A 115,343-nucleotide genomic window follows, 5' to 3' on the forward strand; every position below is an offset into this window, starting at 1 on the left:
GAGCACCGACTCTGCGAGGAGTTCGGCGTCTCCCGTACCGTCGTGCGCCAGGCCCTCGCGCGGCTCGAGCACCAGGGCGTGATCGAGCGCGTCAAGGGCAAGGGCACCTTCATCGCGCATCCCAAGACCCCCGAATCGCTCGTCCACACCCTCGCCGGGCTCTACGAGGAGGTCGCCGCGCGGGGCGGGCACGTGCACAGCGAGGTCCGACGACAGGAGCGTGAGCGCGCGTCCGTCGAGGTCGCCGATCAGCTGCGCGTACCGGTCGGATCGGCGGTCGTCGTGATAGAACGACTGCGGTTCGTGGACGGGGAGCCCTGGTCCCTCAGCACCACGTGGCTGCCCGAGGACGTCGGGGCGGTCGCCCTCCACGCCGACCTCCGCGACCGGTCGCTCTACGCGCTCCTGGCCGAGCACGGCATCCGTGCCGTGGAGGGCGTTCGCTCCGCCGAGGCGGCCATCGCCGACGACGAGCAGGGATCGCTCCTGCGCACGGGTGTCGGTCAGCCCCTGCTCGTACTGCGGAGCGTGAGCTTCGACGAGAACGACCGGCCGATCGAGGCGTTCGTCGCGTACCACCGCGGCGACCGCAGCCGCTTCGAGTTCCAGCTGCGGGCGTCGCCGTCCGACATGAGCACGGCCGAACTCCGCCACACCCTCCTCTGACCCCCCTGAAAACTTCCTATGTGCCCGAATTTTCGTGCACATAGGAAGTTTTCAGGGGGGAGAGAGGGGAGGGGTCCGCCGAGGGGAGGATGTGCGAAGTCGGGGGTCCGGAGTACGCTCGGCCGTGCCGCCAGCGGCACGAACGAACGGATCCCACCGTGGCACTGCTCTCCCTGTCCCTGCGTTACGCGAAGCCCTACACGCGCTTCGTCGTGGCCGTCTTCATCCTGCAGCTGCTCTCCACGATCGCAGCCCTCTACCTCCCCAGCCTCAACGCGCAGATCATCGATCGCGGCGTCTCCACGGGCGACACCGACTTCATCTGGTCCACGGGCATGACCATGCTCATGGTGTGCGTCGCTCAAGTGGTCACGGCGATCGCCGCCGTCTACTTCGGCGCGCGTACCGCGATGTCGGTCGGCCGCGACATCCGGCGCGACGTGTACCGCAAGGTCGACGAGCTCAGCGGGCTCGAGATCGGCACGTTCGGCACCGCCACCCTCATCACGCGCGGCACGAACGACGTGCAGCAGGTGCAGATGCTCGTGCTCATGACGCTCAATTTCATGGTCTCGGCGCCGATCATGTGCATCGGCGGCATCATCATGGCCCTCCGGGAGGACGCCGGGCTGTCGTGGCTCGTCTGGGTATCCGTCCCCGTCCTCTTCATCATCGTGAGCGTGCTCGTCGGCATCCTCCTCCCCCTCTTCCGCCTCATGCAGGACCGGATCGACGGCATCAACGGCGTGCTGCGCGAGCAGATCACCGGCATCCGTGTGATCCGCGCCTTCGTGCGCGAGCCGTACGAATCCGAGCGCTACCGCCTCGCGAACGAGCGGCTCACACGCGTGTCGATCCGCGTGGGCAACGTCTTCGTGCTCATGTTCCCGGTGATCATGATGGTGCTCCACCTGGCGACGGCCGCCGTGCTGTGGTTCGGCGGCCAGCGCGTGGACGCCGGCGAGATGCAGGTGGGATCGCTCACCGCTTTCCTCCAGTACCTGCTCCAGATCCTCACCGCCGTGATGATGGGCGTCTTCATGGTCATGATGATCCCGCGCGCGGTCGTCTGCGCCGAGCGCATCCAGCAGGTGCTCGGCACGGTCACGGGCCTCACGGTGCCCGTGGGCGGCGCCGCCACTCCGACGACCGGCCGCGTCGAGTTCTCCCACGTGAGCTTCGGCTACCCGGGGGCCGAGCGGCCCGTGCTCGACGACGTCTCGTTCACCGCCGAGCCCGGTGAGACCACCGCGATCGTCGGATCGACGGGCGCGGGGAAGTCGACCCTCGTGTCCCTCATCCCCCGCCTCATGGACCCGCAGAGCGGCACGGTGTCCGTCGACGGGACGCCCGTCTCCGAGTTGACGCGGGATCAGATCGCCTCCGTCGTGGGGCTCGTGCCCCAGAAGCCGTACCTCTTCTCCGGCACCGTCGCGACCAACCTCCGGTTCGGCCGCGACGACGCGAGCGACCCGGAGCTGTGGGACGCCCTGCGGGTGGCACAGGGTGCCGACTTCGTCTCCGCGAAGCCCGAGGGCCTCGACACCCCCATCTCGCAGGGCGGCACCAACGTCTCGGGCGGGCAGCGGCAGCGCCTCTGCATCGCGCGGGCTCTCGTCGCGAAACCGCGCGTCTACCTCTTCGACGACTCGTTCTCGGCGCTCGACGTTGCGACGGACGCGCGCTTGCGCGCCTCCCTCGGCGACGCCACGGGCGGGGCGACCGTCATCATCGTGGCCCAGCGCGTCTCCACGATCCGCGAGGCCGACCAGATCATCGTGCTCGACGCCGGCCGCGTCGTCGGCCGCGGTACGCACGACGAGCTCCTGGAGACGAACGACACCTATCGCGAGATCGTGCAATCGCAGTTGAGCGTGGAGGGGGTGGCCTGATGGCACGCCGGAAGAAGCAGGACGACGTCGACACCGCCGACACCACGGGCGTCTCCCCCGCGACCCCCGACGCCACGGGCGCGGAGGCGGACGAATACATGCCCTCGGGTGGTGACGGCGACATGTTCGGCGACATGCCCGCCCGCAAGGCGCAGCAGTTCTGGCCGTCGGCGAAGCGACTCTTCGGTCTCCTCGTGCCCGAGAAGGTGAAGATGTGGCTCGTCGTGGCGCTCGTCACGGTGTCCGTCGTCCTCACCGTCATCGCCCCGAAGGTGCTCGGGCAGGCCATGGACGTGATCTTCAACGGCGTCATCGGATCGCAACTGCCCTCCGGAGTGCCGCTCTCCGTGGTCGTCGATCAGGCGCGCGCCGACGGCAACGACGACTATGCCGATCTCCTCGAGAAGGCGCAGATCGTGCCAGGCTCCGGCATCGACTTCACGACGCTCGGCCGACTCATCCTCATCGTGCTCGCGCTCTACGTGGTCGCCTCCACGCTCATGTGGGCGCAGGGCTTCGTGCTCAACGCCCTCGTGATGCGCGTGGTCTTCCGCCTCCGCCAGGACATCGAGGCGAAGATCAACCGACTGCCCCTCAGCTACTTCGACACCCGCCAGCGCGGCGACATCATGTCGCGCGTCACGAACGACGTCGACAACATCCAGACGGCCCTGCAGCAGGCCTTCTCGCAGCTCGTCCAGTCGGCGCTCACGATCATCGGCATCGCGGCGATGATGTTCATCGTCTCGTGGCAGCTCGCGCTCATCGCCCTGATCTCCCTGCCGCTCTCCGCGATCATCGCCGGGGTCATCGGTGTGCGATCGCAGAAGCTCTTCGCGGCCCAGTGGAAGAACACCGGGTCGCTCAACGGACACATCGAGGAGTCCTTCTCCGGGCTCGAGCTCGTGCGCGTGTTCGGCCGCGACCGTGAGATGCTCGCCGAGTTCGACGACCGCAACGAGAAGCTCTACCGGGCCTCGTTCGGAGCGCAGTTCGTCTCCGGCATGATCATGCCCTCGATGATGTTCGTGTCCTACCTCTCGTACGTGCTCATCGCGGTGGCCGGCGGTCTCCGGGTGGCCTCCGGCCAGATCACCCTGGGAGACGCGACCGCGTTCATCCAGTACTCGCGGGAGTTCTCCCAGCCGGTGAGCCAGCTCGCCGGCATGGCGAACATGCTCCAGTCGGGCGTGGCCTCGGCGGAGCGCACGTTCGAGCTGCTCGACGCGGACGAGGAGAGCGCCGACGAGCCCACGTCGACGCTGCCCGGCCGCACCGACGGCCACGTCGAGTTCCAGGGTGTGTCCTTCGGCTACGCCGCGGACACGCCGCTCATCGATGACCTGTCGTTCTCCGTGCAACCCGGACAGACCGTCGCGATCGTCGGCCCGACAGGGGCAGGCAAGACCACCCTCGTGAACCTCGTCATGCGGTTCTACGAGCTGAACGGCGGACGCATCCTGCTGGACGGCACCGACGTCACGACGCTGTCGCGCGCCGACCTCCGCTCACAGGTGGGCATGGTGCTGCAGGACGCCTGGCTGTTCGAGGGCACCATCCGCGAGAACATCCGCTACGGGCGACTCGACGCCACCGATGAGGAGGTGCTCGACGCCGCGACGGCCACGATGGTCGACCGCTTCGTCCGTCGCCTGCCCGAGGGCTACGACATGGTGATCGACGCGGACGGCGGATCCGTGTCCGCGGGCGAGCGCCAGCTGATCACGATCGCCCGGGCGTTCATCGCCCAGCCGTCGCTCCTGATCCTCGACGAGGCGACGTCGTCGGTCGACACGCGCACGGAACTCCTCGTGCAGCACGCCATGGCGGCGCTGCGCTCCGACCGCACCTCGTTCGTCATCGCCCATCGCTTGTCCACCATCCGCGACGCCGACACCATCCTCGTCATGGAGAACGGCAGCATCGTGGAGCAGGGCAACCACGAGGAGCTCCTCGAACGCCAGGGCGCCTACTACACGCTCTACATGACGCAGTTCCGCGGCGGCGAGGCCGATGCGGGATCCGACGCCGCGACGGTCGGGGCCGGCGGCGACACGGCGCCGAGTGCGCCAGGGGAGCAGCGCGCGATCGACTGACCCGGCTCGCCAACGTGCGGACGAGCGGACGAGCGGACGAGCGCGGCCATAGCTACGTGCACGCCTGGAGTCAAGGATTTGCGGGGAATGACGTGCGGGGTGTGCCCGTGCCCCGAATGGTGCTTGAGTAGAACGTCCGGCACATGTCGATTCGCAGGAAGCTGCGAGGAATGAGCCCCCATGGTCATCGAGTTCCGATCCGTTTCGAAGAAGTTCCCTGATGGCACGGTCGCCGTCGAGGACTTCAGCCTCGAGCTTCCGAGCGGAAAGGCGACGGTGTTCGTCGGCTCGTCCGGGTCGGGAAAGACGACGCTCTTGCGCATGATCAACCGGATGGTCGAGCCGACCTCCGGGCAGATTCTCATCGACGGTGTCGACGTTGCCACGCGCGATCGCGTGCAGCTGCGACGCAGCATCGGGTACGTCCTGCAAGCGGCGGGGCTGCTTCCGCACCGCACGGTTCTGCACAACGTCGCGACGGTGCCGCTCCTCCAGCGCACCGACCGGGCGAAGGCACGCGAGAGCGCCCTCGAGCTGCTCGACAAGGTCGGGCTCGACCGCAGGCTGGCAGGCCGCTACCCACGGCAGCTGTCCGGCGGGCAGCAGCAGCGAGTCGGGGTCGCACGAGCCCTGGCGAGCGACCCGAACATCCTGCTCATGGACGAGCCCTTCGGCGCGGTCGACCCGATCGTGCGCGCGGAGCTCCAGGTCGAGCTGAACCGGCTCCAGCGGGAGCTCGGCAAGACCGTCGTCTTCGTCACCCACGACATCGACGAGGCGTTCCTCATCGCGGACCAGGTCGTCATCCTGAAGCAGGGTGGACGCATCGCGCAGGTCGGAACCCCGGCGCAGATCCTGAGTGCGCCGGCCGACGACTTCGTCGCGAGCTTCATCGGCGCGGACAAGGGCCAGCGCGACCTGCATCTACAGGAGAGGTCGGGGGACGACGGGCTCACGCTCGTCGTCGATCAGGACGGCCGGCCCACGGGCGTCCTCGCGTCGTCCAGACCCTCGGCGCCCTCCGAGGACGGCACCGTCTCGTGAGTTGGACGCTGGCGAACCTCGATCTCATCCTCGAGCTCACGCTCGAACACATCCGTCTCGCCATCATCCCGATCATCGCGAGCTTCGTGCTCTCGATCCCGCTCGGCTGGATCGCCATCCGCAACCGCGTGACGCGGGCCATCGTCATCACCTCGGGCAGCCTGCTCTACACGATCCCCTCACTGCCGCTCTTCGTGATCCTGCCGCTCATCATCGGGTCGCGCGTGCTCGACGACATCAACCTCATCGTCGCCCTGAGCATCTACGGGGTCGCCGTCATGGTGCGGTCGGCGGCGGACGGGCTCGCCTCGGTCGACAGAGTGACCCTGGACGCGGCGACCGCGATGGGTTTCTCGGGGTGGACGAGGTTCTGGCGCGTACAGCTGCCGCTCGCGGGGCCGGTGCTGCTCGCGGGCATCCGCGTGGTCTCGGTCAGCACCATCGCCCTGGTGTCGGTCGGCGTGATCATCGGCTCGAGCAACCTCGGCGACCTCTTCCGCGACGGCAAGAATCGGCAGATCCTGGAAGAAGTCGGGGTCGGCATCATCATGAGCCTGCTGCTGGCGCTCATCTTCGACGTCATCATCGTCCTGATCGGGCGGGTACTGCTCCCGTGGAATCGCACGGCGACGAGCGGGGAGACCGAGCGGCAGGCCGACCCCGTCGATCCGACCCAGCTCGGTGTGAGGGTCTGACATGGATCTGATCCTCGGCGCCCTCGGCTACATCTTCGACCCGGTCAACTGGGGTGCGGGAGCCGTCCAGCCCGGCGCGATCGGCGGACTGCTGCTCGAGCACCTGAGACTGACCGCGCTGTGTGTCGGAATCGCTCTCGTCATCGCCCTGCCTCTCGGCTTCTACATCGGTCACACGGGGCGTGCGCGCCAGTTCGTGATCGGATTCACGGGGGCGATGCGCGCCCTCCCGACCCTCGGCCTGCTGTACTTCTTCTTCACCCTCTTCGCGTTCTCACTGTCGTTCCTGCCCGCCGCGAACCTCGCGGTGGTGATCTCGCTCATCATCCTCGCCATCCCGTCGATCCTCGCGGGCGCCTATTCGGGGCTCGAGTCCGTGGATCGCGAGACGATCGACGCCTCCCGCGCACTCGGGATGACGGAGTTCCAGATCCTCTGGCAGGTCGAGATACCGCTCGCCCTCCCCCTCATCGTCGGCGGTATCCGCGCCTCGGTGCTGCAGGTGATCGCGACCGCCACGGTGGCCGCCTACATCGGGGTCGGCGGTCTCGGCCGGATCATCCTCACCGGTATCGGCACCAACGACTACGACCGCATACTCGGTGGCGCCCTGCTCGTCACCGCCCTGGCGCTGGTCGTCGACGGAGCCTTCGCGCTGCTGCAGTGGCTGGCCGCAGTGGGCACGGCCCCGCGCGGGGCGCGAGACACCGACGGTGATGCAACCCGTGCCCCTCTATCGGCGGAACCCGCCACCCAACAATGAGAAGGAACCCCATGTCCACAGCACATCGCACCACCAGATTGCTCGTCGGCGGTATCGCCGTCGGAGCGATGGTCGCCCTTGCGGGTTGCGCCTCAGCCGACCCCACCGCTCCCGCAGACTCGGCGGACGGGGCGACGGGCGACCAGATCGTCGTCGGCTCGTTCGCCTTCCCCGAGAGCGAGATCACCATGGAGATCTACGCGCAGGCCCTCGAGGCGGCCGGATTCGACGTCGACACGCAGCCGAACATCGGTCCGCGCCAGCAGACCATTCCGGCGCTGCAGGACGGCTCGATCAACCTCATCCCCGAGTTCAACGGCAACCTGCTCGCCTATTACGACCCGGAGTACACCGAGCGCACGACCGAAGAGGTCGACGCAGCACTCGTCCAGGCCGTCGCGGTCGACGGCCTCCAGGTGCTCGACTCGGCGCCCGGGGAGGACAAGGACGCATACGTCGTCACCCGCGAGACCGCTGAGGCGAACGATCTCACCGAGATCGGCGACCTCAGCGCCCTCGTGCCCTTCACCCTCGGCGCCAATTCCCAGTTCGCCGAGCTCCCCTACGGCATCCCCGGTCTCAAGGACGTCTACGGCGTCGGCGTGAACCCCGGCGATGTCGAGTTCCTCGCTATCGAGGACTTCGGCGGTCCCGACACCGTGCAGGCACTGACCGACGGCACGGTGCAGGTCGCCGACATCTACACGACGTCTCCCGCCATCCTGACGGAGGATCTCGTCGTGCTTGAGGATCCCGAGGCGCTGATCTCCTCGCAGAACGTCATCCCCCTGGTGTCGGACGCGATCTACACCGACGAGCTCGCCGACGTGCTGAACGGCATCTCGGCCGAGCTCACCACCGACGACCTGATCGCGCTGCGCGACCGGGTGGAGGGTGACGAGAAGGCGTCGGCCGGGACCGCGGCCGCCGACTGGCTGGAGGAGAAGGGCCTGCTCGAGTAGCGGGAGCCCCCACCCACTCGCCTCGCCATCGCGCGAGGTCTCACGGAAGCCCCTTCGCCGACCGGCGGAGGGGCTTCCGTGATGCTCGGCCCAGCCGCTCCTCGGCGGACGTCGTCGACGGTCGCGATGGACGCTCTATGCGACGAGGGGCGAGCCCGCCGCGGGGCCGAGGAGCTCGACGCCCAGGGCGATCGCCCCGCCGACGATGAAGAGGAACGTGCCGAACTGCATGGTCCGCGACTTGTTCCGGCTGGCGACGTCGACGCTCACCTCGAGGATCGGGCAGCCCGACCAGCCGATGAGGCCGACGCTGAGCGCCACGGCGAATGCGCCGACCCACCAGATCCCTTGGAGGGGCTCCGGAAGGACGGCCGGCCGCCAGCCCGAGGACAGCAGCATCCCCGCCGAGAGGGCGATCGACACGATCACGGCGGCGAACCAGATGGTCCCCGTCCACATGATCCGCTGGACGTTCGGCTCCGGTTCCATCAGGCGCTCATTCTCCACGCCCGGTCCGGTATCGGTCATTCTGTTACTCATCGCGCTCTCTCCTCACACCCGCCATCTCGCGGCGGCACCGCCACGATAGTCACCGGCAGGGCGAGGTGAGAGAGGTGGCCGCTCTCAGGAAAACGGGTCTACCATGCGCCTTCCAGCGCCCGTGACGAGGCCGGACGGGGCCGTCGACCGTCTCAGCCCCGAACGCCAGCCCTTGTCCCGCTCGGGTACCCCATCTAGCGTCGGAGGGTGGTCGGCTGATCGATGACGGCTGGCTCCATGTACGAGAGAGGACGACCATGACCCCCGACAGCGACCGTGACCCCACGCTGGTCCGGAACCAGCCGGCGCTCCGCGGATCGGGTCGTGTGCAGTGGCTCCTCCCCGGCGGCGCACTCGCCGCCATCGCGATCGTGGTGCTCGTCCTCGAACTCGACCTCCAGTTCGCGCTCGCGGCGACGGGGATCGTCCTGATCGTCCTGCTCTACGCCGGGATGATTCTCACGGCGATCACGATCCACGACGCCCGACGACGCGCGTATACGCTCGCGTGGCTCATGGGCGCGATCGCACTGACCGGGCTGCTCGTCGTCACGGCCGTCCTCGTCGTGGAATCGGCCTGACCGCACACGACCTTCCCGCGGACGTGGGCGCGCCCGGCATAGGCTCACCCCGATGAGCGAACACGGGAACGAGCCGACGCGCGACGGGGAGGACGCCCGATCGCGGGCCGCGCGCGAGCAGGAGGAGCGGGCGACGCGCGCCATCGAGTCGATCATGCGCGGAGGTGACCTGGGGGCGGAGACGCAGTCGCTGTCGAACGAGTTCACCGATCGGCAGCTGGCCCGGATCGGCGCGTGGTTCCGCCGTCTTCGGGGGTGGGGAACGCGCGACTGATCGGTCTTCCGCCAACTTGTATCTACATGTACTGTGGTGGCAGACATCCCGGTGGCAGCGACGCCACCCGAGCCCCCAGGAGCAGCCACCACGTGAGCGCCTATTCGACCGTCCCCGTCCCGCCCACCGCCATCCGGTTCGACACCCGGAACCTCACGCTCGAGCCGGCCGGGCCGACCCTCGTCCGGCGCATGTCCGACCTCGACGGTCTCTTCGCCGATCGGGAGGCCTGGCAGGCCGCGATCGACGACGGCGACCCGGTGGTCTACACGGTCGCGTCCTCCCTCGTGCCCGAGACCGATCGTGAGCTGCCGCAGTCGATCACGACCATCCACCCCGGCACGACCGCCGGTGAGTTCTGGATGACGAAGGGCCACCAGCACCCCGAGCACCAGGGCGAGATCTACCTCGGCCTCCGCGGGACGGGAGGCCTCCTGATGTTCGACGGCACCGAGACGCGCTATCTCGAGATGACGCCGGACACGATCGGGTACATCCCTCCGGGCTGGGCGCACCGCAGCATCAACACGGGCGACGAGCCCTACTCCTTCCTCGCCGTCTACCCCGGTGGGGCTGGGCACGACTACGGATGGGTACTCGAGCACGGGCTCGGCAAGCGTGTCTACGCTGGCCGCTCCGGTCCGGACCTCCGCCCCTTCGGGTCCTGACCCCACACACCCCACTGCGCCCGATCGCACGAGCCGGAGCGGGTACGACGAGAGGATCACCGATGATCATCGCCCACGACCTCGGCACCACGGGGAACAAGGCGTCGCTCCACGAGGACGACGGCCGACTCGTCACCGCGGTGACCGTGTCCTACGGGGCGCGGTTCGCCGACGGCGGCATCGCCGAGCAGGACCCCGCCGACTGGTGGAACGCGGTCGTCGAGGCGACCCGACTGCTCGTGTCGCGATCCGACGTGGATCCGCGCACCGTCGTCGGCCTCACCGTGAGCGGTCAGATGATGGGCGCCGTGCTGCTCGACGACGCGTGGGAACCCGTGCGACCCGCGATCATCTGGGCCGATACCCGGAGCACCGCGCAGACCGATGCGCTCGAGAGGGAGATCGGACAGGCTGCCGCCTACGCCCTGCTCGGCCACCGCCTCAATCCCACCTACTCGCTGCCGAAGATCATGTGGGTGCGCGACAACGAGCCCGACGTCTGGGCCCGCGTGAAGCACGTGTGCGTCGCGAAGGACTTCATCGTGCAGCGGCTCACCGGCCGCCTCGTGACCGACCACTCGGACGCCTCCGCGACGAACGCCTACGACCTCGAGCGTGGCGTCTGGGCCGAGGACGTGATCGCCGCCGCGGGACTGCCGCTGTCGATCTTCCCCGAGATCCTCGACTCCACCGCCGTGGTGGGCGAGCTCACCGACGACGCGGCGAGCTCCACGGGACTCCCCCGCAGCACCCGCGTCGTGCTCGGCGGCGGGGACGGACCGATCGCGGCGGTCGGCGCCGGCGTCGTGAGTCCCGCCGACCAGGCGTACGTCTGCCTCGGCACCTCCTCGTGGATCTCGTTCGCGAGCGAGCGACAGGCCGTCGACGACCTCATGCGCGTCTTCACCTTCCGCCACGTCGTGCCGGGACTCTTCGTCCCGACGGCGACGATGCAGGCGGGCGGCGCGGCCGTGCAGTGGATCAACGAGATCCTCTCGCCCGAGCCGTCGAGCGCGAGCCTGTCCGCGCTCGTCTCCGACGCCGACACGGCGTCGGCCTCGGGAGAGGGCCTCTACTTCCTGCCGTACCTCATGGGCGAGCGCTCCCCCTACTTCAACCCGGACGCGGCGGGCGCCTTCGTCGGCCTCTCCCGCCACCACACGCGCGCGAGCATGACGCGCGCGGTGCTCGAGGGCGTCGCCTTCAATCTCCTCACGTGCATCGACGCGTTCCGCGAATCCGGCGCCACCGTCGACCGGATCGACGCGATCGGCGGGGGCGCCTCGAGCTCCGTGTGGTTGCAGATCATGGCGGACGTCTGGGGTGTTCCCGTGCGCCGCCGCAGCGTCGTGGAGGAGGGAAACAGCCTCGGAGCGGCCGTGACGGCGGCAGTGGGGCTCGGCCTCGTCGACGACTTCGGGGCGGCACGGGACCTCTCCGAGGTGACGGCCGAGTTCGTCCCGGATGATGGCCGCCACGCGGCGTACCGCGGCCGAGCGGCGATCTTCCGCGACGCCTACGACCGCCTCGAACCCTGGTTCCCCACGCGGACGGCCCGCTGATGGGCACAGTGCTCGTCACGAGCCGCTCCTTCTCCTCCGGCCGCGCCGATGTGACCGCTCAGCTCCAGGCCTCCGGCCACCGCGTGGTGCGCGGACCGAGCGATCATGATCTCGAGACGCTCCGCCCACTGCTCGCGGACGCCGTCGCATGGATCGCGGGCACCGGCCCCGTGACGGCGGCGCACCTCGACGCCGGCCCGGGGCTGCGGGTCGTCGCCCGGTACGGCGTGGGGGTGGAGGCCGTGGATCTCGCGGCCGCGCGCGACCGCGGCATCGTCGTGACGAACACCCCGGGCGCCAACAGCGACGCGGTCGCCGACCACACCGTCGGCCTCATGCTCGCGGCGATCCGTGGCACCGCGGCCGGTGATCGCCGCGTACGCGCGGGCGATTGGTCGACGACACGCGGCCGCGAGATCGCTGACCTGTCGATCGGCATCGTGGGATTCGGCCGCATCGGGCAGGGTGTCGCGCGACGCCTGTCCGGATTCGGACCGCGCCTCCTCGTGGCCGATCCCTTCGTGCCCGACGAGGTCATCACATCGTTCGGCGCGTCGGCCCGACCTGTGGACGATCTCGCCCCGACGTGCGACCTCGTGAGCCTGCACGCCCCGGGCGGCCGGACCGTCGTGTCCTCCGGGTGGCTCGGCCGCGCGCGCCAGGGCATGACGATCGTCAACACGGCCCGCGCGGACCTCGTCGACGAGGCGGCGCTCGCCGGGGCGATCCGCGACGGGGTCGTCGTGGCGTACGCGGCCGACACGATCGCGGGCGACACCGGGGCGCGCGACTCCCCGCTCCTCTCCCCCGACCTCGCGGACCGCGTCACGATCACGCCGCACCTCGGCGCCCAGACCGTCGAGGCGATCGACAACATGGGGGGCTTCGCCGTGGAGGACGTGCTCTCCGTGTTGGCCGGTCGCGCACCCGAACACCCCGTCGCCCTACCGACCGCCGCTCCCTCCCGAAAGGCCCGACCGTGACCATCTCGTCCCTCCACACCCCGACACCGGCGGTGATGGCGGTCCTCGACCGCATCCGCCGGATCGGCGTCCTCGCCGTCGTCCGCGCTCCCGACCCGGGGACCGCCGTCGAGGCCGCCGTCGCCCTCGTGGCGGGGGGCGTGACGGGGCTCGAGATCACGTTCTCCACTCCGGAGGCTCCGCGCGTGATCCGGGAACTGTCCGAACGCTTCGGCGACGCCGCCGTCGTGGGGGCCGGCACCGTCGTCACCGCCGAGCAGGCCGGCCTCGCCGCCGACGCGGGCGCACGCTTCCTCGTGAGCCCGGGCACGACGGCCGAGCTCACCGCCTCCATGAAGGACACGGGTCTGGCCGTGATGACGGGCGCACTCACCCCCTCCGAGGTCATGCACGCCCTCGCCCTGCGCACCGACGTCGTGAAGATCTTTCCCGCGTCGCTCGGCGGCCCTGCCTACCTCCGCGCACTCCGCGGGCCGTTCCCCGACACCCCGCTCATGCCCACGGGCGGCGTGACCCCGGACAACATCCGCGACTGGGTGGCCGCCGGAGCGATCGCCCTCGGTGCGGGCGGGGATCTCGTGCCCGCGTCGGCCCTCGCGAACGGCGACATGGCGGAGATCGAGCGTCGGGCGCGCGCGTTCGCCGTGGCCTGGGCGGAGGCGCGCGCGTGAGCGGCCGGAGGGGTTACATGGGCTTCATCGGCGTCGACACGGGCGGCTCGTCGATCATGCGTGTCTTCCCCGAGTGGGCGCGTATCCTCGACCTGCCGACGGATCGACTCGTCGGTCACGACCTGCCGGTGGGCGCATCCGACGACGCGTACGTGCAACTCGTGGAACGCATCCGCGACGACCCCGAGCACCGCGGCGCCCTCGTCACGACCCACAAGATGGCGCTCTACGGCGCGGCCCACCACCTGTTCGACTCGCTCGACCCGTTCGCCGTCGCGTGCGGGGAGGTCTCGAGCATCGCCGTGAGGGACGGCCGGCTGCTCGGCCATGCGAAGGACCCGCTCACCGCAGCGCTCGCCCTCGACGATGTCCTCCCACCCGATCACTTCGCCACCACCGGCGCGACGGCCCTCGTCCTCGGGGCCGGAGGCGCCGGGACCGCGCTCACCTGGTCGCTTCAGGAACGCCTCGATCGACCGGCCCGCACGGTCGTGACCGACACGAGCGCCGAGCGCCTCGCGCACCTCCGATCCGTCCATGAGCGGCGCGGGACGGACGAGGGGGCGATCGAGTACGTTCGCGTCGGATCTCCGGAGGCCTCGCGCGATCTGCTCGCCGAGACGCCGCCCCGCAGCCTCGTCGTGAACGCGAGCGGTCTCGGCAAGGACCGGCCCGGTTCCCCGCTGCCCGCCGACGCCGTCTTCCCGGAGAACGCCGTCGTCTGGGAGTTCAACTATCGCGGCACACTCGAGTTCCTCGCCCAGGCGCGGGCGCAGGAGGACGAGCGCGGCCTCACCGTCGTGGACGGCTGGCGGTACTTCATCCACGGCTGGTCCCAGGTGATCGCCGAGGTCTTCGACATCGACCTCACCCCGGAGCTCGTGGAGCGGCTCGCCGACGCCGCCGCGGCCGTTCGGTGACGGAGGCGGCGACGGGTGTCGTGCGCACCGTGCTCGGCGACCGGGCGGCGGGCACGCTCGGTCGGGTGAACGTGCACGAGCATCTCTTCCAGGCCACTCCGCTGCTCCCGGGCGACGACCTCGACGACGAGCGGGCGTCGGCGCAGGAGGCCGGGGCGCTGCGCGACAGCGGATTCGACGCGATGGTCGATGCGACGCCCGTGGGTCTCGGCCGGAGGACGTCCGCTCTCGCGCGCATCTCCTCCTCGACAGTCCTCACCATCGTCGCCTCCACGGGTATGCATCGCTCGGCGCACTATCCCGCGGGGCACCCGCAGCGTGCGCTCGACGTCGACGCCAAGTCCGCTTTGTTCATGCACGAGCTCACGGTGGGGATGCTCGACGACGACGCCGATGCGGTGGCGTTCGCGGGCGTTTCGTCCCCGTCGGGCATCGCGATCGCCGTGACACCGGGCGGCCGGCCCGTGCGCGCCGGGCTCATCAAGACGGGCATCGACTACTGGGCGATCGACGACGTCGAGCGGTCGACGCTCGAGGCCGCCGCGACCGCGCACCGTGCGACGGGCGCACCGCTCATGGTGCACCTGGAATACTGCTCGGCGGCGCACGAGGTGCTCGATCTCCTCGAGGGCGACGGCGTGGCGGCCGAGCGCATCGTTCTCGCGCACGCGGATCGCGACCCTGACGCGGGACTTCACCTGTCGCTCGCCGAACGCGGCGCCCACCTCGGCTACGACGGGATGGGCCGGTCGAAGACGCGCAGCGACGCGGAGCTCCTGGCCCTCACACGTGCCGTCGTGGAGGGCGGAGGCGGGGGACGGATCCTGCTCGGCAACGACGTGGCCCGCCGCTCGCGGTACCTCGCGTACGGCGGTATGCCCGGCCTCGGGTATCTGGGCCGGCGCTACCTGCCGCGCTTGCGCGCCGAGATCGGGGACGCGGCCGTCGAACGGATGCTCACGGAAACGCCGGCGCGATTCCTCGCCTGGTCCGATTCCTGAGTCCGGTGGCCGGCTGCCCGTCGAGGGCTACACATCCGCCGCGAGGGCGCTAGGTCTACGTGGCGCCCTCGCTCGGGAGTAGGGCCTTCACGAGGGGCGGGAGCGGGTCAGCGGGTGACGAGGTGGCGGAGCGCCGGGTGCTGGGAGACGACCGCATCGGGAGCGGCGGTCATCGTGGCGATCTCTCGGCCGAGGACGATGGCCTGGACGCGTGCGCCGATGAGGTAGCGGCGGGCGACGACCACGTCGGCGTCGGTGATCTCCCACTCGAAACCGTCGCCGAGGTGGGCGATCTGCTCCGACGGGAGCCGGTTCAGGAGGCGGTCGGCCTTGAGGGAGGTGGTCCAGACGCTGTGCTCGTCGATGACGATGTTCATGGGTGGTGTCCTTTCGGTTGCTCACCCTGAGAGAGGGCGCGAGCGACCGATGATGACGCCGGTCTTGTTCACCGACCGGTCCCCACTTGGAGGGCGGAGCTCCGGCAGGGGGTGACGGCCGCCCGACGGCGTCAGCGCGTCAGCGGACGACCGCGGCGTAGGAGGATCCGGAACAGCGCTGCTGCGATCGAGGAGCTATAGCCCAGGTCAGCGGACGACCGCGGCGTAGGACGAACCTGACGGGGTGCGCTCGAGGAGCTCGTGGTCGACGAGGTAGCGGCGCAGAACGGCGACGTCGTCGACGAACCGCTCGAGGCGCTCGTTCACCGCGGGCTCGTCGAGCTCCTCACCCGGCGTGAAGGCCTCGGCCGCGACCCACTCGAGCAGCTCCCGGCGCTCGCCGGCCCCCGCGGGATACTGATCGATCCGGCCGTCGCGGAGGAAGCGTTCGATGCCGGTGGCACGCTGCACGGGCTCGGCGGCGAGCATCGAGCGGAACATCTCGCCCGACGCGACGAGTCCGCCGTCGCGTTCCTCGACGAGGCCGCTGCCCACCAGATCGCCCAGCAGACGGCCGAGTCGGCGTGCGCGCAGACCGGTGGACGCCTCGTCCACCGGCTCGCCGAGGACGATCCGGGCATAGACCGAGCGGGCGTCGTCGTTGGCCAGGATGCCCACGATCCGCCGCCAGGCGTTGAGCTCGGTGTGCGCACGCTGACGTGCTCCGGTGGACTCGCTCCGACGTCGTTCCGATCGACTGCTCTCACTCACGCGTCCACGCTAGTACCCCCGACCGACACCGCGCCGGGAGTTCTCCCCGCCCCTGGATATGAAAAACGGTGATGGTGCGCGTCTCGACGCGCACCATCACCGTTTTCAGATCCCCGGAGGGATGGAGACGTGCGGGTTACTCGTAGAGCACCGCCGCGATCTCCTCATCCGTCATGTTGTCCGCGTCGTAGAAGAAGTAGCCCGTGTCGATGACCTCTTCGGGCGTCTCCCCGTTGATCGCGTCGAAGGCCGCCTGCACGGTCTCCGCACCGATGCCGATGGGGTTCTGCGTGATCGCGCCGGCCATGAGGCCGTTCGTGATCGCGTCCATCTGAGCCTTGCCGGAGTCGAAGCCGATGACCGTGAGGTCGTCGCCCGTCAGGCTGAGCTCGGTGAGCGCGTTGACCACGCCGACGGCCGATCCCTCGTTGGTGCCGTAGATGCCTTTGAGGTCCGGGTGCGCCGCGATCATGGCCTTCGCGATGTCGGCCGACTTCAGGTGGTCGCCGTCGCCGTACTGGATGTCGACGATCTCGATGTCCGGGTACTCGGCCTCCATCTGGTCGACGAAGCCGTCACGGCGCTCGACGCCCGTGGAGTTGATCTGGCTGTGGCCGACGATCGCGACCTCACCCTCTCCGCCCATGAGCTCGGCCATGTGGTCGGCCGCGAGCGCACCGGCACCGAGGCTGTCCGTCTTGGCGATGCTGACGGGCACGTCGGAGTCGCAGCCCGCGTCGAACTGGACGACCGGGATGTCCGCGGCGCCGGCGGCGTCGATGAGCGGGATGCAGGCTTCGGGGTCGAGAGCGGCGTACGCGATCGCGTCGGGGCTCCTGTCGATGGCCGCCTGCAGCATCTGCAGCTGCGCGTCGACCTCGGTCTCGGACGCGGGGCCCTCGAACGTGATGGTGACACCGAGCTCCTCGGCTCGCTGCTCCGCACCGGTCTTCACGGCCTGCCAGAACTGGTGCTGGAAGCCCTTGGAGATCATCGCGATCTCGATTCCTTCCCCACCGCCCGCGTCGCCACCGCTTCCGGCGTCTCCGCCCTGGGCGCAACCGGCGAGTGCGACGACGGCGATCGCTGCGGCCGCGAGGACCGACATCTTCTTACGGTTCTTCATCGAAACTCCATTGTTCTCGGGTGCCAGCACCGCTGCTGGACTCTTTACGTTAGGTGGTGCGTGAGGCGTTTGACAGGGCTGGGCCATGTAGATACAGGATTGTTACCTTCCCTGTAACGGCGGGCCAGAAACCGATTTCAGTTTTGTTCGACGATCGCCGGTCGGTGCCTCGACCGACCGGCGCTCCGCTCGTCTTGCGAGAGGGCGGATCAGGCTTCGCGTCGGCGACGCAGCGAGTCCGTGAAGACCGCCACGAGGATGACGATGCCGACCACGACGTTCTGCCATTCCGTCTGGATCGACAGGATGCGCAGACCGTTGATCAGGACGCTCATGATGAGCGCACCGATGAGTGTGCCGAGGATCGATCCACGACCACCGAGCAGCGACGTGCCGCCGATGATGACGGCGGCGATCGCCTGCAGCTCGTAGCCCGTTCCGAGCTGCGGCTGCGCCGACCCGAGTCGGGCCGCGATGACGACACCGGCGATACCGGTGAAGATTCCCGCGACGGTGTAGATGAGGATGGTCCACTTGCGCGTATTCACGCCCGACAGCCGCGTCGCCTCCTCGTTGGAGCCGATCGCGAACGTGTAGCGGCCGAGGATCGTCTTGCTCAGCACCACATAGGCCACGAGGGCGCAGAGGAAGAGGATGAGCACGGCGTTCGGCAGGCCGGGGATCAGGGTGCCGAGGGCGATGTCCTTGAAGGCCTGCTCGGCGAAGTAGATCGGGGCGACACCCGAGATCACGAGGGCGAGACCCTGCGCGATGAGCATCATCGCGAGCGTCGCGATGAACGGGGGCAACCCGAGGAACGTGATGTTGAAGCCGTTGATGAAGCCCATGAGCGCGCCGGTGGCGATGCCGCCGATGACGCCGACGACGAGCGGCAGCCCCATGTTCGTGATGAACACGCCCGTCATGACCGCGCAGAGCGTCATGCCGGTACCGATCGACAGGTCGATGCCGCCTGTGATGATCACGAACGTGGTGCCGACGGCGAGGATGCCGATGACCGCGGTCGAGAGAAGGATGCCCGAGATGTTGCTCACGGTGAAGAAGCTGCTGCTCGACACCGAGAAGAAGATGATGAGCACGACGAGCGTCGCGAAGGCGAGCGACTGCTGCAGCTGGCTGCGGAGCACCTGTCCGATTCCGCGGCGTTCAGCGCCGCCCGGCGGGTTGATCTGCTCGGGGTTCTTCGCCGACGGTGTCGGCGTGGGGGGCGTGGAGGTGGTCATCGGTGATCTTTCTCTCCAGGGACGGCGGGACGGATTCGGGTGAAGGTGGGGGTCGTCATTCGTGGCCTCGCGTCGCGAGCTCCATGATCGTGTTCTGGGACGCCTTCTCGTTGTCGAGGAAGCCCGTGATCCGCCCCGTGGCCATGACGGCGATCCGGTGCGACAGGCGCAGGACCTCCGGCAGCTCCGAGGAGATCACGATGATCGACTTCCCCCGAGCGGCGAGGTCGGTGAGCAGGGCGTAGATCTCGTCCTTCGCCCCGACGTCGATGCCGCGGGTGGGCTCGTCGAAGATGAGGATGTCGCAATCGCGTTCGAGCCACTTCGCGATGACGACCTTCTGCTGATTGCCTCCCGAGAGCAGCTTCGTGACCTGCTGCACGGACGGCGTCTTGATCTTCAGCTGGTCGACGTAGCGCTTGGCGACGTTGCGACCCTTCGCGGGCTGCATGAAGCCGAGGGCGTTGCTGAAGTTCGGCAGCGACGGGAGCAGGATGTTCTCGCTCACCGTCTGACCGAGCAGGAGACCGAGCGACTTGCGGTCCTCCGAGAGGTAGCCGATCCCGTGACGCACGGCGTCGGTCGGCTTCGTGATGGAGACGACCTTCCCGTTCACCGTGATCGTCCCGCTCGTCCTCGGGTCGGCGCCGATGATCGCGCGGGCCACCTCGGTGCGACCGGCGCCCATGAGGCCGGCGAAGCCCAGGATCTCCCCACGACGCAGCTCGAAGCTCACGCCGTTGATGAAGTTGCGGGTGCTGAGATCCTCCACCTTGAGGACGACGTCGTTGTCGTGGGTGTCGATCGCCGTGGGTCGCGCGTTCTCGTCGATGTGGCGGCCCACCATCATCTCGATGATCGTGGGCACGTCGAACGAGCCCTTCGCGAGGGTGCCGACGTAACGACCGTCGCGGATCACGGTGACGCGGTCGGCGATGCGGCCGAGCTCCTCCATGCGGTGCGAGATGTAGATGATGCCGGTGCCGTCCGCCTTCAGCCCCTCGATGAGACGGAAGAGCGTCTCGCTCTCGGAGGCGGTGAGCGACGACGTGGGCTCGTCCATGATGAGCACCTTCGAGTCGACGGAGAGCGCCTTCGCGATCTCGACCATCTGCTGCTTCGCGACCGTGAGCTCCCCCACCTCCTGGCGGGGGTCGAGGTCGATGCGCAACCGAGCGAGCAGCTCCGCCGTCTTCTTGTTGAGGGCGCGCTCGCGGAGGGCGAAGCCGCCGAGGCTGCGCGGCTCACGCCCGATGTAGATGTTCTGCGCCACCGTGAGGTGGGGCATGAGGTTCATCTCCTGGTGGATGATCGAGATGCCGAGCGCCTGCGCCGCGCGCGGGCCCTCGATCTCCACGGGGCGACCCTCGAACGAGATCGTGCCCTCGTCGCGCGTGTAGATGCCCGAGAGGATCTTCATGAGGCTCGACTTGCCCGCGCCGTTCTCGCCCACGAGGGCGAGGACCTCGCCGCGGTCGAGCTCGAACTGCACGTCCTTGAGCGCCTGCACGCCCGGAAAGCTCTTGCTGATGCCCTGGACTTCCAGCAATTTGGTCGTCACGATGCTCCCTGCTTCGTTCGAGAGATTGCGGCTTCTGTCGGCGGTTCCGACGGACTCAAGCGACACGGTCGCTCACGTCCCCTCGGGCGTCCGGGGCGAAGTTGTATCTCAATGTATCTAAACCGTCCGCACCTGCATAGTGTGGAAGCGAACCTCCGACGTTTCCCGGATCATCGACGATCCCCGAGAAAGGACCACTCCCGTGCAGATCGGCGTCCACGCCCTCGTTTTCACCGGAACCTTCGACCAGGCGGGCATCTCCGCGGCCGTCGAGAGGACGGCGAGAGCGGGGTTCGACCTCATCGAATTCCCCCTCATGGATCCGTTCGCCTTCGACCGGGAGCACGCCGCTCGCGAGATCGCCTCCCACGGCATCGCGGCGACGGCATCGCTCGGGCTGAGCGAGCAGACCGATCTCACGAGCCCCGATCCCGCCGTGCGCGAGGCCGGCGAGACGCTCCTCGCCGAGTGCCTCGACATCGTGCACGCGCTCGGGTCGACCGAGCTGTGCGGTGTGCTCTACAGCGCGATGAAGAAGTACGTGACCCCGCCCACGAGCGAGGGCCGCGCGGCGAGCGCCGCGGCGATCGGGCGACTGGCCGACAAGGCCGCCGGCCTCGGCATCACCCTGTCGCTCGAGGTCGTCAACCGCTACGAGACGAACCTCCTCAACACCGGCCGACAGGCGCTGCGCTTCCTCGAGGACGTCGACCGCGACAACGTGCGCGTCCACCTCGACACGTACCACATGAACATCGAGGAGTCGGATCTCGTCCAGCCCGTGCTCGACGTCTCCGAGCGCCTCGGCTATGTGCACATCGGCGAATCGCACCGGGGCTACCTCGGCAGCGGGACGGTCGACTTCGACGCGTTCTTCCGCGGACTGGCGCGGATCGACTACGACGGCCCCGTGGTCTTCGAGTCCTTCTCGTCCACCGTCGTGAGCGAGACCCTGAGCAACACGCTCGGCGTGTGGCGCAACCTGTGGGACGACGGGGACGACCTCGCGGCGCACGCGAACCGCTTCATCCGCGACCGGCTGCGCTCTGTCGAGACGATCGCACTGCACTGACGCACGGGAGCCCGGGCTCCGCGTCGGCGCGCGCATCAACTGCCACCCGCCGCAGGGCCCGGGGCGCCGGGAAGGGAGCCCGCTGCCGGGTGACCGACGACGCCCTTGCGCAGGATCGCGTTGCCGTACTTCCGGGTCTCACCCGTGCGGACGACGAGGTACGCGGGTGCGGCCTCGTCGTAGAACGCGAAGCGCTCGACGAAGCGCACGTCGTCCCCGCTCGCGCCCGCTGCGGCCATGAGTTCGCGCTGCACGTCGAGGACCTCGCCGTCGGCCGACTCCATGAGGTCGAGCCCCGGGGCGTCGTCGAGCGGCACGACCGAGCGGATCGCGGCGAGAACGCGCGGGGAGGCGAGGGTCGGGAGATCGACGACGCGCGCGCCGATGCGATGGGCGGGGAAGTGGGCGTCTGCGACCACCACGGAGTCCGAGTGGCCCATCGCGTCCAGGTGGAGCAGGAGCTCCCCCGTGAGGACAGGGTCGATGCCTTCGAGCACGGTCACTCTCCTTCGAGCGGTCGGATGTTTCCGATGGTAATTGGGTCGCGCAGGTGCGTCGGACGGAATCCGGTCACGATTCGGTTGCGGTCGTTCCGGAGGTGATTCGATTCATTTCGATCGGAAACGATCTGGTCGTCGAGCACGCGGAGTGGCGGTCACGAGACGACGAGCCCCTCGGCCGCGAGCCGATCCCAGAGCTCCTCGGGAACCGGCGCGGCCATACGTTCGGCGTTCTGGCGGATCTGCTCCGGCCGGCTCGCCCCGATCACCACGGTGCGCACGAGGGGATGCCGCGACACGTAGTGCAGCGCGGCCTGCGGGAGCGGCACACCCACGTCCGCCGCGGCCGCCGCGATCGCGGACACGCGCTCGAAGACGTCGTCCGGGACGGACCCGTACTCGTACCGCCCCTCCCGGCTCGGCACGTCCTGAGCGAGGAGACCGGAGTTGAAGACCGACGCGACGACGACCCCTACGCCGTTGCGCTCGCACGCGGGGAAGACGTCGATCGCGGCGGGCTGCTCGGCGAGGGTGTACCGGCCGGCCACCATCAGGAGGTCGACGGCGCCGGTCTCGGCGGACGCCACGAGCGCCTCCGTCGTCATCGAACCCACGCCGACGGCGGTCACGACCCCCTCGTCCCGCAGCGCTGCGAGCGCGGGGATCGCGACGTCGAGCCCCTGCCGCAGCGAGTGGCGCTCCGGGTCGTGGAGATAGAGCACGTCGATGCGGTCGAGCCCGAGTCGCTCGAGCGACTCCTCGACACTCCGGCGCACCCCGTCCGAGGTGAGGTCCCACTCCCGGCGGAGGTCGGCCGGGACGTGGAAGTCGTTCTCGAGGTCGAGGTCACCGGCGCCCGCGGGGTTCGGCCGCAGCAACCGGCCCACCTTCGTGGACAGCACGAACTCGTCGCGTGGCTTCGAGCGGAGGAATGCCCCGAGCCGCCGCTCCGACAGGCCGAGCCCGTAGTGCGGCGCGGTGTCGAAGGAGCGGATCCCCGCCTCCCAGGCCGCGTCGAGCACCGCATGCGCCTCGTCGTCCGTGAGCGCACGGAAGAGGTTGCCCACGTTCGCGGCTCCATACGTGAGGTCGCCGAACGGGACGGCGGTCGCGGCGGGCCGCAGTCGAACCGTCACCGGATCGCCTCGACGGCGTCGTCCTCGGGCGAGAAGGTGAACTCGACGCGGGTCGCCTCGAGCATCTCGCTCCCGCCGCCCGGGGTGGTCGGCGGCCAGTACGCGCCGTGGTGCACGTCGACGGGGGTCACGAAGTGCTCGTGGAGGTGGTCGACGAACTCGATGACCCGGCCGTCTGTCGTGCCCGAGAGCGCGACGGTGTCGAACATCGAGAGGTGCTGCACGGCCTCGCACAGGCCGACGCCGCCGGCGTGGGGGCAGACCGGGACGCCGAAGCGGTGGGCGAGGAGCAGGATCGCGATGTTCTCGTTGACGCCCGCGACGCGCGTCGCGTCGATCTGGAGCACGGCGAGCGCGTCCGCCTGCAGGAACTGCTTGAACATCACCCGGTTGGCACCGTGCTCCCCCGTCGCGACGCGGATGGGTGCGACCCCGCGGGCGATCGCCGCGTGGGCGAGGATGTCGTCCGGATTCGTGGGTTCCTCGATCCAGGCCACGTCGAACTCGGCGAGCGCGTTGACCCACTCGATCGCGTCCGCGACGTCCCAGCGCTGGTTCGCGTCGATCGCGATGGCGATGTCGGGACCCACGGCCTCGCGGGCGAGGCGCATACGACGGATGTCGTCCTCGAGGCTCGCGCCCACCTTGAGCTTGATCTGGGGGAACCCGTCGGCCACGGCCTCCTTCGCGAGCCGGACGAGCTTCTCGTCGGAGTAGCCGAGCCAACCGGGCGTGGTCGTGTAGGCGGGGTAGCCGTTCGCGATCAGCGCGGCCTCGCGCTCCGCGCGTCCGGGGACGGCGTCGCGGAAGATCGCGAGAGCATCCTCCGGGGTGATCGCGTCCGAGAGGTAGCGGAAGTCGACGAGCTCCACGAGCTGTTCCGGCGTCATGCGGGCGAGCAGCTGCCAGAGCGGCAAGCCCGCGCGCTTCGCCTTGAGGTCCCAGAGCGCGTTCACGACGGCGCCGATCGCCATGTGCATGACGCCCTTCTCCGGGCCGAGCCAGCGGAGCTGCGAGTCGTAGACGAACTCGCGCCACGTCGCCCCCATGTTCTCGAGCAGGTCCTCGACGTTCCGTCCCACGAGGTGCCCGCGGAGGGCATGGATCGCCGCGACCTGCACGTCGTTGCCGCGGCCGATCGTGAAGACGAATCCGTGCCCTTCGAGACCGTCCTCGGAGTCCGTCCGGATGACGAGGTAGGCGGCGGAATAGTCGGGATCCGCGTTCATCGCGTCCGAGCCGTCGAGCTGCTGCGAGGTGGGGAACCGGATGTCGGTCGTGTCGATGGCGGTGACGATGCTCACGGACGAGTCTCCTTCGTTGGATGCTGCGAGCATAAACATCGGATGTCTATAGTGTCAATTGCGGCACCCGACGCCTTCCGGGATCGAATCACCCGTTTGTCGCCGGTAGAGTTCTGATGTTCGGATACTCCCGCCGACCTTCCGCCGTCCGCGGCGTCGACACCGCAAAGGATACGCAAACGATGAAGTTCGCCCGCCTCGGTCCCCTCGGCCACGAGAAGCCCGTGCTCATCGACGGCGATGCCGTCTTCGACCTCTCACCGCTCACGCGCGACATCGACGGCGATTTCCTGTCAGGCGACGGACCGGCGCGCGCCGCGGAGGCGCGCGCGAACGGCACCCTCGACGAGGTGGCCGACGCCGACTCGCTGCGGATCGGCGCCCCCATCGCGCGGCCGAGCGCCGTGGTCTGCATCGGGATGAACTACGCGGCCCACGCGGCGGAGTCCGGTTCAGCGCCTCCCGAGATCCCTGTGGTCTTCCTCAAGGTGCCCAACACCGTTGTGGGACCGAACGACCACGTGCACATCCCGCGTCGCAGCGAGAAGACCGACTGGGAAGTGGAGCTCGGCATCGTCATCGGGAAACGCGCGAGCTACCTCGACTCCCCCGCCGACAGCGTCGCCCACATCGCCGGCTTCGTGACCGCCAACGACCTCTCGGAGCGAACGTTCCAGCTCGACGAGTCGGGCGGACAGTGGTCGAAGGGCAAGATCGCGCCGGGTTTCAACCCCACGGGGCCGTGGCTCGTCACCCCGGAGGACGTGGACTACCAGAACCTCCGCTTGCGCAGCTGGGTGAACGGCGAGCCGCGCCAGGACTCCTCGACGGCCGACCAGATCTTCGGCGTGGACCACATCGTGTGGCACCTCAGCCAGTACATGACCCTCGAACCGGGCGACCTCGTACTCACCGGCACCCCCGAGGGCGTCGCGCTCTCCGGGCGCTTCCCCTACATCCAGCCGGGCGACGTCGTCGAGATCGAGATCGACGGACTGGGTCGGCAGCGCCAGGAGTTCAGCGCCGCTCCCTGATCGGGGCGGCCGGTTTCACACGCGACGACGATCTCACAACGCAAGGAAGAAGGAATCATGGGCGATTTCGACGGGCTCGTGGCTGTCGTCACGGGCGGAGCCTCCGGCATCGGCGCGGCGATCGCGGCGCGACTGGCCGATGACGGGGCGCGCGTGGCCGTGCTCGACCTCGCGGCGTCGACCGATACGCGGCACCTCTCCGTGCGGGCCGACGTCTCCGACGATGCATCGGTGCGGGAGGCGATCGAACGGGTCGTCGACGAGTTCGGACGCCTCGACGTGGTCGTCAACAACGCGGGGATCGGCGCGCAGGGCACCGTCGCCGACAACGACGACGCCGAGTGGACGCGCGTGTTCGACATCAACGTGATCGGGATGGCCCGCGTCTCCCGTGCGGCGCTCCCGCACCTGCGGGAGTCCCCCGCGGCCGCGATCGTGAACACGGCGTCGATCGCGGCGACGGCCGGACTCCCCCAGCGGGCCCTCTACAGCGCATCGAAGGGTGCCGTTCTCGCGCTCACCCAGGCGATGGCGGCGGATCACATCCGCGAGGGCATCCGCGTGAACTGCGTGAACCCGGGCACCGCGGACACCCCGTGGGTGGGCCGCCTGCTCGATTCGGCGAGCGACCCCGAGGCCGAACGCGCGGCACTCGAGGCGCGGCAACCGCACGGTCGGCTCGTCTCCGCCGACGAGGTCGCCGACGCGGTCGCGTACCTCGCGAGCCCGCGCGCCGGTTCGACGACCGGTGTCGCCCTCGCGGTCGACGGCGGGATGCAGGCGCTCCGCCTCCGTCCCCTCTCCTGACCTCCTCACGTCGCACCCCGCGCGCTGCTCCTTTCCCCGCTCCCCCTTCGCTCCCTCGCATTTCACCCAGCGCTACAGCTCCAGCCCACCGCTACACGATTTCGTGGCGCGCTCGGCGGAGGGTGTAGCGCTCGGCGATTCGGTCGACGCGCTGTGGCAGGGTGAAGGCATGAGCGAACCGCGGATCGCGTCGATCGTCCGGTACCCGGTGAAGGGCCTGCCCGGGGTCGTCGCCGGGGGCGCCGTGGCGCTCGAGCCGGGGCGCGGACTGCGATGGGACCGGAGCCACGCGATCGAGAACGGTCGCGTGCGGATCGAGGCGCCGGCGGCCTGGAACTCCCGCGAGGGCTACTTCCATGTGGCCCGGCATGAGGAGATCGTGCGCTTCGGTGTCGTTCTCGACGATGCAGAAGGCGACGCTCCCACGCTGACGCTCACGGCGCCCGACGGGCGCTCGGCGAGCGGGGCGCTCGGCGAGGCGGTGGGCGATGGGGCGCCGGGTGAAGCGACGGACAAGACCTCCGATCACGCGACGGACGAAGACGGCGCGATCGGCGCACTCCTCCGCGACACGCTCCCCGCCGGAGCGTTCGGCTCCCCGCGCCTCATCCGTTCCGGCGCGACCGGGCTGTGGGACTGGCCGGAGGCACACCTGTCGTTCATCAACCTCGCGACCGTTCGGGCGCTCGAGGAGGCGGCCGGCGCCCCGGTCGACCCGCGGCGCTTCCGCGGCAACATGCTGCTCGGGGACCTTCCCGCGTGGGGCGAGCTCGGGCTCCTGGGGCGACGGTTCCGCATCGGCGGTGCCGTGCTCGAGTTCTTCCAGCCGACCGACCGCTGCCGCGCCACCACGATCGACCCCGTCGCGGGCGTGTCCGACCTCAACGTTCCGGGGCTCCTCGCCAGCCGGTTCGGGCATATGTACTGCGGCGTCTACGCGCGCGTCGTGTCGGCCGGAGCCGTGCGCGCGGGCGACCGTCTCGAGGCGCTCGACGGTGGAACCCGCTCGACGCGGGTGGACGGCGAGCCGGGGTGGCCGCGCACCGGGCGGATCGTCTCCCGCGAGCCGGCGGGGGCCCGGTCGGAGAGCTTCTGGATCGAGGACCCGACCGGGCTCGTCGGAGCGGCGCTGCCCGGCCAGCACCTGCGCGTGCACCTCGCGGACGAGGCGGCGCCGTCGTGGCGCTCGTACACGATCTCCGCCACGAGCCCCGGCCGCGCACGCATCACCGTGCGGCGCGACGGCCGCATCTCGTCAGCTCTCCACGATCGGGCGGTCGTCGGGTCGGGCCTCGTCCTCTCGGGCCCGTTCGGCGACGTGACGCTCGATGTCGCACGCACCGCCGATTCCGGCACAGCGACGGCTCCCCGTCCTGGCACGCCCGGCGCCGACACGCCTGCCCCCGATTCCCGCGGCGAGCGCGATCTGGTGCTCGTGAGCGCCGGGTCCGGCATCACCCCGACCGTCGCGATGCTGCACGCCCTCGTCGTCGCCGGCTCCCGACGGCGGGTCCGTGTCCTGCACGTCGAACGCACGGCAGCGGACCTCGCCCTGTGGGACGAGGTGACCGGCGCGTGCGCCGCACTCCCCGACGCCGGTGCCGCGCTGCATCTCAGCCGGGCCGCGGAATCATCCCCGACCTCCGGTTCCGCCCCCTCCCCCGCCGACACCCGCATCGGCCGCCCCACCGCGGAGGACGTGCTCGCGACCATCGCGGACATCGATCCGTCGTCCGTCGATGTCTTCGTCTGTGGGCCTGCCCTCTTCACAGCCGAGGTGCGGCTGACGCTCGAGGGGGCGGGGGTACCGGCGGAGAACGTGCGCGCGGAGGTCTTCTACTCCCCCACGGCTGCGGAACTCGCGGAGCCGCGCGATCCGTCGAGCGCCGGTCCGCACCGAATCCGCGTCGGCACCGCGGAGGCGCGATGGCGCCCGGCATCCGGATCGATCCTCGACGCCGTCGAGGGCGTCGGCCAGGACTGGCCGAGCGGCTGCCGCGTCGGCGCCTGCGGCACATGCGTACGGAGGCTCGTGAGCGGGAGTATCGAATACCTCGTCGACCCGATCGTGCCGCCGCCGGCCGGGTCCGTGCTCGTCTGCTGCTCGGCCCCGACGAGCGACGTGGAGTTCGCAGCGGAGGTCTGAATCGGCGGGTACTGCCGGCTCGGCCCGTGGGCTAACCCCCGCCCGCTCGGGGAGGCCGCCGGATGGGGCGCGGTGAGCGATATCGCGAGGCTTGAGTCATCCCCACCGAGCCGCGCGTTCTCCGGGATGATGGAGCTGTTCCGTCGTCCACCCGGATGCGCCTCGCCCGGTCGCCGTGAACCGAGGAGACCCCATGACAACCGACACCGCCACCGATACCGCCGTCCATTCGGAGGACACCGACTCCCCGGAGACCGTCGCCGTTCCGCCTCCCGCGCGGTTCAACCCCCTCGCCGCCTACGGGCGCCTCTGGCGGAACGTGCCGCTCGAACTCGTGTTCCTGCTTCCCACCCTGCCGATCGTGATCTTCGGTTTCGTCGCGGCGGTCACGCTTTTCAGCTTCGGCGTCGGCACCGTCATCATCTACATCGGCATCTTCGTCCTCTTCGCGATGCTCTACGTGGCGCGAGCGCTCGGCGCCTTCGAGCTCCTCCGCCTCCGCGCGGCGGGCATGCCACGCATCGAGGCGCCCCGCTGGCCGGTCCGATCGAACGAGGGGTTCTGGAAGAACCTCGTCCGCCCGTTCACGGACCCGCACTCGTGGTTGCACCTCGTGCACATGGGGATCGTGAACCCCGTCATCGGCACGATCACGTGGGCCGTCTCCTTCGCCTGGGTCGTCGGCGGAGTCGCCGGGGTCTTCTCCTGGGTGGTCCCCGGCGACAGCGGCAACTGGGTGTGGATCGCTCAGACGTTCCCGCAGTTCTCCTCAGAGGACGCCCGCGTCGTCGACGACCTCTTCCAGGTGGGAATCGGGGTCGCACTCGTCGCCACCCTGCCGTTCGTGACCCGCGGACTCACGCTCGCGCACTACGGCATCGCCCGCCTCATGCTCGCGCGGTTCCGCAGCGAGGACCTCGAGGAGCGCGTCGCCGAGGTGCAGGCCACCCGGACCGCGGCCGCGGCGGCCGAGGGGACCGCACTCCGCCGCCTCGAGCGCGACATCCACGATGGGCCGCAGCAGCGCCTCGTGCGCCTGCAGATGGACATCGCGGCGGCCGAGCGCCAGCTCGACACCGACCCGGAGAAGGCGCGCGCCCTGCTCGCCGAGGCCGCCGGGCACTCCCGCGACGCCCTCGACGAGCTGCGGGCCCTCTCCCGCGGCTTCGCACCGCCGATCCTGCTCGACCGCGGACTCATCGCGGCTCTCGAATCGCTCGCGGCGCGCGGCGCGGTGCCCACGGACGTCCGCGCATTCGTGCCGGCGGAGATAGCTGTACCGGACGAGGTCGAGCGGGCCGCGTACTTCGTGGCGAGCGAGGCGACAGCCAACGTCGCGAAGCACGCGGGGGCGCGGCGCGCGTCCATCACCCTCGAGGTCGTTCCGGGCAACGAGGGCTCCCGCTGGCTCCGTCTCGTCGTGGGCGACGACGGTCGCGGGGGCGCGCAGGCGGTGCCGGACCACGGTCTCGCGGGACTCGACGAGCGGGTGCGCGGTGTCGGCGGCCGGCTCGACGTGTGGAGCCCCGCGGGCGGCCCGACGACGGTCACCGCGACCCTCCCCCTCCCCGCCCTCCCCGCCCACACGTGACCCCTCTCACCCCCCTGAAAACCTCGTCTGTGCTCGAATATTCGTGCACAGACGAGGTTTTTAGGTATGGGAGTGTGGGGGATGTGAAGAGGACATTGCGCGTGATCGTCGTGGACGACTCGGTACTGCTGCGCGAGGGGCTCGTGCGGCTCATCGAGGAGGCGGGGCATCGTGTGGTCGGCTCGGCCGGTTCCGGGGACGAACTGCACGATCTCCTGACCCGGATCGAGGCGGACATCGTCCTCCTCGACGTGCGGATGCCGCCGACCTTCCGCGACGAGGGGGTCACGGCGGCGCTGCGCGTGCGCACCGAACATCCAGCCGTCGGGATCCTGCTGCTGTCCCAGTACGTCGAGGTCGCCTACGCGCGCGACCTGCTGGGCTCGGGTCGCGGCGGCGTCGGCTACCTGCTCAAGGACCGCGTCTCCTCCCTCGCCGAGATCGAGGACGCGATCGAACGGATCGCCGACGGCGGCACCGTGCTCGACCCCGAGGTCGTGTCGCAACTGCTCGGACGGCGACGCGATCCGCTCGACGCCCTCACCGCGCGCGAACGCGACGTGCTCGAGCTCATGGCCGAGGGGCGCACCAACGTGGCGATCGCCGCGGCGCTCTTCGTGGGTACCGGAGCGGTCGAGAAGCACGTCACGTCGATCTTCCAGAAGCTCGGCCTCGAGGACTCCGGCACCGATCACCGCCGTGTCCTCGCCGTCGTCACCTACCTCCAGCGCTGACACCCCAAGATGATCGCGATTCAGCACGAAATTCGATGCCGTCTCGCGATCTTCTTGGGGTGAGGGAGGGGAGACGTCAGACGGCGTTGCGGCGAGCGACCTCGCCGAGCCACGCGAGCGACGGCTTCGGGTGACGCTCGAAGGTCTCGCGATCCACACCGATGAGGCCGAAGGTCGGGCGGAAGCCCGAGGCCCACTCGTAGTTGTCGAGAGCGCTCCAGTGCAGGTAGCCGCGCACGTCGATACCGTCGGCCATCGCCGCGTGCAGTCCGCGGAGGGCTCCGTCCGTGTAGGCGACACGGCGGGTGTCGTCCGCCGTCGCGATGCCGTTCTCCGTGACGAGCACGGGCACACCGCCCGACAGCTCCCATGCGCTGCGCACTCCGAGCTCGAGCGCCTGCGGGAAGAACTCCCAGCCCGTGAGCGTCGTCTCGACGTCATCTGCGACGGGGAGCGGCCCCTCCGGGCCGATGAACGTGCGGGTGTAGGCCTGCACGCCCACGAAGTCGTCGCCGCGGGCGGCCTCGAGGTACCAGTCGTCGCGCGGATAGCCGTACTCGCGCATCTTCTCGTCGGCCCCTGGTTCGCCGTTCGAGCGGAACGCCTGCGTCGCGACGGTCCAGCCGGACTGGATCTGCGGCAGCTGCGAGAGCACCGAGCGGGCGCGCTTATGGGAGTCGAGGAGGGCGTCGGCGACGCCGAGGTCCGGGTTCGGCAGGCCGTAGGCGACGAGGTTCGCCGCGTCCTCCCCGCCCGCGAGCATCGCAGCGATGTTCGGTTCGTTGATCGTGCAGACGTAGCGCACGCCCTCGGAGACGATCGGAAGGGCGGTCTCGACGAAGCGCTGGAAGAGCTCGGGTGCCTCCGGGTTCCGCCAGAAGCCCGCCTCGAACATCCACCGCGGCACGGTGAAGTGCAGGAGCGAGACGACGGGCTCGAGGCCGAGTTCGATCGCCGTGTCGCGCATGCGGCGGTAGTGGTCGATCGCCGCCCGCGAGATGAATCCGCGCTCCGGCTCGATGCGGGCCCACTCGATACTGAAGCGGTACGACGTGAGGCCCGCGTCCGCCAGGATCTTCATGTCCTCGCGGTAGCGGTGGTAGTGGTCGACGGCGTCGCCCGAGGGCTCCACGATGCTCGTGCCGGGCGTGTGCTCCTTGAGCCACCAGTCGTTCGAGACGTTGCCGCCCTCGACCTGGTGGGCGGCGGTGGCGGCTCCCCAGAGGAAGCCGTCGGGGAATTGGACGGACTGCTGGTCGCTCACGCGGACCTCTTTCGTGTTCTTTCCACACCGCGAAGTGCGGACTTTGGTCGTCAAATCGGGTCGGAAGGGGACGAAAGTCCGCACTTCGCGGAGTTGGAGCGCAGGGCTTAGAGGGAGGAGTAGAAGGTCGTAAGGGTGTCGAGGGTGGCCTCGGGGGCCTCGGCCTGCGGGGAGTGGGCGCCGCCCGGGATCACGGCGTAGCGGGCACCGAGGCGCTCAGCCATGTCGCGCTGCCACTCGATCGGCCACTTGTCGTCGTGCTCGCCGTGCGCCACGAGGACGGGGACGCCCGTCGCCCGGAGCGCGTCCGTCGTGTCCTCCTCCGAGCGCAGGAGCGCGGCCCCCTGGAGGAGGTTCTCGTCGGCCGTCGCGGCGGCGCGGTGACGGAAGAACGCCTCGAAGGCGCCGATCTCCTCGTCGCTCGCGTCCACCTTGTCGGGATTGTCGCGCTGCCAGAGCCCGAGGCTTCCGACCTTCGAGACCGTCTCGCTCGTCTCGTCGTGTCGCCCGGGCCAGCCCTTCGGCCCGCTGCAGAGCATCGTGAGGCTCGCGAACGCGCTGGGATCCCGGAGCACCGCGGCGCGCGCGACGACCCCGCCGAGGCTGTGTCCGATGAAGTGCACCGGTGCTCCGGCTCCGACGATTCCCGCGACCTCGACCGCATCGGTGGCGAGCACATCGAGGGAGTAGTCGTCGTCCGCGGGGCGCGCCGAATCGGCCTGCCCGCGCTGGCTGTACGCCCACGCGTCGTATCCCGCGTCCGCGAGACGCGGCAGGATCTCGTGCGCGTCCTCCTTCGACCCGGTGAAGCCGGGCACCCAGAGCACGACACCACGCGAGACACCCGACGGCCGCGCACGCAGCGTCGTGAGCACGCCCACACCGGTATCGAGGGCGAACGCGTCGCTCCCCGGCCGCATCGGCATCCCGCCGAAGTGCGCGATCGGCGTCACACCGCTCACGCGACGTCCTCGCGCAAGCGGCGGGGGTTCGGCACGGCGTCGAGGAGGCGGACGGTGTACTCGTCCTGCGGATTCCGCAGCACCTCGCTCGTGACGCCGCGCTCGACGACCTTGCCGTCGTGCAGCACCATGATGTCGTCCGTCACGAGCCGCGCGCTCAGCAGGTCGTGGGTGATGTAGAGAAGGCTCACTCCCCACTTCTCGCGGAGGTCCTCGAGAAGGGCGAGCACACCGGCGCGCAACGACACGTCGAGCATCGAGACGGGCTCGTCCGCGATGAGCACCTGCGGGTCGCTCGCGAGGGCCCTCGCGATGACCACACGCTGACGCTGGCCGCCCGACAACTGGTGCGGCAGCTTCTGCGCGAAGGTCTCGGTCGGCGTCAGCCCCACGGTCGTCAGCAGGTCGTGGAGGCGGGCGCGGGCGTCGTCGCCGCGGAGGTCTGTCATGTTCCGGATGGGCCGCGAGAGCGTGTACTCCACGGTGTGCAGCGGGTTGAGCGCGGAGTACGGATCCTGGAACACCATCTGCACGTTGCTGCGCAGATCGCGCAGCCCCTTCGCCCGCAGCCGCGTCACGTCGACGTCGCCGAAGCGCACGTCGCCCTGCGTCGGCTTCTCGATGCCCGTGATGAGCTTCGCGAGTGTGGATTTGCCGCTGCCGGACGCCCCCACGAGAGCGAGCGACTGGCCGGGCTCGAGCGTGAAGGACACGTCGTCGAGCGCGCGGACGGGCTTCTCGCCGCGGCGCGGCGGCGGGTAGACCTTCGAGACGCCGTCGACGACGATCGCGGAGTCCGCCGAACGCACACTGCGCGTGACGACGGCGGCGTCGCCGGCCTCGGCGCGGGGCCGCGTGGTGCCGGGCTCGGCTCCCGAACGCCGAGCGGGGAAGCCCGGCAGTTCGACGACCTCGGCGCGCGGATCGGCGTAGTGGCTGAGGAGCATGCGCGTGTAGTCGTCCTGCGGCCGCTCGAGGATGTCGCGGCTCGCGCCGTCCTCCACGATCCGACCCTCGTGCATCACGAGCACGCGCTGCGTCGCCTCGAGCACGATCCCGAGGTCGTGGCTGATGAGGATCGCCGTGAAGTTCTCCGAGGCCTGCAGCGACTGGATCGTGTCCATCACGGCGTGCTGTACGAGCACGTCGAGCGCCGTCGTCGGCTCGTCGAACACCATGAGCTGCGGCTCGAGTGAGAGCGCGAGCGCGATCGAGACGCGCTGACGCATCCCGCCCGAGAGCTCGCCGGGGTAACGCGCGAGCACCGACGGATCGAGTTCGACCTTGCGGACGAGCTCCGCCGCCCTCGCCTCACGGTCCGCCTTCGCCACGTGACCGTGGGCGCGGAAGATGTCCATGAAGTGGTTGCGGATGGTGCGCACGGGGTTGAGCGCGTTCATGCCCGACTGCAGCACCATCGCGAAACCGCCCTGGCGCTGCGTGCGCAGGGTCTCCGTGTCGAGCTCGCGGATGTCGGAGCCGTCGAAGAAGATGTTGCCGCCGTTCGTGCGCGCCGGCGGCTTCTGCAGCCGCGTGAGCGCGAAGCCCAGCGTGGACTTGCCGGATCCCGACTCGCCCACGAGACCGACGAACTCACCGCGCTTCAGCGTGAAGCTCACGTCGTCGACCGCCTGGACGGGCGCAGCCCCGGCGCTCTCGTAGATGACGGAGAGATCGCGGACATCGAGGAGTACGTCGCCGTCCGCCCGGTCGCGCTTCGGGTTCGTGGAGGTCATTTCGTGGCCTTTCCGTCACGGAGACGCGGATTGCTCACGGCGTCCACTCCGAAGTTGATGAGCGTGAGGCTGAGCGCGAGGAGCGCGATACAGAGACCGGGGGCGAACAGCAGCGCCCACTGGCCGGTGAGGAGGGCGTTCGAGTTCTGCGCCCAGTAGAGCATCGTGCCCCAGCTGACGATGCTCGAGTCGCCGAGTCCGAGGAACTCGAGGCCGGCCTCCGCGAGGATCGCGGCCGTCGCGGCTCCGAAGAGGCTGCCCACGATGAGCGAGGTCATGTTCGGCAGGATCTCGCGGAAGACGATGCGCGGGGCGCGCTCCCCGGAGAACTGCGCGGCCGTCACGAAGTCGCGACCGCGCAGGGACTGCGTCTGGCTGCGGAGCACGCGGGCACCCCACGCCCAACCGGTCACGACGATGACCGCGATGATCATCAGGATGCCGCCGTTCTGCAGGTATGCGGCGATCACGATCATGAGCGGCAGGCCGGGGATCACGAGGAAGAGGTTGACGATGAAGCCGACCACCTCGCTCGCGAAGCCCTTGAGGTAACCCCAGCTGAGGCCGATCGCGACGGCGATGAGTGTCGAGAGCACGCCGGCCGCGAGGCCCACCAGGATCGAGATCCGCGCACCGAAGATGAGCTGGCTGAGCACGTCCTCTCCGGCCGCGGTCGTGCCGAGCCAGTGCGCACCCGTCGCGTCGAGGTTGCGGTCGAAGGACGTGTCCTTCGGGTCGTAGGGGGCGAGGAGCGGGGCGAAGATCGCAACGAGCACGAAGAGCCCGAGGATCACGATGCCGACACGGGCCTTGCCGTTCGACCAGACCACGCCGAGCGTGCGGCTGAACGAGCGCCAGCGGCTGGTCGCCGCGACGGCTCCGTCCGCTGCACCGTCCGTGGGGATTCTGACATTCTGCGTTGACGTCATCGGCGGGTCCTTGGGTCGAGTACGCCGTACAGGATGTCGACGAGGAAGTTGGCGATGAGCACACTCACGGTGATCATCAGGAAGAGGGCCTGCATGAGCGGGTAGTCCTGTCCGATGACCGCGTTGAACAGGAGGTAGCCGATGCCCGGGTAGCCGAACACCTGCTCCACGAGGATCGAGCCGCCGACCACGCCACCGAGCGCGAGCCCGAATCCGGTGAGGTTCGGGAGGATCGCGTTCCGGGCCGCGTAGCGGATGGCCACGGTGCCGCCGCGGAGGCCGTTCGCCTCCGCGAAGGTGACGTAGTCGTCGCCGAGCGTGTTGATCATCGCGTTGCGCATGCCGATGATCCAACCGCCGAGGCTCGTCAGGAGGATCGTGAGGGCAGGCAACGCCGCGTGGAGGAGCGCGTCGCCGAGGAAGGCGAACGAGAACGCCGGGGTCGTCGTGGCCGAGTAGGCGCCCGTCGTGGGGAACCAGTGCAACACGTAACCCAGGAAGAAGAGCAGGAGCAGCGCGGTCCAGAAATACGGGAACGTGCTCATGAAGCTGCCGCTGAGCGTCGGGAGCGAATCGAGCCAGGTTCCACGCTTCCAGGCCGCGGCCACACCGATGAGCGTGCCGAGCACGAACGCGAGGATCGTCACGATGCCCACGAGGATGAGCGTGTAGGGAAGTGCCGTGCTGACCATGCTCGACACGGTCTGCGGGTAGAACGTGTACGAGACGCCGAAGTCGAGCGTGACGACCTGGCGGAGGTAGGACGCGTACTGCTCCCACAGGCTGCCGTCGGGCACACCGAGCTGGGCCTCGATCGCGGCGCGCGTGGCCTCGGTGACGGGACCGTTCTGCGCGAGCTTCGCGATCGCGGCGTCCGCCGGGGAACCGGGCATGAGCCGCGGGAGGAAGAAGTTGAGCGTCACGGCCGCCCAGAGCGTGAGGACGAAGAGACCGAGCTTTCCTGCGATGTATTTCACTGGTCGTCCTCCTTCACGAGCTTCAGCCGCGTGAAGATCAGCAGCGGCGCCGAGTCGTAGTTCTGCGGTGCCATGTAGGGGTCCTCTGCGCTCGGCCATCCGGTGAACTTGCGATCGCTGAACAGGCCCCACGATCCGCCGTAGTAGAGGCCGATCACGGGCAGGTCGTCGTAGACGATGTTCTGCAGCTGCTGGCTGAGCTCGACCTGGCGGTCGGGGTCGGGAGTGGCCTTCAGCTCGGCGAGGATCTCGTCGGCCTCCGGGTTCTGGTAGCGCTCGAAGTTGTTCTGGGTGGCCTCGCCGACGGGCACGTAGAACTCGCTCGACAAGAGGCTGTTGAAGGCCTGGTAGGCGTAACCGCCGCCCATCCCGCCGATCGCGACCTCGAAGTCGCCGTTGCTGATGGCCTGCTGGTAGCCCGCGGGCTGCGGCAGGCTGAGGCTCACGTCGATGCCGATCTGCCCGAGCTGACGCTGCACCTCCTGCGCGGCCCTCGTCCAGTCGGAGTAGCCGTTCGCCGTGGTGAGTGCGAAGGAGAACTGCTGCCCGTCCGGTCCGACGAGCTGGTCGCCCTGGAGCGTGTATCCCGCCTTCTCGAACTCCGCGAGAGCGGCGTCCGTGTCCTGCTCGATCATGCCCTGGTTCGGGATCGACGGGTCGAGCTGGTCTTCCTGGTTGGGCAGGATGAGTCCCGTCTGACCGGCGGGCTCCATGTAGCCCTCCGTCGCCGACTCGGCGATCGAGCCGCGTTCGAGGGCGAGGGCGATGCCGCGCCGCACGTTCACGTCGTCGAACGGGGCGACCTCGTTGTTCGGCATGAGGCCGATGATGCCGACGGGCGGGAACCAGAACTCGTTCTCGTCGCTCGCGGCACCCCACGTCCCCTCGACGTCCGAGATGAAGGAGTACGCCCAGTCGTAACCGCGTGTGACGGTGTCGAGCTGGGTGTTCGTGGCGGGGAGGATGAGGTGCTCGATCTCGATCGAGTCGGCCTGCCAGTAGTCCTCGTTCTTGTCCATCGAGTACTGCTGCTGGTTGTAGTTGCCGAGGGTGAACGGACCGGACCCGATCGGGTCCTCGTTGCGCCACGTGCTCGGGTCGTCGACGTCCGCCCAGATGTGCTCGGGGACGATGTACGTGGCGCCGATGATCGTGAGGGCGGGCACGTCGTCCGTGAGGAGCTCGAACGTGACGGTGTCACCGTCCACCTCGACGCTCTCGATGTGCTGCCACGCGCCCTTGATGTCGATCGCCGGATACTCCTTGAGCATCTCGAACGTGAAGGCGACGTCGTCGGCCGTGAGGGGCTCACCGTCGCTCCACTCGACACCGTCGCGGATCGTCATCTGGATCGTGTCGGCGTCCGGCAGGCTCCACTCGGTCGCGAGCCAGGGCGTCTGCGCGTTGTCGAGCGGGTTGATCATGATGAGCGGCTCGTACATCCACCGCGACGCGGTTCGCGTGTTGGTGAGGTACGGGTTGAAGTTGCGGTCGAAGAGCGGGTTGCCGCGGTCCGCGTTGATCAGCATCGTGTCGTCGGGGATCGTGGGATCCGGCTGCGACGTGACCTGGATGCTGCACCCCGTGGCGACGAGCACGGCCGCAGCGCCGACGGCGACCGCGGCGAGGGCTCGGCGGCGCAGGGAGCGGCGGGAACGTGGCTGCGATCCGGGTGGTCGAGCGGTGGGGGAGGTGAATGACACGGTGTCGAATCCTCATGTCGTCGTCGTCACGAGGCAGTCCGAGGGCTGCGCTGCGCCGGACGGGGGTTCCGTCCGTGGATGCCCCAACTGTATGCGCATACATCCTTCCCTCGCAACCCTCCCCCTCCCCAGGAGGCTACTCCCGAGCGAGGGCGCCACTTAGAGCTGGCGCCCTCGCTGGCGAACTGGCGCCCTCGGAGCGATCGCCACTCCGTCCACGTCACCCCGCCGAGAACATCAGCTCGTCGAGCCGCCGATGCGAGGGCGCCACATAGAGGCTGAGGGCGCCACGTGCACGTGGCGCCCTCGCTCGGGACTAGCCCCTTGGGGTGGGGGGCCCTGGGGTGGTGGACTCGCGGACCAGCACCTTGACCGGGAGGCGGAGGGTGACGGGAGGCTGGGACGGGTTCGCGAGGCGCTGGGTGAGGACGTGCACGGCCGCGCGGCCGAGGTCCTCCATCGGCTGCTCGACCGTCGTGAGCCGCGGCTCGGAGTGACGGCCGGCGTCGATTCCGTCGAATCCCGCGACCAGGACCCGACGAGGCACGTCGACCCCGTGGTCGCGGAAGGCGTCGAGGATGCCGAGAGCCATCTGGTCGTTGGCGCAGATGACCGCGTCGGGGATATGCCCGCTGGACGCGAGCGAGGACCCGATCACGCGAGCCCTCTCACGGGAGAACTCGGCGCTGACGACGCTCAGCCCGGGGCGGTCCGCGACGGCCCGCGCCGAGAGAGCCTCGGAGAATCCGTCGAAGCGTTCGGCGTCGTCGGGCGTCGACGCGACACCGCGCACGTAGAGCACCCCGTCGATCTCGCGCGTGTCGAAGACGTGGTCGGCGAGCGCCCGCATGCCGGCACGGTTGTCGACGCTCACGTGATCGAACTCGTCGTCGCGGCGCGGACCGGCGATGAGCACCACGGGGATGCGGCGCGCGATGTGTTCGAGCATCTCGTCGGGCACGCTGCCGGCGAGCACGGCGAGCCCGTCCACCCGCCCGGCGATGTCGGACACGATCGACAGGGAGTCCTCGCCACGGCCGACGCCGACGAGGAGGACGAGACCGTTCCGCCACGCCTCGATCTCGGCGCCCCGCAGCACCTCGTCGAAGTAGAGGAGATCGGACCCGGTCGCGTCCTCCGCCGGCGGATCGGCGACGACCGGAACGGCCCCGCTGCGGTCGGGCACGAAGGCCGTCGTCTCGCGCATCGCGTCGAAGTCCGGGAAGAAGAGACCGACCACGCCGGTGCGGCGGGCGGCGAGACCGCGCGCACTCGCGCTCGGCACGTAACCGAGCGCCTTCACGGAGGCGAGGACGCGCTCGCGCGTGGAGTCGCGGACATCGCCCGGGCGCCGGAGGACCCGCGAGACGGTGGCGATCGAGACGCCCGCGTGCTCGGCGACGTCGTACACCGTGGTCGCCTTCGCGCCCATGCCCCCACCCCCGATCATCGCCCCGCCGTCGTCCGCATCATCCTAAGCTCCCCCTCCACCCGCCTCTCCCCCCTGAAAACTTCGTATGTGCTCGAGTTTTCAACCACATACGAAGTTTTTAGGGGGGTCAGAGGGTGAGGAAGGCGTACCAGATGAGGAGCATGGTGACGAGGAAGCCCGCCACGAAGTTGAGCCAGAGGAAGCGCTTCCACCCGCGGTTCGCGGACTCGGCCGTCTCGTCCGTCACGTTCCAGAACGGGACGACGTTGAGGATGTACGGCAGCACGGCGATCGCGGCGAGCGGGCCCGGCCAGTCCGTGCCGAACAGGAACAGCGCAGCGGCGACGTAGGCGACGAGCGCGATGCGCGTCGTCGCGCGCGCACCGAGCACGGTCCCCACCGAGGCGATCCCGCCGGCGCGGTCCGCGATGACGTCCTGCACCGCACCGAACGCGTGGCTCGCGATGCCCCACAGGAAGTAGGCCACGAGCAGCAGCACGAGCGCGGGGGTGACGACGGCGCCGGCGAGGACGAGCCCGTAGACGGCGGGGCTCACGAAGTGCGTGCTCGACGTGATCGAATCGAGGAACGGCACCTCCTTGAACCGCAGCCCCTTGGCGCTGTACGCGACGACCGCGAAGAGGCTCACCGCGAGCACGGCCCACGACGCGGGCGACCCGAGCAGGACGAGCACGACGATGAACGGGATGTTCGTCACGAGCACCGCGACGATCGTCGTGCGGTGCAGCGATCGATCGAGCACGGCCCCCTCGACGCCGCCCTTCCGCGGATTACGGAGGTCGGACTCGTAGTCGAACACGTCGTTGATGCCGTACATCGCGAGGTTGTACGGGATCAGGAAGTAGATCGTGCCGATCCAGAACGCGAGGTCGAGTTCTCGTGTCGACAGGTAGTAGGCCGCCGCGAACGGGTACGCGGTGTTGACCCACGACAGGGGTCGCGAGGAGAGCAGGAGCTGTTCAAGCGTGCGCACGGGGCCTCCGTCGGGATGGTCGGAGCAGGCTCCACAGCGACGGGAGGACGACCGCCGCGAAGACAGCGTAGGAGAAGTCCTCGATGGGTGCGATTCCGACGAAGATCCCGGACAGGTGCGTCGCGTCGTAGGCGACGAGCCCGATGCCGATCATGATGTTGTCGAAGACCGCCGTGAGGACGAGGACGGCGACGAGCGTGAGGCCGAGGGCCCGCAGGAACCGTCGCCGGTCGGGCGCCCGCAGCACGGCGACGACGGCGAGCACCGCAGCGGGCACGAGGAACGCGAGGTTGAGGAGCGTGTAGGTCATCGTCGCTCCTCCCCGCGGTCCTCGGTCGGAGACGACCTACCCACCGACGGGCCGAGACGCATCGCCGCCCCGAAGACGTTCATCGAGAGGTAGCAGAGGAGCGTCAGGAAGAAGACCTCCTCGATCGGCAGTTCGGGCGCGATCAGGAGCCCCGTCATGAACGGGGTCTGGCCGCGGAAGAAGATCCCGAGCCCGATGCCGAGCAGGTCCCACACGAGGAAGAGGACCACTCCAGACGCGAGCACGATCGTCGCGCGTCGCGGGTCGTCCCAGAAGAAGAGCCGGAAGCGCCGGTCGAGCATCACCATGCCGAAGATCGACACCGCCAAGGCCGCGAGATAGACGACGCTCACGACCGGCCGTCGGGCAGCGGTGCCGGAAGCGCCTCCGTCGACGTGTCGCCGTTCAGCCGCTTGACGACGAGTTCGGCGCTGATGAGGCACATCGGCAGGCCGATGCCGGGGATCGTCGATCCGCCGGCGTAGAGGAGCCCGTCGACCTTCTTGCTCACGTTGCCCGCACGGAAGAGTGCGGACTGGGCGAGCGTATGCGCCGGACCGAGCATCGTGCCGCGCCAGGCGTTGATCGATTCGACGAAGTCGGCCGGGCCCACGTCGTGACGCACGGTGATGCGCTCGGCGAGGTCGGGGATCCCCGCCCATTCCGCGATCTGTGCGATCGCGCGGTCACCCGCCGCGCGGATCGTCTCGCTCGACCCGCCGCCGAGCGCGGGGTCGGCCGGGATGGGAACGAGCACGAAGAGGTTCTCGTGACCGTCGGGCGCGACGGTGTCCGTGGCGCTCGGCTTGCAGACGTAGAGCGATGCCGGATCGGGAATGTACGGGTCGTCCCCGCCGATCGCGTCGAAGTTGGCGCGCCAGTCCGAGGTGAAGAAGAGGGTGTGGTGGAGCAGCTCGGGGAGCTCGCCGCGCACGCCGAGCGAGAGGAGGACCGCCCCGGGCCCGGGGGTCTTCGTGTCCCAGTAGGACTGCGGGTACGTGCGCAGCGACGGCGGAAGGAGGCGGGTCTCCGTGTGGTGCAGGTCGGCGGCGGACACGACGACCGCGGCGGGCTCGACGTGCGCGACGCCCTCGGCATCGGTCCAGTTCACGCCCGTGACGCGGGTGGACCGGCGGAAGCCACTGCCGCGCGACTCCGTGGCGATGCGGTCGACCGTCGCTCCGGTGACGATGCGCACGCCGGCGTCGCGGGCCACCCCGGCGATCGCCTCGATCACCTGGGCGAACCCGCCGCGGGGGTAGAAGACGCCGTCCTCGAGGTCGAGGTGGCTCATGAGGTGGTACATGCTCGGTGTCGTATACGGCGAGGATCCGAGGAAGACGGCGGGGTACCCGAGCACCTGACGGAGGCGGGTGTCGCTCACGACCGTTCCGGCCGCCGAGTCGAGGTCGGTGCCGAAGAGCTTCGCGAAGCGCGGCAGCTCGGTCACGACGTCGCGCGTCAGGAGAGGCGTGAGTGATTCGAAGGTCGTGTAGAGGAACCGGCGCTTCGCGAGCTCGTAGACCTCGCGCGCCGAATCGAGGTACCGCTCGAGTCGCGATCCCGAGCCCGGCTCGATGCTCTCGAACAGCGCCACGTTCTCCTCGCGGGTCGCCGCGATGTCGATCGGGTCGGCGTGGCCTTGCGAGTACACGCGGTAGCCGGGGTCGAGCTGGACGAGATCGAGCTGCTCGGCGGAGGAGGTACCCATGAGGCGGAAGAAGTGGTCGAACACCTCGGGCATGAGATACCAGCTGGGGCCGAGGTCGAAGCGGAAGCCGTCACGCTCGAGCAGGCCCGCGCGCCCGCCGAGCTCGTCGTTCTTCTCGAGCAGCACCACGTCGCGTCCGCCGCGAGCGAGCAGGGCGGCCGTCGCGAGACCGGAGATCCCGCCGCCGATCACGATCGTGCGCTCGCCCGTGGCCGTCGATTCCTTCGCGTGTCTGCTCATTTCGGGAGTACTCCTCGTGCCGCTCTCACGGCGATCGCGGCTTTCACCGGGTTGGGGACGCGCACGCGGGTCGTGACGAGTTCGGAAGCGGGCGTCGCGCGGATCCGTCTCGCGAGCTCGGCGAACAGCTCGTGGGCGAGCACGACGGCGCGACGCGAGCTCGGCGGCAGCGCCGGCAGCGTGCGGGCGGAGGCGGCGAGGTCGGCGTCGATGTCGTCGAGGAGGCGCGCCTTGTCGGCCTCGGTGAACGCGTCGACGCGGATCCCGGGGAAGTAGCTGCGCCCGAGCCCGGCGAAGTCCGCGGCGAGGTCGCGGAGGAAGTTCACCTTCTGGAAGGCCGCGCCGAGGCGCCTCGCCCCCTCCTCCAGCTGATTGATCTGAGCGGGCGTGCGCCGTTCGCCGGCGAGGAAGACCTTGAGGCACATGAGTCCGACGACCTCGGCCGAGCCGTAGACGTACGCGTCGAAGCTCTCCTGGGTGTGCTCGACGTCCGTGATGTCCGCGCGCATGGACGCGAAGAACGGCCGCGTGAGGTCGACTCCGATGCCCCCGCGGCGGGCGGCGAGTGCGAAGGCGTGCACGATGAGGTTGGAGCTGTAGCCGATCGCCATCGCGCGCTCGGTCTCGGCCTCGAGGTCGTCGAGCGTGCGCGTGATCGATGCATCGTCGAGGCCCGCGTCGCTCGCCGCGCCGTCCACGATCTCGTCGGCGATGCGGACGAGCGCGTAGATGTTCCGCACGTCCTGTCGGACGGCGGGGCCGAGGAGACGGGCTGCGAGCCCGAAGGACGTGGAGTAGCGGCGGATGACGACGGCGGCGGTCTCCACGGCCACGGCGTCGTACTGACGGCCTCCGGTCACTTGGTGCGCTCCAGGACGGCCCGCACGACGGGAGCGAGTTCGTCGCGCGTCGAGGCCGGCACGCTGTCCTCGGCGAGAGCCTCCCAGGCCCGGTTCGCGAAGTCGGTGGCGAGTCGCTCGGCGTAGTCGCGCGCCCCGCTCGTCACGAGAGCGTCGCGGAGGCGGGCCGCCCCGACGGTGTCGAGGCCGGGGTCTCCGAACAGACGGTGCACGTCGACCCACTCGGGCTGTGTGGCGGCATAGGCGATGAGGACCGTCCGCTTGCCCTCGCGCAGGTCACCGATCGAGCTCTTGCCGGTCACGTCCTCTTCGCCGAACACCCCGAGCACGTCGTCGACGATCTGGTAGGCGATGCCGATGTTCCGGCCGAAGCGGCCGAGGGCGTCGATCGTCGCGAGCCCGGCACCTGCGACCACGGCCCCGGCCTGCAGTGGGGCCTCGAAGGAGTACCACGCGGTCTTCAGGCGCTCCATCTCGACGACCTCGTCGACCGACGGCATGGTGGCGTGCGTGGAGAAGTCCACGTCGGCGAACTCCCCGGCGGCCGCGGCGGAGACCGCGTCGTCGAGCAGCTCGACGAGCCGACCACGCGTGAGCTCGTCCGCACCGCAGCCGTCGACCAGGCGGTAAGCGCCCGCGAGGGCGAGGTCCCCGGCGATGACCGCGACCGACATCCCGCGGTGCTCGGCGAGCGGCAGGGAGATCCCCGCCGTCGTGGCGCGGTCACGGTAGCTGCCGGAGACGTTGGGCCGGCCCCGGCGAACGAAGTCCCGGTCGATGACGTCGTCGTGCACGATGAGCGCGGTGTGGAGCAGTTCGTAGGCGGCTGCGACGCGGGCGGCCACCTCGAGGTCGGTGCCGCCGAGGGTCTCGAAGGCGGTCAGCACCATGCGGGGGCGGAAGCGCTTGCCGCCGTCGGTGTTGCGCCGGAGGTTCTCGATCAGGTGGGCGTGGTGCGAACCGAAGCGCTCGCCGCGTGCGGCCGCGACCTCGAACCAACCGTCGAGGACCTCCTCGACGCGTTGCAGTCGCCGGCCGGTGACGACCACGAGATCGTGGGGGTCCATGCCTCGACACTAACCGACCGGGCTCGATGCTTGAAACATTTAACTAGTTGCTCTAGTGAGTTGCGCTGGGCGCGTCGATGCTCTCTCGCTCGACGTCCTCCGAAAAAAATCTCGCCGGGGTGCATCCGAATCGTCGGCCGCGGCGGAAGTGGGGACAGAAGCATTCCGCCGCCCGTTCGCGGGCTCGACACGGAGGTACCCATGCGCAAGATCCTCGGCGCCGGCATCACAGCCGGCGCACTCCTCGCCCTCTCGGCAGCGTTGCCGGCCACAGCGGCCGAAGGAGACGCGACCCTGTCCGTGCTCCACGCTGTCCCCGATCTGACCGTCGACGTCTACGTCAACGACGAGCTCACGATCGACGACTTCGAGCCGGGCACCCTCGGTGGCCCGCTGACCCTCGCTCCCGGCACCTACACGGTGGCCATCACCGCGGCCGACGCCGCGGATGCGAGCGACCCGGCCATCGGCCCCGTCGACCTCGTCCTCGAGGCGGACGGCAACTACACGGCCGTCGCGCACCTCACCGAGGCGGGCGAACCCACCGCGACCCTGTTCACGAACGACGTCTCGACCCTCGCGGCCGGCGAAGGCCGCCTCACCGTCCGTCACACCGCCGCGGCTCCCGCCGTGGACGTCCTCGCGGCAGAGACCCCGGTCATCGAAGGCCTGACGAACCCGAACGAGGAGGTCCTGACGCTCGATGCCGGAACCGTCTCGGCGAGCGTCGCCGCCGCCGGAACGACCGACCCGGTGATCGGCCCGGCAGACGTCAACGTCGCCGAGGGCGTCAACACGATCGTCTACGCCTGGGGCAGCCTCGAGGACGACAATCTCGACCTCGCCATCCAGACGATCGGCGGCCTGCACTCCACCCCGGACGGCGTGCCCGCCGGCCAGGCCGGCCTCGTCGCCACCAACGCCCCCGGCGCCTCGGGCGCCCTGTGGATCGGAGCCGCGGTGCTCGGCCTCATGGCCTTCGCCGTGACCACCGTCCGTCGTTCGAACCGCCGTGAGGCGGCCACCGCCGAGAGGGCCGACCGCTGATCCGTCACCACTCACGCGGGAACACCGCGGCGGGCGCTCTCGCGCTCGCCGCGGTGTTCCTGTTGTCCGCGTGCTCCACGCCCCCGGGCGCGGCACCGACCGACGCCGCATCCGCTCCACCCGCCGCTGAGAGCCCGGAGCCCTCCGCGACGACCGCTCCTCCTACGAGCGCCATCGACGTGCCGCGCATCGATGCCGGCGCGGGCAATCAGGTCGCCCCGACGGTCCCCCCGAGCGCCGTGAGCGTCGCCGAGCTCGACGTGACCGTGACCGTGCGACCGGAAGGCCTCGCCCCCGACGGTTCGATGGCCCTGCCGGAGGATCCGTCCGTCGCGTCCTGGTACCGCTTCGGCTCGGGACCGGCGAGCGAGAGCGGCGCGACCGTGATCGCCGCGCACGTGGACTCCCTCGAGTACGACATCGGCCCGTTCGCCCGTCTGGTGAAAGCGGCGCCCGGCACGATCGTGACGGTCACGAGTGTCGACGGGTCCGAGCACCGCTACACCGTCGACACCGTCGAGATCGCCGACAAGACCGGGGTCCCGTGGGACACGGTGTTCGATCGGAGCGGCTCTCCGCGCCTCGTCCTCATCACGTGCGGTGGCGAATTCGACTACGAGACCGGTCACTACCGCAGCAACGTGATCGTGACGGCGACACCGCTGCCATGACGACAGAGGCGGACTATGCTCGTCGCACGACCGGCCTCCCGATGCCGGCAGACCGGACGGACCCCATGCGCCCCGCGGACGATGACGACGCGATCGGAGCCGCGTTCCACGCGGGCGACGAACGCGCTCTCGCCGAGGCGTTCGCGCGGTGGTCGTCCCTCGTCTACAGCCTCGCGCTACGCTCCCTCGGGCAACCGGCCGACGCCGAGGACGCCACCCAGCGCGTCTTCGTCTCGGCGTGGCAGAGCCGCCACACGTATGACCCCGAGCGGATCCGCCTCCCCGGGTGGCTCGTCGGTATCGCTCGGCATCGGATCGCCGACGTGCACGAGCAGCGGGCGCGCCAACAACGATCCGATCAGGCCTACGCGACGAACACGGAGCAGGGGAATCGGGATGCGACGGAGGACGTCGCGGATCGCATCCTCATCGCCGGTGAGCTCGAGAAGCTCGAGCCCGTGCCGCAGGCCATCATGCATCTCGCTTTCTTCGACGACCTGACGCACACCCAGATAGCGGAGACCCTGGGTCTGCCGCTCGGTACCGTCAAAAGCCACATCCGACGCAGTCTCGCCCGGATCCGGAAGACCTTGGAGGTGAACGATGGAGCATATTGATCCCGAGCAGCTCGACGCCCTCGCCCTCGGCGAGGAGCAGCCGAGTGCCGCTCAGCAGTCGCACCTCGATGCGTGCGACGAATGCCGTGACTCCGTCGCCTCCGCCCGGCGCACCGCCGGGGCGATCCGTTCCGTGCGCGATCTCGCGGTCACGGAGGCCCCGGATTCGGTCTGGGCCGCCATCCACGCCGAACTCGCGCTCGACCCGACCCTCGCTCCCGCGCCGAAACGTGGCGTCCTGACCGACGTCGCGCAGGCGACGCCTCCCGCGACGCCGACCGAGGCGCAGACGGAGACGGAGACGCAGCCGGAGACGGAGGCGGAACCGACCCCGGAGAGCGGACCGGCTCCAGCTGCTCGGGCCCAGGATCCTGGAATCGCGGGTTCCGCCGCTGTGGTTCCACTCACCCGGCGCGGTCGTCCCGAGCGGAACGGCGGGGACCTCGCCGCGAGCACACGACCACGTGGCCGCGGCCGGTCGCGCCGCGCAGGCTCCCGCCGCTGGCTCGTCCCCGCGATCGCCGCCGGAGTAGCGCTCGTGCTCGGCGTCGGCGGGGGGCTCGGTATCGCTCGAGTACTCCAGCCGGGCACCGGAGACGTCGTGGCGACGGCCCGACTCGCCGCCCTGCCCGACTGGCCGGACGCGACGGGCACCGCCACGCTGCGCGAACTCCCCGACGGAGGCCGCGAGGTGCAGGTGGAGGTCGACACGACGGGCGAGGACGTCGACGCCCCGCTCCGCGAGGTGTGGTTGCTCACCCCGGACGCGAGCGGACTCGTGAGCATCGGCTTCCTCGACGGCGCCACCGGGACCTTCCGCGTGCCGGCCGACGTGGACCTCTCCGCCTACCCGATCGTCGACGTCTCGGCGGAACCGCAGGACGGGAACCCGGCGCACTCCGGCGACTCGATCGTGCGCGGGGAGCTCGGCGCATCGTAGTCGCGACCGCCGCCTGACCCGGTGGCCGCCCGCTGGAGTGGAGAATAGAGGCATGAGCGTGGAACAAGTCGTCCTGTTGTCCGAAGAGGGCACCCCCACCGGGGTCGCCGACAAGGCGACGGTGCACACCACCTCGACGCCGCTCCACCTGGCGTTCTCCTGCCACGTGTCGGACGCGGACGGCCGCATCCTCGTGACGCGACGCGCCCTCGAGAAGCTCACCTGGCCGGGCGTCTGGACGAACAGCTTCTGCGGCCACCCCGGACCGGGCGAGGACATGGAGGCCGCCGTGCACCGGCGGGCGAAGGCCGAGCTCGGCATCGAACTCGACACGCTCGAGGTCGCACTCCCCGACTTCCGCTACCGCGCCGTCGATGCCGCCGGGATCGTGGAGAACGAGATCTGCCCCGTCTACCGCGCCACCACGACGAGCGTGCTCGCCCCGGCCGCCTCCGAGGTCGTCGAGTGGTTCTGGGCCGAGCCCGACGCCCTCGACACCGCGATCGCCGCGACCCCGTGGGCGTTCAGCCCCTGGCTAACCCTGCAGCTGCCGCTCCTCGCCCGAGCCTGATCCGGTGGACACCGTGACCGGCGAGACGATGATCGGTCCGGTCGCGGGCCCCGATCTGCACGTCATGACGTTCAACGTGCGTCGCCCGATCGGTCGCCTGCCCGGCCGGAGCCCCGACGTGTGGGAGACGCGCGCGCCCGCTCTGTCCGCTTTACTCGCCGCCGAACGGCCCACGGTCCTCGGGGCTCAGGAGGTCGTGCCCGGCCAGTCCGCGGTGATCCTCCGGGCGCTCGGTCGCGGCTACCGGACGGTCGGTCACGGCCGCGGCGCCGACGGCCGCGGGGAGGGCTGCCCCCTCTACTTCGATTCCACACGGCTCGAGCTGCTCGCGTGGTCGCAGAGGGCCCTCTCGGACACACCCGACGAGCCCGGCTCGACCTCGTGGGGCAACATGGTCCCCCGGATCCTCGTGTCGGCCACGTTCCGCGACCGCGTCGGAGGCGCCCGCTTCCGCGTCATCAACACGCACTTCGACCACATCTCGCGCGGCTCACGGGTGCGCTCGGCCGTGCACGTGCGCGAGCTCGTGGCGGCCGACACGACGCCCGCGATCGTCATGGGCGACCTCAACACGGGCGAGGAATCCGACCCCGTCGCGGAACTGCTCGCGCACGGTGTGCTCCGCGACGCCTGGCCGGCGGCCCGCGAGCGGTTGTCGCCCGAGTGGGGAACCTTCCCCAACTACCGAGAGCCGCGCACGGGGCGGAAGCGGATCGACTGGATCCTCGCTTCGCCACGGGTGGAGATCGCGCGGATCGGCATGAACGCGGCCCGGCCGCGCGACGTGTGGCCCTCCGACCACCTCCCCATCCAGGCCGTCGTGCGCATCCCGGCCGAGCTCCCGTCCGCCGACCTCCCGTACGCCGGAGTCACGCGGCCGTGATCGCGAACTTCCTCCGGCGGCCCGTCGGCGCCGTCGAGATCCTGGCGGACGTCGTGCGCCTCGTCGGCCTGCTGAGCGTGCTGGTCGCCTTCATCTGGTGGGAGCCGACCGACGCGGGCGTCCTCGCGCTCGTGCTGCCCGCACTCCTTCTCCCCCGCTTCATCGGCGTGCACCCCGGATTCGACGTGGTCTATGGAGTGATCCTTCTCGTCGCCGGCTGGAGCAACGTCTTCGACCTCTACACGAGCATCTCGTGGTGGGACCTCGCCGTCCACGTCGCGTGCACGGGCGTCGTCGCCGTGCTCGTCTTCCTCCTGCTCGCCCGCCTCGGCATCATCGCGTCGCCGCGCGGCTCCGATGTCACGGTGGCCTCGACCATCGTGCTCACGACGATCTTCGGGCTCGCGGCGAGCGCCGTGTGGGAGATGATCGAGTGGCTCGGCAAGGAGTTCGTGAGCAGCGACATCTTCGTGGAGTACGACGACACGATCGGCGACATGGCCGTCGGCGGTCTCGGCGCCCTTGCGGCCGGCGTCGCTCTGGCGCTCCTGCCGCTGCACCGCTACCGCTCGCCGGACGCGCGCGACCGGCGACGGGCGGAGCGCCTCCGCGTCGGCTGACTCGTCACCATAGGCTGGGATGATGACTCAGCACGTCGCCCTCGTGACCGGGGCCAACCATGGGATCGGCGCGGCGATCGCGGAGCGGCTGGCCGCCGACGGACTCGCCGTCGTGATCACGTATCTGTCGATCGACGAACCCGAGGACGAGGGCACTCCCGAGCGACTGCGGGAGAACCATCGCAGCGACGCCTCGACCGTGGTCGAGCGCATCGCGGTCGCCGGGGGACGCGCGATCGCCATCTCCGCCGATCTCCTCGACGCCTCCGTGATCCCCGGCCTGTTCGACGCCGCCGAGGAGGCCTTCGGTCCCGTCGACGTGCTCGTCAACAACGCGACCGGTTCCCTCCAGGACACCTTCCGCGCGCGGGACCGCGACTGGGCCGGCCGATCGCTCACTCCCGTGACCGCCGCCGGCTTCGACCGCCAGTTCGGCGTGGACGCGCGTGCCGGGGCGCTGCTCATCGCCGAGTTCGCGGCACGCCTGCAGGAGCGCGACGGAACGTGGGGCCGGATCCTGTCGATGACCTCCGGCGGCGAGCAGGGCTTCCCCGGCGAGGTGTCGTACGGGGCGGCGAAGGCCGCGATCGTCAACTACACGATGTCGGCGAGCCTCGAACTGAACCGCTTCGGCGTCACGGCGAACGCGCTGCACCCGCCCGTGACCGACACCGGATGGGTGACGGACGAGGTGCGCGGCTTCGTGGAGCAGGACGACCGCTTCTTCAGCGTCGCCGAGCCCTCGGAGGTGAGCGACGTGGTCTCGTTCCTCGTCTCGGACGCCGGCCGTCGCGTCACGGGCAACGTCATCCGCATGGGCTGACCTCGGTCAGGCGGTGCGGGTGCCCTCGTTGTGCTCGGCGAGCCACCACGTCTTGCCGTCGTCGTCGGAGACGAAGCTCTCCCACGTGTACGACGACTCCGTGATGAGCGAGAAGTTCCAGCGGATCGCCTTTCCGTCGTTACGCGTGCCGTCCTGACGGATGCCGTCCTTGCGGTGCCCCGTCGCGAGGAGGTTGCAGTACTCCCCCCGCGCCGGCTCCATATAGGAGACGCGCCACAGCCCGATGTCGGCGTCGTAGACGCGGATCGCGGTGCCGATCGTGACGGGTCCGGCGGGCGACCGGCGCACGGACACGTCCTGCACGGCGCGGCCGTCGAGGATGAATGCGACGTGCCAGGAGAACGCGTCCTCGACCCACTCGCCCGAGCGTTCGTCGAGCCGGCGTGCCGTGACGTCCCACGACCCCACGAGGCGCCCGAAGCGGGCGAGCCGCCGTTGGTGCAGGGCGGCCGGACCGGCGGAGATGAGCGCGTCGGCGAAGCGGTCGCGCGCGGAGGCGGAGGATTCGGGCGTTTCGTGCGCGTCGGTCATGGCGGCACCCCTTCTGGCGGAATCGCGGAGACGTCCACCGGCCACCGTCGCCGATGGGGTCGGGATCAGGGTACCGGGCGCACGTGACGGCGCGCCCATACCGGCCACCGCTTCGTCGTCAATCCGTTCCTCCACGGCGACCCGGCATGGGATGATCTTCGGCGATGTCCTCACCACCCCCCACGAATCCCCTGCCCATCCAGAGGGATGCCACTCCGCACTCGCGACTCGTCGCGTCGCGGACGGCCCTGCGCCGGATGCTGCGGCCCGCCCGGTTGATCCTCGCCGGGAAGACGGCGCTCGCGGGCACGATCGCCTGGTACGTGGGGCACCTCCTCCCCGGGCAGGCCGCTGATTTCGCCTACTACGCGCCCCTCGGTTCGCTCATCGCGATGGCACCGACCCTCATGGACTCACTGCGCTCGAGCCTGCAGACCGTCGTGGCGCTCGCGATGGGAGTGGGGATCGCCTGGGTCCTCATCTTCTCGGGGGCACCCGGATGGGCCATCGTGCCGGTGGCGCTCGCCATCGGGACCGTGCTCGCGGGACTGCCCATCCTCGGCACGAGCCGCGACTACGTGCCCATCGCCGCTTTCATCGTGCTCATCATCGGCGGGACGAACGCCGACGACTTCTCCACCGGCTACATCCTGCAGATGGCCCTCGGCATGGTCATCGGTGTCGCGGTGAACCTGCTCGTGGCTCCGCCGCTGCCCACCGATGACGCCTCGGCCGCCCTCTCGACGCTTCGACAGACGGGCGTCCGGACCCTCGACGCGATGGCCGACGCTCTCGGTGCCGGCAACCGCGAGTCAGGGTGGGTGGAGGAGCTCGCCACCTACGAGTCGCGGCTCGCGGATGCGGCGACGGCGGTCCGGACGGCCAGGGAGAGCGCTCGAGTGAATCCGCGCGCCCGGTGGAATCCCCACGATGTGGACCAGGACCTCGAAGACGTGGCCTCGCTTCGCCGAGCCCGTGTGCATCTCTCGGCACTCGGCGCGATCCTGCGCGGGAGCGAGCACGAGCAGCCACTCGCAGCCGTCGTCGACGACGAGGGCCGGGACGTGGCCGCCCGTCTCCTCACCGCGCTCGCTCGCGGCATGGAGGGCTGGGACGACCGGCGAAGCGGAACGGACGGCGAGAGGGTGGATCCCGATGACGTCGCGTCTCTCGAGAAGGCGCTACGCGCGCATGCTTCCCCCGAGGATGCTCAACCGCTCGTGAGTGCATTCGCCGTCGCGGCCGGTCGCCTCGCCGAGGAGATCACTGACCGGGTGTCTCCGCACGACGACTGAGGTCTCGCTGACCGCCGACGCGCGCGTCGGCCGGATGTCAGGCGTCGTGCTCCGTCTCCGTCAGGCGTCGGCGTCGCCAGCGGGGTCGAGCCCCTCGTCGAACTCGGAGTGCTCGACGGACGGCTCGGCGGATCCGAAGCGATCGGCTTCGATGGCCTCGGCCAGGTCGACATCGAGCTGCGCGTTGATGTCGTCGTCGGATGTGCCGCCGGCTCCGTGGGAGCCGCCATCGGCGCGCGGGTGGTTCTCAGCGGTCAGGTCGGTCATACACGTCCTTCGGTACGGGCGACCCCGGTGGATCGCTCGCTCCGCTGACACTAGGCGATATTCGAGGCGCGCGACCCGCGCGGACCGACCCACCCCGCGTGTCGCGGGGGTTCCGAACGCCACATTCCCCCGTGCCGAGTGGACGCATTCTGTCGCTTGGCTGTCCTCGCAACGACCGTTCGCGTCCACTCCGCCCGATCCACTCCGCCGAGTGGACGCGAACTGCTGCCGCATTCGGGCGGAGGCGACGTTTCGCGACGACCCGGCGGCGCCCTCGCCTCGCCTCGTGGCCTGGGGAGCGATCAGAGGTCGCGGTCGCCCACGTCGGTGCGGTGGAAGTTCTGGAACGAGCGCGACGCGGTGGGTCCGCGCTGGCCCTGGTACCGCGAGGAGTACGCGGCCGAACCGTACGGGTTCTCCGCAGGCGAGCTCAGGCGGAAGAAGCACATCTGCCCGATCTTCATCCCCGGCCACAGCTTGATCGGCAACGTCGCGACGTTGCTGAGCTCGAGCGTGACGTGGCCCTCGAAACCCGGGTCGATGAAGCCGGCCGTGGAGTGGGTGAGAAGACCGAGTCGACCGAGCGAGCTCTTGCCCTCGAGGCGCGCGGCCACGTCGTCGGGAAGCGTCACGCTCTCGTAGGTGGAGCCGAGCACGAACTCGCCGGGGTGCAGGATGAACGGCTCGTCCGGCTTCGCCTCGATGAGTCGCGTGAGCTCCGGCTGGTCCTCCGCCGGGTCGATGAACGGGTACTTGTGGTTGTCGAACAACCGGAAGAAGCGGTCGAGCCGCACGTCGATGCTCGACGGCTGGATCATCGAGGGATCGTACGGGTCGAGCGCGATGCGCCCACTGGTCAGTTCGGCCGTGATGTCGCGATCGGAGAGAAGCACACGGTCAGTGTAGTGAAGGTCGAGTCTCGGGGGCTGCCGCGTTTGCTACGCTGGTCCGAGCGCCTCCGGGCGTACGCGGATGTAGTTCAATGGTAGAACTTCAGCTTCCCAAGCTGATAGCGCGGGTTCGATTCCCGTCATCCGCTCCATCTGTTGCCATGCTTCGGTCGCCCGTCTGACACCGTCGATCGACGCGATGCGCGAGTCGCCGTGTTCCGAATCGGCCCGGATCAGCGTGCTGAATCGCGAGCCGCCACGACCCAGCGGAACGCGCGGGTCGGGGTCTCCGCGGCGAGCGCGTCGCCGTCCGGGTGGCGGATGAAACCGTGGCGCTCGGCGAAGCGCTCGGACGCCGTGTTGCCTGGCTCGATGTGGGCGTCGACGGTGGTCACGCCGAGGTCCTCCTCGGCGAGGCGGAGGATCTCACGGACAGCCTCGGAGGCCATGCCCTGACCTTCGCGGTCGCGGCGGACGACGTAACCGATGTCGGCGTGACCCACCGGCCCCCGCCGCAGGTCGACCTCGCCGATCACGCGGCCGCTCGCGCGCTCCTCGATGGCCAGCACGAGCCAATCACCCTCGGCGGGCGCGCGGTCCTGCGACAGCTTCTTGAGGAGCGCCGTGCGGGTGTCGTCGCGGGAGCGGACGGGCCACGGGAGGTACCGCGTGGTCCGCTCGTCTCGATGGAACACGGCCAGGTCGTCGAGATCGGTCAGCCGGTGCGCGCGGAGGATCAGACGCGGGGTGGTCAGCGGGAGCCGGGGCGCCCAAACGCCTGCGTCGGACCCGGTCATCCGTTCCTGCTCGTTCGGGCCGTCTCCACATACCGAGGCTAACCGCCGGGCGACCGACGGGACAGAGCGGACCGGCAGTTGCCCGAGCGGCACGCTCCACGGCAGGATCGCCTCGGGGCACCTCGGCCCTCCCCCCATCGGAAGGCACGTCGTGAGCGCTCCCACCCCGCTCCTGTCCCGCTTCGGACTCGTCCCCATGCGACCGCGCGATCCGTCGGAACCGCACCGCGCGGCGAGCGGCCTCGAGCTGTTCTTCGACCTCGTCTTCGTCGTGTCGGTCTCGATCGCCTCGCAGAACCTGCACCACTTCGAGACGGAGGGCCGGATCGTGAGCGGCGTGGGCCCGTACCTCATGGTGTTCTTCGCGATCTGGTGGGCGTGGATGAACTTCACGTGGTTCGCGTCGGCGTTCGACACGGACGACTGGTTGTACCGCGTGACGACGATCGTGCAGATGGCGGGCGCTCTCGTCGTGGCCGCCGGGGCCGGGCCGGCGATGGAGCGCGGCGACTTCGGTCTCGTGGTGCTCGGGTACATCGTCATGCGCCTCGCGATGGTCATCCAGTGGCTGCGTGCCGCCGCGGGATCGCCGGAGTTCCGGGCCACCGCTCTGCGGTACGCCGTCGGGATCGCCGGGGTGCAGGCGCTCTGGGTGCTGTGGTGGCTCACGGACGTGGACGGACTGCAGTACCTCGGCTTCATCGTGCTCGCGGCCGCGGAGCTCGCCATCCCTGTCTGGGCGCAGCGCGCGGGCTTCACCCCGTCGCATCCGCATCACATCACCGAGCGTTACGGCCTCTTCACCCTCATCCTTCTCGGGGAGTCGATCCTCGCCTCCGCGAACGCCATCATCGATGCGATCGACCACAGCGACGCGCTCGCTCCACTCCTCACGATCGCCGTCACCGGTCTCATCCTCGCGTCCGGCATGTGGTGGGTGTACTTCGCGCGGCCGCAGCACGAGCGCCTCGCGACGGCGCGCGGCTCGTTCGTCTTCGGCTACGTGCACTATGTGATCTTCGCCGCGGCCGGGGCGTTCTCCGCGGGCATCGAGGTGGCGATCGACCACGACACGCACCAGAGCAACCTGGCGGCGGCCGTCGCCGCCGCGACGACCACCGTCCCGGTCGCGCTCTTCGTCCTCGGGATCTGGTTCCTGGCCCTGCGCGATCTGCTGCCGCGCTGGGCGAATTTCGCCGTCGTCCTCCTCGCCACCGCGATCGCCGCGAGCGCGCTCGCCCCGTTCAGCCTGGTATTCGCGGCCGCGCTGATGATCGCGGCGGTCGTCGTCCTCGAGGTCACCCGCCTCCGCCAGGTATAGCGTCTGCGCCGTTTCGTGGCGGCGTAGCGCGGCGAAACGGCGCAAACGCTCTCCATCGGGGTGGGCGCGGGTGAGGCCCGCGCGCCTCGGAGCGGTGGCGCGGATAATGGTGACGACGACCGGGAGGACCGATGGCCGAGAAGAGCGCCGCCGATGTGGATGCTGCCGTTGACGCCGACCCCCGTCAGTCGGTGTACCAACGCGTCTTGGGCCCGGAGTACGCCTCGCTCGATCCACGCCTGCAGCAGTACTTCGGTCCGATCCCGGCGGGATGGGTGGGATCGGGATCGGGGGTCTACCGTGTCGCGGGATCGAGGCACCTGTTCCTCCGACCCGTTCTGACGGTGATGGCGTGGCGACATGTGCTCTTCCCCGAGCTCGGACACGATGTGCCGTTCGGTGTCGTCAATACCCCGAGTACGGATGGTGGCCTCGGCGCCGTTCGCACGTTCGAGTTCCTCCGCCGCACCCGCATCATGGAAGACGCCATGGTCGTCCAGGGCGACCGGCTCTACGACAGGCTGGGGAAACGCGGCGGACTCGGCGTCGCGATCCGTCTGTCGGTCGTCTCCGGGGCACTCCACATGACCTCCACCGCCCTCGCCCTGCACATCGGCCGCGTGCGGATCCCACTCCCGCCGCTCGCGACCATGCACCTCCGCGAACACATCGGGGAGGCGGAAACGGCACGCCAGCAGGTCGATGTCCGCATCGACGCACCGATCCTCGGAGAGGTGTTCCGGTACACCGGATCCTTCGTCTACTCGGTCGGCCCTGCCACCGGATCAGGCGTTTGAGCGCTCTCGCGGCGTTGTACCGCCGCGAGAGCGCTCAAACGCAGCATGTGGTGACGGGGGCGGAGACGGGTGGGCCGGTAGCATCCGAGCAGGCGCGCGTGCGCCGTCGAAACGAGGAGACCGCATGAAGGCCGTCGTGTTCCGCTCCCCCGAGATCCCCGTCGCCGTGACGGAGGTCGAGCTCGCCGCCCCGAAGGCCGGCGAGGTGCGCGTGAAGATCGCGGCCGCCGGAGTCTGCCACTCCGACCTGCACGTGCGACGCGGCGAATGGCCCGCCCCCGCCCCGCTCGTGATGGGCCACGAGGGATCCGGCGTCGTCACCGAACGGGGCGACGGCGTGACCGGGCTGTCCGTGGGCGACCACGTCGTGCTCTCGTGGGTGCCGCCGTGCGGCGAATGCCCCCGCTGCCTCGCCGGCCGGGAGGCGCAGTGCCAGAAGGTCGCCTCGATCATCGCTCCGCTCGGCACGCTCTTCGACCAGAGGTCCCGCCTCGGCGCCGACGGCGAGAGCCTGCACCACTACCTCGGCGTCTCCTCGTACGCGGAAGAGGTCGTGGTCCCCGCGTCGGGCGCGATCCGCGTGCGGAAGGATGCGCCGCTCGATGTGATCGCTGTGGTCGGTTGCGCTGTCGCGACGGGCGTCGGCGCCGTCACGAATACGGCAGGCGTCGACGCAGGGTCGACCGTCGTCGTGATCGGATGCGGCGGAGTGGGCCTCAACGTCGTGCAGGGCGCGCGCCTCGCCGGAGCCTCCCGCATCGTGGCCGTCGACATGCTGCCCGCGAAGACGGAGCTCGCCGCCCGCTTCGGCGCGACGGACGCGATCGATGCGTCACAGGGTGACGCGGTCGCCGCTCTCTTCGAGATCTTTCCGGACGGCGCCGACTACGTCTTCGACGCCATCGGACGCACGAGCACGACGGAGCAGGCCATCCGCATGCTCGCGCTCGGCGGCGCGGCCGTGATCGTCGGACTGCCGCCAGCGGGCGCGACGGCGTCGTTCGAGCCGCTCGTGCTCGCCGAGGCCGACCAGCGCATCCTCGGTTCCAACTACGGCAGCGTGCGACCGGCGATCGACATCCCGCGACTCGTCGACCAGTACATGGCCGGGGAGCTCCTCATCGACGAGCTGATATCGGCCCGACGTCCGTTGGCGGAGGCGTCGGACGCCCTCGACGATCTCGAGAGCGGCGGAGCCCTGCGGACCCTGCTCATCCCCTGAGGCGGGGCCCCGTTCCCAGGAGGGCCGGGACGCCTCGGCGGGCTCAGCGTGCGGTGGGCAGCGGGACACCCGATCGCGGCGTGGTCGGGCGCTTCGAGAGTCTCAACGAGTCGTGGATGGTGGGCCCACCGACCAGAGATGGCCGGGGCGCTTCGACAAGCTCAGCGAACGGTGGGAACCGGTGGGCGATGGGCTCGGCTGCTCTGGATGTGCACGACGCTTTGTGAGGTGCGGTGCGCGAGTTCCGTCAGGCGATGGAGCTTCTGGTCGGGCGGAGTTGGAGATCGCCTCCGCAGTTCGGGCATGCGCGATCCCGAAACCCGTCGGCGCACTCCGCGCACCAGGTGCATTCGAACGAGCAGATGAAGGCCGTGCTCGTCGGTCCGGTCACCGCACCGCATCGTTCGCAGGAGTCGCGCATCTCGAGGGCCACGCCTCGACGGTAGCGGCGTGCTCCCCTTCCGCGCCCGCCAGGTTCTGCCGCCGCTCTCCCGTTTCCCGCCACGTCGGCCCCTGTCCGGCTCGTGGTCACCGATTTTGCGTACGCAACTGCAATCCGCGGGTGAAATTTCGGCGGCAGAACGGAGTTGCGTGCGCAAAAGCAGAGGTGGTGGGGGCGGACAGGTGCGGCCGAGCCCGCGGCGGGGGGCCGGGCGGGGGCCGGGTGGGGCGGCGTGTGAGGCGGGGGCCGGGTGGGGCGGCGTGTGAGGCGGCCGGCGCGCAGGGCGCACCGCGCGGGAACGCACGAGCGGCGCGTCACCCGAAGGTGACGCGCCGCCGCGTGGTCCGCCTGAGAGCAGGCCCGTGCGATCAGGCCGGATCAGGCCTGTGCGCGTCTCCGCATGATCAGCACCGCGGCACCTGCCATGAGCAGCAAGAGCGCGAGGGCCGCGATCGGAGCGACCGTGGCACCGGTGACCGCGAGGCCGCCGTCATCATTGCCCGAACCGTCACCTGAGCCGTTGCCGGATCCGTCACCGGAGCCGCCATCGTCGCCGGGGGTGCCCGGCGTGCCCGGGTCGCCGTCGGCCGCGAGCACCGTGATGGTGTCCCAGCCGAGCACGGCGTTGTCGGCGTCAGTCACGGCGATGATGTGCTCGCCGGCCGTCGCGTCGAGCGGGATGGTCGCGGTGACCGTTCCCGCCGCCGAGACCTGCTGCCAGTCGGCGATGAGGGTCGGAGCGGAGTACATCCACACCGCCACCCAGTCGCCGGCGTACTCGGTGCCGACGAAGGCCGTGATCTCGTCTCCCGGGTTCACCACGTCGGGGGCGACGGAGATGTCACCCTCGGCGTCGGCCGGCAGGTCGTCCGAGTCCACGCCGACGGGCGGCGTGGTGGGCTTACCCGGCTCCGGCTGCGGCTCCTCCGCGGCGTTCACCGAGACGGGGACGCGGAACGTCGTGCCCGACGGCTGCGCCGTGAGGACGATCTCGCTCGCCGCGGCCGCATCGGCGGGCACCGTGAGCGACACCGAGGCCGCACCGTTCGCGACGGTGATCGGGTCGAACGAAGCATCCGTTCCGGCCCACTCCGCGGACAGCGAGGTGTTCACCGGGCTGCCGAGCGACGTGAGGTCGAGCGACGAGACGTCGAACGTGACCGTGGAGCCGGGCTCCACGACGTCGGTCGGCGCGTTCGTGACCGACACGCTCTTGCGGTCGAACTCCGGGCTGAGGCCCGGGTTCGCCTCGAGGTAGGAGATCCACGCGTCGCGGTCGATGAGACCTGAATCGCGGGTGTCCTTGCCCTTCTCACCGAAGACCCGGAAGTTGTCGCCGCCCTGGAGGAGGAAGCTGAACGATCCGATCCGGTAGTCCTGGCTGGCGACGATCGGCTCGCCGTCGACCCAGATCCCCGTGATGCGGTCGCCCTGAGCACGGGCCGCGTCGTACGTGTACTCCACGTTGTCCGACAGGCCGAGCTTGAGGAACGGACGCGACGGGATCGTGCCGTCTGCGTTGGTCTGCCACTGCTGCTCGAGAGCCGCCTTGAAGTTGGCGCCCGTCAGGGTCGTCGTGTACAGGTTGTTGAGGAACGGGAGCACCGCGTTGGCCTCGGAATAGGTGATCGTGCCGTCCGGGGCGTAGATGAGCTCCCCGCGCAGACCTCCCGAGTTGACGACGCCGATCTCGGCGCCGCCTCGCTCGTCCGAGGACAGAATGGACTGCAGCGCGTCGGCGACGGTGTTGCCGAGCGTCGACTCGCTCGCGCGGTCGTCTCGCGTGCCGCCGGTCCACTTGCCGTCCACGTAGGACCCGCCGCCGAAGGCGGTGGTGATGTCGGCCGTGACCGATCCCTTGGGCTGGTTGCCGATGACCGCTGCCTCGGCGAGTGCCGCGTCGACGATCGCCTTGACCTCCGCCACGCGGGGATACGTCGCGACGAGGACGTCGTCCGCCACCGTCGTGCGAGGAACGTTCTTCGCCACGTAGGACTGGACCTCGCCCGTCGCCGGGTCGAGGGTCAGGACCACGTTGCCGATGAACTCGCCGTAGTTGCCGGTCTGGAGCACCGGACGGGTCTCCCCCTCGACACCCGGGATGGGAGCGTCCCACGCGTACTGCTTGTGCGTGTGACCCGTGAAGATGACGTCGACGGCAGCCGAGGTCTTCGTGACGATGTCGGTGAACACGCCGTCCTCGGCGATCTCCTCCTCGAGCGTGGCGCCATCGGGCGTGCCCGCACCGGCTCCCTCGTGGTAGTTCGCGACGATCACGTCGGCCTCGCCGTTGGCGGCGTCACCGTCCGTGAGCTCGCCGGCCACACGGTTGACCGCCTCGACAGGGTCGCCGAAGTCGAGCGTCGCCACGTTCGCGGGCGACACGAGCGTCGGCGTCTCCTCCGTGACGGTACCGATGAAGGCGACCGTGAGGCCGTCGATCTCCGCGAGCGTGTACTCCTGGAGCGCGGGGTTCGTGGTGCCCTTCTCGTAGACGTTGGCGCCCAGGTAGTCCCAGTCCGCCTCGGTCTCGATGCGGTCCGTGAGGTCAGCGAAGCCCTGGTCGAACTCGTGGTTGCCCACGGCGCTCGCGATGAGCTCGAGCGTGTTGAGCACGTCGATCGTGGGTTGGTCGTTCTGCGACGACGACGCGAAGACGGAAGCCCCCACGTTGTCGCCGGAGGAGACGAACATCGAGTTGTCGTCGCCGTACTCCGCCTTGAGCTGCTCGATGGTTCCCGCGAACTTCACCGTGTTGGCATCGATGCGACCGTGGAAGTCGTTGATGTCGATGAGGTTGAGTTCGACCGGCAGGGCCTCGGCGGAGTAGCCGACGAGGACCGGGTCGTGGTCGCTCGAGCGGTAGACGCTCTCGTCGTAGAAGTCCGTCGCGTTGTAGTTGTAGCGGCTGTACTCCTTCGCGATCGACTCGCCCGAGTTGATGTTCCAGATGTCGACGCCGGTGATCTTGGCGTCGGCGGCCGGGGAGGCGTAGATGTGGTCGAGCGATCCGCTCTGCCCGCTGAACGAGTAGCTGTACTCACCCGTCTTGGACCCCTGGTCGACGTAGCCGGCATCCATGAGAACGACCGACGGGTCCTCCATCGTGTAGGCGTTGAAGTCGCCGATGAGGAAGACCTCGTCGGTGCCCAGCTCGGCCCGCAGGTCGGAGGAGAACTCGACAAGGGCCTCGGCCTGCGCGACGCGGGAGGCGTTGGAACCGCCCTGACCGTCGTTCTGGTCGGCGTCCGCGCCGGAGCCGGAGCCCTTGGACTTGAAGTGGTTGACGATGGCGATGAACGTGCCATCGGCGTCCGTGACCTGGAACTCCTGGGCGAGCGGCTGACGCGCGTTGTTGAACGCGGCGTCGAGCAGCACGCTCGAGTCGCCGACCGGCTGGACGTCCGCCTGCTTGTAGATGAACGCGTTGCGGATGACGTCCTGGGCGTCGACGGAGGGGAGCTCCGACGCGTCCGGTGAGGGCACGAACGCCCAGACGTCGCTGCCGGCGGCCTCGTTGAGGGCGTCGACGAGGATCGAGAGGGATTCGTCGCGGTCGGCGCCGAACTTCACGGAGTTCTCGATCTCCTCGAGGGAGACGACCTCGGCACCGAGACCGTTGATCGCCGCGACGATCTTCGCCTCCTGGCGCTCGAGGTCTTCGTCCTCGGCCGCACCGCGCGCGTCGCAGCCCGAGTTGACCGTGACGGGGTCGCCGGCGCGGTCGGTGTAGAACGTGCAACCGTTCAGCTCGTCACCCGTGGTGGTGAAGTAGTTGAGCACGTTGAAGCTGGCGATCTGGATGTCGCCGCCCACCGCGTCGGGTGCCGTCGGGCGCACGTCGCTGAAGGCGGCGGGGAGCTCGTCCTCGGCCGTGAGCTGCGTGGTCGGCTGGAACTTCCAGGTGTTGTTGCGGTAGTCGATGATCACCGGCTCGGTGAACTCGACGGCCGATCCCACCGTGATGGAGTCGTCCTGCGTGAGGTACGGCAGCGGGATCGCCTTGTTGGTGTCGCCACCGAGGAAGTTGATCGAGGCACCGTCGTCGAGGGTCACACCGCGGGCAGCGTTCGCCGCGACGGCCGCCGTGTACTCGGCGGAACCGGGGCGCGCGATCTCGGTGGGGGTGATGAGCGGGGTGTCGCCTGCGGCGAGCCCGATCTCCGCGTACTGGTTGGTGGAGTACGTGTTGCTCACGGTGAAGGCGCCCTCGGGAGCGAGGAGCATGCCCTCGAGCGCTTCGCGCTGCGAGGCTTCCGTGGGGTACGAGACGGCGGCGGCGACCGGGGCCTCCGCAGCGGTGTCGAGCACGGTGAGGCCCGCGGCCGTCGGCACGACGACCTGCGTGAGTCCGTTGAACTCGCTCGCCGTCCCCGTCACCTGGACGTGGTCGCCGACGGCGACGGATCCCACGGTGGCGGCGGAGTAGACGAAGACGGCGTCGGACGCGGTCTGCGCGCCGAGCTCGATGTCGCCGCCCGTTCCCGGCGTCTGGATGTAGTAGCCGTTGAAGCCGCCCGCGGGGTACGCGGCGGTGACGACGCCCGTGGTCGTCACGGTCTGACCCGCGAGGGGCGTCTCCGTGCCGGTGCCCTGGATGGCGGCGATCGTGATCGGCTCGCCCGGCTCGACGGGCTCCTCCGGCTCCGGCTCGCCCGGTTCCTCGGGCTCCTCCGGTGCGGTGCCCGCAGCATTCGTGGGCGTGGGGGCTCCCGCGACGAAGTCGGCGGCGTTGCTGTCCGTGTCGGCGCCGGCGGTGCGGGCGATCGACGTCGTCACGGACGCGGCGGGAGCGGCAGCCGTCTCGAAGGTTTTCGACGTGCCGTAGCCGACGAGGTCGACGATCGCGTCGTTGCCGACGATCGAACCCGTGGGCGGTGCGGTGAGCACCGTGGCCTGGTCGGCGAGGAAGATCGTGCCTCCCGCTCCCGCGAACGACATGTTGCCCGGCAGGGTGGCGTCGGCGGCGGGCAGAGCGGCTCCGGCCGAGCCGTTCGACGTGCCCTGCACGAGGTAGTAGCCACCGGCTGCAACGGAGCCGCTGAGCGCGTAGACGCCCGAGGGGTTCGCATCGCCAGCGGCTGAGCGGTACTGGATCGACATCCCGTCGAGCGAGATGGCGGCGTCGGTGGGGTTGTACAGCTCCACGAACTTGTGGGTGTACGCAGCCCCGTTGCTGCCTCCGTTCAGGAAGGCCTCGCTGATGACGACATCGCTGCCGTCGACGGCGGCTGATGCCGGGGCCGCCACCCCGATGAAGGGAGCCGCGACGAGCGCGCCCCCCAGAAGCGTCGCGAGACCGGCTCTGGCGGTGTGAATACCGCCCGGTCTCGTGGCTGATTGTGACAAGAGCATCTCCTCATAGAACGTCGCACGCGGACCCTTTCACGCTACGTGCGGCCTCCGACGTTCAGAAGGTCGGGAGGTTTCGAGCAGGTGAACTCTCGTGAAGTGAGAGCGGTCGGTTCGGTTGTCGGAGGATCATCCGAACGGTGGACGCGTCGTCCGAGCCGCACACGTAACGTCTGGAAGGTGCGCCCCCTCTCCCGTCTCGCCCTCGCCGCCGGGGTCACGCTGGTCCTGTGCGCCGTCGCCGGCGTCATCGGCGTCGTCTCACTCCTCAATCCGCCGAGTCCGACGACCCGGATCACGAGCGACGACGGGTCCGAGATCACCCTCGACTGGCGGGACTACCCCGCATTCGCCGATCCGTCGCTCGACCCGCAGGACGTCCTCGACGCCCCTCGAGCGGGCGACGTCGCCGCGGTCGTCTCCGAGCAGATCGACGAGCTGAGCACCGGGCTCACCCCAGCGCTCCCGGGTGTCGGGTGGAATCCAGCCGATCCGGACGCTCCGATCCTCTTCCCTGCGGACGGGAACGGCTACGGCGGCGAATCGCTGCATCTCGGCTACAACGTGACCGCATCCACGACCGGCACGCTGCCGGAGGGCCACGACTGGAACGCGCTGACCGACGCCCTCGCGGGGGAGCTCTCCGCCCTCGGGTATGCCGATGTCGTCTGGGATTTCGACCGCGCACCGTATCCGGGCCAGACCCGTTCGGAGCACGAGGACGAGGTCGTCTCCCAACACGGGTCGCTCGACCCGGACGAGATGTGGATGTGGTCCGGCATGGCCCAGCAGGGCAGCCTCTGGGTCATGATCACGATCTGGGACGAGCGCCGCGGAGCACCCGAGGACGCCTGGCCGGAGGAGACGACCGGTCTCGACCTCCTCTTCGGCGGTACCGTGATCTCCCAGGACGACGAGGCAGCGTACGCCGACGGGGTCGCACCGTTCGAGGGACTCGCGCGCCCGGACTCGACCAGTTCGGACTGACCACTCCGCCCCGCACCCGCCGTGCACCCTCCGTTCACCCGAGGTCTCCGATCCGGACACCGCTCGTCCGTATCGTCGCTCCGGGCCAGAAGCCCACGTGGCCCCGCCCCGGGCCGCGACGCCGAACGAGGGACATCACCGACGTGACGACATCCAGAACCCGGCGGATCTCCCGCCGCCGCTCCACGCTCACCGCGGGCGCCGCCGCCGCGGCGACCGCGGCCATCCTCCTGGGGGGCGCCGCCGTGCCCGTCCAGGCGGCCGAGGAGGACGCGATCGCGCCCCGGCCCGGCTCTTATGGGTTCTATGTGGACACCTACCTGAACAACACGAGCGCCCTCGCGACGCCCGACACGAACCCGTCGATCGGCCTGCTCTCGCAGATGCTCGAGTACTGGCAGCCCGGCCCCACCTGGGACACCGGAACCGCCCTCGTGCCCGACGTACTCGACGCCAACATCGACACGAGTATCGAGATCACGCGGACGCGCACCGACGCAGGAGCGACGGACGCGTACCTCATCGACCGGCGGAATCAGAACTACTCCGCGATCGACGGCCTCGGCCCGTACGCGGACGCCTTCCGCTCCGCGAGCAACGCCGGCACGACGATCCCCGACGCGATCCCCGCCGACGCCACGAGCGTGAAGTACGACGACGCCGGCAACAGCAACGGAACGTGGGCCGACGCGGTCTCCGAGGTCGGTTCCGTCGTCTCCCTCGTGAACACGATCCGCGGCAGCTACGCCACGTCGAACAACGCGAAGAACTACTACGGCTACCCGCGTCCGTTCCGCTGGAGCGAGGACGTCTCCGTCCTCCCCACCCTCGAGCCCGTGAAGAAGCCCGTCGAGGAGGCCGCGAGCGACAACGGCTACCCGAGCGGCCACACCAACGCCGGCTACCTCGCGTCCTACGCCCTCGCCTACGCCTTCCCCGAGCAGTACGCCGACCTGCTGGCGAACGCCTCGGACATCGGCAACAGCCGGATCGTGGCCGGGATGCACTCCCCCGCCGACGTCATCGGCGGGCGGATCCTCGCGACAGCGATCGCCGCGGCCGTGCTGAACGACCCGGCGTACGCCGCCCTCCTCGACGAGGCCCGCACGGAGGCGCTCGAGCTCCTCGCCGCGCAGCCGACCACGACCTCGACGGCCGCCGTGGACGAGGAGGCGACCATCGCCCGCCTCACCTACGGGCTGCCCCGCGTCGGCGACACGACGCTCCCCGTGGTCGTCCCGAAGGGCGCCGAGGCTCTCCTGCAGACGCGAATGCCGTACCTCTCCGCCGACCAGCGCCGCTGGGTCCTGCAGAGCACGGGCCTCGAGTCCGGCTACGCGCTCCTCGACGACGCCGAGGGCTGGGGCCGGTTGAACCTCGCGCTCGCGGTGCAGGGTTACGGCGCGTTCGACACCGACGTGGTCGTGGACATGGACGCGGCCGACGGCGGCTTCAGTGCCGCGGACGCGTGGATCAACGACATCGACGGCGACGGCTCGCTCACGAAGCAGGGCTCCGGCGTGCTCACGCTCTCCGGCGACAACACCTACCTCGGCGGCACGATCGTCGACGGTGGCTCCCTCGTCGCGACGTCGGCGACGGCCCTGGGTGACGGTTCGGTCGCGGCCGCCGACGGCCTCCTCGCGGAGACGGTCGACGGAACGCTCGCGATCACGGGCGACTACGCGCAGTCCGACGCAGGTGAGCTCTCGCTCACGGTCGAGGACGGCTCGCCGCTCGCGATCGCCGGCGAGGCCACCTTCGGCGGGCGGCTCTCCGTCGCCTTCGCCGAGGGTGCCGCTCCCGCGGACGACGTCGTGCTCGCCACCTACGGCTCGCTCGCGGCGTCCCGCTTCACGTCGGTCGACGTCGACAGCCTGCCCGCCGGCTACGAGCCCGAGCTGCAGTACCGCGACGGCGCGCTCCACCTCGTGAACGCCGCGGCCGAGGGTGCCGAGCCCCAGCCGGGCGATGGCGGCGGCGACGACGGCGAGCCCGGAACCGGCACCCCCGGTGAGGGCGAGCCGGGCAACGGAGACGGTGGGAACGACGCGGGCGAGGGATCGGACGACGGTACCGGATCGGGCGACGCCGAGGCGGGCGATGACCTCGCCGTCACGGGCGCGACCGACCCGTCCGTGCTCATCCTCGGCGCGGGAACGCTGCTCGTCGCGGGAGCCGTCGTGCTCCTCATCGCACGCCGACGTCGCAGCGGAGACGTGTAGTCGTCACGCACGCGTGACAGCGGGGGCGGGCCGACGACGGCCCGCCCCCGCTGTCGGTTCCGGGCATTCTCCCGCTCCGTGGCCGGCCGTCCACAGGTGCGGAATTCGAGAGCATCACCTGCATCGGCGAGCTATACAATCGCATATACAAGACGAAGGGGGCGACCATGACCGTGACATCGATTGACATCGACCAAGCCGAGCTCAAACTCGCCAAAGAGGTGGCCGGAACCGCGACGGCTCGCGAGACCGTCGATCTCGCCCTCCGAACCCTCATCGCCGTTCGTCGTCAACCGGCCGCCGTCGAGCGCCTGATCGGTACGACGTTCGAGCCCGACCAGATCGATGCCCCGACGATCACTCCGTCGACGGCGCCCGAGTCGGACGCGTGACGACCTACCTCGTCGACAACAGCATCTGGCACAAGGCTGCACGGAGCGAGTCGATCGCGACACGACTTCGCGCCATCTCTCCCCACCACCTCATCATCACGTGCCCGCCTCAAGTCCTCGAATACTGCCATTCAGCCCGGTCCCCACAAGAGTACGAGGAGTTCCGGACGACGATGGAGCAATTACTGCCCGCGTTCATCCACCCGACGATGGACGATGCTCTGGATATCCAGCAGGCACTGTGGAACACCGGAATGGTGCGGGCGGCCGGCACTTTCGACTGCCTCATTGCGGCCTACGCGACGGTCAATGACGCCGTCGTCCTGAACAGCGACCATGACTTCGGCTACATCGAGTCCGCCACGGGCGGGAGAGTTCGCCAGGAATACGTGCCTGAGTAGTTCAGCACCGCCGCGGCGCGGCGCGATCATTGCCTACTCGTCGCCGCGCGACGGTGCACGCCGCTCGTGAACGGACAGTTCCAGGTCGATGAAGGCGCCGATCATGGCCCGATACGTGCGTTCGACGACCTCCGGGTCGGCCCCCGCCTCGTCTGCGAGGGTTCGAACCTTATCGACAACCTGCTCCACGCGACCGGGCGCCCGAACCGCATGCCGATCGACCTTCATCAGGCCCGCCTCGACGACGCTGCGCTGCCGTTGCGCGATCAGCCGCACGATGTCGCGGTCAACCGCGTCGATCTCGGCACGCACGTCGTCGATTCCCCGGTCCGTCATGACGCCGAGCCTACCGAGACGGATGTCGCCTGCCGGAAGGCCGCGTCAGAGGTCGTGCAACTCAGCGGGAATGTCCCGTCGCGAATGCAGCACCCGGTGGACGCGGACAGCATCATCATCGTCGGTATAGAAGACGATGTACGGGAAGCGCCGTAGGGCGACGCTCCTGAGCTCGGCTATCCCCGTCTCGACCGCGAACCGGGTCGAGCCCAGAGACGGGTGGGCAGCGAGAAGCTCGATCGTGTCCTGAACGGCGTCGATGAAATCGAGGGCCACAGTTTGCGCACCCTCATCGAGGTAGTGGGTGACCGCCTCATCGATGTCGAGGTGGGCGCGCCGCGTCGAGACGACACGGCGCGTCACGCGATGTCGGCTTCGGACCCACGGATCCGCGAGCGCAGTCCGTCGAAGTATTGGCTGTCGAGGTCCGGCCCGGGACCGGACGTCATTCCGTCGACGATGAAGCCGCGCACCTGGGTGCGCGCCTGATCCCTGCGGATGAGATCCCGGACGTACTCACTGCTCGTGCCGTACCCACGCTCGCCGACCTGCAACTCGACGAAATCCTTGAGCCCATCCGGAAGAGAGACGTTCATTGTGGCCATGATCCCATGGTACGCCGGATATGCCAATCTTTGCCATCGTCTTCTGGCCCGTCAGCGCAGGGCGTGCTCGCCGATGTAGGCGCGGAGCGGGGCCTCGTCGTTCGGCATCTCCGTCAGGCGCTGCGGGGCGTCGAGGAGCGCACGCGTCGCGGGGTCGACCGGCGCGGTCGACCCGAGGGCCTCAGCGATCGTATTGGCGAACTTGGGCGACTTCGCGGTCTCGAGGACGAGCATCGGGACGTCGGCCTCGACGTACTCCCGCGCGACCTTCACTCCGTCCGCGGTGTGGGGGTCGAGCACGACGGCGACAGCGTCGGAGAACTCGCGGATGGTGGCGATCCGGTTGTCGTGGGTGCTCGTGCCGCTCACGATTCCGAACTCGGACTCGAAGCGGTGCCGCTCGGCGGAGAGGTCGATCTGCCCTGTGGTGCGCAGCTCCTCCCACGCGGCGGCCGTGCGCTCCGCATCCCGTCCGAGCAGCTCGAAGATGAAACGCTCGAGATTCGATGCGCGGGAGACGTCCATCGAGGGGCTCGACGTGGCGAAGGTGTGCTCGGCCGACCGCGGGCGGTAGATGCCGGTGCGGAAGAAATCGTCGAGCACGTTGTTCTCGTTGACCGCGAGCACGAGCCGGCGGATCGGCACACCCATGAGCCGCGCGTACTGGCCGGAGAGGATGTTGCCGAAGTTGCCGGACGGCACCGCGAACGACACCTCGAACTCCGCACGCTCGGACTCTGCGACCTCATCGGTGGCGCGGAGCCACGCCCACACGTAGTAGGCGACCTGCGCGGAGATACGGCCGAAGTTGATGGAGTTCATGGCACCCAGGTGGTGCGTGCGCTTGAACTCGATGTCCTCGGAGAGCCGCTTGACGAGGTCCTGGCACTCGTCGAAGACGCCGTCCACGACGATGTTGTGCACGTTGTCGTCGTGCAGGGAGTACATCTGGGCCCGCTGGTACTCGCTCATGCGACCCTCGGGCGAGAGCATGAAGATCGCGATGCGCTCGCGCCCGCGGACCGCGTGCTCGGCGGCCGATCCCGTGTCGCCGGAGGTCGCTCCCAGCACGTTGAGGACACTGTCCCGGTTCGTCAGGACGTATTCGAGCGCGCCCCCGAGGAACTGCATGGCGAGGTCCTTGAAGGCGAGGGTCGGACCATCGGACAGGCCGACGAGGGTGAGCCCCTCGCCGATGTCGCTGAGGGGCACCACCTCGGGGCTCGAGAACCGGCCGGCGCCGTAGGCGGCGTCGCAGAGGCGCTCGAGGTCGGCGCGGGGGATGTCGGTCGCGAAGAGGCCGAGGACCTCGGTGGCGAGGCCGATGTAGTCGAGCGAGCGCCAGCGCTCGAGTTCGGCGGCGTCGATGCGCGGCATCTCGGCGGGGACGGCGAGACCGCCGTTCGGGGCGAGGCCCTCGATGAGAACGTCGGTGTACTGCCCGAGCGAGCCGCCGCGGGTGGAGATGAACTGCACGATGGGTTGCCTCGGTCGCTTCCGTCGATGGTCGATCGGTGGTCGCTCCCATTCTACGTAAGGGCGGTGACGGCGGAACCGGGATTCGGGTTTGGTCTGGGTCGCAGGCTGTGCGCAATATATTGAATGCCCATTCCCCAGAGCGCGCCCCTCGCCGACCGCACGCTCCTGCGCGACGATGTCTACCAGAAGCTCCGCGATGCGATCGTCGACGGGACCTTCGAGCCGGGCGAGCAGCTGAAGGACGCTTCCCTCGCCGAGTGGCTCGGGGTCAGTAGAACCCCCGTGCGCGAGGCGCTCCTGCGGCTCGGGTCGAGCGGACTCGTCGTCACGCAGCCCGGCCGCTCGACCACCGTCAGTGCGATCGACTCCCGGATGCTGCAGGAGGCGCGGGACGTCGTGGCCTCCATGCACGAACTCGCCGTGCGCGAGACGGTCGGAAAGCTCTCCGACGCGGAACTCGAACGTATGCGCACCGCCAATCGGCGGTTCGAGAAGGCGCTCGCGGAGGGGAACGCGACCGAGGCGCTCCAGGCCGACGACGAGCTGCACGCCGTGCCCGTCAAGGCGTCCCGGAACAGGGCGCTGCAGTCGGTCCTCGACACCTTCGGCCCGGTGGTCCGCCGCGCCGAGCTGCTCCGCTTCCGGTCGGACGACGGCGCCGAATCGTTGCGTATGCACGAGCGGCTCATCGAGCTGTCGGAAGCCGGTGACGTCGAGGGCGCGATGCGCGTCGCATTCGACACCTGGCACAGCCTCCCCGATGCGGCGGGGAGCGAGTAGACCCTCCCCGCCGAGAGCCTGTGGGAACCCGGCGCGCTCACTCTCGGCAGTGGTACGATATCCAGTACCACTCGACGTGAGGACAGGCGATGACCGCCATCACAGCAACGGACGCTCGCAAAGGGCTCTTCGGGTTGATCCAACAGGTCAACCAAGATCACACCGCTGTCGAGGTCATCTCCAAGCACGGCAACGCGGTGTTGATGTCCAAAGACGATTACGACGCACTCACCGAGACCGCCTACCTGCTGCGCAACGCGGCCGGCGCCGAGCGCCTCCTCGAGTCGATCGACCGCGCTCGCCGCGGTGAGTTCGAGCAGCACGGTCTCCACGACGCGTGACGCGCGACCTGGCGTTCGACGCCCACGGCTGGGACGACTACACGTCTTGGCAGACCCAGGATCGCAGGACCCTGAAACGGATCAACACCCTGGTCACCGATGTCCTGCGCGATCCGTTCTCGGGAATCGGCAAGCCCGAACCACTCAGGCACGTCCTCTCGGGCGCATGGTCACGCCGGATCGACGACGCCCATCGGCTCGTCTACTTCGTCACCGAGACGCACATCGTCATCCTGCAGGCGCGCGACCACTACTGAAGACGTGCCCGCCGCGGACCACATCGGACAGAAGCCCACCGGCACAAACGAAAACGGCCCGCTTTCGCGGGCCGTCTCATTCTGTCTCAACCAGATCCTGCGTCAGCCGCACGCATCAGCCGGAGGCTGACAACTGTGTAGCTGACAGAGTGCGCCCGGAGGGATTCGAACCCCCAACCTTCTGATCCGTAGTCAGATGCTCTATCCGTTGAGCTACGGGCGCAGTTTTCGGCTGTCGAGGCGATTTCCCGCCCGCAGACCGAGGTAGAGACTATCAGGCGCACGGCAGGGTGCGCCAATCGGGGTGATTTCCGGTCAGGGGATGCGCCCTAGGCTGGTCCGGTCGACGGTGAACGGGGCGGGAGGCACGATGACGCGAATCGGCCGCAATCCTGTGATCGGCGCCGCCCGGCTCACGAGCGTCGTGAGCGCGATCTTCGGCCTCGCGTTCGGTTCCGCCGTCTCCCGCATGACGGACGGTGCCATCGCGTACGAGCTCGCGGTGCTCGTGTCGGCGGCGGCGTTCTTCGGTCTCGTCTACGGGATCGCGGGACTGCTCTACCGATCGCTCGTCTGGGACGAGCGGGCGGGAACCGTCTCGTTCGGGAGGCACACGGTGCCGCTCGCATCGATCACCCGGGTGGAGCGCACCCTGTCGACGGGTGCCACCACCAACGTCTATCTGAGCTACCGTTTCGTCTCCACGGAGGGGCCGAGCGTACGCATCCTCGTTGCGGGTCGGCCGTTGAAGGGGCTCGATCGCGAGGGGCTCGACGATCTCCGTCGCCTCGTGGAGGCCGCGCCGATCGCCGAGCCGGCGCCCGTCGAGGATCTCACCGACGAGCAGAACGTGCTCGTCGACGAGCTCTCCGAGTCGGGAGGGCGCTCCGCCGTCGGGAAGCGCCTGCTGCTCCGCGAGCTCGACCGCGCACTCGATCCGCGAGGCGCGACCGCGACGGGGTCGGCCGATGCCATCGGCGCGCGTGATGTGCTCCCCCGCGACCCGCTCGCTCCGTCCTCGTCCGGTCCGGACACCGCTGCGCGACCCACGATCTCGGGCCGCGAGCTCGCTCGGCTCGAGCGCCTGTGGCACGAGGACGACGACGATGCCGCCGCCTACGTCCGAGCCCACCCCGTGCCGACGGGGGCGCGTCGGTTCTTTTCCTGGCTGACCCTCGCGTCCGGGATCCTCTCGCCCGCGGCCCTCGCGATCATGCTCGTCATCCAGGCCGTCGCCGGCGCACTGATCGACACCGATCTGAGCGACACCCTCATCGTGGTGTTCGCCGGTGCCGCGGTGGTCGGGATTCTCGCGTTCCTCTGCTGGTGCGCTGCGGCCGACGTCCAGGTGCGACGTCTCCAGTCACGGGCGGTCGCCTGGCAGGAGACCCGCGGCCCCGAGGAACGCGAGCGCGGCCTCGCCACGCCGCTCCTCGGAGGATGGCTGGAACCGGCACCCGGCACGCGCACCGCGCGGGCTCTCGGCGTGCTGGTTGCGAGCCTCTCCGCACTCGCGGTCCTCGTCGGCATCGTCCTGCTCGGGTACCCCGACACCCTCGATGCGGGAGCCGCCGCAGTGATGGCCGGTGTCGGCGCCGTGGTGTTGGCGGCCTCGATCGCCGGCCTCATGTGGACGACGCGAAAACGGCGCATGAGCAACCGCGAACTCGTGCGGCTGGCGGGCCGGCGGATGTCCCTGCCCGACGTTCGCGACTGAGCCCCGACTCGACGCACCGATCGAACCCGACCCGCGGCCGCCTCTAGGCTGGGGCGAACCCGTTCCGCCCACCGGAGGACGCCACCGTCATGACCCGAATCGGACGACACCCTGCGATCCGCAGCCTGCGCTTCATCGTCATCGTGTGCGTCATCGGCGGATTCCTGCTGGGCGCGCCGCTCACGCGGATCACCGACGGCGAGGTGCCGTACCCGGTGGGTGTCGCGCTCTCGATCGCGCTGCTCCTCGCCCTGATCCTCGGCCTCACCGTGATCATGTACCGACCCGTCGCCTGGGACCCGGGCTCCGGAACGGTGTCTCTCGCCGGGCGCACGGTGGCGCTCTCCTCGATCACGCGAGTGGTCCGTGTGCTCTCGACGGGCAACGGCGCCGGCTATCTCACCTACCGCTTCTACTCGACGGACGGCCCGAGCGCTCGCGTACTCGTCGCAGGCCGCCCGATGAAGGGTCTGGTCGGCGGCGAGATCGACGAACTGCTCCGCCTCGTCGAGGCCGCACCCATCGCCGACCCGGTCCGCGCCGACGGACTCAGCGGTCAGCAGGCCGCCCTCGCCGACACGCTCTCCGAGACGGGCGGGAAGTCCGAGGTGGGTAAGCGACTGCTGGTCGAGGAACTGCAGACCATGATCGGGGCACGGTCGACGGTTCCCACGGCCGACGGTGAGGCCGGACGGGCGAACCAGCTCGATGCGAGCGGAGCACCGGTGCGCCGCGACCCGGACCCCGCCGCGCCTCCGATCCCCGCCGGCGCCGGTGTCCCGCTTCCGGACCGTCCGCGGATGTCTCAGCGCGAGGCCGAGGAGCTCGAACGACGGTGGGAGGAGGACGATGCCGACGCCACGAGGTTCCTGGCGTCCCGACCGGCCCCCTTCCGAACGATCCGCCCCGTCCTCATCCTCCTGATCGTCGTCGCGGCGCTCCTCTCCGGGGTCGCTCTCGTGATCGCGGTCGTCGCGGAGAACGCGCGCGGCTCCCTCCTCGGCGACGACAACGACCTGGCCTCGCTCGCGATCGTCGGGCCCGGACTCCTCGGCGTCGTCCTCTACATGGCGTGGTGCGCCGCGGCGGACGCCCAGGTGCGTCACAAGCAGCGAACCGCCCACGAGTGGCTCGCCACGCGCGACGACGGGCAGCGGCAACGCGGTCTCGCCGCTCCGCTCCTCGCGGCCTGGGGGGAACCGGCGCCAGGCACACGGCTGGCGCGCGCGCTGGGTTTCGCCGGCTCTACGCTCGGCGGACTCGCCTTCCTCGTCGGACTCGTGCTGTTCTTCACCGAAGACGAGACCGGACCCGTCGTGGCCGCGACGTTCGTGCTCGTGGGAGGGGCCGTCCTGACGGCCGGAACCGTCGGCATCGTATGGAGCTACCGGAGGCGGCGCACGGCGAACCGCGAACTCGTGCTGCTCGCCGGATGGCGGCTCGACCCGCCGTTCGTGTCCGAATAGGCACCCTCGCCGAGGGCGCCACTCCGGCACCGAGGGCGCTAGGTAGAAGTGGCGCCCTCGCTCGGGAGTAGCCCCCTCGGTTACTTGAGGGAGCCTGCGGTGAGGCCCGCGACGAGCCAGCGCTGCAGGAAGACGGCGGCGGCGAAGACCGGGACGACGCCCATGAGGGACGCGGCCGCGATCTTGCCGAAGTCCTGGACGCGCTCGCCGAGCATGAGGGACAGGATCACGGGGACGGTCTGCGCGTCCGGCCCCTGGGTGAGGAAGGTCGCGAAGAGGAATTCGTTGTAGTTGAGCACCGCCACGATCACGCCGACCGCCACGAGCGCGGGCGTGAGCAGCGGGGTGACCACGCTCACGAGCACCCGCCACTCCCCCGCACCGTCGAGCTGCGCGGCCTCGTCGAGTTCCACCGGCAGCCTCCGCACGAATCCCTCGAGCAGCCAGATCGCGACCGCCGTGTTCGTGAGCGCGTAGACGAGGGTGAGCCCCGCGAGCGTGTTGTTGAGCCCGAGCACGCGCAGGAGCGTGAAGAGCGGCACGATCGCGACGATCGGCGGCAGCAGCCACGGACTCAGCACGAGACCCGCGAGGGTCCGTCCGCCGGTGCGGTGGCGGGCCATCGCCCACGCGGCGGGCAGCGCGAAGGCGAGGGTGAGTGCCGCTCCGCCGAGCGACGCGACGACGGAGTTGAGCACCGCGCGCGGCAGCCCCGTCTCCGTGAAGGCGGCCGCCCAGTTGCCCCACGCCGGCGACGACGGCACGAGGAGCCCCGCCGATACCTGCCCCTGCGTCATGAGCGACACCGACACGAGGTACGCGATCGGCACGAGCGCCGCGGCGAGCGCGAGCCCCACCCACAGCCCGGCCCCCCACGACCGCGTCGCTCGCAGTCCGCTTCCAGGCCGTCCGATCTCCCTCTGTCCACTCCCACTTCGTCTGCCGTCGAGCCGCCCGGGCCGTGCAAGCCGCGCAGGCCGCCAGGGCCGCGCGGACTCCCCCGGCCCACCCTCCCGCGAAGTGCGGACTTTCGCCCCCTCCGAACCCGATCGGGCGACGAATGTCCGCACTTCGCGGGAAGGAAGAGCGGAAGTCCGCACTTCGGCGGAGAGTGGAGTTGCGGAGAGTGGTGTTGCGGTGGGTGGTGTTGCGGTGGGTGGTGTTGCGGTGGGTGCTGACGCCGAGCGAGCTGAGGTGTCGAACGCCGAGGTATCGGAATCTGTTGCCGAACGGGCGTCGGAGGCAACAGATTGTGACGCCTCACGGGTCTGGGGGTGCGGGTCAGTCATGGTGGAGCCTCCGGGTGAGGGCGACGACGGGGAGGGTCACGAGCGTGACGACGACGGCGAGGAGCAGCGTGATCGCGGCAGCGCGGCCCACGTCGAACTGTTGGAGCGCCGCCTGCCAGATGATGTACGCGGGCATCGTCGTCGACTGGCCGGGGCCGCCCGACGTGAGGATGTAGACGAGGTCGAAGACCTTGAACGCGAGCACCAGGCGGATGAGGAAAGCGGCGCCGACCGTCGCGGCGATCGCCGGGAACGTGATGCTCCGGAACAGACGGAACCCGTGGGCTCCGTCGAGCGCCGCGGCCTCCGCGATCTCGACGTCCTGCCCGATGAGGGCGGCGAACACGAGGAGCACGATGAGCGGAGTCCACTCCCACACGTCGGCGAGCGCGACGCCGAGGAACGCGAGCACCGGGTCCGAGAGCACGGAGAAGGTCGCCCCACCCGGGACCACGGCCCCCAGAACGGTGTCGACGAGACCGCCGGACGGGTTGAAGACGAGCTTCCAGAGGATGCCGACCACGACGGGCGGGGTGATCATCGGGAGGAGCAGCAGGGTGCGGATCACCGCCCCCGCGCGCACCGAGCGCCACAGCGCGACGGCCGTCGCGACGCCGAGCGCGACGCTCGCGACGGCGACGAGCACCGCGTAGACGACACCGCGCACGAGCGAGGCGGTGACGTCCGCGTCGGCGAGCACCGTCTCGAACGTGGCCGTGCCGACGAACTCCTGGAACGGACGCCCCAGGCTCGACTCCGTGAACGCGGCGAGCACGATGAACACGAGCGGGTAGCCGCCGAGCACCACGAGGGCGAGCACGGCGGGGGCGACGAAGACGCGCCGCGTCCACGTGGTGCGAGGGTGGGGTCGGCCGTTCCCCCGGACGGCGCGGGCGTCGCGTCCCTGACGTGGCCGATCAGTCCCTGAGCTTGGCTTGCCCTGAGCCTGCCGAAGGGTCGACGGGTCGAAAGGCTCAGGGACCGAGGGAGAAGGTCCCGAGGACGCACCGGGCGAGCCCGCGGCGGCGTCCGGAGACGCGGCCGCGGGCTCGGCGAGGGAACGGGGCGACTCGGTCACTCGAGGAGGTCTTCCCACTCGGCTTGGACACGGTCGAGGGTGTCCTGCGCGGATCCGCCCTCGCCGGCGAGCAGCTTCGCGAGCTCGTCCGTGAGCACCTGCGCGGCCTCCGTGGCGTTCTCGCCGGTGGGCCACGCGAGGGCGCCGTCGAGCGTCGCGCGGTTCGCCTCCTGGATCTCGGGGAACTCCTCGCCGTAGGTCGGGTCCTCGAGGGACGAGACGCGGTTCGGGTCGATGCCGGTCGGCGGCAGCTCGGTGAGCAGGGCCGCGTTCACCTCGGACGACGAGGCCCACTCGACGAACTTCTGCGCGAGCGCCGTCTTCTGCGTGTTGGCGGCGATCACCCAGCTGAAACCGGCGACGAGCGAGGCGCGCGACTCCGTGTTGTCGCCACCCGTGGGCAGCAGCGTGACGCCCCACTGGTCGACGACCTCCGAACCGCTCTCCGGATCCTGCGAGCGCACACCCAGGTCGGTCCAGTTCTCGATGAAGCCCACCTTGCCGGCGAACCAGGCGCTGTTGCCCGCGCCGAAGTCGGTCTCGGCTGGCGTCGGCAGGGCGTAGTCGTTCACGTCCACGAGGGCCTGCGCCGCGGCGACGGCCTCCGGAGTGTTGATCGTGGGCTTCCCGTCCTCGTCGAGGAACTCGCCGCCGTAGCCCGCGAGCCGGTTGGCGAAGCTCGCTCCGAGGATGAGCGGCGACTTCTGCCCGAAGACCGCGGCGCCGTAGACGCCGTCGGCGCTCTCGTTCTCGGTGATCGTCTTCGTCTGCTCGAGGTACTCGTCCCAGGTGGTCGGCGGGGCGTCGAAACCGTTCCGCGCCAGGATCTCCTTGTTGTAGAAGAGGACGTGCGTGTCACCGTCGAAGGGCAGCCCGTAGGTCTTCCCGTCCACCTGGCTGTAGGGCTCCCAGATGGAGGGGATGAAGTCGTCGACGTCGATCGCGTCGTTGCCGTCGACCCACTCGGTGAGGTCCTGGATAGCGCCGTCCGCGGCGAGGTCGCCGAGCGAGGTGTACCAGGGCGCGGCGACGTCGATCGTGTTCGCGCCCGACTGCTGGTCGAGCGCGAGCTTCGATCCGATCTCGTCGTACGGCACGATGACCGGGTTGATGATCGCGCCCGTCTCCTTCTCGAACTCGGTCTTCAGCCATTCGGACGCACCCTCGTGCGACGAGATGAGGAGGACGGAGAGTTCCTCGCCGGTGAAGTCGCCGTCGGCGTCGTCTGCGCCAGCCGCACCGCCCGCGCAGGCCGAGAGCACCATCGCGACGGCGGCTGCTCCGGCGACGACCGCCGCGCGGCGAGCGCGGGGGGCGAACGGGGATCGAGTCGTGGTCATGGGGTCTCCTCGGGAGCTGTGGGGAACGGTTCGGATCGCCGCCGATGTGCAGCGGTTCATCGAAATGTAGGGATGCGCGGAGCATCACGGAAGGGGCCGCGTAAGACGACGACACGGTGTGACGAACTGTGTCGCCCAACGTGTCGCCGTGTGTCGGACGGCCTTCCCGAGCGGTGCGGCCCGCCGGTAGCTTCGGCCGGGATGGCTCCTCCGGGAGCCGACCGACCGTCCCGCCGGAGCACGCGGCGACCCCCGAGAACTCACCGACAGGAGACAGCGAGATGGCATCGCGCATCATCCTCAACGCGTTCGACATGAGCTGCGTCACCCACCAGGCGCCCGGCCTCTGGAAGCACCCGGACAACCAGGCCCACCGCTACAACTCGCTCGACTACTGGGTGGACCTCGCGAAGCTCCTCGAGCGGGGTACCTTCGACGCTCTCTTCATCGCGGACGTCGTGGGCGTGTACGACGTGTACCGCCACTCGGCTGCCTCGGCGCTCGAGGACTCGGCGCAGATCCCCGTGGGAGACCCGATCGTGCAGGTCTCCGCGATGGCGCACGCCACGGAGAACATCGGCTTCGGCGTCACGGTCGCCTCCACCTACGAGCTGCCGTACGCACTCGCCCGTCGGTTCTCGACGCTCGACCACTTCACGCAGGGCCGGGTGGGCTGGAACGTCGTCACCTCCTACCTCGATTCGGCGGCGAAGAACCTCGGCCTCGACAAGCAGATCGGCCACGACGACCGCTACGGCATCGGCGACGAGTTCCTCGACGTGACCTACAAGCTGTGGGAGGGCTCGTGGGAGGACGACGCCGTCGTGAAGGACCGCGAGCGCGGCGTCTACACGGACCCCACGAAGGTCCACCCGATCGCGCACGACGGCGAGTACTTCCGTGTGCCCGGCGTGCATCTCTCCGAGCCGAGCCCGCAGCGCACACCCGTGATCTTCCAGGCGGGCGCCTCCTCCCGTGGTCGTGAGTTCGCGGCGAAGCACGGCGAGGCGATCTTCATCAACGGCCTGAAGCCCGAGCTGACGCGTCGCATCACGGACGACATCCGTGACCGCGCCGAGCGGATCGGCCGGCCGCGCGACAGCGTCAAGATCCTGACGCTCGCAACCGTGATCGTCGCGGAGACGGACGCGGAGGCGCAGGCGAAATACGACGACTACCGGCCGTACGTGAGCCTCGACGGCGCGCTCGCCCTCTACGGCGGATGGTCGGGACTCGACCTCTCGCAGTACGACCCCGACGTTCCGCTCACCTACGTGGACACGGACGCCGCGCGATCGGCGCTCGCGATCTTCACCCAGTACGACCCGGAGCGCGAGTGGACGCCGCGCGACATCGCGCACTACGTGGGCATCGGCGGCATCGGTCCGGTCATCGTCGGAAGCCCGACGACCGTCGCCGACGAGCTCGAGCGGTGGATCGAGGTGGGCGGGATCGACGGCTTCAACCTCGCCTACGCCGTCACCCCCGGCACGTTCGAGGACGTCGTGGAGCTTCTCATCCCGGAGCTGCGCCGCCGCGGCCGCGTGTGGGACGAGTACCCGGAGGGCACGCTGCGCAGCCGCCTCAACGGGTCGGACTCGCCCGTCGTGCCGGAGTGGCACCCCGCTCACGCCTACCGCGGCGCGTACGTCGACCGTCCGAGCGTGGCCGACGACACCGCACCGTCCCTCTTCACCGCTTCGCTCGAGACCCAAGGAGCCTGACGTGACCGACACGACCATCGCCCACACCACGATCGCACGCTCCCCGTGGAGCGGGACGGCGTCGCGGGAGGAGCTCGCGCACTGGCGCGGCGTCGCCGAGCGGGTCGCCGCGACCCTCGGCGAGGACGCCCTCGCCCGCGATCGCGCGAACCTCGACCCCACGACGGAACTCGACCTGCTTCGCGAGAGCGGACTCGTGAACCTCCTCGACCCGGCCGAGTACGGCGGAGGCGGCGGGCACTGGGAGTCCGCGTTCCTCGCCGTCCGCATCCTGTCGCGCACCGACGCGTCGATCGCGCAGGTCCTCGCGTACCACTACATCAACTCCGGCAACATCGGCTTCAACACGGACCCCGCGAAGCGGGTCGACTGGTACCGACGCACGGTCGAGGGCCGCTGGGTGTGGGGTGACTCGGTGAACCCGACGGACCCGAATCTCGTGCTCACGCCGGAGGGCGACGACTACCGCCTCGACGGCCTCAAGCGGTTCTCCACCGGGGCGTCCGCGGGAGACGTGATCCTCGTCAACGCGGTCGTGCGCGGCGGGGAACTCGACGGGCGTTTCCTGTTCTTCGCGCTCGATCACGACCGAGAGGGCGTGTCGTACCTCGGCGACTGGGACGCACTCGGGCAGCGCCTGTCCGCGAGCGGCTCCGTGCGCTTCACGGACGTCGTGGTCACGCCCGACGACGTCCTCGGAGTGGGTACGGAGGAGCCGTTCTCCACCCTCATCACCCCGGGCATCCAGCTCGCCTTCGGCAACCTCTATCTCGGAGTCGCGGAGGGCGCGCTCGCGCAGGGGCTCGACATCACCAGGGCCCGCCCGGCGGCGTGGTTCCTCAGCCAGGCGGACTCGTACCGCAACGATCCCTTCACGCAGCGCATCGTCGGTGAGTTCGCGTCGAAGATCGCGGCCGTGGAAGCCCTCGCCGATCGCGCGGGGCGGGCGTTCGACGAGGTCATCGCCCTCGGCGACGACGTGACGGCCGAGATCCGCGGCGAGATCGCCATCGAGATCGCGAAGCTCAAGGTGGTGTCCACGGACGTCGGCATCGAGGTGGCGAACCGGATCTTCGAGATCACCGGGTCGAGCTCGGCGAAGTCGTCGACGGGGCTCGACCTGTTCTGGCGGAACGTGCGCACCCACTCCCTCCACGACCCCGTGGACTACAAGAAGCTCGAGGTGGGCGCGTACGTGCTCAACGGCGAGCTCCAGCCGATCTCGCTCTACACGTAGGAGTCCCGATGACCTCGACATCCACCACCCCGAAGGCATCGGCGACTCGGGGGCCCGACCACACGGCCCCTGAGCCTGTCGACGGGCGAACCACCCACGAAGCTCGAGACGCTTCGGCAAGCAATGCGACCGTGAATGCGACCGGGACGGGTATCGTGCCATCCCGCCTCGAGGCGGCGCTCGCACGGCTGCGGCCCGTGTTCGACCGCATCGCGGAGGGCACGATCGCGCGGGAGCAGGACCACGTGCTCCCCGTGGAGCCGGTGCGCTGGCTCGTCGACGCCGGGTTCGCCCGCCTCCGCGTTCCGACGGACTTCGGGGGCGACGGTCTCACGATCCCGGAGCTCGCCGAGGTGCTCATCGAACTCGCGACGGCGGACTCGAACCTGCCGCAGGTCTTCCGCGGCCACATCGCGTTCGTCGAGGACCGCCTCCAGGCCGCCCCCGGCGGCGAGCGCGACGCGTGGCTGCGCCGCTTCGCCGCCGGGGAGATCGTCGGAAACGCGTGGAGCGAGACGGGGGCCGGCGCGCTCGGCACCTCGCAGACGAAGCTGGAACGTCGCGGCGACCGCTGGGTGCTCAACGGCCGCAAGTTCTACACGACGGGCAGCATCTTCGCGGAGTGGACGGACGTCACGGCCGATCGCGACGGCGACGCTGTCACGGCCATCGTCCGCACGGGCCAGCCGGGTGTCGCCATCTCGGACGACTGGGACGGCTTCGGCCAGCAGCTCACCGGCACGGGCACGATCGTCTTCACCGACGCCGAGGTGGAGGACGCGCACGTCGCGCTCTTCGACGACCGCTTCCGCTACCAGACGGCGCTCTACCAGCTCGTGCTCCTGGCGGTCCTCGCGGGCATCGCCGCGGCGACCGAGCGGGACACGGCGCAGGCGATCCGCGATCGCACTCGCGTGTACAGCCACGGGGTCGCCTCGCTCGTGCGGGACGATGCGCAGATCCAGGCCGTCGTGGGTGAGATCTCGTCCGTCGCGTACACCGCCAGCACTCTGGTGCGCGGAGTGGCCGAGGCCGTGCAGGACGCCGCCGATACGGCCGGGCTCCGCGACACCGAGGCCGACCTCGCGGCGAACGTGCTCGCCGAGATCCGCTCGGCGCAGGCCCAGGTCGTGCTCTCGGAGTCGGTCCCCCGGGCGGCCACCCTCGTGTTCAACACCCTCGGCGCCTCGGCGACGAGCCGCGCGAAGGGCCTCGACCGCCACTGGCGGAACGCCCGCACGGTCGCGTCCCACAACCCCGTGATCTACAAGGCACGCATCGTGGGCGACTGGTCGATCAACGACACCCCTCCGCCCTTCATCTGGAACATCGGCACCGCCCCCTCGCCCACCCCCTAGCGAAAGGGCTACTCCCGAGCGAGGGCGCCACCTCTCCGTGGCGCCCTCGAGCCGTATCTGTAGCCCTCGACGACGCATCATCACCGATGCGGACGACGCTCTCTCGAATCACGATCAGCGCGTGCGACGCACCGAATCGCCGCCACCGGAAGCCTCAGCGCACACATCCGATGCAACACCCCTCGAAGTGGGGGCACGCCCGGAAATCGACCGCGACACGACGGACACACAGGCGAAACATAGCCTCCCTAGGTTCGAAGGACACCCCTCCCCGGCCCCTCGGCCACCGCCTCGCGCTCCCCGGCACACCTCCCGGTATCCGCGCGTCGCGTTCCTCGTTCCACCGCGCCCTCGAACGAAAGAAGCATTCGTGCTCACACGTGTCGTGGCCGGAGCGAGCAGCGTCATCGTTGCCGTTTCAGCCGTGTTCCTCGCCGCCCCCGCGGCAACCGCCGCTCCTGGCATCCTCGATGCCCCGACCATCCCCATCGTCCGCACCGACGGAGGCGTGGCCTTCCCGACGAGCTACCCCGTCCAGCCGACCCTCACCGAGGTCCCGGCCGACGCCACCGACGCGTCGATCGCTCGCGGGGCGCTGCCCTTCGCCGACATCGCCCCGGCCCTCAACGACCTCATGGACGAGAGCGACTACGTCTCGTCGCAGGTGATCGGCCAGTCCGAGCAGGGCCGCGACCTCTACCTCGTCACGGTCACCTCGCCGGAGACGGCGGAGGAGACCGCGCAGCAGACGGCCTGGCGCGACGCGATCAAGCACGCGCCGACCGCCGCGTCCCAGGATGCCGCGATCGCCGACGGCTACAAGCTGCCGATCTGGTTCAACGCGAACATCCACGGCAACGAGTGGGAGGGCACGGACGCGACGATGAACTACATCGAGCAGCTCGTCGACACCTCCGAGGACCCCGAGGTCGCCGAGCTCCTCGACACCACGCGTCTCTACTTCACGGTCACCGCGAATCCGGACGGCCGCTTCAACGGCACGCGCGCCACGGCGAACGGCTACGACCCGAACCGCGACTTCATCACGAACGCGACGAACACGACCACCGCGCTGCGCGACATCACGGGCCTCATCCAGCCCACGTACTTCGTGGACATCCACGGGTACACGGGGATCCTGCAGGTCGAGCCGTGCGGTCCGCCCCACGGCGAGAACTACGAATACGACCTCTTCCTCCCGCACGCGTACTCCGCTGCCCTCGCGGTGGAGGAGGCCGTCGCCGAGGCCGACATCCCCGGCAACACCTACGACGACGGCGCAGGCAACGCGACGCTTACGAACACCGGCAAGATCCTCATCCCCTACCGCGACATCCGCGAGGGCTGGGACGACTGGCCCCCGATCTTCGCCCCGCAGTACGTGGCGTACCAGGGCGCCATCACGAACACCGTCGAGCTGCCCCTCGGCCGCACGAACGACCCGGCCACGAACCAGGCCAACTCGATCGTCGACACCGAGGTGGCCGAGGTCGTCATCGACTCGATCATCGAGTACGTCGTGGACAACCGCGACCCGCTCCTGTCGAACCAGATGGAGATCTTCGAGCGCGGCCTGAACGGCGCCGAGCAGACCCCGATCCCCGCCGACGTCGCCCCCGAGGACCTCGCCCCCGGCGTGCCCACGGAGTGGACCGACATCTGGGACGAGACGGACATCTACAACGCGACGTTCCCGCGCGCCTACGTCATCCCCGTGGACGGTTCGCAGCGCTCGCGTTCCGACGCCGAACAGCTCGTGGAGCAGCTCCTCGTGAACGATGTCGAGGTCACTCGCGCCACCGAGGACTTCACGGCCGACGGCACGACGTACGCGGCCGGCACGTTCCTCGTGGACATGCACCAGCCGCTCCGCGGCCTCGCGAACGTGCTGCTCGCGGACGGCACGGACATCTCCGACCGCATCTCGAGCATGTACGACATCTCCGCGTGGAGCCTCGCACTCCTGTGGGGCGCCGACGTGATCGCGGTCGGCGACACGACCGACCCGGCGCTCAGCGTCACCGTCGAGGACGTCGCCACGGTGGACCTCGGCGGATCCGTCGCGGACGGCGGGCCGTACCTCGAGCTCGAGCCCGCCGGCACCGCGGAGTGGCAGGCCATCACGGCCCTGCTCGACGCGGGAGTCGCCCTCTCGCAGACGGCGGACGGCACCGTGGTGCTCGGGAAGGACGCGGCGAGCCGCGCCGCCGCGGAGGAGGCCGCCTCCCTGTTCGGGGTGGACTTCACCGCGACCGACGGCCTCGCCCTCCGCGACGAGACGACGACCTCGCTGCGTTCGCTCGCCGTGGGGTACACCACGACGGACGACCGCGATGTGCTCCTCAAGCTCGGCTTCGACGAGCCGGTGCTCGTGAGCGCCGCGCTCGTCACCTCGGGTGCCGTCGACCTGTCGACGCTCGACGTGCTCTTCCTCGGCGGCAACCTGAGCTTCACCGGCGACAACGCCGCGGGAGCCGAGAAGCTCACCGCCTACCTCGCGGCCGGCGGTGACGTGGTCGCTCGCGGCAGCGGCGGTGCCACCTTCGCGAACGCGAACGGCCTGGCGCAGGTGACGGCGACCAGCGGGACGAGCGGGTCGAACGGCATCGTGCGCGTCGACACCCCAGAGGGCAGCGTGTTCGGAGCCGACACGGCCGACACCGCGTTCATCTACCCGGCCACGTGGTTCGCAGGGTTGGGCGAGGGCGTGACCGTGGAGCAGAGCTACGCGAGCGACGTGTTCGTGGCGGGCCACTGGGCGCAGTCGGACGGCCGCTCGCCGGCCGACGCCGCGGGCCAGGCCTCGGCGATCTCGTCGGAGACGGATGCGGGCAGCCGCTTCTTCCTCTTCGGCACGTCGCCCACGTTCCGCAACCACCCCGTCGGGCAGTTCGGCGACATCGCGAGCGCCCTCTACTGGTCCGCCGGACCGGGAACGGCCGTCGTGCCGCCCATCACGGAGGAGGACCTGACGGAGGAGACGAAGACGGGCGTGAGCGTTCCCGAGCAGGCGACGGCGGGCGACACCATCACGGTGACGGTCGATGAGGCCTTCGCGGGTCAGGAGCTCACGACGACGCTCTTCTCCGAGCCCGTCGGCCTCGGCACCCGCACGGTGTCGGCCACCGGTACCTTCGAGGTGACGATCCCGGCGGACACGACGGCCGAACTGCACCGCGTCGCGGTGGAGGACGCCGCGGGCGCCCTCATCGGCTGGGACGACATCACGGTGCTCGCTGTCGAGGTGCCGGGCGAGGAGCCCGGCGAGGGTGAGCCCGGTACGGGTGAGCCGGGCGAGGGCGAACCGGGCGCCGGTGAGCCGGGCGCCGAGGCACCGGGCGGAGACGACGGCTCGCCCGGCGAGGGCGTGGCGGTGACCGGCGCGAACGATGCGCTGCCCGTGATCGGCCTCGCGAGTGCGCTCCTGCTGTTCGGAGCCTGCCTCGTCGTCGCGAAGCGGATGCGACGCACGGCGGACGACATGATCGAGTAGCAGGACCGCTCGATCGACCGATGCCCGGTCGCGTGGACTTCCGTCCCGCGGCCGGGCGTCGTCGCGTGTGCCCGCCTCCCTTACCCCCCACCCGCCCGACCCCGGGTGGACGCAAACGGCGGCCTCAGCCACCCGCGCACGACGTTTCGCGTCCACCCGGGATGTGCGCGGGCCGACCGGGACCGGGCCTGAAGCGCTCGGTGCAGGTGCGGCGCCTACTCCTGGGCCGGGCGGGTGGGCTCGGCGACGGGTACCACGGGCCGCGCGTCGAGGGCGGCGATCTGGCGCTTGAGCGCCACCTGGCGGTAGGACGCGTCGATCAGCTCGGCGACGAACGTCCAGTCGGTCTCGGCCGAATCGTCCACGTCGGCTCCCAGCCATCCCCCCGGGCCGAAGTACGGCGGGACGAAGATCCGGGGCAGCTCCAGCAGCGCTCGGCGCTCCTCGACGTCCGGCTTGAAGACGATCGCGTGGGGCCGCTGCATCGACGAGCCGAGCGAGACGAAGATCTTCTTGCCCGCGCGGAAGGTGGGCCGCCCCCACGCCATGACCTCGGCGGACTCCGGGTACGGCACGCACAGGGAGCGCACGCGCGCGACGATCGGGTCGCCCTCCTCGAAGAGGAGCGGATGCTGCCGTTCCATGCGGTCAGGCTACCGCCGAGCACCGACGGCGGCACCCACCGACGCTGCCTCCGAGCGCGACGGATCGGGGGCGGCGTCGGTGGAGGGAATCAGCGCGTGCCGAGGCCGCGGCGGCGCGCGATCACGAGGGTCGCTCCGAGAGCCATCAGGAGGATCGCCAGCACGCCGGCCGCCCATCCGACCGCTCCGCCGGTGACGGCCAGGCCACCGTCGTCCTCCCCTGCTGCGAGCGTGAACTCCGCCCATCCCATCAGCTCACCCGCGTCGTCGAGCACGGCGATGCGGTGCTCGCCGGCCGTGACGGACGCCGGGAGCGTGACGGTCGCGCTGCCGTCGGCATCGGCCTCCACCCACCCGAGAGCCGTCGGCTCCGAGTAGACGTAGACGTAGTGCCAGCTGGAGGGGTCGAGCCCGCCGAGCGTCGCGATACGCCCCGAGACCGACACCGTGATGCGATCCCGCAGCGCCTCGGGTAGGTCGTCACCCGTCTCCGCCGGTGCCGACGGAGCGAACGAGGGGGCCCCGGGGGTCGTCGGGTCGGTCGGGTCCGTGGGGTCGGTCGGCGGATCGGTGGGATCGACCGGCGGGTCGGTCGGATCGACCGGCGGGTCGGTCGGATCCACGGGCGGGTCCGTGGGATCCACGGGCGGGTCGGTCGGATCCACGGGCGGGTCCGTGGGATCCGTCGGTTCCACCAGCCCGGCGAGCGCGTCGGTGAGCCCGTCGAACGCGCCGACGTAGGTCTCGTACGACGCGTCCTCGGCGACGGCGCGCGCCGTCGCGAGCGCCGACTCGAGCACCGCGACGCTCTCCGGCGTGTAGAGCGACGAGTCGACGGCCTCGGCCTCCGCGATGAGCAGCGGGAGCTGCCGCACGACCTTCCACTCGAGCTGATCGGCCGCGGCCGTGAGGATGCGCAGCGCCGCATCGGCCTCGTACTGCGTGGACTCTGCTCGCTCCACGACACTCTGCGCCGCGGCGAGAGCACGACGGAACGCCGCGAAGTCGATCGCGATGTAGCGCTCCTCCTGCTCGACGATCGTCTTCGCGTCGGCGATGGCTGCGCGCAGCTCCGTGAAGTCCACGGGCGTCGTCTCCCCCTCGGCGGGGGCGAACTCGAACCAGTCGAGGTTGGAGACGTACTGGTACGACTGACCCGCGACGGGATCGGAGTGCATGACGACGACGAGCGTGTGCTCGCCCGTCACCGGTGCGTCCAGGTCGACCGTCGTGGTCACGTAGTTGCCCCAGCCGCCGGTCTTCGGGAGGGCGACCGCCCCGACCATGTTCGCCGGCGTCACCTCGTCGAGGTAGAACTCGAGTCGGGGGTTCGCGCCCACCCGTTCGTCGCGCGTGGAGGTACGCACCGTGAGAGTGCTCAGCTCGCCGGCACCGAAGTCCACGTCCGCGTAGGTCAGGCGCCCGCCGTCGTAGGTGCCGCCGACGTTGCCCGACGGGCTCGCGCCCTCGGCCACGAGCGTGCCGCCGCTCGAGTCCGTGAAGCCCTCCGCCTGGATGCGTACGGGGTCGATCGGCGCGGCCTCGGTCGCCCCGAGGAGCGTGACCCGATCGATGGAGATGGCGCCCGTATCGAGCCGGAGGCTGAGGGTGGGGTCCCAGCTCAGGAGCTGCTCGGGGGTCACGGCAGAGGTGAGGACACCCGAGCGGAGCTTCCGCCAGGAGCCGTCCTCCTCCATCCAGGAGGTGATCACGCCGTCGGCGACGACGGTCGCGAACCGGTCGCCGGGATTCCACTGAACTCCCGTGAGGGAACCGGCACCGCTGTCCTTGCCCTCGCCACCGACCCAGAAGTCCATCCCGGTCTCGGCGCGCGTGTTGTTGAACCAGCTGTGCGCCCGGTTCGTGGGCCCGTCGGTGAGCCCGACGAAGAGGCTGTCCTCGGCCGCTTTCGTCCCGGCGAAGCTCTCGGGCTCCACGACGAGGGCGAAGTCCTCCCCGCCACTCACGGGAAGGGCGATGTGGCTGAAGCGGCGCCCGTCGGCCGTCGCGGTGAGGGTGCCGGACGCCGTGTCCACCGAGATATCCGCGGACGGCTCGCTCGAGTCGCCGAACACGGTGTACTCGGACGAGCGGTCCGTCGAGAAGTCGTCGTCGAAGAGCACCTCGCCGTACAGCGTGTCGCCGAGGACGAGATCCTCTGACGTGTCCGCGATCGCGAGCGCCGCAGCGGCCTTCGTCAGGGTCGTGAAGGCGCCCTTGAGCTGCTCGTCCGTCGCCGCCGCGTCGTCCAGGACGGCCTTCGCCGACTCCCGCGCCGCGCTGAACGCGGCGAACGAGGTCTCGGTGTACGCGCCCTCCACGACGAGCTCGGCCTCCTCGACCAGGGCGGCGAGCTTCGCCCGCCACTCCTGGTCGACGGCGAGCGTGAGCGTGCCGAGGCCGGAGACGCCGTCCCCGCGGAGCTCGGTCGCGAGCACCCCCGAGAGTGCGGCGTCGGTGAACGCGAGCGCGAACGCGGCTCGCTGCGATGCACCGAGCGATCCCGTCAGCCGCAGGTCGATCGTGGTGTCGTCGCGCTTCACGGCGCTCGCGGTCACCCCGGAGGGCAGTCCCGGCACGGTGAGCGCACCGTCGGCGACGAGGTCGCGCCCGTTCGCTCCGGCGAAGGTCGCGCCGCTCAAGGAGAGCGCGACCGATGTGTCCACGGTGCCGTCGGCCGCGGCCGTAAGCGTCGTGCGCTCCGCCGTGAGGGTGGCCCCGTCGAACGTGACCTTGAACGAGAACTCGCGCGCACCGGCCGACGGCTTCGTGCGGAAGGTGGAGTCCCCGACGCTCAGCTCGAGGTCGTCGATGCTGTCGAGCGTGCCGTGCTCCGCCGCCTGGCCCGCGAGCGACAGCGTCACGCTGCGGTCGCCGGTGCGTGTCGCGACGAGGCTCAATCCCTCGGGCAGGTTCTCGGCCGAGATCGCGCCGTCACCGGTGAGATCGTCGCCGTTCTTCCCCGCGAACGCGCCGTTGGCGAGCGTCAGCGAGATCTCGTTCCCGACGGACCCGTCCCCCGCCTCGGCCTCGGTGAACTCACGCGAGGATACGGAGACGGCGCTCGTCCGGTCGTACGTCGAGCTCGGGAGGACGTCGCTCAGCGAGGACGACGCGACGCCGTCCTCGGCCCAGTCGGAGGCCTCGTCGCCCATCTGGAACGCCAGCTCCCCGCCGGCGGTGAGCTGGTCGTAGGTGATCCACGTGCGCTCGAAGTCCTGCCCGTTGAGGGCGGCGGACTGGATGAAGTAGTCGTCGGGCGAGACGCCGTCCGCGCTGATGTCGAACGTGCGGCCGGACTCGTAGTTGATCTGGACGTTCTCGAAGAAGGGCGTGCCGATCTGGTATTCGTCCGAACCCGCCTGCACCGGGTAGAGGCCGAGCGCCGCCGCGACGAACGTGGCCGACATCGCGCCGGTGTCGTTGTCCTGCGTGGGGAGGAAGCCCTGCGGGGAGTTCTGGTAGACCTTCGTCTTGATCGGCGGCCGGAACTCGCCGCCGCTCGTGGGGTACTCGCCCGTGGATCCGGTGGCGATGTACCGGTTCCACGTCTCCTTCGTGTAGAGGTTGCGCACCCACTCCTGCGTCTTCGACGGTTCCCCGACGTAGTTGAAGAGGTACGGCACCTGCAGGTCGGTCTCGTTGGCGCTCGAGAACAGCATTCGCGATCCATCGTCCGGAGCCTGCTCACCGAACATGAAGCTGAGCGCCGCGAGGGTCTCGTCCTGCCCGCCCATGAGGTCGATCATGCCGCCCATGTCACTCGCGACGGTCCAGTTGTACTGCCAGAGCGTGCCCTGGTAGACGTTGCCCGCTTCGAACTGCTCCGGGTTCGCATTCACCCAGGCGCCGTTGCCGTCCTTCGGGAACACGAGGCCCACGGTGTCGCCGTCAGCGACGGTCACCGCGTCGTCCTTGAACAGGTTGGTCCAGTTCGCGGCCCGCAGTCGGAAGCCCTGCGCCTCCTCGGTCTTGCCGAGGGCGTCGGCGATCGTCGCGAGCGCCGTGTCGTCGTAGGCAGTCCCGAGGGTGTCGTCGACCTCGTTCGCGATGTAACCGCGCTTCACGTTGTCGGGGTTGCCGTAGCCGCCCTGCGATTGCGACACGAGCGCCGGCCAGGCCTCCTCGAGTCCGCTCAGATCGGCGCCCTTCGCGACCGCATCGGCGATCACGACGGCGGCACGCTCGAAGCGCACGGTCGGCACGGAGTGGACCACGCCGGACAGCGAGCTCGCGCCGCTGGTCGTGAAGGAGCCGTAGAGGTCGACGAGCGACTGCGCCATGTCCCGGAAGACCTCGGGGTAGCCGATCGCGAGCACCTCGAACTTGCGGAAGTCGTCCCACGTGCCCCAGCCGTCGTAGTGCGTGTAGCCGTCGGCCTCGGAGATCTCGCCGTCGAGCCCGCGGTACGTCCCGCTCGTGCTCGTGGCGTTCACCGGCTGACCGAAGAGGCGATAGAGGTGCGTGTAGAACAGCTTCTGGAGCTCGCCGTCGGGGTCGCTCGTCTCCGACGCGGTCACGGCGAGGCGGCCGAGGATCTCGTTCCAGTCGGCCTTCGTGTCCGCACGCACGTCGTCGAATCCACGATCGCCCATCTCGGCGGCGAGGTCGATCTTCGCCTGTGCGGCGCTGATCGGGGAGATCGCGACCTCGAGGCCCAGCTGCTCGCCCGCGGCCACGTCGAAGTCGAGGATCGCGCCGAGGTTCGTGCCGTCCTGGTGCGATTCGGTGCCGAGCGCTCCGGAGGCACCCCACGTGCGCGTGTTCGACGGCGCGGTGGTGGTCTCGACGTAGTAGTACATCTCGTAGTCGTAGCCGTTGAAGTGGCCGCCGATCTCCCCCGCGAGCGCGACGCGGCCGTCCGCGAGCGTCGTGACGTCGATGGAGGCGGCGTTGCGGCGGGTGAAGTTGTTGCGCAGATCGACGACGAGCGAGGCCGTGCCGGCCTCCGGGAAGGTGAAGCGGTCCTGGCCGGTGCGCACGTCGGTGGTCGCCTCGGCGAGGATGGGCCCCCTCGCGGTCTCGAGTTCCACGCCGTAGTAGCCGGGCTCGGCGTCCTCGGCGTCGTGGCTGTAGTCCTTCGCGTAGGAGGACGTCGTCGGCACGCTCGAGTAGCTCGTGTAGGTCGGCACCACGAGCAGGTCGCCGCCCCCGCCCGAGCCGCCGACGCCGTTGAGGTTGGTGTGGGTGAAGCCGGCGATCTGGTCCTCGGCGTAGTCGTAACCGCTGTGGGAGCGGCCCGGCGTGGTCATCGGGTTGATCTTGACGATCGAGCTGGGCGCCTCGGCGCCGGGCAGGTCCTGCCCGAAGTCGTCCTCCGTCGACACGAACGTGTTGACGAGCTCGGCGTAGTCGATGGCCGCGGGGGGCGGGGCCGCGGTGGCCGCCGTGGGAGCGAAGCCCGAGCCGAGGATCGCGGCGAGCAGTCCTCCGGCGAGGAGGCGGCGGGACAGGGATGACGTCGGCATGCGCGGGGGCTCTCCGGAGGCGTGGGTGGGGCGCGGGGTGGAGCAGAAAGGGTGGAACAGAGGGGGCCGTCGGGGACCGGCGCGAGCCGGTCCCCGACGGCTTACAGCGTCAGCTCTCGGTGACGCGGTTCCGGCGGGCCAGCAGCAGGGCGCCGCCACCGGCGAGCAGGAGCGCGCCGAGTGCGATCGAGGCCCACGCGGAGGCCGCGTCCGAGCCCGTCACGGCGAGGCCGTCCGGGTCGGACGGGTCCGCCGCGGCGAGGACGAAGTCGTCCCAGCCCACGAGGGTGCCCGCGTCGTCGAGCACGGCGGCTCGGTGCGCACCGGCCGTCAGACCGCTCGGGAGGGTGGCACTCGCGCCGCCGCTCGCATCCGCCTGGACCCAGCCGAGTCCGATCGGCGACGAGTAGACGTACACGTAGTACCACTCGCCGGCTTCGAGCCCGTCGATGTTCACGGTGGAGCCCGAGACCGTCACGGTCACGCGGTCACGCAGCTCGTCCGGCAGGTCCGAGCCGTCGGCCGAGGGCGGGGACGGAGTGAAGGACGGCTGGGGCATGCCCGGCTCCGACGGATCGGTCGGCGGGTTCGTCGGGTCCACCGGCGGGTCCGTCGGCTCGACCGGCGGGTCCGTCGGGTCCACCGGCGGGTCCGTCGGGTCCACCGGAGGATCGGTCGGGTCCACGGGCGGGTCGGTCGGGTCCACGGGCGGGTCCGTCGGGTCCACCGGCGGGTCCGTCGGGTCCGTGCCCGGCTCGACGACCGTGACGATGCGCTCGACCGTCGTGACGTTGCCGCGAGCGTCCGACACCGTGTACGTCAGCGTGTAATCGCCGGCCGTCGCGGTGTCGACCGAACCGGCGACCTCGATCTCCTCGGTGAGGTCGCCGTCGACGTTGTCCGTCGCGGTGACGCCCTCGCGGGGGTCGAACTCGGTGTCCTGCTGGATCTCGCCGTCTTCGGGCACCGTCAGCTCGGGGGCTGCGTCCTTGGTCAGAGAGACCTCGTCCACGACGCTGTTCACCGGCATCTCGGAGCCGTTCTGCTGGCTGCGCAGCGTGCGCACCGAGATCTCGTCGTCCGTGACCTCGAGGACGGTGTAGTTGCGCACCTTCTCCTGGTTGATGACGGAGGCCCACCACGCGGTGGGGTTCTCCGTGTTGTAGTACTTCGAGCCGCTCGAGGAGTTGGCGGTCACGTACATGACCTCGCCGTCCTTCGCTTCGACCTTGACCGCGGCCGGGACCTCGTTCTCGTCGGCCTTCTGGCCGTTCTTGATGAGGTAGGTGCGGGCGTAGTTGTGGTCGTGGCCCATGAGGACCAGGTCGATGCCGAGGTCGGAGATCTTCTCCGGCATCGTGCTGCGGCGGTCGAGCACGTCGCCGTCGTCCTGGTGCGGTCCCACCGAGTAGATGGAGTGGTGGAACGCCACGGCCTTCCACTTGGCGTTCGCACCCTGCTCGGCGATCACCCGATCCATCCAGGCGTAGTGCGAGGTGTAGTCGCGGCTGTTGGAGTTGATGTTGAGGAACAGCACGTCCTTGTAGATGAACCAGTAGTCGCCGCCCGACGAGGTGGCCGAACCGGCGCCGGCCGTGAGGTCCTCGTTCGGAGCGTTGAAGTGCTGCTCGTAGGCCTTGGAGCCCACGTCGTGGTTCCCGTTGTTCGCCACGAAGGGCAGCTCGCGCAGGTGGTCCGACTGGAGGAAGAGCTCGTACTGCGACTCGCTCGAGGCGTTCTCGACCTGGTCTCCGGACGAGTACAGCAGTTCCGCGTCCGGGTAGGTCTGGGTCGCGAGGTCGAGCGTGTCCTGCCAGCCGGCGGCGTCTCTCGCCGCGTCTCCCGACGCTCCGAGCTGCGGGTCTCCGAAGAAGAAGAACGAGAAGTCACCGGAGAATTCCTGGGTGCGGAACGTGTAGACGTCCGACCAGCCCATGTCGTCGCTGCCGACGCGGTAGGAGTACTCGGTGTTCTCCGAGAGGCCGTCGAGGGTCACGTCGCGGAAGAACTCGCCGCTCGTGGTGCCGCCGGTCTTGCTCGTCTCGATCGTGCGGGCGGAGTCCGGGAACTCACCGTCGACGACCTCGGAGGCCGTCGCGAGCTGCGCGGTCTGGGGCACGTCCACGTCCGAGTACCAGGCGAGCGTGCGCTCGGCCTCGGTCGCGCCGACGCCGAGAACGAGGTCGGAGATCGTCGCTTCCGTGGGCGCCGGGGTCGGCACCACGGGCACGAGAGCCTGCAGGTCCAGGTAGTTGTCGCTGCTCGTCTCGCGGTCCTGATAGAGCGCGATGGCGATGGTGTTCTCGCCCTCCTGGAGAACATCGGCGGGAACGGTGAAGGTGCTCGTCACGGGGTTTCCACCGCTGGCACCGGCGTAGGTGAGGTTCTGGTTGGCCGCACCGTTCACGCGGTCGTCGACGAAGCCGGCGACCTTCTGACCGTTGACGTACACGCGCACGGCGTCGTCGTAGGTGATCGTGCCCTGCAGGGACTCGATCTGGCCGAGGTCGCTCTCCGAGACGTCGAAGTCGTTACGGAAGTGGTAGGTCTCGATCGTGTTCGAGGAACCGGTCTTCGCGTACTGGATCAGCGTTTTGGCGACGAAGCCGCCGCCGAGGTCCGCGGCGCCGCGCTTCGAGCCGAAGGAACCGACGCCGTTCTTCCACGCGGAATCATCGAAGTCCGCCGTCGTCCACGAGAGCGTGCCATCGCCGGACGGGTCGGTGCCGTTGTCCGAGTACGACCAGGCGTCGGCCGTCGTGAGGTACGACGCGGGGAGCGGCGCCGTCGTGAACTCGAAGTAGTCGAAGTTGCCGGCGAACGGGTGGCCGGAATCGGCGGTCACGCTCATCACGACGATGAGCGTGTGCTCACCGGAGAGCTCGCTCGCGAGGTCGACCGTGGTCGTGTTGTACGCCTGCCAGTTGTCGCCGGTGACCGGAAGGGCCGCGGTGGCGATCTTATTGGCGTCGGTCTTCTCGTCGATGTAGAAGTCGAGCGACGGGTTCGCGCCGACGCGGTTCGAGTTGTTGACGTAGCGGACCGTCAGCGACGACAGGGGAGCCGAGCCGAAGTCGACCGTGTCGTACGTGAGCTCGCCCCCGTTCCAGGTGCCGCCGACGTTGCCGAGCGATGCTCCCGTGGAGTCGCTCGACGTCTCCTTCTTCAGGCCGTTTCCGTTGTCGCCCGTGTAGTCCTCCGCCTGGACGCGCACCGGCTCGGCGGCGATGCCCACCGCGGCGGCGTTCACGCCCTGCGTGGCGGCGGCGGCCGGCAGGCTCGCCAGTGCGGCGCCTCCGGCGGTGAGGGAGAGGAGCAGGAGACCGGCGATGCCGCGTCTCGCGATCCTGTTCGTGCGTGGCTCGGCCGGGGAGTCCGGCGTCGCGTGGGTAGTCAGCAAGATGTCACAAACCAATCAGGGGTTCGGGAGGGATGGAGAGAGGGGGAAGGGTCGCCTCTCGGGCGCCCTCAGCAACCTTTCAGGTCGCCCGTGACGCCGACGGGGCCTTTGGATGAACGGCGCGTGACTCGCCTGTGAAGCGTGGCGCTCGACCGATCGGTCTTCGTCCGCTTCGCACCAGCCGTTCACCGGGGTGCGATCAGTCGAGGCTGAGGACCACTCCGGAGACGCCGTCCCGGATGCTCGCGATGCCGGCTCCGAGCGCGTCGACGCCCCGGTCGACGGTCACGCCGTCGTCGTCGGCGGTGTCCCGGGACGTCGCCCCCGGCCAGATCACACTGGTCACATTCGCGGTCGGCTCGGCCAGTTGCGCCCCGATGAGGAGCACCTCCTGATCGAGGATCTTCCCCGTCTCGAAGTCGAAGACGGGGACGACACCCTCGCCGAGGCCGACGATCAGATCGGACTCGGCCCCGACCGCCTCCGCGAACGCGTCCCCGACGGGGTCCTCCCCCGCCGCGGCGGCGGGGAACTCGACGAGCTCCGCACCGCTGCTCGCCGCGACGTCCCGCGCGGCCGTCAACAGCGTTTGCGACGCCTCCGATTCGTCCCCCACGACGACGGCGATGCGGTAGCCGGTGAGGTCCGGAGCGGCGGTCGGTGTGGCGTCGATCGTGCGCCCCGGCGTGGGGAGCGCGGTCGCGGCGAGACTCACCGACGACGCCGGTGCGTCCGAGCCGTCGGGCTCCGCGACGCACGCCACGAGGGCTAGGGCGAGCACGGCGGTCGAGGCGAACGCGGCCGCTCGGCGGGCGGAGCGGGGATTGATCGGCACCGCGTCAGTGAACAGGGAGCCGACGTCGGACAGGTGACCGGTGCATGGCCGCCCGATGAACGACCGTGCGGGCGGGGACGGATGACGGCCGCCGTTCTCCTCCCGTTGGCCGCCGGTTCACCGTCCGACGACAGAGTTCCTCAGGGCTCCGGCGAACCGTCGGGCCGCCAGTCGAAGGAGTTCCATGCCATCCCCCCGCTCTCGCCGTCACCGGGTACCGGTCCTGATCGCGGGGTCCGCCGCCGTGGGTGCCGCGATCCTGTCCGGCGTCGGCGTCGGCGCGACGCCCGCATCGGCGCACGGTATCTCGTCCGTGGTCTACGCGGAGCTGTCCGAGGGCCAAGCGGCGGGGCACGTCGGAGTGGAGCTCCAGCTCGAATACGACCTCTTCGTCGTGTCGGCGGCGGACGCCGAACAGGTCGATCCGCTCTTCCAGGACGGGACCGAGGCCTGGGAGTACGGAGACGCGGACGAGCAGGCGGCGGCGCTCGACGCGTACGCCGACACGGCGCTCGCCTACGTCTCCGACCGGTTCACCGTGTCATCGGGGACCGAACGGTGCGAGCTCGCACAGGTCGGCGGATACGACATCACCGAGCAGCAGGGCGTGCCCTACGCGATCCTCACGCTCGACGCCGCGTGCGCCGACGGCGACGAGATCGCGGTCACGAGCACGCTGTTCCCCGACGACGAGCTCTACGTCGTCGGCACCGAGACGATCCTGACCTACGACGTCCGCGGTAGCTCGGGGAGCGCCGTGATCGACGCCGACAACCCCGAGTTCTCGGTCGGCCAGAGCCTCCCCGAGCGGCTGTGGGAGTTCTTCGTGCTCGGCGGCGAGCACCTGCTCTTCGGGATCGACCACATCCTGTTCCTGCTGGCGCTCATCGCCGGATCGCGCCGACTCCGTGAGATCGTGGTGGCCGCGACCGCCTTCACGGTGGCGCACTCGATCACCTTCATCCTCGCGGCGTTGCAGATCTTCACCCTGCCGGCGGACGTCATCGAACCGATCATCGCCCTGTCGATCGCCGTCGTCGCCGCCTGGCCGCTGTTCCGGATCTGGCGGCGGAAACGCGACGCCGATGCGGACGCCGACGCGCTGTCACCGACGAGCGGCCCGCTCGGGATCGACCGCGGCGGGTGGATCCGCCTCGCCATCGTGTTCCTCTTCGGCCTCATCCACGGCATGGGCTTCGCGTCCGCCCTCGGCATCGACGAGGCGTGGTCGTGGTCGCTGCTGGGGTCGCTGCTCGTCTTCAACGTGGGGATCGAGGCCGTACAGGTCGCGATCATCCTGGTCGTCTTCCCACTCCTGGCGCTGCTCCGCCGCCGGTCGCCGCGCGTCGCCCTGTGGGTCAGCGGTCTGCTGAGCGCCGGGGTCGCGGTCTTCGGGCTCGTGTGGTTCGTGCAGCGCATCTTCGGCTGGGAGTGACGCCGGGCCGGGAGCGATCGCGAAGGTTCCGCTTCCGGGCCGAACAGCTCATTCCAGGCCGCGTCAGGCCGGCGGTGTCGTGGCCGGCTGCTGCTGGGTGATGCAGTGGATGCCTCCGCCCCTTTCGAAGAGGGGTCTGGCGTCGACCGTGACGACGCGTCGACCGCCGTACGCGGCACTCAGGATGCTCCTCGCCTCGGCATCCGCCTCCTCCTCGCCGAACCCGCACGCGATGACACCACCGTTGACCACGAGGTGGTTGACGTAGCTCCAGTCGACGAACCCGACACTGTCCCGCAGTGTGGCGGGAGCGGGTAGCGAGGTGATGCGGAGCGGCTTCCCATCGGCCGCGTACGCCTCCTCCAGCTCGCCGCGGATGACGGCGGACACCTCGTGATCGGGGTGCGCGGGGTCACGCTGATCGTGGAGGAGGATGTGACCCGCCTCGGCGAATGCGGCCACGATGTCCACGTGGCCGTTCGTGCCGAAGTCGTCGTAGTCGCGCGTGAGCCCACGGGAGAGCCAGACCGCCCGACTCACGCCGAGGGTGCGGGCCATCTCGGCCTCGACGCGCGCGCGATCCGCGTACGGATTGCGGCGTGGATCGAGCTGCACCGTCTCCGTGAGGAGGACAGTGCCCTCGCCGTCGACGTGCAACCCACCGCCCTCGGCGACGAGGAGCGAGCTGACGACCTCCGCCCCCGCCGCCTCTCCGGCGATACGACCGATGTGGGCGGACTTCCGCCACTCGGCCCATTCCGGATCCCCCCACCCGTTGAACGTCCAGTCCACGGCACCGAGCACACCCGGGCGCTCGGGGTCGATGACGAACGTCGGTCCCATGTCGCGCATCCAGAATTCATCGAGTGGGGCCTCGACGATGTCGATCGAGGAGTCCAACATCCGTCTCGCGCGACTGATCTCCGTCGGATCGACGACCATGGTGACGGGTTCGAACTCGAGGATGGCGTGGGCGACCTCCGTCCACGCCGCGTATCCCTCCTCACGGGACGAGGCGTTGTCGCCGAGGGTGAGGCCCTCGCGAGGGAAGGCCATCCACGTCCGCTCGTGCGGGGCGGATTCTGCCGGCATGTGCCACATGTGTTCTTCTCTCGTCATCGATCGGTGCGGGTGGAGGATGGCATCGCTACCGGGTCACCATCCTGTGGACAGAACCCGCTGCAGGCCGTCGACGAAGAAGTCGGCGGACTCCTGCGTGACGCACAGCGGCGGCTTGATCTTCAGCACGTTCAGGTGGTCCCCCGTCGGCTGCATGATGATGCCCAGGTCGAGGAGACGGTCGCAGATGGCGGCGGTCTCCTCCCGAGCGGGCTCGAGGGTGTCGCGATCACGGACGAATTCCAGGCCGAGGTAGAGGCCGGAGCCGTGGACCGTGCCGACGATCGGGTGCTCCTCCCCCAACGCCTCGAGGCGACTCTTGAGGTGGGCGCCGACCACTCGGGCGTTCTCCTGGAGCGACTCGTCCTCGATCACGTCGAGCACGGCCATGCCGATGACGGAGGAGACCGGCGACCCGCCCGTGGACGAGAAGAAGTATCCCTGCGTGCGATATCGGTCGGCGATGTCACGCCGCGTGATCACCGCACCGACCGGTTGACCGGCGCCGATCGACTTCGCGACCGCCACGACGTCCGGAACGACGCCCTGCTGTTGGAACCCCCAGAACCACTCGCCGAGGCGTCCGAAGCCCACCTGCACTTCGTCCGCGATGGCGATACCGCCGTGCGACCGGATCGCGCGATAGACCTCCGAGAGGTAGCCGTCCGGGAGGGCGACGCCGCCGGCATTGCCGAAGTAGGACTCGCACATGAACCCGGCCGGAGCGCGCCCCTCTGCGGCGAGCCTGTCGATGACGGCCACCGCCTCTGGCGCATAGAGGGACGCGTCCTCACCCCGGTGGACGCCCCGGTAGGAGTTCGCGGCGTCGACCGTGTGCACCCACTCGGGGCGCGTCTCCACGGCGCCGGGGTTGTCCGCGATGGACGTGGAGACGGCATCGCTCGCGAACGTCCACCCGTGGTACGCCTCACGCATCGCGACGATGTCGCTCCGCCCGGTGGACGCCATCGCGAGCCGGATCGCGAGGTCCGCCGCCTCCGAGCCCGAGTTGACGAAGAACACGGTGTCAAGTTCGTCGGGCAACGTCGCCGCGATCCTCTCGGCGTAGTCGGCGATCGCGGCGTAATGGAAGCGCGAGTTGGTGTTCAGGAGGCGCAGCTGACGAGAGGCGGCATCCGCGATCCGCGGGTGCGCGTGTCCCACCGAGGCGACGTTGTTGACCATGTCGAGGAAGACGCGGCCGTCGACGTCGACGAGGTACTCGCGCCAGCCGCGCTCGATCTGCGGCGGCCGGGCGTAGTAGTGCTCCTGCACCTCAGCGAGGACTCGGCCGCGGCGATCGAGGAGATCGTCGTTCTGCCCGTGCGAATCCGGGGCAGGGATGTCGAAGCCGAGGGCCGACGCCGGGTCCCCCAGAACCGCACGCCAGCCGGGGGCGAGGGCGGCGGTCACGAGGTCGGGTGCGTCGACGTCCCCGCGGAGCGCGCCCCGAACACGGATCGGCACGCCCGCTGGCACCATGTGCGCCGCCGTCTCGGTCGGGAAGCCGGAGAAGGACACGCAGCGGTCTCCCGAGCGCACGAGCAGCCTCCCGTCGCCCGCTTCGACGATGATGTCGACGGTGGCGTCGGCGCCGAGCGGCGTCTCGCGCGCCAGCCACAGCGTGAGCCCGGTCGACACGGTGGCCGGAGGAGCTGGTGTGCGCCGCGGCGCCCCCGCGAGGACCGGCCGCCACGCGGGCAGGACCACGGCATCGGCACCGTCATCGAGCGCGGCGCGAGCGGCACGCTCGACGACGTCGGCGGTCAGCCAGGCGCCGTCGTCGTTGAGGGGCGAGACCGTACCGGCATCGAGCACGGCGATGCGCGACAGCGGCGGCAGGAGGACGGGGCCGCTCCACGGCTGGGCGACCGGGGACGTGCCCCCGACGGCGCGACGGATCGTCTCCGTCATGACCTCCACGGGAACGGAGGCGGCCTGGCTCAGCACGCGGAACTCGCGATCGAGCGCATCACCGGCGTAGGTGTTCTCCTCGTCGAGCCTGACCTGCTGTCGTCCACTCAACACGAGGACCGCACCGCGGAGGACGACGAGCGGCCAGAGCGCCTCGACCTCGTCATCGGAGAGCGGGCGCGCGGCGTGGAAGGCGCGGATGGCCGGAAGGGCTCCGACCGGGTCTACGCCGTCGTGGTGGAGGACGGACGAGACCGTCACGGCGATCTCGCCGACCGCCCACGATTCCACGACGTCGCCGAAGTCGATGACGGCGTCGGGGAGGCGCTCCCCGACGGGATGCAGGATGTTGTCGTCGGTCACGTCGAAGTGCCCGGCCTGTACCGGCAGCCGGTCGGACACGGCGTCCAGAGCGCTGCGCGCCCGCCGGGTGGCACGCTCGACGGCGTCTCGCACGTCGGCGTCGGGCTCGAGCGGGAGGAGGAGATCGATGACGCGGGAGGCGTGACGAAGATCCCACTGGAGCACGCGACCGGACGCCTCGTGCGTGTAGTCGGCGAGCGACGTGCTCACCTTCGCGGCCACCTCGCCCATGCGCGCCACGACGGCCGGAGAGAGATATCCGGACCCCGTGAGAGTGCTCCCCGAGATGTTCTCGATGACCCGGCCGTGGATGCGTCCCTGCGACGACTCCCACCACGCCGACATCGGCCCGCGCGGACCGACGACGATGCGCGGGATGCGCAGCGTGGGCTGCCGCTCGGCCACCACGGCGGCGGCCTCGTCCTGCATCTCGATCTCGGCGGCGCTGAAGACCGGGTTGCTGAGCTTGAGGACTCCGAGCGGTCCGTCCTCGCCCCGGGCGAAGACACGGAAGTTCTGGTCCTGCTGGCTGCCGAGGGATCTGACGTCCACCTCCACCCCGAAGTGATCGACGAACAGGCGCTCGACCTCGTCGACGGAGAGCGTCGGCGTCGGGAGCTCGGTCTGCGTGAAGTAGTCGAACGTCTGGTCGGTCATGCGGTACTCCTGCGGGATGCGGGTCGGCGGAACGCGCGGGTGCGACGGACGGGGGATCAGAAGGGGGATTCGGCCGTCGAGCCGACGGCCCCGGCGACCGCACCGTCGGCGTCACGGACGACGACGACGACGAGAGGGCCGTAGGGCGCGCGCCACACGCTGTGGGGGCGACGGTGCGGCTCGGCCGGCACGGTGGCGGACCCGCTCACCCTGTTCCCGTCCACCTCCACCGCGACGCGGACGCCGCCGATGAAGGCGGCGTACTCGTCGGCCGTGCCCTGCGTGACCGTCGCAGCGAAGGAGACCGCGAGTCCGTCGGCCGTCTCCGTTCCGGTCACGCTGTCGATGTGGACGGCCAGATCACCGAGCGCGGCCGGGTGGGGGCGCTCGAAGGGGGCCTCGTCGGCCAGCGGCGGGGTGAGCGGAGGAGCGACGCGACGCGCTCCGAGAGCCGAGATGGCCGATGCGAGCGCGACGAGCCGGGGGTCGTCATAGGCGGGCCCGGCGATGGTCAATCCGACCGGCATCATGATGTCGGGCATGATCCCCATCGGGACCGTGACGGTCGGGATCCCGAGGTGCCGCGGGACGAGGTTGCCGTTGGACACCCACACGCCGTTGCGCCAAGCGACCTCCGCGGAGGCGTCGACCACGTCGGCATCGGCGGGACCCACGTCCGCTGCGGCGGGGAAGATCACAGCATCGAAGCCACCGTCCGCGAGCCACTGCTCGAAGTCGACCTCCCGCGTGCGCTCGAGGCCGCGCAATCCGGCCTCGAGGCCCTCGACGTCGACCACCGCCGGCAGTCCGTCCGCGGCACGCTCCACGTACTCTCCGAGGTCGTACGACACGTCGAAATCGTACGTGCCGTAGCTGTCGGGCAGCGCCCCGTCCGGATCGGGGAAGATCAGGGTCGGGTCGACGTCGGCGAGGCGATGCAGCGCCGGATCGCCGTTGCGGCGGAGGAAGTCGTCGAACGACGCTGCGGCCAGATCGCCGACCTCCGTCTCGAGAAAGGACTCCGCGACGAGTCCGCGATCGACGAAGGTGCGGGAGTCGGCGTGCAATCGCTCGTAGTTCTCCACCGCGGGGAAGTCCGTCTCGACGACGGTGGCTCCCGCCGCCTCAAGATCCGTCCGGAGACCCGCCCACAGCTCCATCACACTCGGACGGGTGTCGATGGGAGCAGCGCTCTCCGGGTCGGCGTTGATGTAGATCCGTGGAACAGCGAGGCGCAGGCCGGCGAGCGGAAGATCGTCGAGCTCGCTGAACGAGGCCGGTCGCACCTCGGACGGGCGCGGAAGGGGCACCCATGGCTGCTGCCGCCAGAGGTCGCCGCTCGTGTCGGCATCATCGACCACGACCACGTCGAGCACGCGCTTCAGGTCCGCCACCGAACGCGTGTGCGGCACCACGACGTCCATCGTGGGGACGAGTGGCCAGTTGCCACGGGCGGAGATCATCCCGCGCGATGGCGTGTACGCGACGAGGGCGTTGTTCGAGGCAGGGGCCCGGCCCGACGACCAGGTCTCCTCGCCGAGACCGAAAGCGGCGAAGCTCGCAGCCGTCGCGGTTCCCGATCCGTTGGAGGACCCCGACCCGAACGCCGCCGTGAGGTAGTCGAGGTTGTAGGGGGATTCAGCGCGACCGTACAGACCGCGCTGCATCCCACCCGCAGCCATCGGCGGCATGTTCGTCAGCCCGAGGAACACGGCTCCGGCGTTCCGCAGTCGGTCGATGGCGAAAGCGTCCGTGCTCGCGATCAACTCCGCGAAGGCCGGAGACCCTGCCGCGACGCTCAGTCCTCTGACCATGTAGCTGTCCTTGGCCGTGAAGGGGATGCCGTCGAGTGGTCCGAGCACCCGGCCGCTCGCCCGTCGTTCGTCCGATTCCCGAGCCTGCTCGAAGGCCGTCGGATCGAGCACCGGGACGGAGTTCAGCACGGGACCGCTCCGGTCGTAGGCGGCGATGCGGTTCAGGTAGCGCGCGACCAGCTCGACACTCGTGAGGGTGTGGCGCTCGAGCGCTTCGCGCAGGCCGTCGATGTCCGCCTCGACGACGCTGAAGGTGGCGGGGTTCATGGGGCTAAAACATACTGTGTTTGTTTTAAGAACGCTACTGTCCCAGTGGCCGGCGCCGCCACGGTCATGAAGACGTCACACACCTGTGACACGGCCGACATCCGAGGGAACGCTCACCGACGGAACGGGCGCACAGTCCGCCTCATGAGGGCCGCTGACGCGGGAGATTCGTCGCCGTCGCGGAGAGACTCTCCGGTCGAGCGGAGGCGATCAGCATCCCCAGGCCCAGCTCGAAGGCGCGGGAGGCGACGGGGTCGCGGGGGTCCTCCGACTCGAGACTCGCGAACGCTTCGGCGAAGCGGGGGAATCGCGCTTCCTGCCCTGTGGGGTCGAACACGACGCTCGGCCCCGACATGTCGAGCACACTGCCGAGGATGAATGATTCGAAGGCGGTCAGGAGGGGCAGGACGTCGCGGCTCGTCCAGCCCACGGCTTCCGCCGCGACGGCGAAGTCCTCGTACTCGGCGAGCAGCACCGACGCGGACGCGGTCGTCGTCATGAGGAGCGGGATGGTGCCGGGGTGTCGCGAGAACGCCGTGCGGTACGACCACGCCCAGGCGTGCAGCCCCTCCTCCCACGGCCGTTCACGCAGAGGGGCGGAGTCGATGGGCGCTGACACGATCGCCCGGACGTCCTCGATCATCGCGGCTCGGCTGGCCACATGGTTGTAGAGGGAGGCGGGATTGACGCCGAGCTCCGACGCGACACGACGGATGCTCGCTCCCCCGACACCCTCGCGGTCGATGAGCATGAGGGCGGTGCGCGCGATCAGGTCGCGGCTCAGGAGAGGGTGGGGCGGTCGAGCGATGGCGGGCTCCTTCGGCTGCTGTCAGCCTACGCACTGCGCGACGGACGAGTGCTGACGCCCTCGACTCGCCACGGTCGGTGCGTGCTCAGGCGGACGCGAGCGAGTAGCCGGCTTCGACGACGGCTGCCTCGACGTCGGCGGCGGCGAGCGGGCGCGAGAGGGTGACGTCCACCGTCGAGACCCCTCCGGCGTTGAGGTCGACGGACACGCTCTCGACGCCGTCGATCGCCGACAGCTCCTCGGTGACGGCGGAGACACAGTGACCGCACGTCATTCCGGCGACGAGGTACTGCTCGTGGAGCTGGGCGGAGTCGGACGTGGTCATCGGTTCACCTCACGTGTCGGGGGACGGCCGGAGATACCCGACCGGGGTATTCAGCCTAGGTCACGACGGCCGGACGGACAACGCCGTCAGTCGCGGTCCACCGCCACGGCGGCCTCCGCGAGCAGCACCCGCGCGGCCATCCCGATCACGGCACTGTAGGTGGGGTAGGCGAAGCGCACGTTCGCGAGCGTCGCCACGTCGACCCCCGACGCCATCGCGGTCGTGACCGACTGGACGACCTCGATCGCGTTCTCGCCCACCGCGTGGGCGCCGAGGATCAGTTCGCGACGACGGTCGGCGATGAGGAGCAGGAATCCGCTCTCGCGATCATCGATCACGGCGCGGTCGACGCTCGAGAAGGGCACCCGGGCCACGACACAGCCGGGGTCCTGCTCGCGCGCCTGCTCCTGCGTGAGGCCGACACCCGCATAGTCGGGGTCGGTGAATCCACCGGCGGGGAGGAGGTGGTGCGGTGTGCGGCGGTTGGCGCCGAGCACGGCGTTCTCGGCGGCAGCCTCCCCCTCGAACTGCGCGGCCTGCACGAGCATGTCGCGCCCGTTCGCGTCTCCGATCGAGAACACGTGGGGCACGCTCGTGCGGAAGTAGCGGTCGGCCGGGATCGAGGACTTCACCACCTCGATGCCGGCGTTCTCGAGCCCGAGGTCCTCGACATCAGCCGGCCACCCCGTCGCCATGATGACGGCGTCCACGTGGCGGGAGATCGACTCCTCCCCCTCCTTCCACGTGATCGTGATCGCACCGTTCCCCCCGCGCTCGAGGCTTTCGACCGTGGAGATGCCCGTGCGCACGTCCACCCCTTGCTCGGTGAAGGCGGAGGTCACGACCTCGGCGATCGATTCGTCGGAGGCGACGAGGATGCGCGGAGCGACGTCGAGCAGCGTCACCTCCGATCCGAAGGCGTTGAAGACCGTGACGAGCTGCGCTCCCGTGTTGCCCGCACCGATCACGGCGACGCGGCGCGGCAGTTCAGGGAGGGACAGGACGTCCTCCGGCACCGTCGCGAGCTCCGCGCCCGGGATCGGCAGGCGGCGCGAGTGTCCGCCGACGCACACGAGGATCGACGTGGCCGAGATGCGGCGTCCGCTGTCGAGCACGAGCGTGGAGTCGTCGACGAAGCGCGCGCGTCCCTCCTGGATCAGGGTGACGCCGGCCTCCTCGAAGCGAGCGGCCTCGCGCTTGATCGAGCGCACGGCGTCGACCCGCTCGTGGACACGCTCGACGACGGCCGCCCAGTCCACCGTCGGAGGGTTCACCTGCACGCCGTAGTCGCCGGCGGAACGCGTCTCCCGCACGAGACGCGCCGTCTTCGCGAGCACACGCGTCGGCACGCAACCGGTGTTGACGCACGTCCCTCCGAGGCGACCCGCCTCGAGCACCACGACGGATGCCCCGAGTTCCGCCGCGCGGAGGGCGGCAGCCGTGCCCGCGGGACCGGCTCCGATCACCGCGACGTCGTAGTGGTCCGCTGCGGTGGAATCGGTGTCCGGAACGGTCTCGCGCTGCGTCGTGGTCATGCCCCGATTCTCCTCTCCACCGCTGCGAAACCTCCGGGGGTTGCCCTTGCTCCCGCGGTGCCGCGGGAGGTCGGCTACCCCTCGATCGTCCGTACGACGCGAGCGGGCGATCCCACGACGATGGAGCGCGCAGGGACGTCCTTCGTGACGATCGATCCGGCCCCGACGACCGCGTCGGCGCCGATCGTCACCCCGGGCAACACGGTCACGTTCGCTCCCAACCACACGTTCCGACCGAGCACCACGGGCGACGGCAGGAGGTCTGCTCGACGGTCGGGCGTGATCTCGTGCTGGAGCGTCGCGATCACGGCGTTGTGGCCGATGAGGCAGTCGTCGCCGATTGTGATGCCGCCCTGGTCCTGGAACCGGGAGCCCGCGTTGATGAATACCCGAGCGCCGAGGGTGATGTTCTTCCCGAAGTCCGCCGTGAAGGGAGGGAAGAGCGTGACCGAATCGTCGACCGCGCCGCCGATGAGCCAGGAGAGGAGTTCCCGGACCCGCTCCGGCGGGTGGTAGCCGGAGTTGAGCTCACCCGTGATACGCAGCGCCTCCTCGGACACCTCGAGGATCGCTGCGAACGCCGCGGACCCTGCCGTGACGGTCTCCCCCGCGTCGAGCACGGCGAGCAGTTCGGGCAGCGTCATGCGGTTCTCTGTCGTCATGCCCTCACGCTAGAACGGGGGCGTCGCGCGGGGAACACCCTCTCGGGACACCTCCCGGGGGTGCCTCTCCGCTTCCCCTGCGTCGCCTCCGAATCAACCGAGTAAGGCCACCCTTGTTTTGAGTCGTTCACGATAAGGGTTAGCGTGGAGACATGACCACCGACCTCGCAGCCGACCTCCGCGCGGCCGGCCTGCGCGTCACGCGGGGTCGCCTCGAGGTCCTCGAACTGCTCGAGAACGCCCCGCACTCCGACGCCGAGAGCATCCGCACCCGGCTGCGCGCGGTCGACCCCGACGTCTCCATCCAGTCCGTGCACAACGTACTGTCGGCTCTCGCCTCGGCCGGGCTCGTGCGGCGCATCGAGCCCGCGAAGTCCGCCGCCCTCTACGAACGGCGCATCGGTGACAACCACCACCATGTGGTGTGCACGGGCTGCGGGGCGATCGAGGACATCGACTGCGTCGTCGGTCACGCGCCGTGCCTCACGCCGTCGTCGACGAGCGGCTTCCGCATCGAGACCGCCGAGGTCACCTTCTGGGGGCTGTGCGCCGCGTGCGCCGCACCGCCGCCCATCGCCGCGTGACGCCCCCCCTTCTTATCCGACCAGACCACCAGCGAAGACACACGAGGAGTCCATCAGTGACGAACCACACGACCACCAATTCCGGAGAACCCGTCGCGAGCGACCAGCACTCCCAGAGCGTCGGAGCGGACGGCGCCATCGCGCTCACCGACCACTACCTCGTCGAGAAGCTCGCGCAGTTCAACCGTGAGCGGGTGCCGGAGCGCGTCGTCCATGCCAAGGGTGGCGGAGCATTCGGAACCTTCACGACCACGCACGACGTGAGCGCCTACACGCGCGCCGCGCTCTTCCAGCCCGGCGTCGAGACGGAGATGCTCGCACGCTTCTCCTCGGTGGCCGGCGAGCAGGGTAGCCCCGACACGTGGCGCGACCCCCGCGGTTTCGCGCTCAAGTTCTACACGAGCGAGGGCAACTACGACCTCGTGGGCAACAACACGCCCGTCTTCTTCATCAAGGACGGCATCAAGTTCCCCGACTTCATCCGCTCGCAGAAGCGCCTCCCGGGCAGCCACCTGCGCGACCACAACATGCAGTGGGACTTCTGGACCCTGCAGCCCGAGTCGGCCCACCAGGTCACGTGGCTCATGGGAGACCGCGGCCTGCCCACCTCGTGGCGCCACATGGACGGCTTCGGCTCGCACACCTACCAGTGGATCAACGCCGCCGGCGAGCGCTTCTGGGTGAAGTACCACTTCCGCACCGCTCAGGGCCACGAGACCCTCACGCAGGCGCAGGCCGACCAGATCGCCGGTGAGGACGGGGACTTCCACATCCGCGACCTGCACGACGCGATCGCCGACGGCAACCACCCCAGCTGGGATCTCTCGGTGCAGATCATGCCCTACGCCGACGCGGCCGAGTACCGCTTCAACCCGTTCGACCTCACGAAGGTGTGGCCGAAGAGCGACTACCCGCTCATCCCGGTCGGTCGTATGACGCTCAACCGGAACCCCGGCAACTACTTCGCCGAGATCGAGCAGGCCACCTTCGCTCCGTCGAACTTCGTGCCCGGCATCGCCGCGAGCCCCGACAAGATGCTCCAGGCGCGCATCTTCAGCTACGCGGACGCGCACCGGTACCGCGTGGGCACGAACCACGCCGAGCTGCCCGTGAACCGTCCCCACACCGAGGTCAACAGCTACTCGAAGGACGGTGCCATGCGTCACGGCTACCGCTCCCCCGAGCAGCCGGTCTACGCGCCGAACTCGTTCGGCGGCGCCCACGCCGACCCGGTCGCCCACGGTGACGACCGCGGCTGGCAGAACGACGGCGAGCTCATCCGCTCCGCCGTGACCCTGCACCCCGAGGACGACGATTTCGGTCAGCCCCGCACCCTCGTCAACGAGGTCATGGACGACGCTCAGCGCGATCGTCTCGTGTCGAACATCGCCGGCCACGTGTCGAAGGTCACGATCCCGGAGCTGCGCGAGCGCGTCATCACCTACTGGAGCAACGTCGACGTGACCCTCGGGCGTCGCGTGGCCGAGGCGCTCGACCCGATCGAGACCCCGCGCTCGACCCTCGTCGACACCCCGGCACCGGCCTCCCGCTAGGACCACCCTCCGGCCCGGGGCGGGCCCGGAGACGGCCCCCGCCCCGCACCACCCCTCCCCCGTAGAGCGTTTGCACCGATTCGCGGCAGTACACCGCACCGGATCGGCGCAAACGCTCTACCTCGTTGAGGGAGTCTCAGGCCGAGGCACGGTCTGCCTCAGGCGCACCGGCCTGGATAGGGCCCCCGGGGGGTGGCGGGCGCGGCACCGACCCGAACGGTTCGCAGCCCGACACTCCCCGGTAGCCGACGTAAATCCTACGGGGCCACCGGACTCGGCCAGTGGAGCGTCGCGCCATGTTGCCCGACCCGGAGCATGGTTCCATGTTGCCGAGCCCGGAGCGTTGGAGCATCACCCCTAGGACACCGTCGGCGTGACTTTCGGGCAGTGGAGCATCGTTCGCGGGCCGGAACGGTCGACCACGTGTTCCGACATCGGCGCCCCGCAGACGGGGCACGCGGAACCGGAGCTCGGTGGCAGTGGCTCCTCGTTGTACGGCCCGAGGGGCGGCGGCCCGATCCACGGGAAGAGCGTCGCGTTCAGCCAATTGGTGAAGCCGACCTCGCGGATGCGGGGTCGGGGTGCGCGTTCGCCGCGGCCAGTGTTTCGTGCCATAACCATTAGTGTACTCACTAATTTGGTAGAGTGCAGAGATGACGACGACGCCCCCTCCCGCGCATATGGCCGCCGAGAGCGACGATTCTGAGGAGATCGACCTCCTCGCCCTCGAGAACCAGGTGTGCTTCGCGCTCGTCGTCGCCTCGCGCAGCGTCCTCTCCCTCTACCGCCCGGTACTCGAACCCCTCGGGCTCACCCACCCGCAGTACCTCGTGATGCTCGCGCTCTGGAGCGAGGACGGCCGTTCCGTCGGCACCCTCGCGACCACGCTCGCGCTCGAGCCCGCGACCCTCTCCCCGTTGCTCAAACGGCTGGAGTCCGCCGGCCTCGTGGCGCGCCGGCGCAGCGCCAGCGACGAGCGCGTCCTCGTGATCGAGCTGACGGAGGAAGGACGCGCCCTGCGCACCCAGGCCGAACTCATCCCCCAGAAGATCGCCGCCTCGCTCGGCATGGACACCGCTCAACTCACCGCCCTCCGCAGCACCCTCCACACCCTCACGGACGCCGCCAACCTCCCGTCCTGACCATCGCCCCAGCTCTCCTCCCTCCCCGCGAAGTGCAGACTTTCGCCCTCCGATCGGCCCCGGAGAGGGCCGAAGTCCGCACTTCGAGGAAGGAGGGGGCCGAAGTCCGCACTTCGCGAGGTGCGTCTGGATACGGAAGGGAGCCCCGGATCGGGGCATCGGTATAGTGGGGGGAGCGAAGGGGAGTAGCTCCGAGCGTCCACCACGATCCACCGGTTCCGCCGGCGAGAACGAGGGCGACGCAGCGGGTCTGTCGACATACTGGAGCCGGTCACGACGATCGGCACCCGGCAGCCCACCCGGTCACCGGGCGAGCGAGACCTTCGGCCACACATCCACCCGTGGCCGGTCCTCCCTCGTGATTGCCGGTCGCCCGAACGGAAGAACTCCCGTGACCGGACTCCCCGCCCCCACCCAGGTCGATGCACACGGCGCTGCCGTCTCCCCCACGAAGACGCAGATCAGGCGTTGGCGCCGCTATCTCGCGGCCGAACGCGCCGAGGCCGCCGTCTACCGGGACCTCGCCTCCCGCCGTACGGGCGAGGAGAAGCAGATCCTCCTCGGCCTCGTCGAGGCGGAGGAGCGGCACCAGCAGCACTGGATCGACCTCCTCGGCGAGCGCGTCGGCCGCCCGATCCCGTCCGACCTGCGAACGCGCGTTCTCTCCTTCTTCGCCCGCCGCTATGGCTCCGTCTTCGTCCTCGCACTCATGCAGCGGGCCGAGGCGCGCTCCCCCTACGAAGCCGATGTGGACGCGTCGCCCGCGATGGCCGCCGACGAGCGGATCCACGGGGAGGTCGTCCGCGGCCTCGCCGAGCGCGGACGCTCGCGCCTGTCCGGCAGCTTCCGGGCCGCCGTCTTCGGCATGAACGACGGACTGGTCTCGAACCTCGCCCTCGTCGTGGGCATGAGCGCGACGGGCGTCGGGACCTCCGTCGTGCTCGCGTCGGGAGTCGCCGGACTCCTCGCGGGAGCGCTCTCGATGGGTGCCGGCGAGTACGTGTCCGTCCGCTCGCAGCGCGAACTGCTCGAAGCCTCCACCCCCGACCCCGACGCGCGCACCGCGCTCCCCCACCTCGACGTGGAGGCCAATGAACTCGCCCTGGTGTACCGCGCCCGAGGTATGAGCGAGGAGGAGGCGAGCACCCACGCCCGCGAGGTGCTCCACAGCATCGAGCACAGCGCCGACGGTCCGGCCACCGGCGCGATGGCGCTCGGACACGACGCGGAGCTCGCCGACGCCCACGAGTCCATCGGCACGGCATGGGGCGCCGCGATCACGAGCTTCTTCCTCTTCGCCGCCGGCGCGATCATCCCCGTGATCCCCTATCTGATCGGGCTCTCCGGGTTCACGGCGATCGCCGTGGCCGCTGTCCTCGTCGGCGCGGCCCTGCTCCTCACGGGTGCGTCCGTCGGCATCCTCTCGGGCGCCTCACCGCTCGCCCGCGCCCTCCGCCAGCTCGCGATCGGCTTCGGCGCGGCCGCGGTCACCTACGCGCTCGGCCTGCTCTTCGGCACCTCCGTCGGTTGATCCCGGACGCTGAGCGTGTCGATGTGTCGACGTATCGACACGTGTCACCGAAGTCCGTGGTCGGCACCCTTCGACACTTCGACGGGCTCAGCGCAGGTGCTGCTCAGGGAACGAGATGGTGACGAATCCGGACAACTCGCGCCCTCGGTCCCTGAACTCATACTCAGAGCGCGTTGACCTGGAACCAGCGGATCAGTGCGCGGAGCGCCGGGACGGAATCGGTCATGTCGCGGCCGGCCGCGAGGTCCTCGAAGGCCGTCCGCATACCGGGGACGTCGTCCGCGGCCTCGCCGTAGCCCATCGTCCACGCCGGGAACATGCGCTCCTCGATCGGCTCCTCGAGGAGCACGTCGACGCCGTCGTGACGAGGGTCGGAGGCGATGATCGCCATACGCTCGCGCAGGACGGGTTCCGGTCCCTCGATGACCTGCAGGAAGATGCCCGCCCGGTAGAGAAGCATGCCCGAGAGGCCGAGCCGCCGATTGTTCCTCCGGCTGCGGAGGAGTACGTCGACGAGGTGCGACGGATCGAATTCCGCCGACGCCTTGCTCGAGTAGAGGATCGACAGCATCGGTACCGTTGCTCCGCTCGCTGCCGCGCCGATCCCTGTCACGTGCCCTCCAGTCACCGCTGAACTCCGGGGAGGGCGGTGAGTCCACTCTTCCGGCACGCGTCGGGGGAGCACACGTGGTTGACAGCGTAGTCGTCGGTCGGCACGTCCGTACCGTGGTCCTACTCGGAGAACGCCCCGCGGTAGGCGGCGGCCGGGTGCGTCGGAGGCAGGAGCGGACCGGCGCCGGGGAACAGCCGCTCGCGCAGCGTCGTCTCGGCGTACTCGGTGCGGTAGCGGCCCCGGCGCTGCAGCTCGGGCACGAGCATCTCGACCACATCGGTGAACGTCCCGGGCGAGAGGTACTGCACCACGTTGAAGCCGTCGACTCCCGTGATCTCGACGATCTCCTCGAGCCGATCGGCCACCTGCTCGGGCGTGCCGATCACGTGGAACGCGTCGCTCCATGGATCGCTGAGCGAGTCGATGATGGCCTTCGCCTTGCCGCCCTGGGCCTCCGCGAACTCCTTCTCGCGCGACTCGATGTGCCCGCGGCCGGAGAAGGAGACGCCCTCGTCCTCGGCGAGCGCCGCCACGTCGATGCCCGTCCCGCCGCCGAAGTGCACGAGGTAGCCGTCGAGGTCGCGATAGCCGAAGACGTCCTCCGCCTTCCGCCGCGCCTCCTCCTCCGTCTCGCCGAGCACGATGTTGATGGAGGTGAAGGCGCGGATCGCGTCGCGCCCGCGGCCGAACGCCTCGGCGCGGTCGCGCAGGTCCCGCACGTCGGCGGCGACCCGCTCGAGAGTGCGCGAGGACACGAACACACCCTCCGCGTGCCGCGCGGCGAGGTTCTTCCCCGACTCGGAGCTGCCCGCCTGGTAGATCACGGGAGTGCGCTGCCGGCTCGGCTCGCTGAGATGCGGACCGTCGACGGAGAAGAAGCGGCCCTCGTGAGCGATCTCGTGCACCTTCGCGGGGTCCGTGTAGACGCGACGCTCGCGATCGAGCACCACCGCGTCCGCGTCCCACGACCCCTCCCACAGCTTGTAGGAGACGTCGAGGAACTCCTCGGCCACCTCGTAACGCGCGTCGTGCGTCACCTGCTCGCGGAGCCCGAAGTTCCGCGCCGCGTCGGGCAGATACCCCGTGACGACGTTCCAGGCGATCCGTCCCTTCGTGAGGTGATCGAGCGTCGACAACCGTCGGGCGTTGCCGAACGGCGGCTCGTACGTGGTCGACGCCGTCACCGCGAAGCCGAGGTTCCGCGTGACCGCGGCCATGGCGGGCACCACGAGATACGGGTCGTTGTTCGGGATCTGGATACCGCGCTCCACCGCCGGGTCCCGGCTGCCGCGATACACGTCGTAGGTGCCCACGACGTCGGCGATGAACATCGCGTCGAAGAGCCCTCGCTCGAGGAGGGCGGCCGTCTCGGTCCAGTAATCGATGTCGGTGTAGCGGTTCCGCTGGTTCTCCGGGTGCACCCACAAGCCGTGGTTGATGTGGCTGGGGGTGTTCATCTCGAAGCCGTTGAGGTGGATCGGTGAGGCCATGTCTCGACGCTACCCGTGGTCGCGCTCACTCGGGGAGCGGGACACCGCCGGTCTGACACACAGCGCAGTACTGGGCCGCGCCCTTGGAACCCGGCACGTCGCGAACCACGTCGTCGCCCTCGAGGCACGGTTCACCGGCGCGGCCGTGCACGGCCATCGCGGCGACCTTCGCGGCCTTGAGCTCCGTTGGCGGTACCTTTCGACGGTCCTCGAACGCGCCACGGAGCACGTCACGGATCGCCGCGAAGAGGCGTGCGCGTTCCTCCTCGTCGAGCGTCGACGCGTGGGCGACCGGCGAGAGCCGCGCCGCGTAGAGGATCTCGTCCGAGTAGGCGTTGCCGATCCCGGCGAGCGTCTCCTGCTCCTGGAGCAGCGCCTTGAGCTGTTTGCGGCGGCCCATCACGATTCCGTCGAGGTCTTCGCGCTTGAACCCGTCGGACGCCGGATCGGGGCCGAGCTTGGCGACCGACGAGACCTCCGACGGGTCGTCGACGACGTGCAGGCCGAGGGACAGCCAATCCCCGGCGTCCGTCACGGCGAGTTCCGCTCCTCCGTCGAACGCGATGCGCGCGAGCATGGGCGGCGCGTCCGGGGCGGGCTCCTCCGCGACCGATGTGTCGTCGCGCCACCGCGCCCATCCCGCGCGGCCGAAGCTCACGAGCAGCG

The 115,343-nt window shown here is 69.8% G+C and carries 100 protein-coding genes, 2 tRNA genes and 1 pseudogene (2 of these 103 cut by a window edge); 52 read left to right on the forward strand and 51 right to left on the reverse strand.

Translation table 11 applies throughout. The features are described 5' to 3' along the window. From ELQ94_RS09360 to ELQ94_RS09390, 7 genes are all read left to right on the forward strand, one after another. Positions 1–666, forward strand: the 3' portion of a protein-coding gene (locus ELQ94_RS09360) for a GntR family transcriptional regulator (RefSeq protein ID WP_127049432.1). It extends 201 nt beyond the left edge of the window; only the last 666 of its 867 coding nucleotides appear in the window; the start codon falls outside the window, past its left edge; its stop codon occupies positions 664–666. A 158-nt stretch (positions 667–824) separates the two neighbouring features. Next, the gene (locus ELQ94_RS09365; protein ID WP_127049434.1) at positions 825–2,558 is read left to right on the forward strand and encodes an ABC transporter ATP-binding protein; all 1,734 of its coding nucleotides are present in this window, start codon (positions 825–827) and stop codon (positions 2,556–2,558) included. Further along, positions 2,558–4,654, forward strand: a complete 2,097-nt coding sequence (locus ELQ94_RS09370) for an ABC transporter ATP-binding protein (protein WP_127049436.1) — start codon at positions 2,558–2,560, stop codon at positions 4,652–4,654. The genes ELQ94_RS09365 and ELQ94_RS09370 overlap by 1 nt, the downstream gene beginning before the upstream one ends. A gap of 180 nt (positions 4,655–4,834) precedes the next feature. Beyond that, positions 4,835–5,698 (forward strand): ABC transporter ATP-binding protein, encoded by an 864-nt coding sequence (locus tag ELQ94_RS09375; RefSeq protein ID WP_127049438.1) that lies wholly within the window; start codon positions 4,835–4,837, stop codon positions 5,696–5,698. Continuing rightward, positions 5,695–6,393, forward strand: coding sequence for an ABC transporter permease (locus tag ELQ94_RS09380; protein WP_127049440.1), 699 nt, complete (start codon positions 5,695–5,697; stop codon positions 6,391–6,393). The genes ELQ94_RS09375 and ELQ94_RS09380 overlap by 4 nt, the downstream gene beginning before the upstream one ends. A gap of 1 nt (position 6,394) precedes the next feature. After that, positions 6,395–7,156 carry an ABC transporter permease gene (locus ELQ94_RS09385; RefSeq protein ID WP_127049442.1) on the forward strand — a complete coding sequence of 254 codons (762 nt, stop codon included), beginning with the start codon at positions 6,395–6,397 and terminating at the stop codon, positions 7,154–7,156. 11 nt (positions 7,157–7,167) lie between these two features. Then, the gene (locus ELQ94_RS09390) at positions 7,168–8,118 is read left to right on the forward strand and encodes an ABC transporter substrate-binding protein (protein WP_166404708.1); all 951 of its coding nucleotides are present in this window, start codon (positions 7,168–7,170) and stop codon (positions 8,116–8,118) included. Positions 8,119–8,253: 135 nt separating this feature from the next. Here the strand turns inward: ELQ94_RS09390 and ELQ94_RS09395 are convergent, their stop codons facing one another. Continuing rightward, positions 8,254–8,646: a hypothetical protein gene (locus tag ELQ94_RS09395; protein WP_127049446.1), complete on the reverse strand. Its 393-nt coding sequence runs from the start codon at positions 8,644–8,646 to the stop codon at positions 8,254–8,256. Positions 8,647–8,915: 269 nt separating this feature from the next. Between ELQ94_RS09395 and ELQ94_RS09400 the strand changes: the two genes are divergently transcribed. The 8 genes from ELQ94_RS09400 (at position 8,916) to ELQ94_RS09435 (ending at position 15,318) form a co-directional block, all read left to right on the forward strand. Beyond that, complete coding sequence (locus tag ELQ94_RS09400) at positions 8,916–9,239, forward strand: hypothetical protein (protein WP_127049448.1); 324 nt, start codon at positions 8,916–8,918, stop codon at positions 9,237–9,239. A gap of 52 nt (positions 9,240–9,291) precedes the next feature. Then, on the forward strand, positions 9,292–9,513 hold the full coding sequence (locus ELQ94_RS09405; protein ID WP_127049450.1) for a hypothetical protein: 222 nt from the start codon (positions 9,292–9,294) through the stop codon (positions 9,511–9,513). A 92-nt stretch (positions 9,514–9,605) separates the two neighbouring features. After that, the gene (locus tag ELQ94_RS09410; protein ID WP_127049452.1) at positions 9,606–10,181 is read left to right on the forward strand and encodes a glucose-6-phosphate isomerase family protein; all 576 of its coding nucleotides are present in this window, start codon (positions 9,606–9,608) and stop codon (positions 10,179–10,181) included. Positions 10,182–10,243: 62 nt separating this feature from the next. Next, a complete protein-coding gene (xylB, locus tag ELQ94_RS09415) occupies positions 10,244–11,743 on the forward strand; it encodes a xylulokinase (RefSeq protein WP_127049454.1) in 1,500 nt (499 codons plus the stop codon). After that, positions 11,743–12,726 carry an NAD(P)-dependent oxidoreductase gene (locus ELQ94_RS09420; protein WP_127049456.1) on the forward strand — a complete coding sequence of 328 codons (984 nt, stop codon included), beginning with the start codon at positions 11,743–11,745 and terminating at the stop codon, positions 12,724–12,726. The genes xylB and ELQ94_RS09420 overlap by 1 nt, the downstream gene beginning before the upstream one ends. Beyond that, on the forward strand, positions 12,723–13,397 hold the full coding sequence (locus tag ELQ94_RS09425; RefSeq protein ID WP_243696938.1) for a bifunctional 4-hydroxy-2-oxoglutarate aldolase/2-dehydro-3-deoxy-phosphogluconate aldolase: 675 nt from the start codon (positions 12,723–12,725) through the stop codon (positions 13,395–13,397). The genes ELQ94_RS09420 and ELQ94_RS09425 overlap by 4 nt, the downstream gene beginning before the upstream one ends. Next, positions 13,394–14,317, forward strand: coding sequence for a shikimate dehydrogenase family protein (locus ELQ94_RS09430; RefSeq protein WP_243696939.1), 924 nt, complete (start codon positions 13,394–13,396; stop codon positions 14,315–14,317). The genes ELQ94_RS09425 and ELQ94_RS09430 overlap by 4 nt, the downstream gene beginning before the upstream one ends. Continuing rightward, entirely contained in the window at positions 14,314–15,318 is a 1,005-nt protein-coding gene (locus tag ELQ94_RS09435) for a phosphotriesterase family protein (protein ID WP_127049459.1), read from the forward strand. The genes ELQ94_RS09430 and ELQ94_RS09435 overlap by 4 nt, the downstream gene beginning before the upstream one ends. Positions 15,319–15,425: 107 nt before the next feature. Here ELQ94_RS09435 and ELQ94_RS09440 read toward each other — a convergent pair whose 3' ends face one another. The 5 genes from ELQ94_RS09440 to ELQ94_RS09460 all read right to left on the reverse strand — a co-directional run bounded on the left by ELQ94_RS09440 (position 15,426) and on the right by ELQ94_RS09460 (position 20,397). Next, entirely contained in the window at positions 15,426–15,695 is a 270-nt protein-coding gene (locus tag ELQ94_RS09440; protein ID WP_127049461.1) for a hypothetical protein, read from the reverse strand. 207 nt (positions 15,696–15,902) lie between these two features. Further along, on the reverse strand, positions 15,903–16,466 hold the full coding sequence (locus ELQ94_RS09445; RefSeq protein ID WP_243696940.1) for a DUF2087 domain-containing protein: 564 nt from the start codon (positions 16,464–16,466) through the stop codon (positions 15,903–15,905). Between the two features lie 136 nt (positions 16,467–16,602). Beyond that, complete coding sequence (locus tag ELQ94_RS09450) at positions 16,603–17,592, reverse strand: ABC transporter substrate-binding protein (protein WP_127049463.1); 990 nt, start codon at positions 17,590–17,592, stop codon at positions 16,603–16,605. A gap of 209 nt (positions 17,593–17,801) precedes the next feature. Beyond that, positions 17,802–18,836, reverse strand: a complete 1,035-nt coding sequence (locus ELQ94_RS09455; protein WP_127049465.1) for an ABC transporter permease — start codon at positions 18,834–18,836, stop codon at positions 17,802–17,804. Positions 18,837–18,891: 55 nt separating this feature from the next. After that, a complete protein-coding gene (locus ELQ94_RS09460; protein ID WP_127049467.1) occupies positions 18,892–20,397 on the reverse strand; it encodes a sugar ABC transporter ATP-binding protein in 1,506 nt (501 codons plus the stop codon). A gap of 202 nt (positions 20,398–20,599) precedes the next feature. Between ELQ94_RS09460 and ELQ94_RS09465 the strand changes: the two genes are divergently transcribed. After that, a complete protein-coding gene (locus ELQ94_RS09465) occupies positions 20,600–21,469 on the forward strand; it encodes a sugar phosphate isomerase/epimerase family protein (protein WP_127049469.1) in 870 nt (289 codons plus the stop codon). A gap of 35 nt (positions 21,470–21,504) precedes the next feature. Here the strand turns inward: ELQ94_RS09465 and ELQ94_RS09470 are convergent, their stop codons facing one another. From ELQ94_RS09470 to ELQ94_RS09480, 3 genes are all read right to left on the reverse strand, one after another. Beyond that, positions 21,505–21,972 (reverse strand): RbsD/FucU family protein, encoded by a 468-nt coding sequence (locus ELQ94_RS09470; protein ID WP_243696941.1) that lies wholly within the window; start codon positions 21,970–21,972, stop codon positions 21,505–21,507. Positions 21,973–22,124: 152 nt separating this feature from the next. Beyond that, on the reverse strand, positions 22,125–23,105 hold the full coding sequence (locus ELQ94_RS09475) for an aldo/keto reductase (protein ID WP_243696942.1): 981 nt from the start codon (positions 23,103–23,105) through the stop codon (positions 22,125–22,127). After that, positions 23,102–24,409: an L-fuconate dehydratase gene (locus ELQ94_RS09480; RefSeq protein WP_127049473.1), complete on the reverse strand. Its 1,308-nt coding sequence runs from the start codon at positions 24,407–24,409 to the stop codon at positions 23,102–23,104. Before ELQ94_RS09480 ends, ELQ94_RS09475 begins: the two co-directional genes overlap by 4 nt. A 182-nt stretch (positions 24,410–24,591) precedes the next feature. Here ELQ94_RS09480 and ELQ94_RS09485 point away from each other — a divergent pair, with 182 nt between their 5' ends. The 5 genes from ELQ94_RS09485 to ELQ94_RS09505 all read left to right on the forward strand — a co-directional run bounded on the left by ELQ94_RS09485 (position 24,592) and on the right by ELQ94_RS09505 (position 30,721). Continuing rightward, positions 24,592–25,443: a fumarylacetoacetate hydrolase family protein gene (locus ELQ94_RS09485; protein ID WP_127049476.1), complete on the forward strand. Its 852-nt coding sequence runs from the start codon at positions 24,592–24,594 to the stop codon at positions 25,441–25,443. Positions 25,444–25,500: 57 nt separating this feature from the next. Then, positions 25,501–26,250, forward strand: a complete 750-nt coding sequence (locus ELQ94_RS09490) for an SDR family NAD(P)-dependent oxidoreductase (RefSeq protein ID WP_127049478.1) — start codon at positions 25,501–25,503, stop codon at positions 26,248–26,250. A gap of 169 nt (positions 26,251–26,419) precedes the next feature. Then, entirely contained in the window at positions 26,420–28,396 is a 1,977-nt protein-coding gene (locus ELQ94_RS09495; RefSeq protein ID WP_127049480.1) for an MOSC domain-containing protein, read from the forward strand. Positions 28,397–28,589: 193 nt separating this feature from the next. Beyond that, a complete protein-coding gene (locus ELQ94_RS09500) occupies positions 28,590–29,987 on the forward strand; it encodes a sensor histidine kinase (RefSeq protein WP_127049482.1) in 1,398 nt (465 codons plus the stop codon). Positions 29,988–30,082: 95 nt separating this feature from the next. After that, on the forward strand, positions 30,083–30,721 hold the full coding sequence (locus tag ELQ94_RS09505; protein ID WP_127050251.1) for a response regulator transcription factor: 639 nt from the start codon (positions 30,083–30,085) through the stop codon (positions 30,719–30,721). Between the two features lie 76 nt (positions 30,722–30,797). On the opposite strand, the gene ELQ94_RS09510 is transcribed toward ELQ94_RS09505, so the two are convergent. The 13 genes from ELQ94_RS09510 to ELQ94_RS09565 all read right to left on the reverse strand — a co-directional run bounded on the left by ELQ94_RS09510 (position 30,798) and on the right by ELQ94_RS09565 (position 44,906). Further along, positions 30,798–31,985, reverse strand: a complete 1,188-nt coding sequence (locus tag ELQ94_RS09510) for a glycoside hydrolase family 1 protein (protein WP_127049486.1) — start codon at positions 31,983–31,985, stop codon at positions 30,798–30,800. Positions 31,986–32,092: 107 nt separating this feature from the next. Beyond that, a complete protein-coding gene (locus ELQ94_RS09515) occupies positions 32,093–32,947 on the reverse strand; it encodes an alpha/beta fold hydrolase (protein WP_127049488.1) in 855 nt (284 codons plus the stop codon). Then, positions 32,944–34,683: an ABC transporter ATP-binding protein gene (locus tag ELQ94_RS09520; RefSeq protein ID WP_127049490.1), complete on the reverse strand. Its 1,740-nt coding sequence runs from the start codon at positions 34,681–34,683 to the stop codon at positions 32,944–32,946. Before ELQ94_RS09520 ends, ELQ94_RS09515 begins: the two co-directional genes overlap by 4 nt. Next, positions 34,680–35,612 carry an ABC transporter permease gene (locus tag ELQ94_RS09525; protein ID WP_127049491.1) on the reverse strand — a complete coding sequence of 311 codons (933 nt, stop codon included), beginning with the start codon at positions 35,610–35,612 and terminating at the stop codon, positions 34,680–34,682. The genes ELQ94_RS09520 and ELQ94_RS09525 overlap by 4 nt, the downstream gene beginning before the upstream one ends. Then, positions 35,609–36,589 carry an ABC transporter permease gene (locus ELQ94_RS09530; RefSeq protein ID WP_127049493.1) on the reverse strand — a complete coding sequence of 327 codons (981 nt, stop codon included), beginning with the start codon at positions 36,587–36,589 and terminating at the stop codon, positions 35,609–35,611. Before ELQ94_RS09530 ends, ELQ94_RS09525 begins: the two co-directional genes overlap by 4 nt. After that, entirely contained in the window at positions 36,586–38,292 is a 1,707-nt protein-coding gene (locus ELQ94_RS09535; protein ID WP_243696943.1) for an ABC transporter substrate-binding protein, read from the reverse strand. The genes ELQ94_RS09530 and ELQ94_RS09535 overlap by 4 nt, the downstream gene beginning before the upstream one ends. Positions 38,293–38,608: 316 nt before the next feature. Next, complete coding sequence (locus ELQ94_RS09540; RefSeq protein WP_243696944.1) at positions 38,609–39,742, reverse strand: LacI family DNA-binding transcriptional regulator; 1,134 nt, start codon at positions 39,740–39,742, stop codon at positions 38,609–38,611. 109 nt (positions 39,743–39,851) lie between these two features. Beyond that, entirely contained in the window at positions 39,852–40,718 is an 867-nt protein-coding gene (locus ELQ94_RS09545; RefSeq protein WP_127049497.1) for a prenyltransferase, read from the reverse strand. Continuing rightward, a complete protein-coding gene (locus ELQ94_RS09550) occupies positions 40,705–41,028 on the reverse strand; it encodes a lycopene cyclase domain-containing protein (RefSeq protein ID WP_127049499.1) in 324 nt (107 codons plus the stop codon). Before ELQ94_RS09550 ends, ELQ94_RS09545 begins: the two co-directional genes overlap by 14 nt. Beyond that, complete coding sequence (locus ELQ94_RS09555) at positions 41,025–41,381, reverse strand: lycopene cyclase domain-containing protein (RefSeq protein WP_127049501.1); 357 nt, start codon at positions 41,379–41,381, stop codon at positions 41,025–41,027. Before ELQ94_RS09555 ends, ELQ94_RS09550 begins: the two co-directional genes overlap by 4 nt. After that, entirely contained in the window at positions 41,378–42,979 is a 1,602-nt protein-coding gene (gene crtI / locus ELQ94_RS09560) for a phytoene desaturase family protein (protein WP_166404710.1), read from the reverse strand. Before crtI ends, ELQ94_RS09555 begins: the two co-directional genes overlap by 4 nt. Continuing rightward, positions 42,976–43,839, reverse strand: coding sequence for a phytoene/squalene synthase family protein (locus ELQ94_RS17280; RefSeq protein WP_166404712.1), 864 nt, complete (start codon positions 43,837–43,839; stop codon positions 42,976–42,978). Before ELQ94_RS17280 ends, crtI begins: the two co-directional genes overlap by 4 nt. Then, a complete protein-coding gene (locus tag ELQ94_RS09565; RefSeq protein ID WP_127049503.1) occupies positions 43,836–44,906 on the reverse strand; it encodes a polyprenyl synthetase family protein in 1,071 nt (356 codons plus the stop codon). The genes ELQ94_RS17280 and ELQ94_RS09565 overlap by 4 nt, the downstream gene beginning before the upstream one ends. Positions 44,907–45,107: 201 nt before the next feature. On the opposite strand from ELQ94_RS09565, the gene ELQ94_RS09570 reads away from it, so the two are divergent. The 8 genes from ELQ94_RS09570 (at position 45,108) to ELQ94_RS09605 (ending at position 51,078) form a co-directional block, all read left to right on the forward strand. Next, positions 45,108–45,953: a DUF4397 domain-containing protein gene (locus ELQ94_RS09570; protein ID WP_127049505.1), complete on the forward strand. Its 846-nt coding sequence runs from the start codon at positions 45,108–45,110 to the stop codon at positions 45,951–45,953. Positions 45,954–46,132: 179 nt separating this feature from the next. After that, positions 46,133–46,624 carry a class F sortase gene (locus ELQ94_RS09575; RefSeq protein ID WP_127049507.1) on the forward strand — a complete coding sequence of 164 codons (492 nt, stop codon included), beginning with the start codon at positions 46,133–46,135 and terminating at the stop codon, positions 46,622–46,624. After that, the gene (locus ELQ94_RS09580) at positions 46,621–47,241 is read left to right on the forward strand and encodes an RNA polymerase sigma factor (protein ID WP_243696945.1); all 621 of its coding nucleotides are present in this window, start codon (positions 46,621–46,623) and stop codon (positions 47,239–47,241) included. Before ELQ94_RS09575 ends, ELQ94_RS09580 begins: the two co-directional genes overlap by 4 nt. Further along, positions 47,228–48,181 carry an anti-sigma factor domain-containing protein gene (locus ELQ94_RS09585; RefSeq protein ID WP_127049509.1) on the forward strand — a complete coding sequence of 318 codons (954 nt, stop codon included), beginning with the start codon at positions 47,228–47,230 and terminating at the stop codon, positions 48,179–48,181. The genes ELQ94_RS09580 and ELQ94_RS09585 overlap by 14 nt, the downstream gene beginning before the upstream one ends. 52 nt (positions 48,182–48,233) lie before the next feature. Next, positions 48,234–48,752: an isopentenyl-diphosphate Delta-isomerase gene (idi, locus tag ELQ94_RS09590; protein ID WP_127049511.1), complete on the forward strand. Its 519-nt coding sequence runs from the start codon at positions 48,234–48,236 to the stop codon at positions 48,750–48,752. A gap of 4 nt (positions 48,753–48,756) precedes the next feature. Beyond that, entirely contained in the window at positions 48,757–49,635 is an 879-nt protein-coding gene (locus tag ELQ94_RS09595; RefSeq protein WP_243696946.1) for an endonuclease/exonuclease/phosphatase family protein, read from the forward strand. Then, the gene (locus ELQ94_RS09600) at positions 49,632–50,255 is read left to right on the forward strand and encodes a DUF2238 domain-containing protein (RefSeq protein ID WP_127049513.1); all 624 of its coding nucleotides are present in this window, start codon (positions 49,632–49,634) and stop codon (positions 50,253–50,255) included. Before ELQ94_RS09595 ends, ELQ94_RS09600 begins: the two co-directional genes overlap by 4 nt. Before the next feature lie 22 nt (positions 50,256–50,277). Then, complete coding sequence (locus tag ELQ94_RS09605; RefSeq protein WP_208007598.1) at positions 50,278–51,078, forward strand: SDR family NAD(P)-dependent oxidoreductase; 801 nt, start codon at positions 50,278–50,280, stop codon at positions 51,076–51,078. A gap of 6 nt (positions 51,079–51,084) precedes the next feature. Here ELQ94_RS09605 and ELQ94_RS09610 read toward each other — a convergent pair whose 3' ends face one another. Next, the gene (locus ELQ94_RS09610; protein ID WP_127049516.1) at positions 51,085–51,630 is read right to left on the reverse strand and encodes a hypothetical protein; all 546 of its coding nucleotides are present in this window, start codon (positions 51,628–51,630) and stop codon (positions 51,085–51,087) included. A 164-nt stretch (positions 51,631–51,794) separates the two neighbouring features. Here ELQ94_RS09610 and ELQ94_RS09615 point away from each other — a divergent pair, with 164 nt between their 5' ends. Beyond that, positions 51,795–52,925: an FUSC family protein gene (locus ELQ94_RS09615; protein WP_127049517.1), complete on the forward strand. Its 1,131-nt coding sequence runs from the start codon at positions 51,795–51,797 to the stop codon at positions 52,923–52,925. 60 nt (positions 52,926–52,985) lie between these two features. Here the strand turns inward: ELQ94_RS09615 and ELQ94_RS09620 are convergent, their stop codons facing one another. Then, entirely contained in the window at positions 52,986–53,192 is a 207-nt protein-coding gene (locus ELQ94_RS09620; RefSeq protein WP_127049518.1) for a hypothetical protein, read from the reverse strand. Positions 53,193–53,494: 302 nt separating this feature from the next. After that, positions 53,495–54,085 (reverse strand): dCTP deaminase, encoded by a 591-nt coding sequence (gene dcd / locus ELQ94_RS09625; RefSeq protein ID WP_127049521.1) that lies wholly within the window; start codon positions 54,083–54,085, stop codon positions 53,495–53,497. Positions 54,086–54,160: 75 nt separating this feature from the next. Between dcd and ELQ94_RS09630 the strand changes: the two genes are divergently transcribed. Beyond that, a tRNA-Gly gene (locus ELQ94_RS09630) sits at positions 54,161–54,234 on the forward strand. Between the two features lie 81 nt (positions 54,235–54,315). Here the strand turns inward: ELQ94_RS09630 and ELQ94_RS09635 are convergent. Continuing rightward, positions 54,316–54,879, reverse strand: a complete 564-nt coding sequence (locus tag ELQ94_RS09635) for a GNAT family N-acetyltransferase (RefSeq protein WP_166404713.1) — start codon at positions 54,877–54,879, stop codon at positions 54,316–54,318. A gap of 151 nt (positions 54,880–55,030) precedes the next feature. Between ELQ94_RS09635 and ELQ94_RS09640 the strand changes: the two genes are divergently transcribed. The 3 genes from ELQ94_RS09640 to ELQ94_RS09650 all read left to right on the forward strand — a co-directional run bounded on the left by ELQ94_RS09640 (position 55,031) and on the right by ELQ94_RS09650 (position 58,219). Beyond that, positions 55,031–56,200 (forward strand): low temperature requirement protein A, encoded by a 1,170-nt coding sequence (locus tag ELQ94_RS09640; RefSeq protein ID WP_243696947.1) that lies wholly within the window; start codon positions 55,031–55,033, stop codon positions 56,198–56,200. Between the two features lie 131 nt (positions 56,201–56,331). After that, positions 56,332–56,997 (forward strand): DUF4166 domain-containing protein, encoded by a 666-nt coding sequence (locus ELQ94_RS09645; RefSeq protein ID WP_127049525.1) that lies wholly within the window; start codon positions 56,332–56,334, stop codon positions 56,995–56,997. Positions 56,998–57,121: 124 nt separating this feature from the next. Then, entirely contained in the window at positions 57,122–58,219 is a 1,098-nt protein-coding gene (locus ELQ94_RS09650; RefSeq protein WP_127049527.1) for an alcohol dehydrogenase catalytic domain-containing protein, read from the forward strand. 247 nt (positions 58,220–58,466) lie between these two features. On the opposite strand, the gene ELQ94_RS09655 is transcribed toward ELQ94_RS09650, so the two are convergent. Together ELQ94_RS09655 and ELQ94_RS09660 are read right to left on the reverse strand one after the other, a co-directional pair. After that, positions 58,467–58,640, reverse strand: coding sequence for a DUF1272 domain-containing protein (locus tag ELQ94_RS09655; RefSeq protein WP_127050261.1), 174 nt, complete (start codon positions 58,638–58,640; stop codon positions 58,467–58,469). A 399-nt stretch (positions 58,641–59,039) separates the two neighbouring features. Then, positions 59,040–64,010: an ExeM/NucH family extracellular endonuclease gene (locus tag ELQ94_RS09660; protein WP_243696948.1), complete on the reverse strand. Its 4,971-nt coding sequence runs from the start codon at positions 64,008–64,010 to the stop codon at positions 59,040–59,042. A 183-nt stretch (positions 64,011–64,193) separates the two neighbouring features. Between ELQ94_RS09660 and ELQ94_RS09665 the strand changes: the two genes are divergently transcribed. The 4 genes from ELQ94_RS09665 (at position 64,194) to ELQ94_RS09680 (ending at position 68,018) form a co-directional block, all read left to right on the forward strand. Beyond that, positions 64,194–65,000: a hypothetical protein gene (locus ELQ94_RS09665; protein WP_127049531.1), complete on the forward strand. Its 807-nt coding sequence runs from the start codon at positions 64,194–64,196 to the stop codon at positions 64,998–65,000. Positions 65,001–65,143: 143 nt separating this feature from the next. Next, complete coding sequence (locus tag ELQ94_RS17680) at positions 65,144–67,225, forward strand: acid phosphatase (protein WP_279432484.1); 2,082 nt, start codon at positions 65,144–65,146, stop codon at positions 67,223–67,225. Positions 67,226–67,392: 167 nt separating this feature from the next. Continuing rightward, positions 67,393–67,617: a type II toxin-antitoxin system VapB family antitoxin gene (locus tag ELQ94_RS09675; RefSeq protein WP_127049533.1), complete on the forward strand. Its 225-nt coding sequence runs from the start codon at positions 67,393–67,395 to the stop codon at positions 67,615–67,617. Continuing rightward, positions 67,614–68,018, forward strand: a complete 405-nt coding sequence (locus tag ELQ94_RS09680) for a PIN domain-containing protein (protein ID WP_127049535.1) — start codon at positions 67,614–67,616, stop codon at positions 68,016–68,018. The genes ELQ94_RS09675 and ELQ94_RS09680 overlap by 4 nt, the downstream gene beginning before the upstream one ends. Before the next feature lie 33 nt (positions 68,019–68,051). On the opposite strand, the gene ELQ94_RS09685 is transcribed toward ELQ94_RS09680, so the two are convergent. Genes ELQ94_RS09685 through thrC form a run of 4 tightly spaced genes read right to left on the reverse strand, consistent with a single transcriptional unit; the run spans position 68,052 to position 70,435 of the window. Next, positions 68,052–68,354 (reverse strand): chorismate mutase, encoded by a 303-nt coding sequence (locus tag ELQ94_RS09685; protein ID WP_127049537.1) that lies wholly within the window; start codon positions 68,352–68,354, stop codon positions 68,052–68,054. A 45-nt stretch (positions 68,355–68,399) separates the two neighbouring features. Beyond that, on the reverse strand, positions 68,400–68,717 hold the full coding sequence (locus ELQ94_RS09690) for a type II toxin-antitoxin system RelE/ParE family toxin (protein ID WP_127049539.1): 318 nt from the start codon (positions 68,715–68,717) through the stop codon (positions 68,400–68,402). Next, positions 68,714–68,959: a ribbon-helix-helix domain-containing protein gene (locus ELQ94_RS09695; protein ID WP_127049541.1), complete on the reverse strand. Its 246-nt coding sequence runs from the start codon at positions 68,957–68,959 to the stop codon at positions 68,714–68,716. The genes ELQ94_RS09690 and ELQ94_RS09695 overlap by 4 nt, the downstream gene beginning before the upstream one ends. A gap of 51 nt (positions 68,960–69,010) precedes the next feature. Then, positions 69,011–70,435 (reverse strand): threonine synthase, encoded by a 1,425-nt coding sequence (gene thrC, locus ELQ94_RS09700; protein ID WP_127049543.1) that lies wholly within the window; start codon positions 70,433–70,435, stop codon positions 69,011–69,013. A 126-nt stretch (positions 70,436–70,561) separates the two neighbouring features. Between thrC and ELQ94_RS09705 the strand changes: the two genes are divergently transcribed. From ELQ94_RS09705 to ELQ94_RS09715, 3 genes are all read left to right on the forward strand, one after another. Further along, positions 70,562–71,218: a GntR family transcriptional regulator gene (locus ELQ94_RS09705; protein ID WP_127049545.1), complete on the forward strand. Its 657-nt coding sequence runs from the start codon at positions 70,562–70,564 to the stop codon at positions 71,216–71,218. Between the two features lie 89 nt (positions 71,219–71,307). Beyond that, positions 71,308–71,559, forward strand: a complete 252-nt coding sequence (locus ELQ94_RS09710) for a type II toxin-antitoxin system Phd/YefM family antitoxin (RefSeq protein ID WP_127049547.1) — start codon at positions 71,308–71,310, stop codon at positions 71,557–71,559. Beyond that, positions 71,556–71,816 (forward strand): Txe/YoeB family addiction module toxin, encoded by a 261-nt coding sequence (locus tag ELQ94_RS09715; protein ID WP_127049549.1) that lies wholly within the window; start codon positions 71,556–71,558, stop codon positions 71,814–71,816. The genes ELQ94_RS09710 and ELQ94_RS09715 overlap by 4 nt, the downstream gene beginning before the upstream one ends. 150 nt (positions 71,817–71,966) lie before the next feature. Here the strand turns inward: ELQ94_RS09715 and ELQ94_RS09720 are convergent. Further along, a tRNA-Arg gene (locus ELQ94_RS09720) sits at positions 71,967–72,039 on the reverse strand. Between the two features lie 147 nt (positions 72,040–72,186). Between ELQ94_RS09720 and ELQ94_RS09725 the strand changes: the two genes are divergently transcribed. Further along, positions 72,187–73,533 (forward strand): hypothetical protein, encoded by a 1,347-nt coding sequence (locus tag ELQ94_RS09725; RefSeq protein WP_127049551.1) that lies wholly within the window; start codon positions 72,187–72,189, stop codon positions 73,531–73,533. Positions 73,534–73,622: 89 nt separating this feature from the next. Next, positions 73,623–74,999 carry a hypothetical protein gene (locus tag ELQ94_RS09730; protein ID WP_127049553.1) on the forward strand — a complete coding sequence of 459 codons (1,377 nt, stop codon included), beginning with the start codon at positions 73,623–73,625 and terminating at the stop codon, positions 74,997–74,999. Between the two features lie 80 nt (positions 75,000–75,079). Here ELQ94_RS09730 and ELQ94_RS09735 read toward each other — a convergent pair whose 3' ends face one another. The 3 genes from ELQ94_RS09735 to ELQ94_RS09745 form a co-directional block, all read right to left on the reverse strand. Continuing rightward, positions 75,080–75,856 (reverse strand): carbohydrate ABC transporter permease, encoded by a 777-nt coding sequence (locus ELQ94_RS09735; protein WP_243696949.1) that lies wholly within the window; start codon positions 75,854–75,856, stop codon positions 75,080–75,082. 424 nt (positions 75,857–76,280) lie between these two features. Next, on the reverse strand, positions 76,281–77,108 hold the full coding sequence (locus tag ELQ94_RS09740) for a carbohydrate ABC transporter permease (RefSeq protein ID WP_127049555.1): 828 nt from the start codon (positions 77,106–77,108) through the stop codon (positions 76,281–76,283). Positions 77,109–77,362: 254 nt separating this feature from the next. Continuing rightward, positions 77,363–78,706 (reverse strand): ABC transporter substrate-binding protein, encoded by a 1,344-nt coding sequence (locus ELQ94_RS09745; protein WP_127049557.1) that lies wholly within the window; start codon positions 78,704–78,706, stop codon positions 77,363–77,365. Positions 78,707–78,987: 281 nt separating this feature from the next. Between ELQ94_RS09745 and ELQ94_RS09750 the strand changes: the two genes are divergently transcribed. From ELQ94_RS09750 to ELQ94_RS09765, 4 genes are all read left to right on the forward strand, one after another. Beyond that, positions 78,988–80,430 carry an LLM class flavin-dependent oxidoreductase gene (locus ELQ94_RS09750; protein WP_127049559.1) on the forward strand — a complete coding sequence of 481 codons (1,443 nt, stop codon included), beginning with the start codon at positions 78,988–78,990 and terminating at the stop codon, positions 80,428–80,430. A gap of 1 nt (position 80,431) precedes the next feature. Beyond that, positions 80,432–81,667 (forward strand): acyl-CoA dehydrogenase family protein, encoded by a 1,236-nt coding sequence (locus ELQ94_RS09755; protein ID WP_243696950.1) that lies wholly within the window; start codon positions 80,432–80,434, stop codon positions 81,665–81,667. Positions 81,668–81,798: 131 nt separating this feature from the next. Continuing rightward, positions 81,799–83,025, forward strand: coding sequence for an acyl-CoA dehydrogenase family protein (locus tag ELQ94_RS09760; RefSeq protein ID WP_243696951.1), 1,227 nt, complete (start codon positions 81,799–81,801; stop codon positions 83,023–83,025). A 370-nt stretch (positions 83,026–83,395) separates the two neighbouring features. Beyond that, positions 83,396–86,518 carry a M14 family zinc carboxypeptidase gene (locus ELQ94_RS09765; RefSeq protein ID WP_127049563.1) on the forward strand — a complete coding sequence of 1,041 codons (3,123 nt, stop codon included), beginning with the start codon at positions 83,396–83,398 and terminating at the stop codon, positions 86,516–86,518. A gap of 215 nt (positions 86,519–86,733) precedes the next feature. Here the strand turns inward: ELQ94_RS09765 and ELQ94_RS09770 are convergent, their stop codons facing one another. The 4 genes from ELQ94_RS09770 to ELQ94_RS09785 form a co-directional block, all read right to left on the reverse strand. Next, positions 86,734–87,162, reverse strand: a complete 429-nt coding sequence (locus ELQ94_RS09770) for an MmcQ/YjbR family DNA-binding protein (RefSeq protein ID WP_127049565.1) — start codon at positions 87,160–87,162, stop codon at positions 86,734–86,736. Between the two features lie 89 nt (positions 87,163–87,251). Continuing rightward, the gene (locus tag ELQ94_RS09775) at positions 87,252–92,630 is read right to left on the reverse strand and encodes a glycoside hydrolase domain-containing protein (RefSeq protein ID WP_127049567.1); all 5,379 of its coding nucleotides are present in this window, start codon (positions 92,628–92,630) and stop codon (positions 87,252–87,254) included. Between the two features lie 109 nt (positions 92,631–92,739). Continuing rightward, complete coding sequence (locus ELQ94_RS09780) at positions 92,740–96,030, reverse strand: immunoglobulin-like domain-containing protein (protein WP_166404715.1); 3,291 nt, start codon at positions 96,028–96,030, stop codon at positions 92,740–92,742. Between the two features lie 199 nt (positions 96,031–96,229). Further along, the gene (locus ELQ94_RS09785) at positions 96,230–96,865 is read right to left on the reverse strand and encodes a hypothetical protein (RefSeq protein ID WP_127049571.1); all 636 of its coding nucleotides are present in this window, start codon (positions 96,863–96,865) and stop codon (positions 96,230–96,232) included. Positions 96,866–97,049: 184 nt separating this feature from the next. Here ELQ94_RS09785 and ELQ94_RS09790 point away from each other — a divergent pair, with 184 nt between their 5' ends. Then, positions 97,050–98,300 (forward strand): HupE/UreJ family protein, encoded by a 1,251-nt coding sequence (locus ELQ94_RS09790; protein WP_127049573.1) that lies wholly within the window; start codon positions 97,050–97,052, stop codon positions 98,298–98,300. Positions 98,301–98,363: 63 nt separating this feature from the next. Here ELQ94_RS09790 and ELQ94_RS09795 read toward each other — a convergent pair whose 3' ends face one another. The 7 genes and pseudogenes from ELQ94_RS09795 to ELQ94_RS09825 all read right to left on the reverse strand — a co-directional run bounded on the left by ELQ94_RS09795 (position 98,364) and on the right by ELQ94_RS09825 (position 107,746). Further along, positions 98,364–99,401, reverse strand: a complete 1,038-nt coding sequence (locus ELQ94_RS09795; RefSeq protein ID WP_127050269.1) for an agmatine deiminase family protein — start codon at positions 99,399–99,401, stop codon at positions 98,364–98,366. Between the two features lie 54 nt (positions 99,402–99,455). Then, positions 99,456–102,353, reverse strand: a complete 2,898-nt coding sequence (locus tag ELQ94_RS09800; protein WP_127049575.1) for an aminotransferase — start codon at positions 102,351–102,353, stop codon at positions 99,456–99,458. A gap of 407 nt (positions 102,354–102,760) precedes the next feature. Continuing rightward, positions 102,761–104,434, reverse strand: a pseudogene (locus ELQ94_RS09805) (amidase); the annotation flags it as partial. 142 nt (positions 104,435–104,576) lie between these two features. Further along, positions 104,577–105,185 carry a TetR/AcrR family transcriptional regulator gene (locus ELQ94_RS09810; protein WP_127049579.1) on the reverse strand — a complete coding sequence of 203 codons (609 nt, stop codon included), beginning with the start codon at positions 105,183–105,185 and terminating at the stop codon, positions 104,577–104,579. Positions 105,186–105,327: 142 nt separating this feature from the next. Continuing rightward, the gene (locus tag ELQ94_RS09815; RefSeq protein WP_127049581.1) at positions 105,328–105,567 is read right to left on the reverse strand and encodes a heavy-metal-associated domain-containing protein; all 240 of its coding nucleotides are present in this window, start codon (positions 105,565–105,567) and stop codon (positions 105,328–105,330) included. An 86-nt stretch (positions 105,568–105,653) separates the two neighbouring features. Then, positions 105,654–107,102 carry a dihydrolipoyl dehydrogenase family protein gene (locus ELQ94_RS09820; protein WP_127049583.1) on the reverse strand — a complete coding sequence of 483 codons (1,449 nt, stop codon included), beginning with the start codon at positions 107,100–107,102 and terminating at the stop codon, positions 105,654–105,656. Between the two features lie 74 nt (positions 107,103–107,176). Beyond that, entirely contained in the window at positions 107,177–107,746 is a 570-nt protein-coding gene (locus ELQ94_RS09825) for a DapH/DapD/GlmU-related protein (RefSeq protein WP_127050271.1), read from the reverse strand. 170 nt (positions 107,747–107,916) lie between these two features. Here ELQ94_RS09825 and ELQ94_RS09830 point away from each other — a divergent pair, with 170 nt between their 5' ends. Further along, complete coding sequence (locus ELQ94_RS09830; protein ID WP_127049585.1) at positions 107,917–108,348, forward strand: Fur family transcriptional regulator; 432 nt, start codon at positions 107,917–107,919, stop codon at positions 108,346–108,348. A 56-nt stretch (positions 108,349–108,404) separates the two neighbouring features. Continuing rightward, complete coding sequence (locus ELQ94_RS09835; RefSeq protein WP_127049587.1) at positions 108,405–109,901, forward strand: catalase; 1,497 nt, start codon at positions 108,405–108,407, stop codon at positions 109,899–109,901. Positions 109,902–110,258: 357 nt separating this feature from the next. Here the strand turns inward: ELQ94_RS09835 and ELQ94_RS09840 are convergent, their stop codons facing one another. Further along, positions 110,259–110,516, reverse strand: coding sequence for a hypothetical protein (locus tag ELQ94_RS09840; protein ID WP_127049589.1), 258 nt, complete (start codon positions 110,514–110,516; stop codon positions 110,259–110,261). Positions 110,517–110,554: 38 nt separating this feature from the next. On the opposite strand from ELQ94_RS09840, the gene ELQ94_RS09845 reads away from it, so the two are divergent. Together ELQ94_RS09845 and ELQ94_RS09850 are read left to right on the forward strand one after the other, a co-directional pair. Next, positions 110,555–111,043, forward strand: coding sequence for a MarR family winged helix-turn-helix transcriptional regulator (locus ELQ94_RS09845; RefSeq protein ID WP_279432486.1), 489 nt, complete (start codon positions 110,555–110,557; stop codon positions 111,041–111,043). Positions 111,044–111,434: 391 nt separating this feature from the next. Next, positions 111,435–112,574: a VIT1/CCC1 transporter family protein gene (locus ELQ94_RS09850; RefSeq protein ID WP_127049591.1), complete on the forward strand. Its 1,140-nt coding sequence runs from the start codon at positions 111,435–111,437 to the stop codon at positions 112,572–112,574. Between the two features lie 163 nt (positions 112,575–112,737). Here the strand turns inward: ELQ94_RS09850 and ELQ94_RS09855 are convergent, their stop codons facing one another. The 3 genes from ELQ94_RS09855 to ELQ94_RS09865 all read right to left on the reverse strand — a co-directional run. After that, entirely contained in the window at positions 112,738–113,187 is a 450-nt protein-coding gene (locus ELQ94_RS09855; RefSeq protein ID WP_243696952.1) for a BLUF domain-containing protein, read from the reverse strand. Between the two features lie 119 nt (positions 113,188–113,306). Then, positions 113,307–114,677, reverse strand: coding sequence for an LLM class flavin-dependent oxidoreductase (locus ELQ94_RS09860; protein ID WP_127049595.1), 1,371 nt, complete (start codon positions 114,675–114,677; stop codon positions 113,307–113,309). A gap of 25 nt (positions 114,678–114,702) precedes the next feature. Continuing rightward, positions 114,703–115,343: the 3' portion of a DNA-formamidopyrimidine glycosylase family protein gene (locus ELQ94_RS09865; protein ID WP_127049597.1), read on the reverse strand. It continues 199 nt past the right edge of the window; the window shows 641 of its 840 coding nt (coding positions 200–840); its start codon lies off the right edge, out of view — the gene reads right to left on this strand; its stop codon occupies positions 114,703–114,705.

Origin of the sequence: Labedella endophytica, from assembly GCF_003990045.1 — a bacterium.
Taxonomy (GTDB): domain Bacteria; phylum Actinomycetota; class Actinomycetes; order Actinomycetales; family Microbacteriaceae; genus Labedella; species Labedella endophytica.

Excerpts from the sequence above, each read along its gene's own strand:
- ELQ94_RS09370 (WP_127049436.1), top strand. The coding sequence starts at position 2,558 with ATGGCACGCCGGAAGAAGCAGGACGACGTCGACACCGCCGACACCACG.
- ELQ94_RS09375 (WP_127049438.1), top strand. The coding sequence starts at position 4,835 with ATGGTCATCGAGTTCCGATCCGTTTCGAAGAAGTTCCCTGATGGCACG.
- ELQ94_RS09385 (WP_127049442.1), top strand. The coding sequence starts at position 6,395 with ATGGATCTGATCCTCGGCGCCCTCGGCTACATCTTCGACCCGGTCAAC.
- ELQ94_RS09390 (WP_166404708.1), top strand. The coding sequence starts at position 7,168 with ATGTCCACAGCACATCGCACCACCAGATTGCTCGTCGGCGGTATCGCC.
- ELQ94_RS09395 (WP_127049446.1), bottom strand. The coding sequence starts at position 8,646 with ATGACCGATACCGGACCGGGCGTGGAGAATGAGCGCCTGATGGAACCG.
- ELQ94_RS09400 (WP_127049448.1), top strand. The coding sequence starts at position 8,916 with ATGACCCCCGACAGCGACCGTGACCCCACGCTGGTCCGGAACCAGCCG.
- ELQ94_RS09405 (WP_127049450.1), top strand. The coding sequence starts at position 9,292 with ATGAGCGAACACGGGAACGAGCCGACGCGCGACGGGGAGGACGCCCGA.
- xylB (WP_127049454.1), top strand. The coding sequence starts at position 10,244 with ATGATCATCGCCCACGACCTCGGCACCACGGGGAACAAGGCGTCGCTC.
- ELQ94_RS09420 (WP_127049456.1), top strand. The coding sequence starts at position 11,743 with ATGGGCACAGTGCTCGTCACGAGCCGCTCCTTCTCCTCCGGCCGCGCC.
- ELQ94_RS09440 (WP_127049461.1), bottom strand. The coding sequence starts at position 15,695 with ATGAACATCGTCATCGACGAGCACAGCGTCTGGACCACCTCCCTCAAG.
- ELQ94_RS09450 (WP_127049463.1), bottom strand. The coding sequence starts at position 17,592 with ATGAAGAACCGTAAGAAGATGTCGGTCCTCGCGGCCGCAGCGATCGCC.
- ELQ94_RS09455 (WP_127049465.1), bottom strand. The coding sequence starts at position 18,836 with ATGACCACCTCCACGCCCCCCACGCCGACACCGTCGGCGAAGAACCCC.
- ELQ94_RS09485 (WP_127049476.1), top strand. The coding sequence starts at position 24,592 with ATGAAGTTCGCCCGCCTCGGTCCCCTCGGCCACGAGAAGCCCGTGCTC.
- ELQ94_RS09490 (WP_127049478.1), top strand. The coding sequence starts at position 25,501 with ATGGGCGATTTCGACGGGCTCGTGGCTGTCGTCACGGGCGGAGCCTCC.
- ELQ94_RS09495 (WP_127049480.1), top strand. The coding sequence starts at position 26,420 with ATGAGCGAACCGCGGATCGCGTCGATCGTCCGGTACCCGGTGAAGGGC.
- ELQ94_RS09500 (WP_127049482.1), top strand. The coding sequence starts at position 28,590 with ATGACAACCGACACCGCCACCGATACCGCCGTCCATTCGGAGGACACC.
- ELQ94_RS09520 (WP_127049490.1), bottom strand. The coding sequence starts at position 34,683 with ATGACCTCCACGAACCCGAAGCGCGACCGGGCGGACGGCGACGTACTC.
- ELQ94_RS09525 (WP_127049491.1), bottom strand. The coding sequence starts at position 35,612 with ATGACGTCAACGCAGAATGTCAGAATCCCCACGGACGGTGCAGCGGAC.
- ELQ94_RS09540 (WP_243696944.1), bottom strand. The coding sequence starts at position 39,742 with ATGATCGGGGGTGGGGGCATGGGCGCGAAGGCGACCACGGTGTACGAC.
- ELQ94_RS09550 (WP_127049499.1), bottom strand. The coding sequence starts at position 41,028 with ATGACCTACACGCTCCTCAACCTCGCGTTCCTCGTGCCCGCTGCGGTG.
- crtI (WP_166404710.1), bottom strand. The coding sequence starts at position 42,979 with ATGAGCAGACACGCGAAGGAATCGACGGCCACGGGCGAGCGCACGATC.
- ELQ94_RS09565 (WP_127049503.1), bottom strand. The coding sequence starts at position 44,906 with ATGGACCCCCACGATCTCGTGGTCGTCACCGGCCGGCGACTGCAACGC.
- ELQ94_RS09570 (WP_127049505.1), top strand. The coding sequence starts at position 45,108 with ATGCGCAAGATCCTCGGCGCCGGCATCACAGCCGGCGCACTCCTCGCC.
- ELQ94_RS09580 (WP_243696945.1), top strand. The coding sequence starts at position 46,621 with ATGACGACAGAGGCGGACTATGCTCGTCGCACGACCGGCCTCCCGATG.
- ELQ94_RS09585 (WP_127049509.1), top strand. The coding sequence starts at position 47,228 with ATGGAGCATATTGATCCCGAGCAGCTCGACGCCCTCGCCCTCGGCGAG.
- idi (WP_127049511.1), top strand. The coding sequence starts at position 48,234 with ATGAGCGTGGAACAAGTCGTCCTGTTGTCCGAAGAGGGCACCCCCACC.
- ELQ94_RS09605 (WP_208007598.1), top strand. The coding sequence starts at position 50,278 with ATGACTCAGCACGTCGCCCTCGTGACCGGGGCCAACCATGGGATCGGC.
- ELQ94_RS09610 (WP_127049516.1), bottom strand. The coding sequence starts at position 51,630 with ATGACCGACGCGCACGAAACGCCCGAATCCTCCGCCTCCGCGCGCGAC.
- ELQ94_RS09615 (WP_127049517.1), top strand. The coding sequence starts at position 51,795 with ATGTCCTCACCACCCCCCACGAATCCCCTGCCCATCCAGAGGGATGCC.
- ELQ94_RS09620 (WP_127049518.1), bottom strand. The coding sequence starts at position 53,192 with ATGACCGACCTGACCGCTGAGAACCACCCGCGCGCCGATGGCGGCTCC.
- ELQ94_RS09635 (WP_166404713.1), bottom strand. The coding sequence starts at position 54,879 with ATGACCGGGTCCGACGCAGGCGTTTGGGCGCCCCGGCTCCCGCTGACC.
- ELQ94_RS09645 (WP_127049525.1), top strand. The coding sequence starts at position 56,332 with ATGGCCGAGAAGAGCGCCGCCGATGTGGATGCTGCCGTTGACGCCGAC.
- ELQ94_RS09650 (WP_127049527.1), top strand. The coding sequence starts at position 57,122 with ATGAAGGCCGTCGTGTTCCGCTCCCCCGAGATCCCCGTCGCCGTGACG.
- ELQ94_RS09655 (WP_127050261.1), bottom strand. The coding sequence starts at position 58,640 with ATGCGCGACTCCTGCGAACGATGCGGTGCGGTGACCGGACCGACGAGC.
- ELQ94_RS09675 (WP_127049533.1), top strand. The coding sequence starts at position 67,393 with ATGACCGTGACATCGATTGACATCGACCAAGCCGAGCTCAAACTCGCC.
- ELQ94_RS09685 (WP_127049537.1), bottom strand. The coding sequence starts at position 68,354 with ATGACGGACCGGGGAATCGACGACGTGCGTGCCGAGATCGACGCGGTT.
- ELQ94_RS09695 (WP_127049541.1), bottom strand. The coding sequence starts at position 68,959 with ATGGCCACAATGAACGTCTCTCTTCCGGATGGGCTCAAGGATTTCGTC.
- ELQ94_RS09705 (WP_127049545.1), top strand. The coding sequence starts at position 70,562 with ATGCCCATTCCCCAGAGCGCGCCCCTCGCCGACCGCACGCTCCTGCGC.
- ELQ94_RS09710 (WP_127049547.1), top strand. The coding sequence starts at position 71,308 with ATGACCGCCATCACAGCAACGGACGCTCGCAAAGGGCTCTTCGGGTTG.
- ELQ94_RS09725 (WP_127049551.1), top strand. The coding sequence starts at position 72,187 with ATGACGCGAATCGGCCGCAATCCTGTGATCGGCGCCGCCCGGCTCACG.
- ELQ94_RS09730 (WP_127049553.1), top strand. The coding sequence starts at position 73,623 with ATGACCCGAATCGGACGACACCCTGCGATCCGCAGCCTGCGCTTCATC.
- ELQ94_RS09745 (WP_127049557.1), bottom strand. The coding sequence starts at position 78,706 with ATGACCACGACTCGATCCCCGTTCGCCCCCCGCGCTCGCCGCGCGGCG.
- ELQ94_RS09750 (WP_127049559.1), top strand. The coding sequence starts at position 78,988 with ATGGCATCGCGCATCATCCTCAACGCGTTCGACATGAGCTGCGTCACC.
- ELQ94_RS09770 (WP_127049565.1), bottom strand. The coding sequence starts at position 87,162 with ATGGAACGGCAGCATCCGCTCCTCTTCGAGGAGGGCGACCCGATCGTC.
- ELQ94_RS09775 (WP_127049567.1), bottom strand. The coding sequence starts at position 92,630 with ATGCCGACGTCATCCCTGTCCCGCCGCCTCCTCGCCGGAGGACTGCTC.
- ELQ94_RS09790 (WP_127049573.1), top strand. The coding sequence starts at position 97,050 with ATGCCATCCCCCCGCTCTCGCCGTCACCGGGTACCGGTCCTGATCGCG.
- ELQ94_RS09795 (WP_127050269.1), bottom strand. The coding sequence starts at position 99,401 with ATGTGGCACATGCCGGCAGAATCCGCCCCGCACGAGCGGACGTGGATG.
- ELQ94_RS09800 (WP_127049575.1), bottom strand. The coding sequence starts at position 102,353 with ATGACCGACCAGACGTTCGACTACTTCACGCAGACCGAGCTCCCGACG.
- ELQ94_RS09810 (WP_127049579.1), bottom strand. The coding sequence starts at position 105,185 with ATGCTCATCGACCGCGAGGGTGTCGGGGGAGCGAGCATCCGTCGTGTC.
- ELQ94_RS09815 (WP_127049581.1), bottom strand. The coding sequence starts at position 105,567 with ATGACCACGTCCGACTCCGCCCAGCTCCACGAGCAGTACCTCGTCGCC.
- ELQ94_RS09820 (WP_127049583.1), bottom strand. The coding sequence starts at position 107,102 with ATGACCACGACGCAGCGCGAGACCGTTCCGGACACCGATTCCACCGCA.
- ELQ94_RS09825 (WP_127050271.1), bottom strand. The coding sequence starts at position 107,746 with ATGACGCTGCCCGAACTGCTCGCCGTGCTCGACGCGGGGGAGACCGTC.
- ELQ94_RS09830 (WP_127049585.1), top strand. The coding sequence starts at position 107,917 with ATGACCACCGACCTCGCAGCCGACCTCCGCGCGGCCGGCCTGCGCGTC.
- ELQ94_RS09840 (WP_127049589.1), bottom strand. The coding sequence starts at position 110,516 with ATGGCACGAAACACTGGCCGCGGCGAACGCGCACCCCGACCCCGCATC.
- ELQ94_RS09845 (WP_279432486.1), top strand. The coding sequence starts at position 110,555 with ATGACGACGACGCCCCCTCCCGCGCATATGGCCGCCGAGAGCGACGAT.
- ELQ94_RS09860 (WP_127049595.1), bottom strand. The coding sequence starts at position 114,677 with ATGGCCTCACCGATCCACCTCAACGGCTTCGAGATGAACACCCCCAGC.